The organism is Kitasatospora sp. NPDC058063 (assembly GCF_042885395.1).
Lineage (GTDB): Bacteria > Actinomycetota > Actinomycetes > Streptomycetales > Streptomycetaceae > Kitasatospora > Kitasatospora lactacystinica.
In genome coordinates, this window is sequence record NZ_JBHVSD010000026.1 from 1 (window position 1) to 112,453 (window position 112,453).

The 112,453-nt window shown below is 73.4% G+C and carries 104 protein-coding genes and 2 pseudogenes (1 of these 106 cut by a window edge); 26 read left to right on the forward strand and 80 right to left on the reverse strand.

Annotated features, from left to right (window positions below):
• Positions 1-963: pseudogene (locus ACFVUY_RS34095) on the forward strand (hypothetical protein); the annotation flags it as partial.
• A gap of 439 nt (positions 964-1,402) precedes the next feature.
• Here ACFVUY_RS34095 and ACFVUY_RS34100 read toward each other — a convergent pair.
• Positions 1,403-2,215 carry a TrmH family RNA methyltransferase gene (locus tag ACFVUY_RS34100; protein ID WP_380549340.1) on the reverse strand — a complete coding sequence of 271 codons (813 nt, stop codon included), beginning with the start codon at positions 2,213-2,215 and terminating at the stop codon, positions 1,403-1,405.
• 89 nt (positions 2,216-2,304) lie between these two features.
• Here ACFVUY_RS34100 and ACFVUY_RS34105 point away from each other — a divergent pair, with 89 nt between their 5' ends.
• A complete protein-coding gene (locus tag ACFVUY_RS34105) occupies positions 2,305-5,046 on the forward strand; it encodes a SpoIIE family protein phosphatase (RefSeq protein ID WP_387693143.1) in 2,742 nt (913 codons plus the stop codon).
• A 121-nt stretch (positions 5,047-5,167) separates the two neighbouring features.
• Here ACFVUY_RS34105 and cobA read toward each other — a convergent pair whose 3' ends face one another.
• The 16 genes from cobA to ACFVUY_RS34185 form a co-directional block, all read right to left on the reverse strand.
• Complete coding sequence (gene cobA, locus ACFVUY_RS34110) at positions 5,168-6,415, reverse strand: uroporphyrinogen-III C-methyltransferase (protein ID WP_387736193.1); 1,248 nt, start codon at positions 6,413-6,415, stop codon at positions 5,168-5,170.
• Positions 6,416-6,517: 102 nt separating this feature from the next.
• Positions 6,518-10,498 (reverse strand): nicotinate-nucleotide--dimethylbenzimidazole phosphoribosyltransferase, encoded by a 3,981-nt coding sequence (cobT, locus tag ACFVUY_RS34115; RefSeq protein ID WP_387736195.1) that lies wholly within the window; start codon positions 10,496-10,498, stop codon positions 6,518-6,520.
• 483 nt (positions 10,499-10,981) lie between these two features.
• Entirely contained in the window at positions 10,982-12,238 is a 1,257-nt protein-coding gene (cbiE, locus tag ACFVUY_RS34120) for a precorrin-6y C5,15-methyltransferase (decarboxylating) subunit CbiE (RefSeq protein ID WP_387736197.1), read from the reverse strand.
• A 136-nt stretch (positions 12,239-12,374) separates the two neighbouring features.
• The gene (locus tag ACFVUY_RS34125) at positions 12,375-13,040 is read right to left on the reverse strand and encodes a GNAT family N-acetyltransferase (protein WP_387693136.1); all 666 of its coding nucleotides are present in this window, start codon (positions 13,038-13,040) and stop codon (positions 12,375-12,377) included.
• A gap of 198 nt (positions 13,041-13,238) precedes the next feature.
• Positions 13,239-14,066: a MetQ/NlpA family ABC transporter substrate-binding protein gene (locus ACFVUY_RS34130; RefSeq protein WP_359905991.1), complete on the reverse strand. Its 828-nt coding sequence runs from the start codon at positions 14,064-14,066 to the stop codon at positions 13,239-13,241.
• Positions 14,067-14,123: 57 nt separating this feature from the next.
• Positions 14,124-14,852, reverse strand: coding sequence for a methionine ABC transporter permease (locus ACFVUY_RS34135; RefSeq protein WP_359905988.1), 729 nt, complete (start codon positions 14,850-14,852; stop codon positions 14,124-14,126).
• Entirely contained in the window at positions 14,849-15,874 is a 1,026-nt protein-coding gene (locus tag ACFVUY_RS34140; RefSeq protein ID WP_359905985.1) for an ATP-binding cassette domain-containing protein, read from the reverse strand. The genes ACFVUY_RS34135 and ACFVUY_RS34140 overlap by 4 nt, the downstream gene beginning before the upstream one ends.
• Before the next feature lie 558 nt (positions 15,875-16,432).
• Positions 16,433-16,933, reverse strand: coding sequence for a GNAT family N-acetyltransferase (locus ACFVUY_RS34145; RefSeq protein WP_387693131.1), 501 nt, complete (start codon positions 16,931-16,933; stop codon positions 16,433-16,435).
• A gap of 215 nt (positions 16,934-17,148) precedes the next feature.
• Positions 17,149-17,406, reverse strand: coding sequence for a hypothetical protein (locus ACFVUY_RS34150; protein WP_387693129.1), 258 nt, complete (start codon positions 17,404-17,406; stop codon positions 17,149-17,151).
• Between the two features lie 213 nt (positions 17,407-17,619).
• A complete protein-coding gene (gene argH / locus ACFVUY_RS34155; protein ID WP_387736199.1) occupies positions 17,620-19,044 on the reverse strand; it encodes an argininosuccinate lyase in 1,425 nt (474 codons plus the stop codon).
• Positions 19,045-19,169: 125 nt separating this feature from the next.
• Positions 19,170-19,718, reverse strand: a complete 549-nt coding sequence (locus ACFVUY_RS34160) for an arginine repressor (protein ID WP_359905973.1) — start codon at positions 19,716-19,718, stop codon at positions 19,170-19,172.
• Positions 19,719-19,741: 23 nt separating this feature from the next.
• Positions 19,742-20,956, reverse strand: coding sequence for an acetylornithine transaminase (locus ACFVUY_RS34165; RefSeq protein WP_387736284.1), 1,215 nt, complete (start codon positions 20,954-20,956; stop codon positions 19,742-19,744).
• A 23-nt stretch (positions 20,957-20,979) separates the two neighbouring features.
• On the reverse strand, positions 20,980-21,855 hold the full coding sequence (gene argB, locus ACFVUY_RS34170) for an acetylglutamate kinase (RefSeq protein ID WP_359906023.1): 876 nt from the start codon (positions 21,853-21,855) through the stop codon (positions 20,980-20,982).
• A 171-nt stretch (positions 21,856-22,026) separates the two neighbouring features.
• On the reverse strand, positions 22,027-23,199 hold the full coding sequence (argJ, locus tag ACFVUY_RS34175; protein WP_387736201.1) for a bifunctional glutamate N-acetyltransferase/amino-acid acetyltransferase ArgJ: 1,173 nt from the start codon (positions 23,197-23,199) through the stop codon (positions 22,027-22,029).
• A complete protein-coding gene (gene argC / locus ACFVUY_RS34180) occupies positions 23,196-24,224 on the reverse strand; it encodes an N-acetyl-gamma-glutamyl-phosphate reductase (RefSeq protein WP_359905964.1) in 1,029 nt (342 codons plus the stop codon). Before argC ends, argJ begins: the two co-directional genes overlap by 4 nt.
• Positions 24,225-24,317: 93 nt before the next feature.
• Positions 24,318-25,484 (reverse strand): methyltransferase, encoded by a 1,167-nt coding sequence (locus ACFVUY_RS34185; RefSeq protein WP_387736286.1) that lies wholly within the window; start codon positions 25,482-25,484, stop codon positions 24,318-24,320.
• A 126-nt stretch (positions 25,485-25,610) separates the two neighbouring features.
• Between ACFVUY_RS34185 and ACFVUY_RS34190 the strand changes: the two genes are divergently transcribed.
• Together ACFVUY_RS34190 and ACFVUY_RS34195 are read left to right on the forward strand one after the other, a co-directional pair.
• The gene (locus tag ACFVUY_RS34190; RefSeq protein ID WP_387736203.1) at positions 25,611-26,042 is read left to right on the forward strand and encodes a VOC family protein; all 432 of its coding nucleotides are present in this window, start codon (positions 25,611-25,613) and stop codon (positions 26,040-26,042) included.
• 9 nt (positions 26,043-26,051) lie between these two features.
• A complete protein-coding gene (locus ACFVUY_RS34195) occupies positions 26,052-26,426 on the forward strand; it encodes an RNA-binding S4 domain-containing protein (RefSeq protein WP_387693116.1) in 375 nt (124 codons plus the stop codon).
• 62 nt (positions 26,427-26,488) lie between these two features.
• Here ACFVUY_RS34195 and ACFVUY_RS34200 read toward each other — a convergent pair whose 3' ends face one another.
• The 3 genes from ACFVUY_RS34200 to ACFVUY_RS34210 all read right to left on the reverse strand — a co-directional run bounded on the left by ACFVUY_RS34200 (position 26,489) and on the right by ACFVUY_RS34210 (position 28,594).
• A complete protein-coding gene (locus ACFVUY_RS34200) occupies positions 26,489-26,995 on the reverse strand; it encodes an FBP domain-containing protein (protein WP_387736205.1) in 507 nt (168 codons plus the stop codon).
• A 45-nt stretch (positions 26,996-27,040) separates the two neighbouring features.
• A complete protein-coding gene (locus ACFVUY_RS34205) occupies positions 27,041-27,595 on the reverse strand; it encodes an HD domain-containing protein (protein ID WP_387693113.1) in 555 nt (184 codons plus the stop codon).
• Positions 27,596-27,709: 114 nt separating this feature from the next.
• The gene (locus ACFVUY_RS34210) at positions 27,710-28,594 is read right to left on the reverse strand and encodes an SAM-dependent methyltransferase (protein ID WP_380549376.1); all 885 of its coding nucleotides are present in this window, start codon (positions 28,592-28,594) and stop codon (positions 27,710-27,712) included.
• A gap of 212 nt (positions 28,595-28,806) precedes the next feature.
• On the opposite strand from ACFVUY_RS34210, the gene ACFVUY_RS34215 reads away from it, so the two are divergent.
• On the forward strand, positions 28,807-29,721 hold the full coding sequence (locus tag ACFVUY_RS34215) for a polysaccharide deacetylase family protein (RefSeq protein WP_380549379.1): 915 nt from the start codon (positions 28,807-28,809) through the stop codon (positions 29,719-29,721).
• Positions 29,722-29,730: 9 nt separating this feature from the next.
• On the opposite strand, the gene ACFVUY_RS34220 is transcribed toward ACFVUY_RS34215, so the two are convergent.
• Positions 29,731-30,549, reverse strand: coding sequence for an SDR family NAD(P)-dependent oxidoreductase (locus tag ACFVUY_RS34220; RefSeq protein ID WP_387693107.1), 819 nt, complete (start codon positions 30,547-30,549; stop codon positions 29,731-29,733).
• 306 nt (positions 30,550-30,855) lie between these two features.
• On the opposite strand from ACFVUY_RS34220, the gene ACFVUY_RS34225 reads away from it, so the two are divergent.
• Complete coding sequence (locus ACFVUY_RS34225) at positions 30,856-31,725, forward strand: 3-hydroxybutyryl-CoA dehydrogenase (protein WP_359905942.1); 870 nt, start codon at positions 30,856-30,858, stop codon at positions 31,723-31,725.
• A 73-nt stretch (positions 31,726-31,798) separates the two neighbouring features.
• Here ACFVUY_RS34225 and ACFVUY_RS34230 read toward each other — a convergent pair whose 3' ends face one another.
• The 11 genes from ACFVUY_RS34230 to infC all read right to left on the reverse strand — a co-directional run bounded on the left by ACFVUY_RS34230 (position 31,799) and on the right by infC (position 42,817).
• Entirely contained in the window at positions 31,799-32,641 is an 843-nt protein-coding gene (locus ACFVUY_RS34230; protein WP_387736207.1) for a chitosanase, read from the reverse strand.
• A 121-nt stretch (positions 32,642-32,762) separates the two neighbouring features.
• Positions 32,763-33,728, reverse strand: coding sequence for an ABC transporter permease subunit (locus ACFVUY_RS34235; protein ID WP_387693104.1), 966 nt, complete (start codon positions 33,726-33,728; stop codon positions 32,763-32,765).
• Complete coding sequence (locus tag ACFVUY_RS34240) at positions 33,725-34,651, reverse strand: ATP-binding cassette domain-containing protein (RefSeq protein ID WP_387693102.1); 927 nt, start codon at positions 34,649-34,651, stop codon at positions 33,725-33,727. Before ACFVUY_RS34240 ends, ACFVUY_RS34235 begins: the two co-directional genes overlap by 4 nt.
• Positions 34,651-35,091 (reverse strand): GntR family transcriptional regulator, encoded by a 441-nt coding sequence (locus ACFVUY_RS34245; protein WP_387693100.1) that lies wholly within the window; start codon positions 35,089-35,091, stop codon positions 34,651-34,653. The genes ACFVUY_RS34240 and ACFVUY_RS34245 overlap by 1 nt, the downstream gene beginning before the upstream one ends.
• Before the next feature lie 126 nt (positions 35,092-35,217).
• Positions 35,218-37,719 carry a phenylalanine--tRNA ligase subunit beta gene (pheT, locus tag ACFVUY_RS34250; RefSeq protein ID WP_387736209.1) on the reverse strand — a complete coding sequence of 834 codons (2,502 nt, stop codon included), beginning with the start codon at positions 37,717-37,719 and terminating at the stop codon, positions 35,218-35,220.
• Positions 37,719-38,840, reverse strand: a complete 1,122-nt coding sequence (gene pheS / locus ACFVUY_RS34255) for a phenylalanine--tRNA ligase subunit alpha (RefSeq protein WP_188299334.1) — start codon at positions 38,838-38,840, stop codon at positions 37,719-37,721. Before pheS ends, pheT begins: the two co-directional genes overlap by 1 nt.
• A 171-nt stretch (positions 38,841-39,011) precedes the next feature.
• A complete protein-coding gene (locus ACFVUY_RS34260; RefSeq protein WP_387693093.1) occupies positions 39,012-40,115 on the reverse strand; it encodes an ATP-binding protein in 1,104 nt (367 codons plus the stop codon).
• Positions 40,116-40,230: 115 nt separating this feature from the next.
• Positions 40,231-41,097, reverse strand: coding sequence for an RNA methyltransferase (locus tag ACFVUY_RS34265; protein WP_359905921.1), 867 nt, complete (start codon positions 41,095-41,097; stop codon positions 40,231-40,233).
• A gap of 98 nt (positions 41,098-41,195) precedes the next feature.
• Positions 41,196-41,591 (reverse strand): 50S ribosomal protein L20, encoded by a 396-nt coding sequence (rplT, locus tag ACFVUY_RS34270; RefSeq protein WP_030055649.1) that lies wholly within the window; start codon positions 41,589-41,591, stop codon positions 41,196-41,198.
• Positions 41,592-41,700: 109 nt separating this feature from the next.
• Positions 41,701-41,895 (reverse strand): 50S ribosomal protein L35, encoded by a 195-nt coding sequence (rpmI, locus tag ACFVUY_RS34275; RefSeq protein WP_030055648.1) that lies wholly within the window; start codon positions 41,893-41,895, stop codon positions 41,701-41,703.
• A gap of 142 nt (positions 41,896-42,037) precedes the next feature.
• Positions 42,038-42,817: a translation initiation factor IF-3 gene (infC, locus tag ACFVUY_RS34280; RefSeq protein ID WP_387693155.1), complete on the reverse strand. Its 780-nt coding sequence runs from the start codon at positions 42,815-42,817 to the stop codon at positions 42,038-42,040.
• 475 nt (positions 42,818-43,292) lie between these two features.
• On the opposite strand from infC, the gene ACFVUY_RS34285 reads away from it, so the two are divergent.
• The gene (locus tag ACFVUY_RS34285) at positions 43,293-43,709 is read left to right on the forward strand and encodes a DUF1844 domain-containing protein (protein ID WP_380352725.1); all 417 of its coding nucleotides are present in this window, start codon (positions 43,293-43,295) and stop codon (positions 43,707-43,709) included.
• A 48-nt stretch (positions 43,710-43,757) separates the two neighbouring features.
• Here the strand turns inward: ACFVUY_RS34285 and ACFVUY_RS34290 are convergent, their stop codons facing one another.
• The gene (locus tag ACFVUY_RS34290; RefSeq protein ID WP_387736212.1) at positions 43,758-44,531 is read right to left on the reverse strand and encodes an SseB family protein; all 774 of its coding nucleotides are present in this window, start codon (positions 44,529-44,531) and stop codon (positions 43,758-43,760) included.
• Positions 44,532-44,633: 102 nt separating this feature from the next.
• On the opposite strand from ACFVUY_RS34290, the gene ACFVUY_RS34295 reads away from it, so the two are divergent.
• The 3 genes from ACFVUY_RS34295 to ACFVUY_RS34305 all read left to right on the forward strand — a co-directional run bounded on the left by ACFVUY_RS34295 (position 44,634) and on the right by ACFVUY_RS34305 (position 47,495).
• The gene (locus ACFVUY_RS34295) at positions 44,634-45,857 is read left to right on the forward strand and encodes an amino acid deaminase/aldolase (protein WP_387736214.1); all 1,224 of its coding nucleotides are present in this window, start codon (positions 44,634-44,636) and stop codon (positions 45,855-45,857) included.
• Positions 45,858-45,919: 62 nt separating this feature from the next.
• Complete coding sequence (locus ACFVUY_RS34300; protein ID WP_380552978.1) at positions 45,920-46,336, forward strand: hypothetical protein; 417 nt, start codon at positions 45,920-45,922, stop codon at positions 46,334-46,336.
• 244 nt (positions 46,337-46,580) lie between these two features.
• Positions 46,581-47,495 (forward strand): lytic polysaccharide monooxygenase, encoded by a 915-nt coding sequence (locus ACFVUY_RS34305; RefSeq protein WP_380552975.1) that lies wholly within the window; start codon positions 46,581-46,583, stop codon positions 47,493-47,495.
• A gap of 135 nt (positions 47,496-47,630) precedes the next feature.
• Here the strand turns inward: ACFVUY_RS34305 and ACFVUY_RS34310 are convergent, their stop codons facing one another.
• The 4 genes from ACFVUY_RS34310 to ACFVUY_RS34325 form a co-directional block, all read right to left on the reverse strand.
• On the reverse strand, positions 47,631-48,758 hold the full coding sequence (locus ACFVUY_RS34310) for a DUF2510 domain-containing protein (protein WP_387736216.1): 1,128 nt from the start codon (positions 48,756-48,758) through the stop codon (positions 47,631-47,633).
• Between the two features lie 131 nt (positions 48,759-48,889).
• Positions 48,890-49,690 carry a 3-oxoacyl-ACP reductase gene (locus ACFVUY_RS34315; protein WP_359905904.1) on the reverse strand — a complete coding sequence of 267 codons (801 nt, stop codon included), beginning with the start codon at positions 49,688-49,690 and terminating at the stop codon, positions 48,890-48,892.
• Between the two features lie 7 nt (positions 49,691-49,697).
• Positions 49,698-51,077: an aldehyde dehydrogenase family protein gene (locus ACFVUY_RS34320; protein WP_387736218.1), complete on the reverse strand. Its 1,380-nt coding sequence runs from the start codon at positions 51,075-51,077 to the stop codon at positions 49,698-49,700.
• Positions 51,078-51,080: 3 nt separating this feature from the next.
• Complete coding sequence (locus ACFVUY_RS34325) at positions 51,081-52,475, reverse strand: glutamine synthetase family protein (RefSeq protein WP_387693078.1); 1,395 nt, start codon at positions 52,473-52,475, stop codon at positions 51,081-51,083.
• 165 nt (positions 52,476-52,640) lie between these two features.
• Here ACFVUY_RS34325 and ACFVUY_RS34330 point away from each other — a divergent pair, with 165 nt between their 5' ends.
• The 6 genes from ACFVUY_RS34330 to ACFVUY_RS34355 all read left to right on the forward strand — a co-directional run bounded on the left by ACFVUY_RS34330 (position 52,641) and on the right by ACFVUY_RS34355 (position 57,710).
• Positions 52,641-53,369: a gamma-glutamyl-gamma-aminobutyrate hydrolase family protein gene (locus tag ACFVUY_RS34330; protein ID WP_387693076.1), complete on the forward strand. Its 729-nt coding sequence runs from the start codon at positions 52,641-52,643 to the stop codon at positions 53,367-53,369.
• A 194-nt stretch (positions 53,370-53,563) separates the two neighbouring features.
• A complete protein-coding gene (locus ACFVUY_RS34335) occupies positions 53,564-54,676 on the forward strand; it encodes a cation diffusion facilitator family transporter (RefSeq protein ID WP_387736220.1) in 1,113 nt (370 codons plus the stop codon).
• Positions 54,677-54,735: 59 nt separating this feature from the next.
• The gene (locus ACFVUY_RS34340) at positions 54,736-55,638 is read left to right on the forward strand and encodes a 5'-3' exonuclease H3TH domain-containing protein (RefSeq protein ID WP_387736288.1); all 903 of its coding nucleotides are present in this window, start codon (positions 54,736-54,738) and stop codon (positions 55,636-55,638) included.
• Between the two features lie 157 nt (positions 55,639-55,795).
• Positions 55,796-56,590: a hypothetical protein gene (locus ACFVUY_RS34345; RefSeq protein ID WP_387736222.1), complete on the forward strand. Its 795-nt coding sequence runs from the start codon at positions 55,796-55,798 to the stop codon at positions 56,588-56,590.
• The gene (locus ACFVUY_RS34350; RefSeq protein WP_387693068.1) at positions 56,587-56,937 is read left to right on the forward strand and encodes a winged helix-turn-helix domain-containing protein; all 351 of its coding nucleotides are present in this window, start codon (positions 56,587-56,589) and stop codon (positions 56,935-56,937) included. Before ACFVUY_RS34345 ends, ACFVUY_RS34350 begins: the two co-directional genes overlap by 4 nt.
• A 227-nt stretch (positions 56,938-57,164) precedes the next feature.
• Positions 57,165-57,710, forward strand: coding sequence for a DoxX family protein (locus ACFVUY_RS34355; protein WP_387736224.1), 546 nt, complete (start codon positions 57,165-57,167; stop codon positions 57,708-57,710).
• 222 nt (positions 57,711-57,932) lie between these two features.
• Here the strand turns inward: ACFVUY_RS34355 and ACFVUY_RS34360 are convergent, their stop codons facing one another.
• Positions 57,933-60,788: a DEAD/DEAH box helicase gene (locus tag ACFVUY_RS34360; protein WP_387736289.1), complete on the reverse strand. Its 2,856-nt coding sequence runs from the start codon at positions 60,786-60,788 to the stop codon at positions 57,933-57,935.
• 154 nt (positions 60,789-60,942) lie between these two features.
• A complete protein-coding gene (locus tag ACFVUY_RS34365; RefSeq protein ID WP_387736226.1) occupies positions 60,943-62,115 on the reverse strand; it encodes an aminotransferase class V-fold PLP-dependent enzyme in 1,173 nt (390 codons plus the stop codon).
• A 149-nt stretch (positions 62,116-62,264) separates the two neighbouring features.
• Here ACFVUY_RS34365 and ACFVUY_RS34370 point away from each other — a divergent pair, with 149 nt between their 5' ends.
• The 3 genes from ACFVUY_RS34370 to ACFVUY_RS34380 all read left to right on the forward strand — a co-directional run bounded on the left by ACFVUY_RS34370 (position 62,265) and on the right by ACFVUY_RS34380 (position 67,315).
• Positions 62,265-64,331: a prolyl oligopeptidase family serine peptidase gene (locus ACFVUY_RS34370; protein ID WP_387736228.1), complete on the forward strand. Its 2,067-nt coding sequence runs from the start codon at positions 62,265-62,267 to the stop codon at positions 64,329-64,331.
• An 85-nt stretch (positions 64,332-64,416) separates the two neighbouring features.
• Positions 64,417-64,794 carry a YrdB family protein gene (locus tag ACFVUY_RS34375; protein WP_387693060.1) on the forward strand — a complete coding sequence of 126 codons (378 nt, stop codon included), beginning with the start codon at positions 64,417-64,419 and terminating at the stop codon, positions 64,792-64,794.
• Positions 64,795-64,948: 154 nt separating this feature from the next.
• Positions 64,949-67,315, forward strand: a complete 2,367-nt coding sequence (locus ACFVUY_RS34380; RefSeq protein WP_387736230.1) for an immune inhibitor A domain-containing protein — start codon at positions 64,949-64,951, stop codon at positions 67,313-67,315.
• 120 nt (positions 67,316-67,435) lie between these two features.
• Here the strand turns inward: ACFVUY_RS34380 and ACFVUY_RS34385 are convergent, their stop codons facing one another.
• Complete coding sequence (locus ACFVUY_RS34385) at positions 67,436-68,893, reverse strand: MFS transporter (RefSeq protein WP_387736232.1); 1,458 nt, start codon at positions 68,891-68,893, stop codon at positions 67,436-67,438.
• A gap of 47 nt (positions 68,894-68,940) precedes the next feature.
• On the opposite strand from ACFVUY_RS34385, the gene soxR reads away from it, so the two are divergent.
• Entirely contained in the window at positions 68,941-69,414 is a 474-nt protein-coding gene (gene soxR, locus ACFVUY_RS34390; RefSeq protein WP_387693053.1) for a redox-sensitive transcriptional activator SoxR, read from the forward strand.
• A 120-nt stretch (positions 69,415-69,534) separates the two neighbouring features.
• On the opposite strand, the gene ACFVUY_RS34395 is transcribed toward soxR, so the two are convergent.
• Genes ACFVUY_RS34395 through ACFVUY_RS34415 form a run of 5 tightly spaced genes read right to left on the reverse strand, consistent with a single transcriptional unit; the run spans position 69,535 to position 75,241 of the window.
• On the reverse strand, positions 69,535-70,536 hold the full coding sequence (locus ACFVUY_RS34395; RefSeq protein WP_387693051.1) for an ABC transporter ATP-binding protein: 1,002 nt from the start codon (positions 70,534-70,536) through the stop codon (positions 69,535-69,537).
• On the reverse strand, positions 70,536-71,534 hold the full coding sequence (locus tag ACFVUY_RS34400) for an ABC transporter ATP-binding protein (protein ID WP_380544636.1): 999 nt from the start codon (positions 71,532-71,534) through the stop codon (positions 70,536-70,538). Before ACFVUY_RS34400 ends, ACFVUY_RS34395 begins: the two co-directional genes overlap by 1 nt.
• Positions 71,534-72,520 (reverse strand): ABC transporter permease, encoded by a 987-nt coding sequence (locus ACFVUY_RS34405; RefSeq protein WP_387736234.1) that lies wholly within the window; start codon positions 72,518-72,520, stop codon positions 71,534-71,536. The genes ACFVUY_RS34400 and ACFVUY_RS34405 overlap by 1 nt, the downstream gene beginning before the upstream one ends.
• Positions 72,517-73,479 (reverse strand): ABC transporter permease, encoded by a 963-nt coding sequence (locus ACFVUY_RS34410; RefSeq protein WP_387693047.1) that lies wholly within the window; start codon positions 73,477-73,479, stop codon positions 72,517-72,519. The genes ACFVUY_RS34405 and ACFVUY_RS34410 overlap by 4 nt, the downstream gene beginning before the upstream one ends.
• 13 nt (positions 73,480-73,492) lie before the next feature.
• Positions 73,493-75,241: an ABC transporter substrate-binding protein gene (locus ACFVUY_RS34415; RefSeq protein ID WP_387693045.1), complete on the reverse strand. Its 1,749-nt coding sequence runs from the start codon at positions 75,239-75,241 to the stop codon at positions 73,493-73,495.
• 162 nt (positions 75,242-75,403) lie between these two features.
• Here ACFVUY_RS34415 and ACFVUY_RS34420 point away from each other — a divergent pair, with 162 nt between their 5' ends.
• Positions 75,404-76,855, forward strand: coding sequence for an aminopeptidase P family protein (locus tag ACFVUY_RS34420; RefSeq protein ID WP_387736236.1), 1,452 nt, complete (start codon positions 75,404-75,406; stop codon positions 76,853-76,855).
• A 15-nt stretch (positions 76,856-76,870) separates the two neighbouring features.
• On the opposite strand, the gene ACFVUY_RS34425 is transcribed toward ACFVUY_RS34420, so the two are convergent.
• The 5 genes from ACFVUY_RS34425 to ACFVUY_RS34445 all read right to left on the reverse strand — a co-directional run bounded on the left by ACFVUY_RS34425 (position 76,871) and on the right by ACFVUY_RS34445 (position 80,571).
• Complete coding sequence (locus tag ACFVUY_RS34425; RefSeq protein ID WP_387693041.1) at positions 76,871-77,206, reverse strand: helix-turn-helix domain-containing protein; 336 nt, start codon at positions 77,204-77,206, stop codon at positions 76,871-76,873.
• Positions 77,203-77,568: a type II toxin-antitoxin system RelE/ParE family toxin gene (locus tag ACFVUY_RS34430; protein ID WP_387736238.1), complete on the reverse strand. Its 366-nt coding sequence runs from the start codon at positions 77,566-77,568 to the stop codon at positions 77,203-77,205. The genes ACFVUY_RS34425 and ACFVUY_RS34430 overlap by 4 nt, the downstream gene beginning before the upstream one ends.
• Before the next feature lie 100 nt (positions 77,569-77,668).
• Positions 77,669-78,691: a nitronate monooxygenase gene (locus ACFVUY_RS34435; protein WP_387736240.1), complete on the reverse strand. Its 1,023-nt coding sequence runs from the start codon at positions 78,689-78,691 to the stop codon at positions 77,669-77,671.
• Between the two features lie 42 nt (positions 78,692-78,733).
• Entirely contained in the window at positions 78,734-79,366 is a 633-nt protein-coding gene (locus ACFVUY_RS34440) for a response regulator (RefSeq protein WP_387736242.1), read from the reverse strand.
• A complete protein-coding gene (locus ACFVUY_RS34445) occupies positions 79,363-80,571 on the reverse strand; it encodes a sensor histidine kinase (protein WP_387693035.1) in 1,209 nt (402 codons plus the stop codon). Before ACFVUY_RS34445 ends, ACFVUY_RS34440 begins: the two co-directional genes overlap by 4 nt.
• 163 nt (positions 80,572-80,734) lie before the next feature.
• Here ACFVUY_RS34445 and ACFVUY_RS34450 point away from each other — a divergent pair, with 163 nt between their 5' ends.
• Positions 80,735-81,811, forward strand: coding sequence for an ABC transporter permease (locus ACFVUY_RS34450; protein ID WP_387736244.1), 1,077 nt, complete (start codon positions 80,735-80,737; stop codon positions 81,809-81,811).
• Positions 81,808-82,491 (forward strand): ABC transporter ATP-binding protein, encoded by a 684-nt coding sequence (locus tag ACFVUY_RS34455; protein WP_380352890.1) that lies wholly within the window; start codon positions 81,808-81,810, stop codon positions 82,489-82,491. Before ACFVUY_RS34450 ends, ACFVUY_RS34455 begins: the two co-directional genes overlap by 4 nt.
• 1 nt (position 82,492) lies before the next feature.
• Here the strand turns inward: ACFVUY_RS34455 and ACFVUY_RS34460 are convergent, their stop codons facing one another.
• From ACFVUY_RS34460 to ACFVUY_RS34470, 3 genes are all read right to left on the reverse strand, one after another.
• The gene (locus ACFVUY_RS34460; RefSeq protein WP_387693031.1) at positions 82,493-83,089 is read right to left on the reverse strand and encodes a Uma2 family endonuclease; all 597 of its coding nucleotides are present in this window, start codon (positions 83,087-83,089) and stop codon (positions 82,493-82,495) included.
• A gap of 93 nt (positions 83,090-83,182) precedes the next feature.
• Entirely contained in the window at positions 83,183-83,899 is a 717-nt protein-coding gene (locus ACFVUY_RS34465) for a GntR family transcriptional regulator (protein ID WP_380352892.1), read from the reverse strand.
• Between the two features lie 192 nt (positions 83,900-84,091).
• Positions 84,092-84,973 carry an NAD(P)-dependent oxidoreductase gene (locus tag ACFVUY_RS34470; protein ID WP_387693028.1) on the reverse strand — a complete coding sequence of 294 codons (882 nt, stop codon included), beginning with the start codon at positions 84,971-84,973 and terminating at the stop codon, positions 84,092-84,094.
• A gap of 201 nt (positions 84,974-85,174) precedes the next feature.
• Here ACFVUY_RS34470 and ACFVUY_RS34475 point away from each other — a divergent pair, with 201 nt between their 5' ends.
• Entirely contained in the window at positions 85,175-85,732 is a 558-nt protein-coding gene (locus ACFVUY_RS34475) for a TetR/AcrR family transcriptional regulator (protein ID WP_387736291.1), read from the forward strand.
• A 173-nt stretch (positions 85,733-85,905) separates the two neighbouring features.
• Complete coding sequence (locus ACFVUY_RS34480) at positions 85,906-86,238, forward strand: hypothetical protein (protein ID WP_359901125.1); 333 nt, start codon at positions 85,906-85,908, stop codon at positions 86,236-86,238.
• Between the two features lie 24 nt (positions 86,239-86,262).
• On the opposite strand, the gene ACFVUY_RS34485 is transcribed toward ACFVUY_RS34480, so the two are convergent.
• The 24 genes and pseudogenes from ACFVUY_RS34485 to arc all read right to left on the reverse strand — a co-directional run bounded on the left by ACFVUY_RS34485 (position 86,263) and on the right by arc (position 109,372).
• Positions 86,263-87,276, reverse strand: coding sequence for an ornithine cyclodeaminase family protein (locus ACFVUY_RS34485; protein WP_387736246.1), 1,014 nt, complete (start codon positions 87,274-87,276; stop codon positions 86,263-86,265).
• Entirely contained in the window at positions 87,273-88,301 is a 1,029-nt protein-coding gene (locus ACFVUY_RS34490; protein ID WP_387736248.1) for a proline racemase family protein, read from the reverse strand. The genes ACFVUY_RS34485 and ACFVUY_RS34490 overlap by 4 nt, the downstream gene beginning before the upstream one ends.
• The gene (locus ACFVUY_RS34495) at positions 88,301-89,656 is read right to left on the reverse strand and encodes an aldehyde dehydrogenase family protein (protein ID WP_387736250.1); all 1,356 of its coding nucleotides are present in this window, start codon (positions 89,654-89,656) and stop codon (positions 88,301-88,303) included. The genes ACFVUY_RS34490 and ACFVUY_RS34495 overlap by 1 nt, the downstream gene beginning before the upstream one ends.
• Positions 89,657-89,708: 52 nt before the next feature.
• Complete coding sequence (locus tag ACFVUY_RS34500; protein ID WP_380352898.1) at positions 89,709-90,713, reverse strand: proline racemase family protein; 1,005 nt, start codon at positions 90,711-90,713, stop codon at positions 89,709-89,711.
• A gap of 92 nt (positions 90,714-90,805) precedes the next feature.
• Positions 90,806-91,669, reverse strand: a complete 864-nt coding sequence (locus ACFVUY_RS34505) for a dihydrodipicolinate synthase family protein (protein WP_380352909.1) — start codon at positions 91,667-91,669, stop codon at positions 90,806-90,808.
• A 131-nt stretch (positions 91,670-91,800) separates the two neighbouring features.
• Positions 91,801-93,216 carry an NAD(P)/FAD-dependent oxidoreductase gene (locus ACFVUY_RS34510; protein WP_387736252.1) on the reverse strand — a complete coding sequence of 472 codons (1,416 nt, stop codon included), beginning with the start codon at positions 93,214-93,216 and terminating at the stop codon, positions 91,801-91,803.
• Positions 93,197-93,514 (reverse strand): (2Fe-2S)-binding protein, encoded by a 318-nt coding sequence (locus ACFVUY_RS34515; protein ID WP_359901145.1) that lies wholly within the window; start codon positions 93,512-93,514, stop codon positions 93,197-93,199. The genes ACFVUY_RS34510 and ACFVUY_RS34515 overlap by 20 nt, the downstream gene beginning before the upstream one ends.
• Before the next feature lie 56 nt (positions 93,515-93,570).
• On the reverse strand, positions 93,571-94,731 hold the full coding sequence (locus ACFVUY_RS34520; protein WP_387693015.1) for an NAD(P)/FAD-dependent oxidoreductase: 1,161 nt from the start codon (positions 94,729-94,731) through the stop codon (positions 93,571-93,573).
• A gap of 150 nt (positions 94,732-94,881) precedes the next feature.
• Positions 94,882-95,775 (reverse strand): twin-arginine translocase subunit TatC, encoded by an 894-nt coding sequence (gene tatC / locus ACFVUY_RS34525; protein WP_387736254.1) that lies wholly within the window; start codon positions 95,773-95,775, stop codon positions 94,882-94,884.
• A 163-nt stretch (positions 95,776-95,938) separates the two neighbouring features.
• Positions 95,939-96,244 carry a Sec-independent protein translocase subunit TatA gene (gene tatA / locus ACFVUY_RS34530; protein WP_387693010.1) on the reverse strand — a complete coding sequence of 102 codons (306 nt, stop codon included), beginning with the start codon at positions 96,242-96,244 and terminating at the stop codon, positions 95,939-95,941.
• Positions 96,245-96,435: 191 nt separating this feature from the next.
• Positions 96,436-96,645: a hypothetical protein gene (locus ACFVUY_RS34535; protein ID WP_359901157.1), complete on the reverse strand. Its 210-nt coding sequence runs from the start codon at positions 96,643-96,645 to the stop codon at positions 96,436-96,438.
• A gap of 20 nt (positions 96,646-96,665) precedes the next feature.
• Complete coding sequence (locus tag ACFVUY_RS34540; protein WP_049652006.1) at positions 96,666-96,896, reverse strand: hypothetical protein; 231 nt, start codon at positions 96,894-96,896, stop codon at positions 96,666-96,668.
• A gap of 3 nt (positions 96,897-96,899) precedes the next feature.
• The gene (locus tag ACFVUY_RS34545) at positions 96,900-97,826 is read right to left on the reverse strand and encodes a WYL domain-containing protein (RefSeq protein WP_359901265.1); all 927 of its coding nucleotides are present in this window, start codon (positions 97,824-97,826) and stop codon (positions 96,900-96,902) included.
• 26 nt (positions 97,827-97,852) lie between these two features.
• Complete coding sequence (locus ACFVUY_RS34550; protein ID WP_387693008.1) at positions 97,853-98,827, reverse strand: helix-turn-helix transcriptional regulator; 975 nt, start codon at positions 98,825-98,827, stop codon at positions 97,853-97,855.
• 177 nt (positions 98,828-99,004) lie between these two features.
• Positions 99,005-99,388, reverse strand: a complete 384-nt coding sequence (locus ACFVUY_RS34555; RefSeq protein ID WP_359901163.1) for an FKBP-type peptidyl-prolyl cis-trans isomerase — start codon at positions 99,386-99,388, stop codon at positions 99,005-99,007.
• Positions 99,389-99,551: 163 nt separating this feature from the next.
• Positions 99,552-100,868 carry an FKBP-type peptidyl-prolyl cis-trans isomerase gene (locus tag ACFVUY_RS34560; protein WP_387736257.1) on the reverse strand — a complete coding sequence of 439 codons (1,317 nt, stop codon included), beginning with the start codon at positions 100,866-100,868 and terminating at the stop codon, positions 99,552-99,554.
• A 203-nt stretch (positions 100,869-101,071) separates the two neighbouring features.
• Complete coding sequence (locus ACFVUY_RS34565; RefSeq protein ID WP_387693004.1) at positions 101,072-102,061, reverse strand: FKBP-type peptidyl-prolyl cis-trans isomerase; 990 nt, start codon at positions 102,059-102,061, stop codon at positions 101,072-101,074.
• A gap of 136 nt (positions 102,062-102,197) precedes the next feature.
• Entirely contained in the window at positions 102,198-103,559 is a 1,362-nt protein-coding gene (gene pafA, locus ACFVUY_RS34570) for a Pup--protein ligase (RefSeq protein ID WP_387693002.1), read from the reverse strand.
• A 121-nt stretch (positions 103,560-103,680) separates the two neighbouring features.
• Positions 103,681-104,436 carry a proteasome subunit alpha gene (gene prcA / locus ACFVUY_RS34575; protein ID WP_387693000.1) on the reverse strand — a complete coding sequence of 252 codons (756 nt, stop codon included), beginning with the start codon at positions 104,434-104,436 and terminating at the stop codon, positions 103,681-103,683.
• A gap of 31 nt (positions 104,437-104,467) precedes the next feature.
• Entirely contained in the window at positions 104,468-105,265 is a 798-nt protein-coding gene (gene prcB / locus ACFVUY_RS34580; RefSeq protein ID WP_380352913.1) for a proteasome subunit beta, read from the reverse strand.
• Positions 105,262-105,339, reverse strand: a pseudogene (locus tag ACFVUY_RS34585) (recombination endonuclease VII); the annotation flags it as partial. The pseudogene ACFVUY_RS34585 and the gene prcB, both read right to left, overlap by 4 nt.
• Positions 105,340-105,472: 133 nt before the next feature.
• Entirely contained in the window at positions 105,473-105,691 is a 219-nt protein-coding gene (locus ACFVUY_RS34590) for a ubiquitin-like protein Pup (protein WP_188299085.1), read from the reverse strand.
• Positions 105,692-105,865: 174 nt separating this feature from the next.
• A complete protein-coding gene (gene dop, locus ACFVUY_RS34595) occupies positions 105,866-107,377 on the reverse strand; it encodes a depupylase/deamidase Dop (protein WP_359901180.1) in 1,512 nt (503 codons plus the stop codon).
• Positions 107,378-107,605: 228 nt separating this feature from the next.
• The gene (gene arc / locus ACFVUY_RS34600) at positions 107,606-109,372 is read right to left on the reverse strand and encodes a proteasome ATPase (protein ID WP_359901182.1); all 1,767 of its coding nucleotides are present in this window, start codon (positions 109,370-109,372) and stop codon (positions 107,606-107,608) included.
• 286 nt (positions 109,373-109,658) lie between these two features.
• Between arc and ACFVUY_RS34605 the strand changes: the two genes are divergently transcribed.
• Complete coding sequence (locus ACFVUY_RS34605) at positions 109,659-109,964, forward strand: ferredoxin (protein ID WP_359901185.1); 306 nt, start codon at positions 109,659-109,661, stop codon at positions 109,962-109,964.
• 56 nt (positions 109,965-110,020) lie between these two features.
• Here the strand turns inward: ACFVUY_RS34605 and ACFVUY_RS34610 are convergent, their stop codons facing one another.
• The 3 genes from ACFVUY_RS34610 to ACFVUY_RS34620 all read right to left on the reverse strand — a co-directional run.
• On the reverse strand, positions 110,021-110,683 hold the full coding sequence (locus ACFVUY_RS34610) for a hypothetical protein (RefSeq protein WP_387736259.1): 663 nt from the start codon (positions 110,681-110,683) through the stop codon (positions 110,021-110,023).
• 85 nt (positions 110,684-110,768) lie between these two features.
• Entirely contained in the window at positions 110,769-111,728 is a 960-nt protein-coding gene (locus ACFVUY_RS34615) for a tRNA (adenine-N1)-methyltransferase (RefSeq protein WP_387736261.1), read from the reverse strand.
• 60 nt (positions 111,729-111,788) lie between these two features.
• Positions 111,789-112,453: the 3' portion of a site-2 protease family protein gene (locus tag ACFVUY_RS34620; protein ID WP_387736293.1), read on the reverse strand. 553 nt of this gene lie beyond the right edge of the window; 665 of the gene's 1,218 nt are visible here — the last part of the coding sequence; its start codon lies off the right edge, out of view; it ends in the stop codon at positions 111,789-111,791.

The window sequence follows — 112,453 nt, forward strand, 5'->3', positions numbered from 1 at the left end:
GCGGCGGGCCGCCCCGGCGCGCAGGCCGCCGGGGCCGCCGGACGGCGACCCCAGGGACCGGCCGCGCCCGCGCCGCGGCCCGAAGCCACGCCGGTGACCCGCCCGCTGCGGGCGCGTCCGGACCGTCCGCAGACCCCGCCCCCGGGCCGCCCCGGCCCCCACGACCGGGCACGCCCTCGGGACCGCCAACACACCCCCGCCCCCGGCGGGCGGCCCGGCACCGCCCGGCAGCGGCTGCTCCGGCAGCGGCTGGTGGTCTTCGTCACCGTGACCATCGGGGTGGCGCTGGCCATCGCGGCGGCGCAGGGCTGCGAGAACCGGGACAACCGGAGCGTGCGGCCACCGAGCACGGTGGTGGTGAATACGGGCTCCGGCGGCGAACAGGCGGTGCCGGGGACCTCGGCGGACGTCGTGCCGCAGGCCTCGACCGCGCCTCAGGCCTCGACCGCGCCGCTCCCGGCAGCGGCGCGCAGTGGCGCGGACAGCGGGCTGACAGCCCCGCAGGCGCCCGTGCCACCGGTGGACTGGCCCAACCGCAGCTACCCCGACGGGGCCGGCGGGCCGGCCGTCGCCCTGCAGAACGGGCACTCGGTCGGAGCCGGGCCGCAGATCACGCTGAGCGCGGTACTGCCGGCCCGGTACAAGGGCCTGCCGGCCGCGGTGGTCGTCCTGCGGCGGGCGGAGGGTTCGACCCAGGTCGACCTCGTCCAGCTCTACACCTTCACCGGGGACACTCCGGTCGCCACCACCTCCCGCACCTCGGTGGCGGACCCGCAGGCGGCGGCCACCTGGCGACTGGACGGCAGCACGGTCGTCCGCGAGGAACGCTCGGCCGTCACCGGCGCCGTCGCCTCCACCCGCTACACCGTCCGCCCCGACGGCACCCTCGACGAATCCTGGCCCGGCGCCACCACCCCGCCCCCCGCCGCCGCCCCGGCCCCACCCACCTCCCCCACCGGCTGAAGCCACCCGGGCCCCATCCGCACCACGACGGCCGACGCGAGAAGTCGGGCCCGCCGACTTCCGGTGCAGCGGCCGGGCCAATGGCGAGTGGCGGAGGCGGGACGCGAGGAGTCGGGCGGGCCGACTTCCGGCGCAGGGCGATCCCGGAGCCCGCTGCGAGCGAGCGCCTGGAAGGCGGTCTCGGCAAAACCCCCACGCGCGAGAAGTCGATCCAGCCGACTTCTCGCGCGGCGCGGCTCCGGAGGATGCTGCGGGCGCACGCCGACCGGAGGAAGGCCTCGGCATAAGCGATACGGGCCTGGGGCCCCGGGTCGGCCGACCATCGGAGGCAACGGGGCGAGGCGGCTCGCGAGAAGTCGGGCGGGCCGACTTCTCGTGCAGCGCCCCCGGAGGCCGCTGGGGGCTCCGGTGGACCGGGCGTGCGTGAGGAGTCGGGCGGTCAGGGGGTGGGGGTGGTGACGGCGTAGAAGGCCACGGCTGCGGCGGCGCCGACGTTGAGGGAGTCGATGCCGTGGGCCATGGGGATGCGGACGGGGTGGTGGGCGGCGGCGATGGCGCGGGGGGTGAGTCCGTCGCCCTCGGCGCCGAGCATCAGGGCGGCCTTGGGGAGGCCGTGCGGGGTGAGGGTGTGGAGGTCGACCGCGGCCTCGGCGGGGGTGAGGGCGAGCAGGGTGAAGCCGGCCTCGCGGACGGTGTCGAGGGCGGCGGGCCAGGGGTCCAGGCGCGCGTACGGGACCGCGAAGACGGCGCCCATGGAGACCTTGACCGCGCGCCGGTAGAGCGGGTCGGCGCAGTCGGGCGAGAGCAGGACGGCGTCCATGCCGAGGGCGGCGGCGCTGCGGAAGATGGCGCCGAGGTTGGTGTGGTCGACGAGGCCCTCCAGCACGGCGACCCGGCGGGCCCCGGCGAGCACCTCGGCGGCGTCGGGGAGGGGCTTGCGCTCCATCGAGGCGAGGGCGCCGCGGTGCACGTGGTAGCCGGTGACGGCTTCGGCGAGCGCGGGCTCGACCACGTGGACGGGGGCGTCGGCCTCGGCGATGACGTCGCCCATCACCTCCAGCCACTTGGGGGTGAGCAGCATCGACCGCATCCGGTAGCCGGCGGCCAGGGCGCGGCGGATGACCTTCTCCCCCTCGGCGATGAAGAGGCCCTCGGCGGGTTCGCGGCGGCGGCGCAGTTCGACGTCGGTCAGGCCGGTGTAGTCGGCGAGGCGGGGGTCGGCCGGGTCGGTGATGGTACGGGGTTCGGACACCCTGCGATCTTGCCAAGCCCGGGCGGGGAAGGCCAAACGGCGGAGGGAGCGGGGTGGTCCCCGGCTGGCCGTAGTGCAAATATGACCGTATGGCCCGAAATCCGGGCCGATCCTGGGCTCCGTCGGCCTCTGGCGCCACTGGCTCCGCCGGCTCCCCCGGTGGGCGCCCACACGGTCGGCCACAGCTGCCGCACGCGAAGCGGCGGTGGCCGGTGTGGCACCGGTCGGTGGCGGGGCAGGTCTTCGCACTCCAGGTGCTGGTCGTGCTGCTGCTCGTGGTGGCGGCCGCGGTGGCACTGGTGGTGCAGTCGCGCAACGACGCCACGCACGAGGCCCGCAACCGTTCGGTGGCGGTGGCGCAGACCTTCGCCAACTCCCCGGGCATCGTCGCCGCGCTGCGCTCCCCCGATCCGACGGCCCTCCTGCAGCCGAGCGCGGAAGCCGCACGGGTCGCCTCGGGCGTGGACTTCATCGTCGTGCTGAACGACCAGGGCATCCGCTACACCCACCCGAACCCGGCCCGGATCGGCCAGAAGTTCGTCGGCGTCTACGAGCCCGCCCTGCACGGGCAGGTGGTGACGCAGCAGGTCTCGGGCACGCTCGGCCGCCTGGTGCAGGCGGTGGTCCCGGTGTACGCGCCGGACGGCTCGGTGGTCGGGGCGGTCTCGGCGGGCGTCACCTTGAAGAACATCAGCAGCGCCAGCCAGCGGCAGCTGCCGGTGGTGCTGGGCGCGGCGGCGGCCGCGGTGGGGCTCGCCACGCTGGGGACGGCACTGATCAGCCGGCGGCTGCGGCGCCAGACGCACGGGCTGGGCCCGGTCGAGATGACCAGGATGTACGAGCACCACGCGGCGGTGCTGCACGCGGTGCGCGAGGGCGTGATGATCATCGGCGGGGACGGGCGGCTGCTGCTCTGCAACGACGAGGCGCGCCGGCTGCTGGACCTGCCGCCGGACGCCGAGGGCCGCCCCGTGACCGGGCTGGGCCTGGAGCAGGCGCCGCTGGAGCTGCTGACCACCGAGCGCCAGGTCACCGACGAGGTGGTGCTGGCCGGGGAGCGGCTGCTGGCGGTGAACGTCCGGCTGATCGACCGGCCGGGCGGCCTGCCCGGATGCGTCGCCACGCTGCGCGACTCCACCGAGCTGGCGGCGCTGTCCGGCCGGGCCGAGCGCGCGCAGCGGCGGCTGCGGCTGCTGTACGACGCCGGGGTGACGGTGGGCAGCACGCTGGACGTGACGCGGACGGCGGAGGAGCTGGCGCAGGTCACGGTGCCGCGGTTCGCGGACTTCGTCACGGTGGACCTGGCGGACCAGGTGCTGACCGGCGAGGAGCCGCCGCCGAGCCCGTCCCTGGGGCGGATGCGCCGCGCCGCGGTGGCGGGCGTACGGGACGACGCGCCGTTCTACCCGGTCGGAACGGTGCTGGACGTGGTGCCCGAGACCCCGCTGGCCGGGGCGCTGCACAGTGGTGAGCCGGGCATCGAACCGCACCTGGCGGAGGTGGACGAGTGGCGGGACCAGGACCCGGAGCGGTCGGCGCAGGTGCTGGCGTACGGGGTGCACTCGCTGGTGCGGGTGCCGCTGCGGGCGCGCGGGGTGCTGCTGGGGGTGGCCCGGTTCTGGCGGGCGCAGCGGGCCGAGCCGTTCGAGGCGGACGACCTGGCGCTGGCGGAGGAGCTGGTCGCGCACGCGGCGGTGTGCATCGACAACGCCCGCCGCTACACCCGGGAGCACACCATGGCGGTGACGCTCCAGCACAGCCTGCTGCCGCGCAACCTGCCGGAGCAGACGGCGCTGGACGTGGCGCACCGCTACCTGCCGGCGCAGGCCGGGGTGGGCGGGGACTGGTTCGACGTGATCCCGCTGCCGGGTGCGCGGGTGGCGCTGGTGGTCGGGGACGTGGTGGGGCACGGGCTGCACGCGGCGGCGACGATGGGCCGGCTGCGCACGGCGATCCACAACTTCTCGACCCTGGACCTGCCGCCGGACGAGCTGCTGGGGCACCTGGACGAGCTGGTGAACCGGATCGACCAGGACGAGGCGGCGGGCGGCGGGCGCGCGGAGCTGGCCGGGGCGACCTGCCTGTACGCGATCTACGACCCGGTGTCGCGGCGCTGCACGCTGGCCACCGCCGGGCATCCGCCGCCGGCCGTGGTGGACCCGCAGGGCCGGGTGGTGTTCCCGGAGCTGCCGACCGGGCCGCCGCTGGGGCTGGCGGTGCTGCCGTTCGAGACCGCCGAGCTGGACCTCGCCGAGGGCAGTCGGCTGGTGCTGTACACGGACGGGCTGGTGGAGGACCGGGAGCGGGACATCGACGAGGGGCTGGAGCTGCTGCGGGCGGCGCTGACCGGGCCGCCGCGCACGCCCGAGCAGACCTGCGCGGACGTGCTCGGGGCGATGCTGCCGGCGCACCCGCAGGACGACATCGCCCTGCTGGTGGCCCGGACCAGGGTGCTGGCCCCGGACCACGTGGCGCAGTGGGAGGTGCCCTCCGACCCGGCGGCGGTGCGCGAGGTCCGGGCCGCGGTGGCGGAGCGGCTGACGGCGTGGGGGCTGGAGGAGGCCGCGTTCGTCACCGAGCTGATCCTGAGCGAGCTGGTGACCAACGCGATCCGGTACGGCTCCGGGCCGATCCGGGTGCGGCTGCTGCGGGACCGTTCGCTGATCTGCGAGGTGTCGGACGGCAGCAGCACCTCGCCGCACCTGCGGTACGCGGCGACCGAGGACGAGGGCGGGCGCGGGCTGTTCCTGGTCGCGCAGTTCGCGGACCGCTGGGGGACGCGCTACACGGCGACCGGGAAGGTCATCTGGACGGAGCAGCCGCTGGAGTAGCCGCGGAACGGCCGCGGAGTGGGAGGTCGGACCGGCCGACTTCCCACTCCGGCGCGTTGGCTGCGGCGCGTCCGCTCCGGCGGCCGCTCCGGCGCGTTCGCCCCGGCGGGTCCGCGCCGGCCTACGGCTGGAAGGCCGCGGCCAGCACGTTGACGACGTCGCCGATGACGATGACCGCCGGGGGCTTGACGCCCTCGGCCTCGACCACCGCGGCGACGGTGCCGAGGGTGGCGTCCACCCGGCGCTGGGCGGCGGTGGTGCCCTCCTGGACGACGGCGACCGGGGTGTCCGCCGACCGGCCGTACTCGACCAGCCGGGCGGCGATCGCGCCGATCTTGTCCACGGCCATCAGCAGCACCAAGGTGCCGCTCATCCTCGCGGCGGCCTCCCAGTTGGTGAGCGAGCGCTCGTCGTCCGGGCCGACGTGGCCGGAGATCACGGTGAACTCGTGGGTCATGCCGCGGTGGGTGACCGGGACGCCGGCCGCCGCGGGGACGCTGATCGAGCTGGAGATCCCGGGCACCACGGTGACCGGAAGCCCGGCCTCCGCGCAGGCCAGCAGCTCCTCGCCGCCGCGGCCGAAGACGTACGGGTCGCCGCCCTTGAGCCGGACCACGAACTTGCCGGCCTTGGCGTGCTCGACCAGGGTGCGGTTGATCGCCTCCTGGGCCATGAAGCGGCCGTACGGGATCTTGGAGGCGTCGATCACCTCGACGTGCTCGGGCAGTTCGGCGAGCAGCTCGCGCGGGGCGAGGCGGTCGGTGACGACCACGTCGGCGTCGGCGAGCAGCCGGCGGCCGCGCACGGTGATCAGGTCAGGGTCGCCGGGGCCGCCGCCGACCAGGGCCACGCCGGCGCCGTGCGCGCGGTACTGGCGGGCGGCCAGCGAGCCGTCCCGCAGGCCGTCGACGATGGCGTCGCGCAGGGCGGCGGAGTGGCGCGGGTCGCCGGTGAGGACGGCGACGGTGGCGCCCGCGTCGCGGCCGCTGGCCGGGGTCCAGGCGGTGGCCGCGGCGGCGTCGTCGCTGCGGGAGCAGAACACCCGCTCGCGCTCGGCCTCGGCGCTGACCGCCGCGTTGACGGCCGGGTCGTCGGTGGCGACCAGGGCGTACCAGGTGCCGGCCAGGTCGCCGTCCCGGTACGGGCGGGCGTGCCAGGTGAGCTCGCCGGCGTCGGCCATCGCCTGGACGGCCGGGGTGGTGGCCGGCGATATCAGGTGCAGGTCGGCACCGGAGGCGATCAGGGCCGGCAGCCGCCGCTGGGCGACCTGGCCGCCGCCGACCACGACGACGCGGCGGCCGGCCAGCAGCAGGCCCACCGGGTAGGGGGTACGGCCCTCGGTGCTCGGGTGCGGGGTGGGCGCGCTCATCGGCGGTGCTCCTGATCGGGGGTGAGGGTGTGGGGACGGTACGGCACCGCTCCGCGGTCCGGCGCGCCCTCGGGCCGGTCCACGGAGCGGTGACGGGGTGTGTCAGGCCTTCTCGGTGACCCCGGCGGAGTCGAAGGTGGCTACATCGTGCATCGCCCGGGCCGCGCTCTGCACCAGCGGCAGGGCCAGCAGGGCACCGGTGCCCTCGCCGAGCCGCAGGTCCAGGTCGATCAGCGGGCGCAGGCCGAGCTTCGCCAGCGCGGCCTGGTGGCCGGGCTCGGCGGAGCGGTGGCCGGCGATGCAGGCGGCCAGCACCTCGGGGGCGATGGCCTTGGCGGCCAGCGCGGCCGAGCCGGCGATGACGCCGTCCAGCACCACCGGGGTGCGCAGCGAGGCGGCGCCCAGCAGGAAGCCGGCCAGGGCGGCGTGCTCCAGGCCGCCGACGGCCGCGAGGACGCCGATCGGGTCGCTCGGGTCGGGCCGGTGCAGGGCCAGCGCGGCGCGGATGACCTCGATCTTGCGGGCGTGGGTCTCGTCGTCGATGCCGGTGCCGCGGCCGGTGACCTCGGCCGGGTCGAGGCCGGTGAACACCGAGATCAGGGCGGCCGAGGCGGTGGTGTTGGCGATCCCCATGTCGCCGGTGACCAGTGCCTTGTTGCCCGCCGCGACCAGGTCGCGGGCGGTCTCGATGCCGACCTCGATGGCCTTGAGGGCCTCCTCGCGGGTCATCGCCGGGCCCTGGGTCATGTCGGCGGTGCCGGGGCGGACCTTGCGCGGCAGCAGGCCGGTGGCGCGGCCCTGCTGGACGGCGTCCGGCAGCTCGGCGGCGACGCCGACGTCGACCACGCAGACCTCGGTGCCGATCTGCTTGGCGAAGGAGTTGATCACCGCTCCCCCGGCCAGGAAGTTGGCGACCATCTGGGCGGTCACTTCCTGCGGCCAGGGGCTGACACCCTGGGCGTGCACACCGTGGTCGCCGGCGAAGATCGCCACGCAGGCGGGCTCCGGGATCGGCGGCGGGCACTTGCGCGACAGGCCGCACAGCTGGGCGGAGATGATCTCCAGCATGCCGAGCGAGCCGGCCGGCTTGGTCATCCGCTTCTGACGGTCCCAGGCCTCGCCGAGCGCCTTGGCGTCCAGCGGCCGGATGCCGCGCAGGGTCTCGGCGAGCAGGCTCTGCGGCTCCTCGCCGGGCAGCGCGCGGTTGCCGTACTGCTCCTCGTGGACGACCCAGGACAGCGGGCGCTTCTTGGCCCAGCCCTGCTGCTCCAGCTCGGGCTCGTCCGGGAACTCGTCGACGAAGCCGACGCACAGGTAGGCGACGACCTCCAGGTGCTCGGGCAGGCCGAGTTCGCGGACCAGCTGCTCGTCGTCGAAGAAGCTCACCCAGCCGACGCCCAGGCCCTCGGCGCGGGCGGCCAGCCAGAGGTTCTCGACGGCCAGCGCGGCCGAGTACGGGGCCATCTGCGGCTGGGTGTGCCGGCCCAGGGTGTGCCGGCCGCCGCGGGTGCGGTCGGAGGTCACCACGATGTTGACCGGGGTGTCGAGGATGGCCTCGATCTTGATTTCCTTGAACTGCTTGGCCCGGCCCTTGGGCAGCGAGTCCGCGTACGCCTCGCGCTGGCGCTCGGCCAGGGCGTGCATCCGCTTGCGGGTCTTCGCCGAGCGGATCACCACGAAGTCCCAGGGCTGCGAGTAGCCGACGCTGGGCGCGGTGTGGGCGGCCTCCAGGACGCGGATCAGCACCTCGTGCGGGATCGGGTCCGGGCGGAAGCCGTTGCGCACGTCGCGACGCTCGCGGATCACCTGGTGGACGGCCTCGCGGCCGGCCTCGTCGTATCCGGGGGCGGCCGGGCCGCGCGGCTCGGCGGGCTCCTCGGGCTGCTGCTCGGGCTGCTCCTGCGCCTCCTCGGCGGCGGTGCCCTCAGCGGCCTCAGGGGCCTCAAGGACCTCTGCGGCCTCGGTCACCTCAGCGGCCTCGGCGGCGGGCTGCTCGGTCCCCGGCTGCTCGACGGCGTCGGCGGTCGCCTCGCCGGCCTGCTCCTGGGCGGGCTCCGCCTCCGGAGCGGCGGCGGTCTCCGCGACGGCGGGGGTCTCCGCGACGGCGGGGGTCTCCGCGACGGCGGCGGGTTCGGCCTCGGCCGGGACCTGCGCCGGCTCGGCGGCCGGCTCCACGGGGGCCTCGGCCTCCACGACGGCGGCGACGGGCTGCTCGGTGGCGGCCTCGGCGGGGGCGGCCTCCTCGGCCTCTCCGGCCGGCTCGACGGCCTCGACGGGCGCGACGGCCTCGGCCACGGGCTGCTCGGCGGCTTCGGCGGGCTGCGCCGACGGAGCCTCGGGGGCGGCCTCGGCCGGAGCCTCGGCGGCCGGCTCGACGGCTTCGGCGGCCTCGGCCTCCGCGGGCGCCTCCACGGCCTGCTCGGCGGTCTGCTCCACGGCCTGCCCGGCGGGTGCCTCGGCCTGGACCTCGGCCTGCTGCTGCGGCTGCTCGGCCTCCGCGGCGGTCTCGACGACGGCCTGGCCGGAGGGCATCTCACCGGTGCCCGCGGCGGTCTCCGCGACCGGCTCCGCGACGGCCTCCGGCACGGTCTCCACCGGGTGGGCCTGCTCGGCGGCCTCGGCCACCACGGCGACCGGGGCGGACTCGGCGTCCGCGACGGCCTCGGCAGCGGGCTGCGCGGAATCAACGGCCTCGACGGCTTGGACGGCGTCGACGGCCGTGACGGCCTCGGCAGCGGTCTGCGGCGCGTCGGCGGCCGCTATGGGCGCGGGCTGCTGCGGAGCCGTCTCCTCGACGACCTGGGCCTGCCCGGCCTTCTCGACCTTGGGCAGGCCGTGCGGGGTGGGAGCGGCCAGGAAGGCGGAGATCCGGCGCGGCTGGCCGGCCGGGGCCGCGGCCTCGGTCTGCTCGACGGGCACGGCGGCGCCGTCGGCGGCAGCACCCTCGGCGGCGACGGCCTCGGCAGCAACGCCCTCGGCGACGGGCTCGACGGCGACGGGCGCACCGGCCGTCCCGGCCACCGGCTGGGCGGACTCGGCCGGGGCGGCCTGCGCCGCCACGGCGACGGCCTCCACGGCAGGCGCAGTGGCCTGGGTGGCCTGGGCCGTCACGTCCTGCGCGGGCTGGACCGGGTCGGCGTGGACGGCCTCCGGCGTCTCGACGACCTCGATCACCTCGATCGCCCCGACCGTCTCCACGGCCAGCACGACCTCGACCGGCGGCCCGGCCAGCGGCACCTGCTGGGCGTGCTGGACCTGCTGGAAGTCCTGCGCCTGCGGCAGCTGCTGCCCGTCCGCGACCGGAACCCCGGCAGCCGCCGGGGCGACCGGCGCCGTCGGGACGGCCTGCGGGGCGGCGGCGTGCGCCGGGGCGACGGCCTCGGCCATCGGCGGTCGGCCGACCACCGGGATGCCGTGCGCGGGCGTGCCGCCCTGCGAGGGGCCGCGGTCGGCCAGCGAGCGGACCGGCACCTGGCCGGTCATCAGCGACGGGTCCGGGATCGGCGGGCCGGCGTGCAGCGGCCGGCGCGGCTGCTGAGCCTGCGTCATCGGCTGCTGCGGCTGCGTCTGGACGGGTTGCTGCTGAACGGCGTGCTCGGCGCCGAGCACCGGCGGGTCCACCGGCGGCCAGGACGGCTCGACCGGCGTGCCGTCCTGCTGCGGCGCGAGCGGCATCTGCTCGGCCGGCACGGCCGGCTCGCCCCAGGAGCCCTGCGGGCCGGGCATCAGCAGCACGTCGTCATCGTCGTCCAGGCCGTCCGGCGTGTCGGGCTGGTCGAGGAAGTGGAAGGCCGGGCGCGGGGCGCCCTGGTCGACGGCCCAGCCGTCGCCGGGGTGGCCGGGCTGGGGCACGCCGGGAACGCCGTAGCCGTGCTGGCCCTGCGGCGGGATGACGCCCGCTCCCGGGGGCATCGCGCCGGGGACGCCGCCGGCCGGAGCCGGGTTCGGGATCGCACCGCCGTCCGTCGCGACGCCCTGGAGGGGTGCAACGCCCGCGACGCCCTCCGGTCCGCCGAGCGGGTCATGCCCGGCGTGCAGGTGCTCCGGCAGTCCCTCGCCCGGGACGTGGCCGCCATCGGTCATTGTCAAAGCTCCTTCCAGGCCGCTGCCGCGCCCTCGGCGACACGATCACCGATCGCAGCGCCCATCCGCACGGGCCGCACCAGCACCGGCCCGCCCCTAACCACACGCGGCCGCCGCGCCGTGGCGCTGCGGCCCAAGTCCATCCGGCGCACTGCGGCACCCCGGCCCGGCGCACCGCCCGTACGGGGCGGCACATCGTCTGAAACAACGACAACCCGGAGCAACCGGCACGACCGCACCGGACCCTACGGCATTCTCCAGGTCCGGCACGCGGCCCGTCGAATTGCCCACACTCCGAGCGGATTCGGATTGCACCGCGTCAAAAAGGTGACAAACCGACCGAATCGGGTGGGTCGCCGACCGATACGGCCGTCCAGGACGTCACACTACCGGCACGGCGCGGTCACCTCTCGAATCGGTGTCCGGATGCGACCTGGATCACCGTTGGCGCCACCGGACGGCCCCGGCCCGCGCCCACGGCCTTCACACGATCTGCTCACCCCAGAGCACCAGCACGCCGGTTCCGCCGGTCCCCAGCGTCAGACCGTCGCCCTCCCCCGCCGGCCGCAACGGGGTCGCCTGGAGCAGCGCGCCGTCCGCCCGGTAACCGGCCCCGGCGATCGCCCGGTGGACCTCCTGCGCCTCGGCGAGGGTCCGGGGCAGCGCGACGAACCGCTCGGGACGGCGGGCCAGGACGGCGCGCACCACGTCGAGGCCGCCGGACTCCACCACCGCCGCGTCCGGCTCCGGCAGGCCGCCCAGCACCTCGGGGCCGCTCCCGTACACCGTCTCCACCTCGACGCCGTAGCGGCGGGCGTTGACGGTCAGCCGGGCGCAGGCCGAGCGGGAGTCCTCGACCGCGACGACGGCGGCGCCGAACCGGGCCGCCTCCACCGCGAGGGCGCCGCTGCCGGCGCCGACCGACCAGACCAGGTCCCCGGGGCGTGCGCCCAGACGGGCCAGTACCAGGGCGCGCACATGGGCGGGGAGCACCTCCGGTGCGCCCGGCTCACCCTCCGTGCGCCCGGCGCCCGCATAGGCGTCACCGGGGAGCGCCCAGCCGCGTTCCGCGCCGGGGTAGCCGACCGGGCGCCCCGCGAGCCAGCCGGCCGCCTCGTCCACGGCGGAGGCCTGGGCGCCGCCGCCGATCACCAGCACCACGTTCGGGTCGCGCCACACGTGGTCGGCGATCCGGTCGGAGGTGAGGACGGTGACGTCCTCGTCCGGGGTGCCGAGGGCCTCGCAGACCACGAAGGTCCGGTGCACCCCGCGCAGCATCAGGGCGAGTTCGGCGGGCCCCGCGCCGGGCGCGGTGAGCACCGCGACCTTGGGGTGGGCCCGGCAGATGTTGGCCGCACGGCGCAGCCGTCCGCCGTGGACGCTGACCACCCGGGCGTCCTCCCAGGGCATGCCGGCCCGGGCGAAGGCGGCGGCCACCGAGGAGACGGCGGGCAGCACCTCCAGTTCGAGGCCGTACTCGGGGCGGCGCAGGGTGCGCACCACCCCGAAGAAGCCCGGGTCGCCCTCGGCGACCACGACGGCGGCGCCGCGGTGCTCGGCGATCCGGCGGGCGGCCTGCCGGACGTTGCCGAGAATGATCCGCTCGGCGGCCTCCGGCACCGGGAGGGCGTTCAGTTGGTAGGGGGCTCCCGCCACCAGGGTCGCCGCGGCCAGGGCCGCGCCGGCGGCCTCGGTCAGCGGTGTGCCGTCCCACCCGATGACCGTGATCCGGTCAGCCATCTGCGGCCGTTCTCCCTCGCCTCGGTGCGCCACTCGATCCGCCGTCGTGCGGTGCCGGTCCAGAGGCTACCGGGTGCGGTACCCCGGACCCCGACATCTCGCACACATGTCCACGCCGGGTCAGGGCCTTCGGGTCTCAGTCGCGGAGCACGTAGCGCTGGTCGCCGTGCCAGCCCCCGCGGAGCGGCTCGGGCGACTCCAGGTCCTCCGGGAGCAGGCTCCACAGGATGAGGTCGCTGCGGCTCTCTCCCCCGGCCCGGCCGCCGGGAGCTGCCCCCGGCACCGCCTCGCCGGACTCCCCCCGGACTATCCAGGCGCTGCGCAGCACGCCCTCGCTGATGCCGCCGATCTTCTGGGCGACCTGCTGGGCGGCGGTGTTCCCGGCGGCGGTGCGCAGCTCCAGGCGCAGGAAGCCGCGGTCCTCGAACAGCCACTGGGCGACGCCGAGGACGGCCTCCGGGGCGTAGCCCTCGCCGCGCGCCCAGACGGCGGTGACGTAGGAGATCTCGGTGCTGCGCAGCCGCCAGTCGGTGTTGCGCAGTTCGACCAGGCCGACCAGGCGCTGGGTCAGGTTCTCGGTGACGGCGAAGACGATGCCGCGCCCGGCGGCCCGGTGGGCGGGGGCGAGGGTGCGGGCGAGCTCGGCCGCGTACTCCTCGGTGAAGGGGTGCGGCAGGTCCGTCCAGGCGAGGACGAGATCGTCGGCCATCATGGTGGCCAGCCCGGGGGCGTCGTCCTCCGCCAGGGGCCGAAGCAGCAGCCGTTCGGTGCTGATGGCGGTCTCGGGGAAGCTCGCTGCCATGCCGTCTCTCCTCGCCGGGTCGTGAACACAACACCGTACGCCTCCGTCGTGCCCCGGGTGCCACGCGGTGCGCTGCCCGCACGACGGTACGTCAGAACGCGGTCGGCCGGAGTGTCCCTGCCGCATACTGCCCGACCGGGCCCCCGCCGAGGTGCGGCGGGGGCCCGGTCGGGATCGGGGTGTCGAGCGGACCGCGGCTCAGAAGGCCGGGATGACCGAACCCTGGAAGGTGTCGTTGATGTACTTCTTGACCTCGTCGGAGTGCAGCAGCTCGGCCAGCTTCTTGACCCGCGGGTCGTTCTCCTTGCCCTTCTTGACGGCCAGGATGTTGGCGTACGGGTTGCCCTCGGCCTTCTCCAGCACCAGGGCGTCGGTGGCCGGCTTCAGGCCGGAGTCGATCGCGTAGTTGCCGTTGATGACGGCGGCGTCGAGGTCGGCGACGGAGCGGGGCAGCTGGGCGGCCTCCAGCTCCTTCCACTTGAAGTTCTTCGGGTTGCCGGTCACGTCCGCCGGGGTGGCGGCGGTGGTGACGCCGTCCTTGAGGGTGATCAGCTTGTTGTCGGCGAGCAGCTTGAGCGCGCGGCCCTCGTTGGTGGCGTCGTTCGGCAGACCGATGGTGGCGCCGTCCGGCAGGTCGGCGATCGCCTTGACCTTCTTGGAGTAGACGCCCAGCGGCTCCAGGTGCACGGGCTCGACCGACACGATGTCGGTGCCGCGCTTCTTGTTGAAGTCCTCCAGGTACGGGACGTGCTGGAAGTAGTTGGCGTCGGCCGAACCGTCCTGCACCGCCGTGTTGGGGGTCACGTAGTCGGTGACCTCCTTGATGTCGAGCTTGAGGCCCGCCTTCTCCGCGAGGTTGTCCTTGACGAACTTCAGGATCTGACCGTGCGGGGTGGGGCTGGCCACGACCTTGAGCGGCGCGTTCGCGTCCGACGAGGAGGAGGACCCGGAGCTGCCGCAGGCGGCCAGCGAGAGGGCGACGCCGGCGGTGGCGAGGATGCTGGTGAACTTCAGAACGTTGCGCACGAAAAGTGCCTTTCTGCGTGGAACGGGGAGCCGCGCCCGGGGTCGGACGGGGGAGGTCTAGGAGGCGACGAGGTCCTCGTCGGGCGTCGTCCGGGAGCGGCCGAGCAGCCGGGTCCGGCCGCCGGTGCGCCCTCGGTGGGAGAGCCGCTGGACGACGAAGTCGCCGATCAGCTGGACGGCGGTGACGATGATCACCAGCTCGGCCACGATGACCCACATGAAGGTGGTCTCGAAGCGCTGGTAGCCGTAGTTGACGGCGAGGGTGCCGAGGCCGCCGCCGCCGACCGTGCCGGCCATCGCGGAGTAGCTGATCAGGGTGATGACCGTGGTGGTGACCGAGGCCACGATGCCGGGCAGGGCCTCGGGCAGCAGGGTCTTGCGGACGATCGTCCAGGTGCTGCCGCCCATCGACTGGACCGCCTCGACCAGGCCCCGGTCGACCTCACGGACGGAGGTCTCGACCAGGCGGGCGAAGAACGGGATGGCGCCGATGGTCAGCGGTACGGTCGCCGCCTGCCAGCCGATGGAGGTGCCGACCAGCCAGCGGGTGAAGGAGATCAGCGCGATCATCAGGATGATGAACGGCACCGACCGGGCGAGGTTCACGACGAAGCCGATGCTCTTGTTGACGGCCCGGTTGGCCAGCAGGCCGCCCTTGTCGGTGAGCACCAGCAGCACGCCCAGCGGCAGGCCGAGCAGGACGGTGACGACCGCGGACACCCCGACCATCTGGAAGGTCTCCTGCGTGGCGGGCCCCATCAGGGCCCACATCTCGTCCCAGGTCATGCCACCGCTCCGTCCGTCGCACCGATCACGTCCACCTGCAGGCCCTGCTCGCGCAGGTAGCCGATCGGCACCACGTTGTCCTGGTGGCCGCCGGACAGCTCGACCCGCATCCGGCCGACCATCCGGCCGGCGATGGTCTCCACCGCGGCGCCGAGGATGTTGATGTCGATCTGGTAGGTGCGGGCGAGCTGGGAGACGAAGGGCTGGGCCGAGCTGTCGCCCTGGAAGGTGATCTCCAGCACGGTGGAGCCGGGGTGGCCGGTGCCGAACTCGCTGAGCGGGAACAGTTCGCGGGCCAGCTCGGAGCCGGGCCTGGCGAGCAGGTCGGTGAGCTCGCCGGACTCGACCACCCGGCCGCCGCGCATCAGGGCGGCGGAGTCGCAGACGGACTTGATGACGTCCATCTCGTGGGTGATCAGCAGGACGGTGAGGCCCAGCTGCTGGTTGAGCTCGCGCAGCAGCTTGAGGATCGAGCGGGTGGTCTCCGGGTCGAGCGCCGAGGTGGCCTCGTCGGAGAGCAGCACCTTGGGGTCGCCGGCCAGCGCCCGGGCGATGCCGACGCGCTGCTTCTGGCCGCCGGAGAGCTGGTTGGGGTAGCTGCGGGCCTTGTCGCCCAGGCCGACCAGGTCGAGCAGCTCGGCGGCCTTGCGGCGGCGCTCGGTGCGGTCCAGGCCGATGATCTCCAGCGGGAGCTCGACGTTCTGCTGCACCGTCCGCGAGGAGAGCAGGTTGAAGTGCTGGAAGACCATGCCGATCCGGCGGCGGGCCTCGCGCAGTTCCTTGCCGGCCCGGTTCTCGCCGCCGGCCAGCGCGGTCAGCTCGACCCCGTCCACGGTGACCGTGCCGGAGGACGGGCGCTCCAGCATGTTCACGCAGCGGATGAGGGTGGACTTGCCGGCACCGCTGGTGCCGACGACTCCGTAGACCTCGCCCGGGCGGACGTGCAGGTCGACACCGGCGAGGGCGGTCACCTCGCGGCCTCGGGAACGGTAGACCTTCGTCAGGTCCGTGGTGGTGATCACAGCGGCTTTCCGTGGGTCGGGGGCGGGCGGCGCGGGTCGACCGCCCGACCTGCTTGCGGTCGGCGGGGCGACCTCACGGCGCTGCGCCAGGAGGGTCCGGACCTGGCGTCCCTCGATCGTGGCCGTTGGACGCCGGGGCCGCGCGACGGCGTGGCCCTAACGGGTCAACTCAACGGCACCCGCGCGGATGCGGGCACGACGGGGGAAGGGGTCCGGGAGGAGGGGCGCGCTCGCACGGGCGGGAGCGCTGCCGGAGTCTCGCTTCGGGGCGCGAGGGGGAGGCGCCCTCAGCGGGGCGCCGGGGGCGGTGGCCCTCAGCAGTGACACATTCGACGACACATGGCACGCTCACCTGCCGGCAGGGTGCCGGTGGGGGTCCAGTTCGTCGTCGCAGTCATGTGAGCCAGTAAAACAGATGGGTCGAATTCCGCCCAATTGTTTGGCGAAGCTGTCCGCAATGCGGACACATACCCCTGTGACCTGCATGGATACGGCTCGGCGCCGCCACCGGTGGTCCGGATGGTGGCGGCGCCGGGAAACGTGCGCGGGGCGGCGGGCTCAGGCCGTCGCCGCGAGCGGCGTCGCGGCGGCCTTCTCCAGGTGCACGTAGCTCAGCCGGCTGGTGATCTGCTCGACCCCGGTCTGGCGGTACCCCTGTCGAGCGTACAGCCGCAGGTTGCCGAGGCTGCGGTGGCCGGTGGACAGCCGGTAGGCGCTCACCGGCCCCTCCTGGGCCATGCGGCGCTCCAGCGCGTCCAGCAGGCGGCCGCCGAGGCCGTGGCGCTGCATCCGCGGGTGGACGACCAGGCGCCCTATCCGGGCGACGCCGTCGTCGCCGACGCGGCCGCGGACGGTGCCGACCACCTCGTCGCCCAGCCGGGCGACCAGGAAGTGGTCCTCGGACAGTTCGGCGCGCAGGCTCTCCAGGCTCTGCGTCAGGGGCTCGATCGCCCAGTCGCCGTACAGCTCGGCCTCGGGCTGGTAGCCGAGGTACTGGAGCTTGAGGATCTGCTCCGCGTCCTCGGCCTCCGCAGCCGAGATGATCACGCTCATGCCCATGTGGAGGGGCCTCCCCAGTCGTCGTGCCCGGCGCGCAGAGGGTGGCGCGCTCACGCTCAGTATCCGAGTGATCGCACCACCGTCAAGAGCTGCGTTCGCCAGCGCTCTACCCGGGTGTCAGCTCCGCTCAACCTTCGCGGGGGCGGACGTGAGCAGGGTCACCTCCCGTGCCGCACGGGCTCCGCCCGGTCGCACGGGCTGCTCAGGGGCAGCGCTCAGGGGTAGCGCTCCGCGTGGAGCAGCATCCGCAGGCAGGCCAGGCAGCGTGAGCGGGTGGGGCCGATCGAGCCGCGCGGCATGCCGAGCCGCTCGGAGAGCTCACGGTACGTGGGCGGCGGGTCCTCGGCGAGCGCGGCGATCAGCTGCGGACAGCGGCCGGGCAGGGCGGCGACGGTCTCGCGGACCGCGCGGCGGCGGGCTTCGGCGAGGTAGACGTCCTCGGCGGAGGGGGCGGGTCGGAGGGGGGTGCACACACCGTGCATGACGGCCCGGGGCGGGGCCGGTTACGCCCGGGCCGGGGCGCGGACACGGGAGGGGCGCGCCGGTCGGACCGCCGCGCCCCTCCCCCGTCGCACCGGGGGTCGATCCCGTCGCGCCCGGGCGTATTTCCCGACCGCGCCGGGGCGTCCTTCCCAACCGCGCCGGGGATCGACCCCTCCGTCGGCGGACCGGCCGCCCGCGAGGGGTCAGCCCCGGACCCACTCCTCCTGCCGCGCCAGGTCCGCCTTCACCTCGGCGAGCTGGACCGCGACCGCCGAGGGGGCCGTTCCGCCGCGCCCGTCGCGGGAGGCGATGGCGCCGTGGACGCTGAGCACCGAGCGCACCTCGGGCGTCAGGTGCTCCGAGATCGCGGCGAACTGCCCGTCCGTCAGGTCGGACAGTTCGATGCCCTCGGCCTCGCAGACCTTGACGCAGGCGCCGGCCACCTCGTGCGCGACCCGGAACGGCACGCCCTGCTTGACCAGCCACTCGGCGATGTCGGTGGCGAGCGAGAAGCCGGCCGGGGCCAGCTCCTCCAGCCGCTCCCGGTGCACGGTGAGGGTGGCCATCATCCCGGTGAACGCGGGCAGCAGCACCTCCAGCGTGTCGCAGGAGTCGAAGACCGGCTCCTTGTCCTCCTGGAGGTCCCGGTTGTAGGCGAGCGGCAGCGCCTTGAGGGTGGCCAGCAGGCCGGTCAGGTTGCCGATCAGCCGGCCGGACTTGCCGCGGGCGAGCTCGGCGATGTCCGGGTTCTTCTTCTGCGGCATGATCGAGGAGCCGGTGGAGAAGGCGTCGTGCAGCGTGATGAAGCCGAACTCCTTGGTGTTCCAGATGATCACCTCCTCCGCGATCCGGGAGAGGTTGATGCCGACCATCGCGGTCACGAAGGCGAACTCGGCGACGAAGTCGCGCGAGGCGGTGCCGTCGATGGAGTTGCCGACCGAGCCGCCCTCGAAGCCGAGTTCGGCGGCGACGGCCTGCGGGTCGAGGCCGAGCGAGGAGCCGGCCAGCGCGCCGGAGCCGTACGGCGAGACGGCGGTGCGGGCGTCCCACTGGCGCAGCCGCTCGGCGTCCCGGCCGAGGGCCTGCACGTGCGCGAGGACGTGGTGGGCGAAGAGCACCGGCTGGGCGTGCTGGAGGTGGGTGCGGCCCGGCATCGCGGTGTCCGGGTGCGCCTCGGCGAGGCCGACGAGGGCCTGCTGGAGGTCGAGCAGCAGGCTGCCGATGGTCTTCGCGTGGTCCCGCAGGTACATCCGGAACAGGGTGGCGATCTGGTCGTTGCGCGAGCGTCCGGCCCGCAGCTTGCCGCCGAGGTCGGGGCCGAGGAGCTCCAGCAGGCCGCGCTCCAGGGCGGTGTGCACGTCCTCGTCGGCGACGGTGCCGGTGAAGGTGCCCGCCCGGACGTCGGCCAGCAGCCGGTCCAGGCCGTCCAGCATGCCGGCCAGCTCCTCGTCGGAGAGCAGGCCGGCCTTGTGCAGGACCCGGGCGTGGGCCTTGGAGCCGGCGATGTCGTACGGCGCGAGGCGCCAGTCGAAGTGGACCGAGGCCGAGAGCCGGGCGAGCGCCTCGGACGGGCCGTCGGCGAAGCGCGCGCCCCAGAGGCGGACGTCGGAGGGCTGCTCGGCGGTCATCGCGTGACTCCTTCATGCATGTGCAGTGGACGGCATAAGTATGCACGACGCCGTATGAAACACAAAACCCCGGCCGGAGGGCTCTCCGTCGGCCGGGGTTCGTCGAGGTCAGGCGGCGCGCGGCGCTACTGCGCCTTCGCCTGGGCGAGTTGCATGAGGTGGTCGGCGAGCGCCTGGCCGCCGGCCGGGTCGCGGCTGATCAGCAGCACGGTGTCGTCGCCGGCGATGGTGCCGATGATCTCGAAGACCTCGGCCTGGTCGATCGCCGAGGCCAGGAACTGGGCGGCGCCCGGCGGGGTGCGCAGCACCACCAGGTTGCCGGAGGCCGTCGCGGAGACCATGAGTTCGCCGGCCAGCCGGGCCATCCGGCCCTCGCTGGCCGACTCCCCCATCGGCGCGCGCGGCGTGCGGTCGCCGCCCTCGGCCGGGACGGCGTAGATCAGCGCGCCGTCCCGGTTGCGGATCTTGACCGCGCCCAGCTCGTCCAGGTCCCGGGAGAGGGTGGCCTGGGTCACCACGAGTCCATCGTCGGCGAGCAGCTTGGCGAGCTGGCTCTGCGAACGCACGGGCTGGCGGGTGAGCAGGTCCACGATCCGCCGGTGGCGCGCGGTGCGGGTCTGCGGGACCTGCGGCGTCGGGCCGGCGGCGGACGAACCGGAGCGGGAAGCGGTCATGTGATTATTCTCCCGGACGACGGTCAACTCGCATCGGCCGGGGCGCTCTCGCGCACCGTCCGGAGGATGCCCGGCAGCGCGGCCAGGAAGGCGTCCGTCTCCTGCTCGGTCAGCACCAGCGGCGGGGCCAGCCGGACGGCGTCCGGGACGGCCGCGTTGACCAGGTAGCCCGCCTCCTGCGCGGCGGCCTGGACCCGCGCCGAGACCGGCTCGGTGAGCACGATGCCGAGCAGCAGGCCCGCCCCGCGCACGTGCGAGACCAGCGGGTCGCCGAGCGCCTCGATTCCGTGCCGCAGCCGCTCGCCCAGCTTGCGGGTGTGCTCCAGCAGGCCCTCGGACTCGATGGTGTCCAGCACCGCGAGCCCGGCCGCGGCGGCCACCGGGTTGCCGCCGAAGGTGGTGCCGTGCTGGCCCGGGGTGAGCAGTTCGGCGGCCGGCCCGAAGGCGAGCACCGCGCCCATCGGCAGACCGCCGCCGAGCGCCTTGGCCAGGGTGACCACGTCCGGCTCCACGCCCTCGTACGCCTGGTGGGCGAACCAGTGGCCGGTGCGGCCGACACCGGTCTGGATCTCGTCCAGGACCAGCAGGGTGCCGGTGGCCCGGGTGATCTCGCGCGCCGCCCTCAGGTAGCCCTCGGGCAGCGGGACGGCGCCGTTCTCGCCCTGGATCGGCTCCAGGAAGACGGCGGCGGTCCCGGTGGTGACGGCCGCGCGCAGCGCCTCGACGTCGCCGAACGGGACGTGGGTGACGTCGCCGGGCAGCGGCCGGAACGGGTCCTGCTTGGCGGGCTGGCCGGTGAGCGCGAGGGCGCCCATGGTGCGGCCGTGGAACGCGCCCTGGAGGGCGACCAGGTGGGTGCGGCCGGTCCGCCGGCTGATCTTGAAAGCGGCCTCGTTGGCCTCGGCGCCGGAGTTGCAGAAGAACACCCGCCCGCCCGGGCGGCCGTCCAGCTCCAGCAGCCGCTCGGCGAGGGCGATGGTGGGCTCGGCCATGAAGAGGTTGGAGACGTGGCCGAGGGTGGCGATCTGCCGGCTCACGGCCTCGACGACGGCCGGGTGGGCGGTGCCGAGGGCGTTGACGGCGATGCCGCCGAGCAGGTCGGTGTACTCCTTGCCGTCGGCGTCCCAGAGCTTGCTGCCCTCGCCGCGCACCAGCGGGATGCGGGGGGTGCCGTAGTTGTCGGTGAAGGAGTGCTGCCACCGCTGGGCGAGCTGCTCGTTGTGCGTCACGTCGGTCATGTCGGTCATGTCGGTCCCGCCGGTCATGCCAGTCCCCCGGTCACGGTCGCTTCGTCGTCCGGCACGACCATCGTGCCGATGCCCTCGTCGGTGAAGATCTCCAGCAGCAGGCTGTGCTGGACCCGGCCGTCCAGCACGCGGGCGGTGCCCACGCCGGAGCGGACGGCGCGCAGGCAGCCCTCCATCTTGGGGAGCATGCCGCTGGCCAGGTCGGGCAGCAGCTCCTCCAGCTCGCTCGCGGTGAGCTGGCTGATCACGTCGTCCGAGTTCGGCCAGTCCTTGTAGAGGCCCTCGACGTCGGTGAGGACGACGAGCATCTCGGCGCCCAGCGCGACCGCGAGGGCGGAGGCGGCGGTGTCGGCGTTGATGTTGTAGACGTGGCCGTCGGTACCGCGGGCGATCGAGGAGATGACCGGGATGCGGCCGTCGGCGATCATCGCCTTCACCGCGCCGGACTCGATGTTGACGATGTCGCCGACCAGGCCGATGTCGACCTGCTCGCCGTCCACCACCGCGTAGCGCTTGACCGCCGTCATGGTGTGGGCGTCCTCGCCGGTCATGCCGACCGCGAACGGGCCGTGCCCGTTGAGCAGGCCGACCAGCTCGCGCTGCACCTGGCCGGCGAGCACCATCCGGACCACGTCCATGGTCTCCGGGGTGGTGACCCGCAGGCCGTTGGTGAAGCTCGACTCCAGGCCCAGCCGGTCGAGTTGGGCGCTGATCTGGGGGCCGCCGCCGTGCACCACGACCGGGTGCAGACCGGCGTAGCGCAGGAAGACGACGTCCTGGGCGAAGGCGGCCTTGAGGCTCTCGTCCACCATCGCGTTGCCACCGAACTTGATCACGACGGTCTTGCCGTGGAAGCGCTCCAGCCACGGCAGCGCCTCGATCAGCGTCATGGCCTTGGGCAACGCGGTGTTGTTGCGGGCCTGTTCGCCCTTGGGTGCGATCTGCACGGAATTCCCTCGTCGATGGGGGTCCCCCCGGCCGCGGGCCGGGGGGAGGTCGCGGATCAGGTGCCGCGGCTCGGAGTGCCGCGGCTCAGGGTGTCGCGGACGAAGTGACGCGGATCAGGTCGAGTAGGCGCTGTTCTCGTGAACGTAGTCGGCCGTCAGGTCGTTGGTCCACAGCGTGGCGCCCGCCGTACCGGCGTTGAGGTTCGCGGTGATGACGACCTCGCGGCCCTTCATGTCCACCAGGTCGCGGTCCTCGCCCACGCCGCCGGCCCTGCAGACCCAGACGCCGTTGATGGCGACGTCCAGCTCGTTCGGGTCGAAGGCGGCGGAGGTGGTGCCGATCGCGGCCAGCACCCGGCCCCAGTTGGGGTCCTCGCCGTGGATGGCGCACTTGAGCAGGTTGTTGCGGCTGATCGTCCGGGCGACCTCGACCGCCTCGTCCTCGGTGGCGGCGCCGGTGACGTCGATCCGGATCTCCTTGCTCGCGCCCTCCGCGTCGCCGATCAGCTGACGGGCCAGGTCGGCGCTGACCGTGCGGACGGCCTCGGCGAACTCGGCCTGCTCCGGGGTGGTGCCGGAGGCGGCGGAGGCCAGCAGCAGCACGGTGTCGTTGGTCGACATGCAGCCGTCGGAGTCGATCCGGTCGAAGGTGGTGCGGGTGGCGCCGCGCAGCGCCTCGTCCAGGGCGGCGCTGTCCAGGTCGGCGTCGGTGGTGAGGACGACCAGCATGGTGGCGAGGCTCGGGGCGAGCATGCCCGCGCCCTTGGCCATGCCGCCGACCGTCCAGCCGGCCGGGCTGGTGTACTGGGCGGTCTTGTGCACCGTGTCGGTGGTCTTGATGGCGATCGCGGCGGCCTCGCCGCCGTCCTCGCCGAGCTTGCCGGCGGCCAGGGCGACCCCGGGGAGCAGGATGTCCATCGGCAGCCGTACCCCGATCAGGCCGGTGGAGGCGACCGCGACCTCACCTGCGCCGAGGCCCAGCTCCGCGGCGACCTTCTCCGCGGTGGCGTGGGTGTCCTGGAAGCCGAGCGGGCCCGTGCAGGCGTTGGCGCCACCGGAGTTGAGGACGACCGCGGAGACCCGGCCGCCCTTGAGGACCTGCTCGGACCAGAGCACCGGCGCGGCCTTGACCCGGTTGGCGGTGAAGACGCCGGCGGCCGCGAGCGAGGGGCCGTCGTTGACCACCAGGGCGAGGTCGGGAGTGCCGGAGGCCTTGATGCCGGCGGTCACGCCGGCGGCGCGGAAGCCCTTGGCTGCGGTCACTCCGACGTTGGTGGTCGTGCTCACGGTGCGACTCCGTTCACGGGAAGGCCGAGCTCCTCGGGCAGGCCGAGGGCGATGTTCATGCTCTGCACCGCGCCGCCGGCGGTGCCCTTGACCAGGTTGTCGATCGCGCTGATCGCGATGATCCGCCCGGCGGCGGCGTCCAGGGCGACCTGGACCAGGGCGGTGTTGGCGCCGTAGACGCTGCTGGTCTGCGGCCACTGCCCCTCGGGCAGCAGGTGGACGAAGGGCTCGTCCGCGAACGCCTCGGTGTAGGCGGCGCGCAGGCTCTGCGCCGTCACGCCCGGCCGGGCCTTGGCCGAGCAGGTGGCGAGGATGCCGCGCGGCATCGGGACGAGGGTGGGGGTGAAGGAGACGGAGACCGGCTCGCCCGCGAGCGGGGTGAGGTTCTGCGCCATCTCCGGGGTGTGCCGGTGGACGCCGCCGACGCCGTACGGGCTGACGCTGCCCATCACCTCACTGCCCAGCAGGTGCGGCTTGGCGGCCTTGCCCGCGCCGGAGGTGCCGGAGGCGGCGACCACCACGGCCTCCGGCTCGGCGAGCTGCGCGGCGTAGGCGGGGAACAGCGCCAGGGAGACGGCCGTCGGGTAGCAGCCGGGCACGGCGATCCGGTTGCTGCCCTTCAACGCGGCGCGGTGGCCGGGGAGTTCGGGCAGGCCGTAGGGCCAGGTGCCGGCGTGCGCGGAGCCGTAGAACTGCTCCCAGTCGGCGGCGGCCCTGAGCCGGAAGTCGGCGCCGCAGTCGATCACCAGGACGTTCGGGCCGAGCTCCTCGGCGACGGCGGCGGACTGGCCGTGCGGCAGCGCCAGGAACACCACGTCGTGGTCGGCCAGCACCTCGGGAGTGGTGGCCTCCAGGACGCGGTCCGCGAGCGGGAGGAGGTGCGGCTGGAGCGCGCCCAGTCTGGTGCCCGCGTTCGAGCCGCCGGTCAGCGCCCCGATCTCGATCTCCGGGTGGCCGAGCAGCAGGCGCAGCACCTCGCCGCCCGCATAACCGCTCGCGCCGGCGACGGCGACTCGCAATGCCATGGCGTTCCTCCTTAGTCGTGGCATGAATATACGCGTGGCGGAAAATTCATGCAAGGAGTGCCTGCCGAACCCCGCCGGGGCGGGGCGGCCCGGTCAGCGCTTGACGGCCCGCAGCACCACGAACTTGGGGTTACCGGCGACGAGTTGGCAGTTGCCGAAGAGGCGGCGCAGCTTGACGTGGTAACCGAGGTGGCGATTGCCGACCACCCAGAGTTCCCCGCCGGGCCGCAGCGCCCGCTTGGCGCCGGTGAACATCCGCCAGGCGGTGGCGTCGGTGGTGGCCTGGTGGGAGTGGAACGGCGGGTTGTTGAGCACCAGGTCCACCGAGCCGGCGGCGACCACGTCCGGGGCCAGGGCGTCGGCGGCCAGGAACCCGGCCGGGGCGTCCGGGCCCAGGTTGGTGCGGAAGGTCTCCTCGGCGGAGGCCACCGCCTGGTGCGACTCGTCCACGAAGACCAGCTCCGCGCCGGGCCCGGCCAGCGCGGCGGCCGTACCGACCACCCCGTTGCCGCAGCCGAGGTCCACCACCCGGGCGCCGGGGGCGGGGACGGGCAGGTGGGCCAGGAAGAAGCGGGTGCCGATGTCCAGCCGGTCCGCGCAGAAGGTGCCCGCGTGGTTGACGACCGTACGGCCGGAGGCGGCACCGATGTCCGACGGCAGCGCGTAGCGGTGCGGCCACGGGTTGGGACCGGCGTCGAGCGCCCGGTCCGGGGTGCAGAGGATCAGCCGGGCCTTGCGCACGGCCAGTGAGGTGCGGGTCGGCCCGAGGATCCGCTCGAAGAGCTGGAGCGTGGAGGTGTGGATCTCGGTGACCATGCCGGAGCCGATCACCACGGTGCCCTCGTGGAGCGCGGGGGCGAGCCGGTGCAGCTGGTCCTCCAGCAGGGCCAGGCTCTTGGGGACGCGCACCAGCAGCACGTCGATCCGCTCCGGCGGGGCGTCCCGGGTGGTGAGCAGCCGGGTCTCGTCGACGGCGGCGCCGGCCCGGGCCAGATTGGCCAGGGTGGCCTGCCGGCCGAGATGGGAGTCGGTGATCTGGACCGGCCGGTACTCGGCGAGCGCGGTGGTCAGCGCGCCCCAGCGGTCGCCGAGGACGGCGACCGTACGGCCGGCCAGCTCCGTCGCGGCGCCGGCCGCGCTGTCGGCCTCGCCCGCCAGGTGGCGCAGCAGGTACTCGTCGGCGGCGTCCCAGGCCCGCAGCCGCTCGCGCGGGTCCACGGGGAAACGGGTGAGCTCCAAGGCGCCCCACGGGGTGGCCAAGGCGGTGTCCGGCGGGGTCGCGGCGGGCGTGGTCTGGGGATTCATCGTGTTCTCAGGCTATCCGACGGCCCCCGGGAGCGATTACGGACGGATACTGGAAGAGCCCGACCGAGAGGGGTGAGGGCGATGGAGTGGAAACTCGAAGTCGTGGTGGTCCCGGTGTCGGACGTGGACCGCTCGAAGCTCTTCTACGAGGAGCAGGCCGGGTTCACCGTCGACCACGACACCCTGCTGCGGGACGGGATCCGGGTGGTACAGCTGACGCCCCCCGGCTCGCCCTGCTCCATCGTGGTGGGCAAGGGGGTGATCGACTCCCCGCCCGGATCGGTCAAGGGGCTCCAGCTGGTGGTGCCGGACATCGAGAAGGCGCACGCCGAACTGGCGGCACGGGGCGTGGCGGTCAGCCCGGTCCAGCACTTCGTGGCGGGGGGCCGGGTGGACGGGCACGGCGAGGCGTGGAACAACTTCGTGTTCTTCAACGACCCGGACGGGAACGGCTGGGCGGTCCAGGAGGCGCCGGGCGCCGCCCGGGGCCGACCGGCGGCCGGCCTTGGGTAGGCTCCGGGGATGGCTGAACACGAGGGAAGCGTGCGGCTGGACAGCTGGATCTGGTCGGTCCGGCTGGTCAAGACGCGGGCGCTGGCGGCGGCCGCCTGCCGGGCCGGGCACGTCAAGGTGAACGGCGAGCGGGCCAAGCCGGCCCAGGCGCTGAAGCCCGGGGACGAGGTGCGGGTCCGCGAGGAGGGCCACGAACGGGTCGTGGTGGTGCAGAAGCTGATCCGCAAGCGGGTCGGGGCCGAGGTCGCGGCGCAGTGCCTGGTCGACAACAGCCCGCCGCGGCCGCCGCGCGAGTTCGTCGCGGCGGCCGGGACGCGGGACCGGGGGGCCGGGCGGCCGACCAAGCGGGAGCGCCGCGAGCTGGACCAGCTGCGCGGGACCTGAGCCGCGCGGGCACCGAACCGTACGGGCACCGAGCCCCGCGGGCACGGACAGGCCCGGAGCCGTTACACGGCAGCGGTGGCGAGCACCTTGGCGAGGAAGCCGCCGAGGTTGCCCACCGTCCGGTCGATCTGCAGCTCCAGCGGCAGCGACTCGTCGGGCCGGGTGACCAGGGTGGACTTCTTCAGCCCGCGCACGTAGAGGGAGCAGGCGAGGTCGGCGCAGATGTAGGTGCCGACCGTGTTGCCCTCGCGCCCGGCCGCCCCGGCCCGGCGGGCGGCGAGCAGCGCGACCCCGGACCCGGCGTGCGCGGTGATGCACAGCGAGCACACGTTGGTCTTGGTCAGGCTGCGCCGGATCACCGGCGAGCGCAGCGTCAGGCCGACCGGCTCGCCCTGGTACGGCGCCACCAGGTACGCCCGGTCGGGCGCGCCCTGGTCCCGCCAGCCGAGGAAGTCCAGGTGCTCCCAGGGCAGCTCCGCCAGGCCCCGGGGCAGGTTGAGCCGGCGGGCCTCGCCCTTGGAGCAGTTGACGAAGGACGCGCGGATCTCGTTCTCGCTCAGGGGTTCCATGTCGCGGAAGCTAACACCGGCCCGCCCGTCGTGTCGCGCCGATTTTCACCCGGTCCGCACCGGGTGGGCGGCCTGGACGGCGAGCCGCCGCGGGGCGTCCTCGCCGATCCGGGTGAGCAGGTCGTCCAGGGCGAGGAAGGCTTCCCAGCGTTCCTGCCCTCCGGCGGCGGCGAGCCGCTCGACCACCAGGTCCTCCAGGTCCGGGACCCGCTTGTTCTTCCAGGCCTTGTCGGCCAGGCTGACCAGCAGTGACTCGACGGTGACGCCGGGTCCGTCCCAGCTCGCGTGGCCGCGGGCGAAGCGGGCGAGGTGCTCGGGGACGCCGCGGGCGAGCAGCAGGGCGTACCCGGCGGGCTCGTGCAGGGAGCCGGGGGCGGAGAGCTCCTCGGGGTGGACGGTCTTGCCGATGTCGTGGGTGGCGGCGCCGTACAGGACGGCCTCGTGGTCGAAGGCCAGGCCCGCGCGGGCACAGAAGCCGACGATCTCCCCGGCCACTTCGTGCACCAGGGCGAGGTGGGCGACCAGGCGGGGCGGGGCGTCGACGGCCCGCAGCAGTTCGGCGACGCCGGGGGGCAGCGGGGGCAGGTCGGTGGTGGTCACGCCGCAGGGTACCCGCGGCGGTGAGGGGCTGTCAGTGGTGAACCCCAGGCTTCGACGGTCCGGTCCCGGCGCAGGAGGGAGGCGCCGGGACCGGACCCCGACGGACGCTCGGGGCTACTTCTTGAAGGCGACACCGGCGTACGCCGAGACGTCCTGCCAGCCCTCGGGGAGTTCGGAGGTGGGCACGTGGCCCGCGACGGGGCGCCAGAGCGGGAGCTGGACGAGTCCGGGGCCGGCGAACTCGAAGTCGCCGAAGAAGGGTTCGACGCCGGACCGCGGGCGCAGCACGAGCGGGGCGCTGGCGCTGCGGTAGATGCGGGTGCCCTCGGAGGCGCTCTCGCGGGAGGCGAAGTCGGGGCTGCCGTGGGAGAGGATCAGCGCGCTGCCCGGGGCGAGCGCGTCGCGCAGGGTGCGGACGATCTGCTGCGCACCCTCCTCGTCGCGGATGAAGTGCAGCACGGCGACCAGCATCAGCGCGACCGGCCGGGAGAGGTCGACGGCGCCGGCCAGCGCGGGGTGGCCGAGGATGGCGGCCGGGTCGCGCAGGTCGGCCTCGATCACCGAGGTGTGCCCGGCGGGGTGGCCGGCCAGCAGGGCGCGGGCGTGGGTGGCGACGATCGGGTCGTTGTCCACGTACACCACCCGGGCGTCCGGGGCGACCCGCTGGGCGACCTCGTTGGTGGAGCCGACCGCCGGGATGCCGGTGCCGATGTCGACGAACTGGCGCACGCCCCGGCTCGCGACGAACTCCACGGCGCGGCCGAGGAACTGCCGGTTGGTGCGGGCCAGCAGCGGCAGCGCGGGGTAGGCGGATATCGCGGCCTGGGCGGCCTTGCGGTCGGCCTCGAAGTTGTCCTTGCCGCCGAGGTAGTAGTCGTACATCCGGGCGGTGTGCGGGACGCCGGTGTCCAGCTCGCTCGGGGGCTGCCAGTCCTCGGCTCTGGCCCAGTCCCACTCGGTGTCCGTGCTCCGGCCGGTCGCCGCGCCGTCCTCGTACATCCTGTCCGCCCCCAATGCGCAATGCCGGAAGAGTTTGGCCACCGCCGGTCAACTCACGGTGCGCGGTGATCGTATCCAAGGACACACCGCGGAAACAGCGGGAGTTCAGGTTTACGCAACACCCGGTCACAGAGTGTGTGCACGTCAAAGCCGGTGCGGGCCCGGTCGGGTCGGATCGCCGGGCGGAGCCGTCCTCTCTATGCTGGCTGCCGATGACTGCCGACCGCCGCACCGTACTGCGCGCCACCGCCCGGATCGCCGCCCTCGCCGCCACCGGCGGCCTGCTCACCGCCTGCGGCACCGGAACGCTCCGCCGGGCCGACCCGGGGGCACTCGCCGCGCACCCCGGGACCGTGGACCCGCAGCACACCACCGACCCGGCCTGGAACGGCGCTGAGGGCCCGGCCTCCCCCGCGCCCACCGCCCCGGCGGAGCCCGGGCCCGACGGTGGGCCGACCGCCGCCGCGGCCGCCGCCCAGCCCTCCGCCCCGCCGGCCCCGCCCGTGCTGCCGCCGCTCGCGCCCGGCACCCCGGCCGAGGTCGCGTACGGGCCGCGCACCGGGAGGAACGTGGCGCTCACCTTCCACGGCAGCGGCGACCCGAAGCTGGCCACCGCCCTGCTGGAGGCCGCCGAGCAGCGCGGCGCCAAGGTGACCGTGATGGTCGTCGGCAGCTGGCTCGACCAGCAGCCGCAGATGGCCCGGCGGATCCTGGACGGCGGCCACGAGCTGGGCAACCACACCCAGAACCACCTCAACATCTCGGCCATGGCACCCGACCAGGCGCGCGCCGAGATCGCCCAGTGCGCCGAGCGCCTGCAGCGGCTCACCGGCTCGATCGGCCGCTGGTTCCGCCCCTCCGCCGCGCAGTACGCCACCCCGATGGTGCGCGAGCAGGCCAGGGCGGTCGGGTACGAGCACGTGCTGTCCTTCGACGTCGACCCGCGCGACTACAACGACCCCTCGGCCGCCGAGCTGCAGCGCCGGGTGCTGAACTCGGTGCGCGGCGGCTCGGTGGTGGCGCTGCACATGGGTCACCAGTGCACGGTGGACGCGCTGCCCGGCATCCTGGACGGCCTGGCCAAGGCGGGGCTGAAGCCGGTGACCGCCAGCCAGCTCTGCGCCTGAACGACCCGGTCAGAGCATCGGGTCGTCGTCCTTGTACGGGCGCAGCCGCAGCGTGCGGGCGTCCGCGGCGCGGATCGCGTCGGCCCGGTTGACCAGTTCCTCCAGGTCGTCCCGGCCGGCGTGGATGAAGCGCCCGTGCAGCCCGTCGAAGCGGCCGCGGGCCGCGTCCACGGTGACCGCGACCATGTACGGGATGGAGCCCCAGTCCGTGGTGCCCTTGAACATCGGCATCCCGGCGGTCATGTCGGTGGCCACCGCGCCCGGGCTGATGTCGAGGACGACGATGCCGTTGCGGGCCAGCGAGTCCGCCATGTTGTCCGAGAGCTGGAGCAGCGCGCCCTTGGAGGTGGCGTACGCGGTGTAGTCGCCGTCCGGGCGCAGCGCGAAGCCGGAGTTGAGGTTGATCACCCGGCCGCGCCGGCGGGCGACCATGCCGGGGAGCACGCAGCGCAGCAGGTTGTAGGGGCCGCGCAGGTTGGTCTCGATCACCTGCCACCACTGGTTGGCGTCGGTCTCCCAGAGCGGCACCTCGGCGCGGTCGACCAGGCCGGCGTTGTTGACCAGCAGGTCGATCGGCCCGAGGTCGCGCTCGACCAGCCGGACCGCCTCGCGCACCGAGCCGGGGCGGGTGACGTCGGCGGTCACGGCGACGCCCCGGGAGCCGCGCCTGACGCACTCCTTGAGGGTGTCGGTCAGTGTCTCGTGGGTGCGGCCGACCAGGCCGACGGACATCCCCTCGGCGGCCAGGCCGATGGCGAGTTCCCGGCCGATGCCCCGGCCGGCCCCGGTGATCAGGGCGACCTGTCCTGCGAGCGATCCCGTCGACACCCCGTACTCCCTTCGCGTGCCCGGCCCTGTCCTCTTCCGCCCCCGGCCCCCGTCTGCGGCATTCTGTCGGGCGCCGGGCGGAGCCGGGCCCGGGCACACGGGTCCGGGGTCGCCGCCTCACTCGTTCGGGGGACTCCCGGCCGTGGCACCCTGCCGGGGAGGGGGTGACCTACTGGCCGGTACGGAGTAGTAACGTCGTCGGGGCGGTGACCGGTGCACCCATTCCGGCACACCGGCCCGTTGTCCAGCAGCTCGCTGGGCCACCCGCTGGCTGGGCGACCCCCAGCACCGTCGAAGGGCAACTGAGTGAGTGACATCGCGCGCGTCGGAGTGATCGGCTGCGGCCTGATGGGGTCGGGCATCGCCGAGGTCTTCGCCCGGGCCGGGCTGGACGTCCTGGTGTCGGAGGCCAGCGGTGAGGCGCTGGAGTTCGGCCGCACCCGGCTGACCAACTCCCTGGAGACAGCCGTCAAGCGGGGCAAGCTGACGCCCGAGGAGCGGGACGAGGCGCTGGCCCGGCTGTCCTTCACCGTCGAGCTGTCCGACTTCGCCGACCGCGACCTGGTGGTCGAGGCCGTCGCCGAGCGCGAGGACATCAAGGTCCGGATCTTCGAGACCCTGGACCGGGTGGTCGAGCGCCGCGACGCGATCCTCGCCTCCAACACCTCCTCGATCCCGATCGTGAAGCTGGCCGCCGCCACCAGCCGCCCGGAGCAGGTGATCGGCCTGCACTTCTTCAACCCGGCGCCGGTGCAGAAGCTGGTCGAGGTCATCCCGACCCTGACCACCTCGGCGACCACCACCGAGCGGGTCGAGGCGTTCGCCTCCCAGGTGCTCGGCAAGGAGCCGATCCGCGCCCGTGACCGGGCCGGCTTCGTGGTCAACGCGCTGCTGGTGCCGTACCTGCTGTCCGCGGTGCGGATGTTCGAGACGGGCGTGGCCACCGCTTCGGACATCGACAAGGGCATGGAGGCCGGCTGCGCCCACCCGATGGGCCCGCTGCGGCTGTGCGACCTGATCGGCCTGGACACCATCGTCTCGATCGCCGAGTCGATGTACGACGAGTACAAGGAGCCGCTGTACGCCGCTCCCCCGCTGCTCTCCCGGATGGTCGACGCCGGCCTGCTGGGCCGCAAGTCCGGCCGGGGCTTCTACGACTACACCGCGAGCGCCTGACACCCGCGGCGGGACGGACGGCGGGGCCCGGCGGCCGGTTCACGGCCGCCGGGCCCTTTCGCCTGCCGGGGCGTCAGCTGTTGATGGCGTAGCTGTCGCCGTAGACCTTCCACTTCAGCGGCGGGTTGAGGTCGAAGTTCTTGGCGTTGAGGAAGACCAGCTGCTCGGTGTCGACCCGGCTGGTGTCCGAGTGCGCCTCCTCCTTCTTCATGACCACCTTGCGGGCGTCCAGGAAGGCCTTGAGGTAGGTGGCCTCGTCGCCGCCCTGGGCGGGCGTCCTGGCCTTCTTCATGGCGGTGGCGCGGATGCCGCCGAAGCTGTCCGAGCTGTTGCCCGGGCCGTGCATGACGATGGCGTCGTAGTAGGCGAACTGGCCGAGCGCGCGCAGGCCGTCGCTCTTCGCCTGGTTGACGGCGGGGTTGAAGTACACCCGGTCGCGCTCGTCGTTCTGGGCCTGCTGGAAGACGGTGTCCTTGGCGGCGGTGGCCCAGTCCTTCTCGAAGGCGGAGCCGAGGCCGGCGTGCGATTCGCTGCCGTTGACCTTCTTCAGGGCCGGCAGGTACTTGGCCAGGATGTTGCCGGGCTTGAGGTCGGTGTAGTGCTGGACCAGGTCCAGCATGTCGCCGGTGCCGGAGCAGAAGCCGATGATGCCGGCGGTGTAGCCGCGGCCGTCCTTGATGTCCTCGATGTACTTGTACTGGGCCTTCCAGTCCAGCGACGAGTTCTCCGCGCTGGACACCAGCTGCATGGCGATGTCCTTCTTGTGCGGGTCGTCCAGCCCGACCCCCTTGAACTGGACGGCGGCGGCCGGCGACGGGGCGGCCTGGGCCGCCGAGGTGGCCGCGACGGTCAGCGGCGCGGCCACCAGGGCGGCGGCGAGGGCGATGCGGAGGGCACGACGGGGCTGAGGGCGCATGGGACGCTCCGATTCCTCGTGGGTTAGGAAACTTTCCTAACGAGAAAAAGGAAAAGCCCTGACGCCGCACTCCCGCAAGGGTTTTGACGGAACCTCTTCAAGAGATCTTGACGACCGGGGCTCAGAACGCCCGGCGCCGCACCCACCAGACCGCCGCCGCGCACAGCGCCACCGCGAGCAGGAGCGTCCAGCCGAACTCGATGAACTGGAACGGCCAGAACCTGCTCGCCGGCTGGTACACCTCGTGCGCGGTGTAGCCGCCGTCGCGCACCAGCTCCTGGAGGTGGGCGAAGTCCCCGCCGATGTCGTAGAAGGCGCCGGTCGGGATCCGCTTCCCGGCCGGGTCGGAGAACCAGACGTTCAGCACCCAGCGGTCGTCCAGCGCCATGGGCTTCATGGAGTGCACCGCGTCCTCCAGCGGAGGCAGGTAGTGCGCGCGCACGGAGTGGGCGAGGAACGGCAGCGCGACCGAGGCCGCCAGCCCGGCCCCCACCGCGACCACCGTCCGGCGGAGCACCGCACCGGCCAGCACCGCGGCCCCGAAGGCCACCAGCACCCGTCCGACCAGCACCGGCGGCGTCTGCACGAAGACCTCCGGACTGAACTCCCCGACCCGGAGCGTCAGCGGCCCGCTCCACCAGCGCAGCAGCAGTCCGAACAGCACCGCCACGACGGCCAGCACCGCGCCGCCCATGACCAGGCCGCCCACCGTCCAGCGGGTCCGCCCGGCGCCCTGGGTCCAGGCGAAACGCACCGTGCCGTGCTCGAACTCCCGTGCCAGCAGCGGGCCTCCGAGGAAGGCCCCGAAAGCCCCGCCGAGGACGTAGAACACGGAGTCGAGCGCCAGCAGGCCGTCGCCGTACTCGCGCAGGAACTGCTTGTACATGGCCATGCAGGCGTCGGTGGCCGGGTCGCAGGAGGCGGCGCCGCTGCGGGCCAGGCCGTCGTGCAGGTACCAGCCGTGGACCAGCAGCCCGAGGGAGATCGCGGCCATCACCGTCAGCAGGGTCAGCAGCGCGGGCCGGTGCCGCAGCCCGGCCGCCCGCAGGACGGCGGAGCGGGGCGGGGCGAGGGACAGGGAGCTCACGGCAGCAGCACCTTCTCGTTCGGGGGGACGGCCCCGCGCGGGCCGGGGAGGGCGGAGGCGGCCGGCTCGCGCAGATAGGCGAGCACCAACTCCGCCAGCCCGACGCGCTGTTGGTGCCAGGAGCCGGAGACCGGGGCGTCCACGCCGCCGGTGCGGACCAGCAGGTGGGACTGGGCGCCGGCCCGGCGGTCGCGGACCACCGGCAGCTGTCCGGCCACCCGGTCGGCCTCGGCGGTCGGGCCGGTGAGCATCCGGTGGCCGGCCAGCAGGTCGTCCACCTCCCCCGCGACCTGGACCCGGCCGGCGCCGAGCACCACCAGGTAGTCGCAGCTCTGCTCCAGTTCGTTGACGGCGTGCGAGGAGAACACCACCGACATCCCGTCCTCGGCCACCGCGGTCAGCAGCACGGCCATGAAGTCGTGCCGGGCGAGCGGGTCGAGAGCGGCCAGGGGCTCGTCCAGCAGCAGGAGTTCGGGACGCTTGGCGAGCGCCAGCGCGAGCGAGACCTGGGCCTGCTGACCGCCGGAGAGGCGGCCGTACTTGCGGTCCAGCGGGATGCCGAGGCCGTCCAGGTGGGTACGGGCCCGGGCGTCGTCCCAGCGGCGGTTGAGGTGACGGCCCATCGCCAGCAGGTCGCGCACGGGCACGCCGGGGTAGAGCGCGGCGTTCTGGGCGACGAAGCCGATCCGGTCCAACGCGCGCGGGGAGCCGGGCAGCTGGTCGCCGAGGACGGTCAGCGCACCCTCGCTCGGCAGGGTCAGTCCGGCGGCCAGGCCGAGCAGCGTGGTCTTGCCGGCGCCGTTGGGGCCGACCAGGGCCACCACGTGCCCGGCGGGGACGGCGAGCCGGCAGTCCCGCAGCGCCCAGGAGCGCCGGTAGCGCTTGCCGAGCCCGGCGCAGTCGATCACCGTGTCCACGGCCATCAGGCCACCACCCCGCCCCGGTCCTCGCGCAGGTCGCGCAGCGCGTCCTCGAACACCGCGGCCATCCCCTCCTCGTCCAGCCCGGCGGTCCGCGCCGAGCGCATCCAGTCCAGCAGCCCGCGGCGCAGCGCGGCCCGCTCGCGCAGCGGCACCACCCCGGCGGGCAGGCCCCGCACGAAGGTGCCCTGGCCCCGGCGGCCGGCCGCGAGGCCGCGGTGCTCCAGTTCGCGGTACGCCTTGAGCACGGTGTTCGGGTTGATCGCCAGCCCGGCCACCACCTCGCGCACCCGGGGCAGCCGGTCCCCCTCGGTCAACCAGCCCATCCGCAGCGCCTGTTCGACCTGCTGCACGAGCTGCAGGTAGGTCGGGACGCCGGAGGCCGGGTCCAGGCGGAACTCGATCGGGGAGGGCTGGCCGGCATCGTCTTTATCTACTTCCATAGGTAAAGAGATAAACGATGGACCGACGCACCGTCAACCCGGGGAAGCGTCAACCCGGGGAAGCGGAAAGGGCCCCGCCCCGGACTCGTGGTCCGGGGCGGGGCCCTCCTGGGTACTACGGTCGCGTCAGACGCCGCGCAGCACCGCGCCGGTGCGGGCGACGGCCTCGGCGACGGCCGCCTCGCGGGCGGCGGTCGCCTCGTCGGCGGTCAGGGTGCGGTCGGTCGCGCGGAAGCGCAGCGCGTACGCCAGCGACTTCTTGCCCTCGCCGACCTGCTCACCGGTGAACACGTCGAACAGCCGGATGGCCTCCAGCAGTTCGCCCGCGCCGGAGCGCAGCGCGGCCTCGACCTCGGCGGCCGGGACAGCGGTGTCGACGATCAGCGCGACGTCCTGGGTCGCCACCGGGAAACCGGAGACGGTCGGGCCGCTGACCCGCTCGGCGCCGTCGGCGGTGAGCAGGTCGATGTCGATCTCCATCGCGGCGGTGCGGGCCGGCAGCCCGAGCGCCTTGACCACCCGCGGGTGCAGCTCACCGGCGTGGCCGACCACCCGGTCGGTGCCGGCCACCAGCAGCTCGGCACAACGGCCCGGGTGCCACGGGGCCAGCTGGCCCTGCCGGACGGTCAGCTCGACGCCGGCCGCCCGGGCCACCGTGCGGGCCGCCTCGACGGCGTCCGCCCAGAAGGCCTGGGCGCCCTTGCCCCACCAGCCCGACGGCAGCCGCTCACCCGCGAGGGCGACGGCGATCCGGCGCGGCTGGTCCGGCAGCGCGGCGTCCAGCGCGGCCAGCTCCTCGTCGCTGGGCCGGTGGTCGACCGCCGGACGCGGAGCCACGCTCAGCTCGTCCTTGGGCAGGAAGACGGTGCCGGTCTCGAAGATCGCCAGGTCGGTGTTGCCCCGGCCGACGTTGCGGCGCAGCGCGCCGAGCAGGCCCGGCAGCAGCGTGGTGCGCAGCGCCGGCTCCTCGTCGTTCAGCGGGTTGACCAGCTTCACCGTGCGGCGGCGCCGGTCGTCCGCCTCCAGGCCGAGCGCCTCGAAGGCGGTCTCGCCGAGGAACGGGTAGTTGTTGACCTCGACGTAGCCGGCCCCGGCCAGCGCGACGCCGATCCGGCGGTGCACCCGCTGGGCCTCGGTCAGGCCCTTGCCCGGGGGAACGTCGGGCATCCGGGCGGGGACGTTGTCGTAGCCCTCCAGCCGGATGACCTCCTCCGCGAGGTCGTACGGGTCGGTGAGGTCCGGGCGCCAGGTCGGCGGGGTGACCTCCAGGACATCGGCGCCGGAGACCGAGCAGCCGATCTCCTGCAGGCGCCGGGTGACGGTCTCGCGGCCGTACCCGGTGCCGGCCACCCGGTCGGGCAGGTCGGCGGCGATGGTGATGGTGCGCACCGGGTGCGGGGCCGCGATGTCGGTGACCCCGGCCTCGGCGGTGCCGCCGGCGATCAGGACCAGCAGGTCGACGGCGCGCTGCGCGGCGGCGCGGGCGGCCTCCGGGTCGACGCCGCGCTCGAAGCGCTTGGACGCCTCGGAGGGCAGCTTGTGCCGCTTGGCGCTGCGGGCGATGGCGACCGCGTCGAAGTGCGCCGCCTCGATGATCACCTCGGTGGTGCCCGGCCCAGCGGCCGGGTCGAGGATCTCGGTGGAGGCGCCGCCCATCACACCGGCCAGGCCGATCGGGCCGCTGTTGTCGCAGATCAGCAGGTCCTCGGCGGAGAGCTTGCGCTCGACCCCGTCGAGGGTGGTGAGGCTCTCGCCCTGCTCCGCCCGGCGGACCGTGATCGGGCCCGACACGCGCTGCTTGTCGTAGGCGTGCAGCGGCTGGCCGACCTCCAGCATCACGTAGTTGGTGATGTCGACGGTCAGCGAGATCGGGCGGATGCCCGACTTCTGGAGCCGGCGCTGCAGCCAGATCGGGGACTTGGCGTTCGGGTCCACGCCGACGACCGTACGGGCCACGAAGCGGTCGCAGCCGGTCTGGTCGTTGACCTTCACCAGGTAGCCGAAGGAGTTCGCCGGCGGCACGTCGAGCAGCGCCGGGTCGGCCAGCGGCAGCCCGTACGCGGCGGCGGCCTCACGGGCCACGCCGCGCATGGACAGGCAGTAGCCGCGGTCCGGGGTGACGGCGATGTCGAGCACCTCGTCGACGAGCTGGAGCAGCTCGATGGCGTCGGTGCCGGGCTCGAACTCCGGCGGGAGCACGATGATGCCGTCGTGGTCGTCACCCATGCCCAGCTCGCGGGCGGAGCAGATCATGCCGGCCGAGGTGTGGCCGTACGTCTTGCGGGCCGCGATCGGGAACGGGCCGGGCAGCACGGCGCCCGGGAGCACGACCACGACCTTGTCGCCGACGGCGAAGTTGGTCGCGCCGCAGACGATCTCCTGCGGCTCGCCGGTGCCGTTGGCGTCGCCGACGTTCACGAAGCAGTGCCGGATCGGCTTCTTGAAGCCGGACAGCTCCTCGATGGAGAGCACCTCGCCGACCACCAGCGGACCCTTGAGGTCCGTGCCGATCTGCTCGACGGTCTCGACCTCCAGGCCGGCCCGGACCAGGCGCTCCGCGACGTCACGGCCGGTCTCGCCGGCCGGCAGGTCGACGTACTCGCGCAGCCAGGAAAGCGGGACGCGCATCAGATCTCCATCCCGAACGGGAGGGTGAAGCGGACGTCACCCTCGACCATGTCGCGCATGTCGGCGACGTTGTGACGATTCATCAGGATCCGCTCCAGGCCCAGGCCGAAGGCGAAGCCGCTGTAGCGGTTGGGGTCGACGCCGCAGGCGACCAGCACCCGCGGGTTGACCACGCCGCAGCCGCCGAGCTCGATCCAGCCCTCGGAGGAACAGGTCCGGCACGGCCGGTCCGGGTTGCCGACGCTCGCACCGCGGCACACGAAGCACTGGAGGTCGATCTCCGCGCTCGGCTCGGTGAACGGGAAGTAGGACGGGCGCCAGCGCAGCTCCAGGCCGCCACCGATCAGCTTCTCGACCAGCACCTCGATGGTGCCCTTGAGGTCGGCGAAGGTGATGCCCTCGTCCACCGCGAGGCCCTCGACCTGCCGGAAGACCGGGGTGTGGGTGGCGTCCAGCTCGTCGGTCCGGTAGACCCGGCCCGGGCAGACCACGTAGACGGGGGGCTCGCGGTCGAGCATGGTGCGGGCCTGGACCGGGGAGGTCTGGGTGCGCAGCACCACGCCGGAGTCGGCGGAGCCGTCCGGGGCCTGGACGAAGAAGGTGTCCTGCATCGAGCGGGCCGGGTGGTCCGGGCCCAGGTTGAGGGCGTCGAAGTTGAGCCACTCGGCCTCGACCTCGGGGCCCTCCGCGACCTGGTAGCCCATCGCGACGAAGGTGTCCTCGATGCGCTCGGCCATGGTGGTCAGCGGGTGCCGGGCGCCGCGCGGGGCGCGGTCGTACGGCAGCGTGACGTCCACCGCCTCCTCGACCAGCACGCGGGCGTCGCGCTCCGCCTCCAGCTCGGCCTGCCGCTTGGCGAGGGCCTGGTTGACCGCCCCGCGGGCCTGGCCGATCAGCTTTCCGGCCGCCGCCTTCGCGTGCGGGGGCAGAGCGCCGATCTCGCGATTGGCGAGCGAGAGCGCGGAGCGGTCGCCGGTGTGGGCGACCTTGGCCTGCTTCAGTTCGTCCAGGGAGCCGGCGGCGGCGAACGCGGCGATCGCCTCGTCCCGCGCCTGCTCCACCACCTCGGGCTTGAGGGCCTCGACCTCGACCGGGTCGTACGACTTGTTGGGTGCCGACATCTCTATCTTTCCCGTGCTCCTGCTCGTCCGTGCTCAAGGTCTTTGGGCCAACGCCAAAGGTCGAGTGTAGTCGCAGCGGGTATCACCGCTGCCGCGAAGCCCGTCCGGGGAGACGACGTCCGGCCTGCTCGGGAACTCCGAGGGCATGCCGTGCTTGTCGTTCATGCTCCTTCAGAGCATGAAGTCGGGCACCCCGGCGGGCAGGATAAATCGGAACCGGGCGCCGCCGCCGGGCGCGCGGTCGACGCGGATCGAGCCGCCGTGGGCCTCCACGATGCCCTTGACGATGTAGAGGCCCAGGCCCGTGCCGCCGCGCTTGGAGCCGCGCCAGAAGCGGGTGAAGACGCGGGGCATCGACTCCTCGGGGATGCCGCTGCCTTCGTCGCTCACGGTGACCGCTGTGCCTTCCACGATGCGGGGCGGGGTGCCGCTGCGCTCCCAGACGGGTGCCTCGACGACCTCCTTGGCCGGTGCCACCTCGATGGTGACAGTTCCCTCGCCGTGCCGCACCGCGTTTTCCAGCAGGTTGGCCAGCACCTGGTCGACCTTGTCCGGGTCGGCCCACAGGACGGTCAGCGGCTCGCCGATCCGGATGTCGAAGCGGTCCTCGGGGATGCCGGTGGCGACCTTGCGCTCGACGTGCCGGCGCACCGCCGCGGCCAGGTCGACCACCTGCTTGCGCAGCTCCAGCCGGCCGGAGTCGATCCGGGAGATGTCCAGCAGCTCGGCGATCAGCCGGGTGACCCGGTCGGCGTCCGCGTCCACGGTCTCCAGCATCAGCCGCTTCTGCCCGTCGGTGAACCGCTCCCACTTGGCCAGCAGCGTCGCCGTGAAGCCCTTGACGCTGGTCAGCGGGGAGCGCAGCTCGTGCGCCACGGTGGCGATCAGCTCGGCGTGGCTGCGCTCGGTGCGGCGCCGGGCCTCGGTGCCGCGCAGGGCGATCACCAGGCGCTCCAGCGGCCCGCACGGCGCGCTGCGCACGTACCGGGCGGAGACCAGCACCTCGCGCCCCCCGGGCAGCAGCAGGTTGCGCTCCGGCTGGCGGGTGCGGGTGGCCAGACCACCGTACGGGTCGGTCAGCGGCCACCAGCGGCGGCCGTCCAGGTCCTCCAGGGGGAGGACGTCCTCCAGTCCGCTGCCGAGCGCGGCCTGCGGGAGCACGCCGGTGAGCCGGGCCGCGGCCCGGTTGAAGCAGACCACCCGGCCCAGCGCGTCGGCGACCACCAGGCCGTCCGGCAGGTCGTCCGGGTCGAGCTCGGGTCCGCTGCCGACCATGGGTTGCCTCCCCGATTACCCACCGTGCCGTTCCCCCCACCGAGGCAGACCCTAGCGCCTCCCAGGCCCGTGCAGTAGGGCTTGCCGCGTGGATCCTGACGCGCCCCCGGGTGCGTCAGGCGTTCGAACGGCAGCCGCCGGGCGAGCGCTGGGCGCGCGCGGAGGCGTACAGGCAGACCGCCGCCGCGGTGGCCAGGTTGAGGCTCTCGGCGTGGCCGTGGATCGGGACGCGCACGACCTCGTCGGTGAGCGCGCGGGTCTCCTCCGGAAGCCCCCAGGCCTCGTTGCCGAACACCCATGCGCCGGGCGCCCCCAGGGTGCCCTCGTCGAGCTCCTGGTCCAGGTCGCGCTCCCCCGCGCCGTCCGCGGCGAGCACCCGGACGCCGGCCTCGCGCAGCCTGCCGACGGCCTCCTCGACCGGGACCCCGACCGCCACCGGCAGGTGGAACAGGCTGCCCACGGAGGCCCGGACGGCCTTCGGGTTGTAGAGGTCCACCGAGGCGTCGGTGAGCACCACGGCGTCCGCACCGGCCGCGTCGGCGGTGCGCAGCACCGTGCCGGCGTTCCCGGGGTCGCGCACGTGGGCGAGGATCGCGACCAGCTTCGGACGGGCCTTGAGCACCTCGGCGAACGGGGTGTCGATGAAGCGGCAGAGCGCCACGATGCCCTGCGGCGTCACCGTGTCGCAGATCTCGGCGATCACCTCGTCGGTGGCGGTCAGCACCGGCAGTCCCTCGACCAGGGCGGCCTCGACGATGCCGGCGTGCCGCTCGGCGGCCTCCGGGGTCGCGTAGACCTCGACCACGGCGTGCTCGCCGCTGCCCGGCAGCCTGCCGAAGGCGATGGCCTCCCGGACGGCCTGCGGGCCCTCGGCCAGGAAGCGGCGCTCCTTGGTGCGCTGGTTGCGCTTGGCCAGCCGGCGGGCGGCCACGACGCGCGGCGAGCGCAGGGAGGTCAGCAGGGGGGTGTCGGTGCTCGGCATGGTCTCGTTCTCCGGAGGCGCTGAAGGAGGGGGAAAAGCAGGACCGGACCCGCAGGCGAGCCTGCGGGTCCGGTCAGAGCTCAACCGATCTCGGAAGATCAGGCGGCGTCGGCGGCGGCCTTCGGGGCGTTCACGTCGGCCGGCAGCGCCTTCTGGGCGACCTCGACCAGGGAGGCGAACGCACCCGGGTCGTTGACGGCCAGGTCGGCCAGCATCTTGCGGTCGATCTCGACGCTGGCGGCCTTCAGGCCCTGCACGAAGCGGTTGTAGGTGATGCCGTTGGCACGGGCCGCAGCGTTGATGCGCTGGATCCACAGCTGACGGAAGTCGCCCTTGCGCTTCTTGCGGTCGTTGAAGTTGTAGACCAGCGAGTGGGTGACCTGCTCCTTGGCCTTGCGGTACAGGCGCGAACGCTGGCCACGGTAGCCGCTGGCGCGCTCCAGGATGACCCGGCGCTTCTTGTGGGCGTTGACTGCCCGCTTGACGCGTGCCACTTGATTACTCCTTGGGTTGGACCACGGACTACTTCACGTGGTCCGTCATTCGAATGGGTCGGGAAGGATCAGCTGCCCCGCTCGCGGCTCGCGCCGGGCGGGAGGGCGATCACTTGCCGAGAAGCTTCTTGATCTTCTTGGCGTCAGCGGGGGCCAGCTCGACGGTCCCGGCCAGCTTGCGGGTCAGCGTCGAGGGCTTGTGCTCCAGGAGGTGGCGGCGGCCGGCGCGCTCGCGCAGCACCTTGCCAGAGCCACTGATCTTGAAGCGCTTGCTGGCGCCACTGTGCGTCTTCTGCTTCGGCATTTCGCCGTATCTCCTCGTCAGTCCCGTCCGCGCCCGCGCGACGTGCGCCGCGCGGGCGTGAACTGGATGGATCTGCGGTGACCGGGCGGGCCGCCCCGTCACCCTGGGGGCCGGTCTCCCGGGCCTCCTGGCCGGTGAGGGCTCAGGCGCCCTGGGAGGCGGCCGGCTGCTCGACCGGAGCGTCGGCCTCGACGGCCGGCGCCTCGGCCGGGGCGTCCTGCGCCTCGGTCGCGACGTCCTCGACCTCGGTCGCGACGTCCTCGACCTCGACGTCCTCGACCTCGACATCGAGGTCGGTCACGACGTCCTCGTCCTCGGTGTCCGCGGCGGCGTCGGAGCCGGCGGTGCGGCCCTGACGCTCGGCCTTGCGGGCGTCCGCGAGGGCGCGGGCCTCGGCCATCGCCTCGGTCTTCTTCTTGTGCGGGCCAAGGACCATGATCATGTTGCGGCCGTCCTGCTTGGGCGAGGACTCCACGAAGCCCAGGTCCTGGACGTCGTCGGCGAGCCGCTGAAGCAGACGGAAGCCCAGCTCGGGGCGGGACTGCTCACGACCGCGGAACATGATCGTGATCTTGACCTTGTCGCCCTGCTTGAGGAACCGGACGACGTGACCCTTCTTGGTGTCATAGTCGTGCGGGTCGATCTTCGGCCGGAGCTTCATCTCCTTGATGACCGTGTGCGCCTGGTTCTTGCGCGCCTCACGGGCCTTCATGGCCGACTCGTACTTGAACTTGCCGTAGTCCATGAGCTTGCACACCGGCGGCCGGGCGGTCGCCGCGACCTCGACCAGGTCGAGGTCGTACTCCTGCGCGAGCTCCAGCGCCTTGGCAAGCGGCACGATGCCGACCTGCTCGCCGCTGGGACCGACGAGTCGCACCTCGGGGACGCGAATCCGGTCGTTGATGCGGGGCTCGGTGCTGATGGGGCCTCCTCGGTTGCACCTTCTGCGATGCGGCCGTCGGACGGCGGTCGCACGTAGTGGACTCGACCACTGGGCGGGGCTTCATTCGTGCTGCGCTGTCCGGTACGTACACCGCCACACGAAAAAAGCCCCGCTCGGTACAAGCGGGGCTCCACACAACCGGGGGCGACGCCCGGTGAGGGGCGCTGCGGCGACTCGGCGCCAGGGGCGCCCGTCGCGGACCGGGACCCGTCGACCCGAAGGCCGACCAGGTGGGAGACTTTCGCGGTTGCCCTCTCGGGCCTCCTCAGTGGAGCCTCCACTTGCTGGCCGAGTGCCCATACGGGATCCCGGCCGGTCAGTCTCGAAGCTTACAGCGTCGGGGGGGCGAACGCTATTCCGCCCCCTCGCGCGGCCTCCTCCCAGTGCGGGGAACGGCCGCCTCCCGGCGCGGATACGGCCGCGTCCTGGTACCGAAGGGGCCCTTGTACGCTCCATGGGTACGGACAGACCGACACGATGGAACGAGCCCACCTTGAGCAGCGAGCCCACCCAGAACCCCGGCGCGGACGACGACGCGATCGGCTTCGACGACCTCACCCGCGACATCGCCGAGGTCCCGGCCGTCGAGGTGATCACCACCGTCGCGGTGCACCTGATGAGCGCCGCCGCCGTCAAGTGCGGTCTCGCCGAGGGCGGCGACAAGGACAAGGACCTGGACGAGGCCCGCAAGCTGATCACCGCACTGGCCGGGCTGGTCACCGCCGGCGCCCCGGAGATCAGCAACTTCCACGCCGCGCCGCTGCGCGACGGGCTGCGCTCGCTCCAGCTCGCCTTCCGCGAGGCCTCGATCGTCCCGGACGCCCCGGGCGCGGGCCCGGGCGAGAAGTTCACCGGGCCGGTCTACTCCTGAGACCGCTCGCGGGAGGTCCGGCACGTGCGTGCCGGACCTCCCGCTCCGTCAACGCCTGTAGAGCGGCTCCCCCGGCAGCTCCGCGCTCGCCGGCAGCACCGCGAGGTCCAGCCCCCGGTCCAGCCGCACCCGCAGCAGCGGGTCCGCGGCCACCGCCCGCCCGACCCGCTGCGCGGCCGCCTGCAGGCCCGCCTGGTCCAGCGCCGGATCGAACACCACCGCGAGCAGCCCGTCCGAGCCCTCCGAGCCCGCCAGCAGCCCGGTGACCACCTGCGGCTCCGCCGCCAGCAGCCCGCGGACCGCCTCGCGCACCTCCGGGTCCAGGACCGGCGGCAGGAACGGACGGTTCTCCGCCAACGCCCGCAGCCGGGCGCCGCTCAGCTGGAACGGCACCGGCCCGGCCGGGTCGATCAGCAGCGTGTCGGCCCGCTCCGAGAAGGCGACCATCGCGGCCTGCGGGGCCGCCGTCGGCGCCGGACGGGCGTCGGCGCGCCAGCGGGCCAGCGCCTCCAGCGACGTGAAGGCCGGCAGCGCGCGGCGCCCGTCCGGGGCCTCCAGCACCGGGACGGCCATGTCGCTGGTCTTCTCGTGCCGGTGCCCGTGCGCGTCCACCTCGACCTCGCCGAGGATCGCGACGATCGGGACCATCAGCCGGGTGGGGGTCAGCGCCGCCAGCACCTCCGACTCGGCCGCGCCGTCCCGCGACCAGCGCGCGAGGGCCTCGGTGAGCGCCGGGTCGGCGGTGCCGTCGTCGTCGGAGAAGCCGGGGTTCGGGATGCTCTTGCCGACGAACGCCGGGTTGGAGAAGTCTTTGCGGTCCACCCGCCCGAGCCTATGCCACCGCGCGCGAGCGGCCCCATTTCCCTGCACGTTCCCCGTACGCGGGGCCTACCCACCGGTAGCGCGGTGTGGCACCCTGCGGCCATGGTGATCCTCGACGCACCCGCGACCGCGCCCGCCCCGGTCTCCGACCGCCTCCGGTACGACCGCGCCACCGCCCACCTGGACGGGCCGGTGGCCGTCGTGGACCTCGCCGCGTTCGACGCGAACGCCGCCGACCTGGTCCGCCGGGCGGGCGGCAAGCCGATCCGGCTGGCCAGCAAGTCGATCCGCTGCCGGGCGCTGCTGGAGCGGGCGCTGGCCGTGGACGGCTTCCTCGGGGTGATGAGCTTCACCCTGGACGAGTCGCTCTGGCTGGCCCGCACCGGCGTCCGCGACATCCTGCTCGCCTACCCCTCCGCCGACCGGGCCGGCTTCGCCGAACTCACCGCCGACCCCGGGGCCGCCCGCGAGATCACCGTGGTCCTGGACGACCCGGCCCAACTGGACCTGATCGACCGGGCCCGCGGCGGCGACGCCGAGGTGCGGGTCTGCCTGGAGCTGGACACCTCGCTGCACCTGCTCGGCGGCCGGGTCAGGGTGGGCGCCCGGCGCTCCCCGCTGCGCACCCCCGAGGACCTCGGCGCCTTCGCCGAACTCGTCCAGCGCCGCCGGGGCTTCCGGGTGGTCGGCCTGATGGCGTACGAGGGCCACGTCGCCGGGGTGGGCGACCGGGTGCCCGGCCGGCCGGTGCGCTCCGGGCTGATCCGGCTGATGCAGGCCAAGGCCCGGGCCGAACTGGCCGAGCGGCGCGCGGCGACGGTCCGGCGACTGCGACAGGTGGCCGACCTGGAGTTCGTCAACGGCGGCGGCACCGGCAGCGTGGAGTCCACCGTGGCCGAACGCGCCGTCACCGAGGTCGCGGCCGGCTCCGGGCTGTACCAGCCGCAGCTGTTCGACAACTACCGCACGTTCCGGGGCCGCCCGGCCGCGCTCTTCGGCCAGCCGGTGGTACGCCGCCCCGGCCTCGGCGTGGTGACCGTCCTCGGCGGCGGCTACCCGGCCTCCGGCGCGGCCGGCCCGGACCGCTCGCCGGTGCCGTACCTGCCGGCCGGGCTGCGCTACGACCCGATGGAGGGCGCCGGGGAGGTGCAGACCCCGCTGCTCGGCTCCGCGGCGGACGACCTGCTGATCGGCGACCGGGTCTGGTTCCGGCACGCCAAGGCGGGTGAGCTGTGCGAACGCTTCGCCGAGCTGCACCTGATCGAGGACGACCGGATCGTACGGACCGTGCCGACGTACCGGGGCGAGGGCAGGACGTTCCTCTGACGCTTCGTCCGGCTCTGCCCTACCGTGGTGCCGACACTGAAGCTGGAACCGGGAGGGATCGCATGGATGCCGAGCTCGTGCAGGAGATGGTGAGGTCCGGAGCGGCCTCCGTGGCCGGCCTGATGGCCACGGCCGCATGGAATCAGGCCGGTTCACGGATCGCCCGGCTGTTCGGGCGCGGCGAGCGGGACGAGGAGGCGAGCGCCGAGCTGGAGGTGATCCGCGCCGAGGTGCTGGAGGCCGACGGCGACCAGGAGGTCCTGGCCGACCAGGCCGCGGCCCTGCGCAACCGGCTGCGCACACTGTTCCGGACGGAGCCGCAGGCGGCCGAGGAACTCTTCGAGATCCTCGCGGAGTTCGCCCCCGGACGGTTCAACAAGGTGGGCGGGACGTACATCATCAACACCATCGACGGGAACTCGACCGTCAACAGCGACCTCGTGATCCAGGCCGGCATCATCCACGACATGCGGCGCTGACCTTTCCGGAGCCTTAACGGGGCCCGATGGAACGGCTAACCACGGCCGTCCGTCGGGCCTTTGCGCTGCTCGGGGGCCTACAGTCCGTCAACAAGCACAGTACGCGCGGCTATTGCCATCTGGTCCAGACCAATCCTACGCTCTGGCCGGGGGCCGTGCGCCGGGCCGGCGGCCCCCGAACGGGCAGGCGTGCCCGCTCCTCCCCCACACGTGCCCGGAACGACGGTCAAGGAGTCCCCACCCCATGTCCATCAAGCGCAATGCCCTGTCCGTCGGCGTGATCGGCGCCGCGCTCCTCGCGGTGGCCGGTGCCACCGCCGGCACCGCCAGCGCCCACGGCACGATGACCAACCCCGTCAGCCGGGTCGCCGCCTGCTACGCCGAGGGCCCCGAGCACCCGGTGTCCCAGGTCTGCAAGGACCTCGTCGCCGCGAGCGGCACCCAGCCGCTGTACGACTGGAACGAGGTCAACATCGCCAACGCCAACGGCAACCACCAGGCGCTGATCCCGGACGGCAAGCTCTGCTCGGCCAACCGCGACAAGTACGCGGCGCTGGACTGGCCGCGCACCGACTGGCCGGCCACCGCGGTGAAGGCCGGCTCCTTCACCTTCCAGTTCCGCACCACCGCGCCGCACGTCGGCACCCAGACCGTCTACATCACCAAGGCGGGCTACGACCCGACCAAGCCGCTGAAGTGGTCGGACCTCGACCCGGCCCCGGTGGCCAAGGTGCAGGTCGACCGCAACGCGGTCAACGGGTTCTACACCTACTCCGGCACCCTGCCGCAGCGCACCGGCCGCCAGGTCCTCTACACGGTGTGGCAGCGCAGCGACAGCCCGGAGGCCTTCTACTCCTGCTCCGACGTCGACTTCGGCGCCTCCACCACGGCCGTGTCGGCGCTCGCCGCCCAGGCCCCGGCCGCTCCCAGCGACGCCCAGATCGCGGCCGACGCGTCCAAGTCCACGGTCGCCCACCACGGCCACGGCGGGGACCCGAACTCCCCGGCGGGCCAGGTGATCCCGACCGCCTCCGCGGCCGTGGGCGGCACCTCGGCCACCGGTCCGCTGCTGCTCGCGGGCGCTGCCGCGATCGGTGTCGGCTGGGCCGGCATGGTGCTCCGGCGCCGTCGCGTCGAGGCTGTTCGACGCGACTCCTGACGCCGGGCGCGGGAGCCGGGCCGGCACACCCCCGTCCGGCCCGGCTCCCGTGGCACCACCCGTACGACGACGAACGGCGGCCCACCCGGAGGGTTCCCTCCCGGGTGGGCCGCCGCCGTGTGAGGAGCGCGGTGCTCAGGTGGTGGTGCCTCCGACGCCGCCGTCCGCACCGGACCCGCCGGAGCCGGAGCCCGTCCCGGGCAGCCCGGGGATGCTCGGCAGCTTGCCCTTGTAGACGGAGATGCCCTGGACGACGGTGTCCATCACCGCGACGTCGGGCGACTTGTCGGCGATGTCGAAGCCGAAGTGCACCGAGACCAGCGACTTCCCGTCGGCGGACGGGAAAACCACGGTCTGCACGTAGCCGTTGTTGCCCTTGGGCGCGTCCACCTTCCAGCGGACCAGGTAGCCGTCCTGGCCGTTGACCTTCACGGCCTCGGACTTGAGCTCCTGGTGCCCGGTGACGTCGCCGTACGCGTCCTTGGCGGCCGTCGCGATGTCGGCCTTGGCCGCCGCCTGGGCGTCGGTGCCGCCGCCGCTGATCCGGCCGGTGTTCACGCCGCCGAGGGAGCAGCTGCCCTTGCCGTCCGCGCAGGTGTACGAGCCGACGCTGAGCGAGGCGTAGCCGTCCTGGGTGGTGCCGGCCTCCCAGCCGTCCGGGACCGGCAGGGTGAGCCGGTTGACCACGTCGATCGCCTTGTCGGCGTTCGGGCTGGTCCGGCCGCCGCCGTTGCCGCCCCCGTTCCCGCCCTTGCCGCCGTTTCCGCCCTTGCCGTTCCCGCTCCCGCCGTTGCCGCCGTTGCCGGGGTCCCCGAAGTCCGGGGCGCCGCCCCACGGGCCGTAGCCGCCCTGCGGGGCCGGGCGGGCGCTGCGCGGGGCGCGGTCCCCGTGGCCGTCCGTCGCGAGGTAGGTGACCCCGGCGCCGACGCCCAGGCCGAGCAGGGCGGCGACGGTGGTCGCCAGCACCAGCTTGGAGGGCTTGCGCCGGGCCTTGCGCGGCGGCCCGCCGGGCGTGCCGTAGGCGGCGCCGAAGGGCGGCGGCTCCGGGTAGCGGACGGTCGGGCCGCTCTCCAGCACCTCGCCCTCCAGCACCGTGGGCTGCTCGGCCGCGCCCGGCGCAGGCGTGTCCGACGCGGGGGCGTCCGAGGGTGCGGGCCGGGTGTCGGCCGTCCAGCCCTTGCCGTCCCACCACCGCTGCGGCCTCGGGTCGCTCGTGGTGTCCTTGGGATCCGGGTACCACCCGGCGGGAATCTGCTCGCTCACAGAAGAGAATCTAAAGGCAGCCGGATAAACGCGAAATCAGCGCAGCCGGGAATTCCCGCCGTTTTCGATGAGATTCCGGTGAGAACCCCGTCCGGCGCGGCCGGCGCGGCCGGGATTCCCACCGGCGGCGGCTACAGCGGGGTGACGTACGCCCCGGAGATGCCGCCGTCCACCAGGAACTCGCTCGCCGTGATGAAGGAGGAGTCGTCGCTGGCCAGGAAGGCCACCGCGGCGGCGATCTCCTCGGCCCGGGCGAACCGGCCGAGCGGGATGTGCACCAGCCGGCGGGCGGCCCGCTCCGGGTCCGCGGCGAACAGCTCGCGCAGCAGCGGCGTGTCAACCGGTCCGGGCGAGAGCGCGTTGACCCGGATGCCCTCCCGGGCGAACTGCACGCCCAGCTCGCGGGACATCGCCAGCACCCCGCCCTTGGAGGCGGTGTAGGAGATCTGCGAGGTGGCCGCGCCCATCCGGGCCACGAAGCTGGCGGTGTTGATGATCGAGCCGCGCCCGTGCCGGCGCATGTACGGCAGCGCGGCCTTGCAGCACAGGTAGACCGAGGTCAGGTTGACCTCCTGGACCCTGCGCCAGGCGTCCAGGCCGGTGGTCAGGATCGAGTCGTCCTCGGGCGGCGAGATGCCCGCGTTGTTGAACGCGACGTCCACGCTGCCGCAGGTCTCGTACGCCTCGTCGAACAGCGCCTCCACCATGTACGGGTCGGTGACGTCGGTGTGCACGAACAGTCCGCCGACCTCCTTGGCGGCGGCCCGCCCGGTCTCCTCGTCGAGGTCGGCGCAGACCACCTTCGCCCCCTCCGAGGCGAGCCGGCGGGCGGCGGCCAGGCCGATCCCGCTGCCCGCGCCGGTGACCACGGCGGTGCGGCCGACCAGCCGGCGGCAGACGGCCTCGTCCCGCGCGGCGTGCTTCTCGCTCATCGGGCTGTCACTCCTCGCTGTGGATGAAGACGTTCTTGGTCTCGGTGAAGTGGCGCAGCGCGTCCGGGCCCAGCTCGCGGCCCACCCCGGACTCGCCGTAGCCGCCGAAGGGCGTCCAGTAGCGCACCGAGGAGTGCGAGTTGACCGACAGGTTGCCCGCCCGTACGCCGCGGGCCAGGCGCAGCGCCCGGCCGACGTCCCGGGTCCAGATCGAGCCGGCCAGGCCGTAGCGGGTGGCGTTGGCCAGGCGCAGCGCGTCGGCCTCGTCGGTGAACGGCAGGACGGCGGCGACCGGGCCGAAGATCTCCTCGGTGACGGCCGGGACCTGCGGGTCCTCGGGGCCGACGACCGTCGGCGGGTACCAGTAACCGGGCCCGTCCGGGACCTTGCCGCGGGCCAGCACCGGCAGGTCGGGGGTGAGGTAGGAGGCCACCCGGCGGACCTGGGCGGCCGAGATCAGCGGGCCGAGCTCCGTCTGTGGGTCGGTCGGGTCGCCGGTGCGCAGGCTCTCGACGGCGGGCAGCAGCAGGGCGAGGAAGTCCTCGTACACCTCGCGCTGGACCAGGATCCGGCTGCGGGCGCAGCAGTCCTGGCCGCTGTTGTCGGCGAAGGACATCGGGTCGGCGGCGCGGACCAGGTCGGCGTCGGCGAAGACGATGCTGGGGCTCTTGCCGCCGAGTTCCAGGGTGACCCGCTTGGCGCGGGCGGCGCAGCGGGCGGCGACCTCCTTGCCGACGACGGTCGAGCCGGTGAAGACGATCTTGCGGACGGCCGGGTGGTCCACCAGGGCCCGGCCGGTGGTGGTGCCCGCGCCGGGGACGACCTGGAACAGGCCCTCGGGCAGGCCCGCCGCGAGGCCGAGTTCGGCCAGCCGCAGGGCGGTCAGCGGGGTGGCCTCGGCGGGCTTGAGCAGGACGGCGTTGCCGGCCGCGAGGGCGGGGGCGAAGCCCCAGGCGGCGATCGGCATCGGGAAGTTCCACGGTGCGATCACCCCGACCACGCCGACCGGCTCGTGGAAGGTCACGTCCAGGCCGCCGGCCACCGGGATCTGCCGGCCGGTCAGCCGCTCCACTCCCCCGGCCGCGTACTCCAGCAGGTCCCGGACGTTGCCGGCCTCCCAGTGGGCGTTGGCCGGCAGGTGGCCGGCCTCCGCCACCTCCAGGGCGGCCAGCTCGGGGACGTGCGCCTCGACCTGGTCGGCGAACCGGCGCAGCAGGCGGGCGCGTTCGCCGGGGGCGAGCGCCGCCCAGCCGGTCTGGGCCCTCACCGCCAGCCGGACGGCCGCGTCCAGCCGTTCGGGGGCGGTGTCGGGGACGGTGGCGAGCACCTCGCCGGTGGCGGGATTGCGGACGGTGCTGCTCCCGGCGCTCGCGTCGGGCTCGGTCATGCGTCACATCCGTTCGAAGGATCGGTAGCGCTCCCAGTCGGTGACCGCCCCGTCGTAGGCGGCCTGCTCGACCCGGGCCATGTTCAGGTAGTGCTCGACCACGTCGTCGCCGAAGGCCTCGCGGGCCAGTGCGCTCTCCGCCCACAGCTCGGCCGCCTCGCGCAGCGATCCGGGCACCCGGACGTACTCCTCGACCGCGTAGGCGTTGCCGAGGCAGGGCGCGGGCAGGTCCAGCTTGCGCTGCAGCCCGTGCAGGCCGGCCGCGATCATCCCGGCCACCGCGAGGTACGGGTTGACGTCGCCGCCGGGCACCCGATTCTCCATCCGCAGGCCGGGGCCGTGGCCGACCACCCGGTAGGCGCAGGTGCGGTTGTCCCGGCCCCAGGCGACGGCGGTCGGGGCGAAGGAGCCGGGGCGGTAGCGCTTGTAGGAGTTGATGTTCGGCGCGTACAGCAGGCTGAACTCGCGCAGCGCGACCAGCTGGCCGGCCAGGAAGTACCGCATGGTGTCCGTCATCCGGCCGTCCCGGTCGGCGAAGGCGGGGGCGCCGACGGCGTCGCGCAGCGAGAGGTGGATGTGGCAGCTGTTGCCCTCGCGCTCGTCGTACTTGGCCATGAAGGTGAGCGCGCAGCCGAGCTGGGCGGCGATCTCCTTCGCGCCGGTCTTGTAGACGCTGTGCTGGTCGCAGGTGGTGAGGGCGTCGGTGTAGCGGAAGGCGATCTCGTGCTGGCCGAGGTTGCACTCGCCCTTGGCGGACTCCACCACCAGGCCGGCGCCGGCCATCTCGGTGCGGATCCGGGACAGCAGCGGCTCGACCCGGGCGGTGCCCAGCATCGAGTAGTCCACGTTGTAGAGGTTCGCCGGGGTCAGGCCGCGATAGCCGCCCAGCCAGGCCTGCTCGTAGGTGTCGCGGAAGACCAGGAACTCCAGTTCGGTGCCGATGTCGGCGGCCAGGCCGTGCTCGGCGAGCCGGGCGAGCTGGCGGCGCAGCAGCTGGCGCGGGGCGGCGTCCACCGGGTGGCCGCCGTGCCGGGCGAGGTCGGCGGTGACCTGGGCTGTGCCGGGCTGCCAGGGGGTCAGCCGCAGGGTGCCGAGGTCGGGGCGCATCGCGAAGTCGCCGTAGCCGGTGGCCCAGGAGGAGAAGGCGTAGCCGTCCACGGTGTTCAGGTCGACGTCGACGGCCAGCAGGTAGTCGCAGGCCTCGGCGCCGTGCTCGGCGACCTCGTCGAGGAAGAACCGGGCGGCGAAGCGCTTGCCCTGGAGGCGGCCCTGCATGTCGGTGAAGGCGAGCGCGACGGTGTGCACCTCGCCGGAGTCCACCAGGGTCCGCAGCCCGTCCAGGGTCAGCGGCGGCCGGGCCGGCGAGCCGGCGGCGGCCTGTTCGGGCAGTTCGGACATGCCGAACCCTCCTCCTCGATCACTCTTCGAGATCAAGCGGTCACAGCGAACCGTACGGCCTGCGACTCGCGGGGCGGAAGAGGGCGGGTGGGTGTCGGGTGCCCGTGGCGCGCCGACGCGCGTGGCTGACGGTGGATCAGGCGCCCCGGGGGGAGAATGCCCGCCATGGATCGCAGGCCTTTGATCGGCGTCAGCACCTACCTGGTGGACGCGAGTTGGAGCGATTGGCGGGGCCGCCGGGTGGCCCTGCTGCCCGAGCGGTACACCGCGCAGGTCCGGGACTCGGGCGGGATCGCGGTCCTGCTGCCGCCGGACGTCCCGGAGCGCGCCCCGGAGGTGCTGGCCCGGCTGGACGGCCTGGTGATCGCGGGCGGGCCGGACATCGACCCGGCGTACTACGGGCAGCCGGCCCATCCGGCGACCGAGATCGAGTCGCCGGAGCGGGACGCCTGGGAGGTCGCGCTGCTGCGGTCGGCGCTGGCGGCGGGGATGCCGCTGCTGGCGGTCTGCCGGGGCATGCAGATCCTGAATGTGGTGTGCGGCGGGACGCTGGTGCAGCACCTGCCGGACGTGGTGCCGGTGGACGTGCACGGCGGCTCGCCCGGGCTCTACGGCTCGCACCCGGTGCGGCCGGTGCCGGGGACGCTGCTGGGCGGGCTGCTGCCGGAGAGCGAGCTGGAGGTGCCGACCTTCCACCACCAGGCCGTCGACCGACTGGGGGCGGGCCTGCGGGTGAGCGCCCACGCGCCGGACGGGACGGTGGAGGCGGTGGAGGGTCCGGGGTTCACGCTCGGGGTGCAGTGGCATCCGGAGCAGGGGGACGACCTTCGGCTGATGCGGGCCCTGGTCCGGGCGGCCACCGCGGCGGTCCTCGACTCGCTGGCGCTGGGGTAGCGCAACTGGGCATGAGGGAACGGGAGTTCGGCCCGTCGGGCGGCTGCGGAGTGCGCCGGGTCCGGCCGCCCGGACGGGAACGACAACGGTCACCAGTACAACCTTTGGATCTTTGTCGATTCTGCGGTTCACTTCGGTTGCGGGGCGGTCGCGCCGCGCCCCCTTTCCCACCCGTGCGCCCAGAGAGGACCTCCATGGCCGGGCACGAGCATTCGCACGATGATCATGCGCATGACCAGAAGCACTCGCACGGTTCCGGCGGACACTCCCACGCCCCCGGAGGGCACGGGCACGGCTCCGGAGGGCACGGGCACGGCTCTGGAGGGCACGGGCACGGCGGCCACTCGCACGGCGTAGCCGCCGACGCGGACCGCCGCTGGCTGCTCAGCGCCCTCGCCCTGATCGTCGTCTTCATGGCCGGCGAGGTCGTGGTCGGCTTCGCCGCCCAGTCCCTGGCGCTGATCTCGGACGCGGCCCACATGCTCACCGACGCCGCCTCGATCGTGCTCGCGCTGATCGCCATGCGGCTCGCCGCCCGCCCGGCCCGCGGTGGCTACACCTACGGCCTCAAGCGCGCCGAGATCCTCTCCGCGCAGGCCAACGGGGTCACCCTGCTGGTGCTGTCGGCCTGGCTGGGCTACGAGGCGATCACCCGGCTGCTCGAACCGCCGGAGGTCACCGGCTCACTGGTGCTGATCACCGCACTGGTCGGGATCGTGGTCAACCTCGCCGCCACCTGGTGCATGTCCAAGGCCAACCGCAGCTCGCTGAACGTCGAGGGCGCCTTCCAGCACGTACTGACCGACCTCTACGCCTTCATCGCCACCGCCGTCGCCGGTGCGATCGTCCTGACCACCGGCTTCGCCCGGGCCGACTCGATCGCCTCGCTGATCGTCGTCGCGCTGATGCTCAAGGCCGGCATCGCGCTGGTCCGGGACTCCGGGCGGATCTTCCTGGAGGCCGCCCCGGCGGGGATCGACCCGGACGCGGTGGCCGACCGGATGGTCACCGAGCCGCTGGTCGAGGAGATCCACGACCTGCACATCTGGGAGATCACCTCCGGTCAGCCGGCCCTGTCCGCGCACATCCTGGTCACCCCGGGCGGCGACTGCCACGCGGTGCGGCGCTCCCTGCAGCGCCGGCTCTCCGAGGAGTACGGCATCACCCACTCCACCCTCCAGGTCGACCACGTCGGCGAGGACGAGGCGGGCGCGCTGCTGCAGATCACCACCCCGGCCGACTCCACCGTCGAGCACTGCGCCGACGCCCACGGCCCGGTCCACCGAGCCGGACCGCACGAGCACTGACAGCACCCGTCCGTCACCGCGGTGCGGCATGATGCTGAGTCGTGACCGCACCGCGACTGATGCTGCTCGACTCCGCCAGCCTGTACTTCCGGGCCTACTTCGGCGTACCGGACACCCTGCGCTCGCCGCAGGGTGAGCCGGTCAACGCCGTCCGTGGGCTGCTGGACTTCATCGCCAGACTGGTCCACGACCACCGGCCCGACCAGTTGGTGGCCTGCATGGACGTCGACTGGCGCCCCCAGTGGCGGGTGGACCTCATCCCCTCCTACAAGACCCACCGGGTCGCCGAGGCGGCCGAGGACGGCGAGGAGGAGGTGCCCGACACGCTGGCCCCGCAGGTCCCGGTGATCGAGCAGGTGCTGGACGCGCTCGGCATCGCCCGGGTCGGCTCCCCCGACTACGAGGCGGACGACGTGATCGGCACGCTCACCGCCCGCGCCGCCGGACCGGTGCAGATCGTCACCGGCGACCGCGACCTCTTCCAGCTGGTGGACGACGCCCGCGGGATCACCGTGCTCTACCCGGTCAAGGGCATGGGCAACCTCCAGGTCACCGACGACGCGCTGCTGCTGGAGAAGTACGGCGTGCGCGGCGCCCAGTACGCCGACATGGCCGCCCTGCGCGGCGACCCGTCGGACGGCCTGCCCGGCGTCAAGGGCATCGGCGAGAAGACCGCCGCCCAGCTGATCAACGAGTACGGCGACCTCGCGGCCATCCGCACCGCCGCCCTCGACCTCGGCTCCAGGCTCACCCCGGCCCGCCGCCGCAACATCGTCGAGGGCGCCGGCTATCTCGACGTCGCCCCCAAGGTCGTCCGCGTCGCCGACGACGCCCCACTGCCGGACTTCGACCCGGCCCTCCCCCGCGAGCCGCTCTACCCGATGACCCTGGAGGAGCTCTCCGCCCGCTGGGGCCTCGGCACCTCCCTGGACCGCGTCCTGGAGGCCCTCGCCACCCGCTGAGCCCGAATCCTCTCAGGGGCCCGCACGTTCGACGCGAACGTGCGGGCCCCTCGGCGTTCCCGGGGCCCGCCGGCCCCAAGTGCCCTTGACCGCAGCTCACTTTGCGATGCAAAGTTCATGGCACAGCAAAGCGATCGTGCGCGACAAGGGGTGGAACATGACGACAGAGCAACGGCCCGGCCCGGCCGAACTCCTCGCCGAGACGGAAGGGCTCCGGGCCCGGGCCCGGACCCGGCTGCGCGGCTCGGGGGTCCCGCTGCTCGGGTTCGGCCTGCTCGCCCTGGCCGCCGTGCCGATCTCCGGCCAGGCCTACAACTTCGGTGCCAACGGGCGGTCCGTCACGTCCTATCCGCTCTTCGCGTACTCCGAACTCATCGGCCTCTGCGTCCCGCACGCACCGGACGCCCCGTGCCTCGCCGGCGAGTTCGACGGAGCCGTCCTCCGCTTCCTGGCCTGGGGCGTCTGGTACGCGCTGCTCCCGCTCGCCTGGCTGGTGCTGTCCCGCTGGTACCGGCGGCGCGGCGAGGCCCGCGGGATCGTCCCGCGCCGCGCCGGCCTGCTCGCCACCACGGTCGGCGCCGGCGTCCTGGTCGCCGCCGTGCTGGTCGCCCTGCTGTCCGTCCGCCGGGTGCCGTTCGTGCTCGACATGCTCGCCAACACCTACGCCTCACCCTGGTACGCGGTCGGAGCCGGCCTGATCGTCCTCGGGCTGACCGAGCGCAGCCCCCTGGCGGCCTCCGCCGGACTCGTCCACACGGCGCTGCTCACCGCCTACCTCGCGGCACCCTGGGAGAGCGGCTGGCTGCCGTGGCTCGACCGGGGCGACGGCGGCTGGGCCGACGGCCCGCAGCCGAAGGCCCTGCTGCTCGCGGCGGTCCTGCTGGCCGCCGGGCTGGCGCAGTGGACGGCGGCCCGCCGCGCACCGGGAGCATCCCGTACGGTCACCTCATGAGCGTTGCCGACGAAGCCGAGGAGCCGCACCCGACCCTGGTACTGGACGACACCGTCCACCAGCGGGTCCGGCTGGGCATCCTGACCATCGCCCGCGAGGCCGACCGGGTCGAGTTCGGCTTCCTCAAGGAGCAATTGGGCGCCACCGACGGCAACCTGTCCCGCCACCTCAAGGTCCTGGAGGACTCCGGCCTCGTCGCCGTCGCCAAGGGCTACGTCGGACGCCGCCCCCGCACCTGGGTCTCCCTCACCGCCCACGGCGCCGAAGCCCTGGACCGCGAACTGCGCGCCCTGCGCGAACTCGTCCGCCGCCTCGACGCCGCCGGGCCCCGACACCCCCGGACGTAGGACGTCGGCCGGGCCGACTTCCCACGAGCCGCCCCCGCCATCCGACGCTGCGCCGAACCTTTCCGCCGCGGCAGCAGGGCGCTAAGCTGCGGCCTTCCGAGCCGGCACCCGACGAGCCGTGCCCGGTCGGCGCTTCGGGCCGCCCCTCACCCGGATCCCGCCGACCGCGGTGTGCCTCGTCCTCCTGGGTGCCGGGGAACTCTGAAAGGGATCTGATGGAGGGGCGAATGGAGTCGCATCTCGCACGCGCCGTGCGGACGGGCAGACGCCGGGCCGAGGACTTCTCCCACGGCTACCGGCGGGTGGCCCCCGGAGTCCTGCGGGTCAGCGTCGGGGCGGTGTACCTCTGGTTCGGGGTGCTCAAGTTCATCCCCGGGGCCAGCCCCGCCGAGGACCTCGCCACCCGCTGCATGAGCCGGCTGACCTTCGACCTGGTGCCGCCCGGCGTCTCGCGACCGCTGCTGGCCCTCATGGAGGTCGCCATCGGGGCCGGACTGGTCACCGGGCTGCTGCTCCCCGTCGTCCTGGCAGTGTTCTTCGTGCACATGGCCGGAGTGTTCGCGACGCTCGTCCTGCTGCCGGACGACGTGTGGGTGCACGGCATCCCGCCCGTCCCGACGCTGGAGGGGCAGTACATCCTCAAGAACATCGTGCTGATCGCGGCCTGCCTGACCGTCGCCACCCGACGGGAGGACCGGCCCGGCCCGGCCCCGCGCGACGGCCACCTCACCGGCACCGGCCCCCGGGCCGAACACCGGGCGATGACGGGCTGACCGCGCCACCGGGCCGCGGCCTCGCCCAGGTCGAGCGAGGCCGCGACAACCCCGCCGCCGGAGCCCGCCGCTCAGACGGCGGCGCCGTACCTTCTGTTGCGTGGGAAGTCGGCCGGGCCGACTTCCTGCGCAACACCGTGAAAGCCGAAGCCGCACGGGGTGGGAGGAAAGCGGAAGGGCCCGCGCGCTCGGGTGAGCGGGCGGGCCCCTTCGGGTGTCCGGCTAGCCCACGGAGGAGTAGGCGATGATGCCGCGGCGGAGGCCGTCGACGGCCTTGCGGGCGGTCCGGCGGAGTTCGACGTCCTCGCCGGCGGCGTCCTGGATCTGGCCGAGGACGTCGATCAGCTGCTTGGTCCAGCGGACGAAGTCGCCGGCCGGCATGTCGGCGTCGCGCAGGACCTGGTCGAGGTTGTGGCCGAGCGCCCAGCGGTAGGCGACCCAGGCGAAGCCGAGGTCGGGCTCGCGCTGGCCGACGCCCTCCGCGGTGTTGATCCGGTGCTGCTCCTCCAGGGCGTCCAGGTGGCCCCAGATCCGGACCATCTTGCCGAGCGCCTCCTTGGCCGCGCCTTCCGGCACCCGGGGGGCGCCGGCGTCGTCGGACTGGCGGGCCTCGTACACCAGCGCCGAGGCGCAGGCGGCGAGTTCGGCGGCGGCCAGGCCGCTCCAGACGCCCTCGCGGATGCACTCGGAGGCGAGCAGGTCGAGCTCGCCGTACAGCCGGCCGAGGCGCTTGCCGTCGTCGGTGACGGTGTCTCCGCTGAGGTAGCCGAGGTCGGTGAGCAGTCCGCAGACCCGGTCGAAGGTGCGGGCGATGGTGTGGGTGCGCGAGCGCATCCGGCGTTCCAGCAGCTCGGTGTCGCGGTGCAGCCGGTGGTAGCGCTCGGCCCAGCGGGCGTGGTCCTCGCGGTCGGAGCAGCCGTGGCAGGGGTGCTGGCGCAGTTCGGTGCGCAGCCGGGTGATCTCCGGGTCGTCGGCGGCCGCCGCGCGGCCGCGCCGGAACCGCTCGGGCTCCAGGTGACCGGCCTTGGTGCGCAGGGCCGAGGCGAGGTCGCGCCGGGACTGCGGGCTGCGCGGGTTGAAGGACTTGGGGATGCGCAGCCGTTCGATCGCGACGACCGGGTGCGGGAAGTCGATCATGGCGAGCCGCTTGACCTGCCGCTCGGCGGTGAGCACCACCGGGCGGGGGCCGTCCTGGTAGTCGGGGTGGCGCGGGCCGCCCCGGCCGGAGCGGTTGACCGGCGGCAGGCCCGGGTCGAGGACCAGGGCGAGGCCGGCGAACTTGCCGGTGGGCACGTGGATGACGTCGCCCGGCTTGAGCTGCTCGATGGACTCGACGGCGGCCGCGCGGCGCTGGCTGCTGCCCTCGCGGGCCATCTCGTTCTCGCGGTCCTTGAGCTTGCGGCGCAGCTCCATGTACGCGTCGAAGTCGCCGAGGTGGCAGGTCATCGACTCGCGGTAGCCCTCCAGCCCCTCCTCGTTGCGCTGCACCTGGCGGGCGATGCCGACCACCGAGCGGTCCGCCTGGAACTGGGCGAAGGAGGTTTCCAGCAGCTCGCGCGAGCGGTGCCGGCCGAACTGGGAGACCAGGTTGACGGCCATGTTGTAGGAGGGCCGGAACGAGGACTTCAGCGGGTAGGTGCGGGTGCCGGCCAGGCCGGCCAGCGCCTCGGGGTCGAGGCCGCGCTGCCAGAGCACCACGGCGTGGCCCTCGATGTCGATGCCGCGCCGCCCGGCCCGGCCGGTGAGCTGGGTGTACTCGCCGGGGGTGATGTCGGCGTGGGTCTCGCCGTTCCACTTGACGAGCTTCTCCATGACCACCGAGCGGGCGGGCATGTTGATGCCGAGCGCCAGGGTCTCGGTCGCGAAGACGGCCTTGACCAGGCCCTTCACGAAGAGCTCCTCGACGACCTCCTTGAACCGGGGCAGCATCCCGGCGTGGTGGGCGGCGATGCCGCGCTCCAGCCCGTCCAGCCACTCGAAGTAGCCGAGGACGTGCAGGTCCTCGTCGGGGATGTCGGCGCAGCGCTCCTCGACGATCGCCCGGACCCGGGCGCGGTCCGCGTCCTTGTTGAGCCGCAGGCCGGAGCTGAGGCACTGCTGGACGGCGGCCTCGCAGCCGGCCCGGCTGAAGATGAAGGTGATCGCGGGCAGCAGGCCCTCGGTGTCGAGCCGGTCGATGACGTCCACGCGGCTCGGCGTCCAGACCCGGCCCGGCCGGCCGTTGGGCATCGAGCGGCCCCGGCCGCGGCCGAAGCGGTCGCGCGGGTTGCGGTCGAGCTCGGAGCGGGCGAGCCGGACCAGCTCGGGGTTGACGGCCTTGCCGGGGTGCTTCAGGTTGTGCTTGGGGCGGCCGTCGCGGTCGGGGTCGGCGAACAGGTCGTACATCCGGTTGCCGGCCATCACGTGCTGCCACAGCGGCACGGGGCGGGTCTCGGAGACGATCACCTTGGTGCCGCCGCGCACGGTGTCCAGCCAGTCGCCGAACTCCTCGGCGTTGGAGACGGTCGCGGAGAGCGAGACGAGGGTGACCGACTCGGGGAGGTGGATGATGACCTCCTCCCAGACGGCGCCGCGGAGGCGGTCGGCGAGGTAGTGCACCTCGTCCATCACGACGTAGCCGAGGCCGTCGAGGGTGCTGGAGCCCGCGTAGAGCATGTTGCGCAGCACCTCGGTGGTCATCACCACCACGGGTGCGTCGCCGTTGACGGTGTTGTCGCCGGTGAGCAGGCCGACCTTGGCGGCGCCGTAGCGCTTGACCAGGTCCCCGTACTTCTGGTTGGAGAGCGCCTTGATCGGTGTGGTGTAGAAGCACTTGCGGCCCGCGGCCAGGGCCAGGTGCACGGCGAACTCGCCGACGATGGTCTTCCCGGAGCCGGTGGGGGCGGCGACCAGGACGCCGGATCCGGCCTCCAGCGTCTCGCAGGCCTCCAGCTGGAAGTCGTCCAGCGGGAAGTCGTACAGCTGCTGGAAGCCGTACAGGGCGGTGGCCTGCTCCTTGGCCCGGCGACGGCTGGCCGCGTACGCCTCGGCGGGGCTGAGCTCCTGGTCGTCCTGGGGCTCTGGATCGGGGGTGTTCATCGCCGTCCGGGTGTGGTTGGTGTGATCTCGCATCTCAGCGAGAGGTTACCCGGGAGGAGTGACATCGATAGCACCGTTTTTCCGTGACCTGGACGACCGGGACGACCCGGACTACCGGGGCTACGGTGGCTCGCCCCGGCCCGGGCCCCGGGGCTCAGCCCTTCAGCAGCTCCGCCAGCCCGTCCGCCAGCCGCTCGTACTCCTCCGGCCGGTTGTACAGCTGCGCGCTGACCCGCAGCACCCCGCCGCCGGCCCACGGGCGGACGGCGATCCGGGTGCCGAGCCGGTGCCACACCTCGGCCATCAGCGCCTTCACCTGGGGCTCGGTCTCGCCGAACCCGTCCGGCAGCCGGACGGTGCTCATCCAGACCCCGGGTGTCGCGGGCAGCGGCGCCAGGCCGGCCCGCTCGGCGAGCACCCGGCGGCCGTACGCGGCGAGGGCGGTGTTGTGGGCGGCCACCTCCGCGTGGCCGAGGTCGCGCAGCAGCTGGAAGCCGGCCGGGGCGGCCAGCCAGGGGGTGTAGTCGCAGGTGCCGCGCCACTCCACGTTGCCCGGGAAGCCCTTGTCGTGCTCCCAGGACAGTGCCAGCGGGCGCACCCGGGCGGTCCACTCGGGGCGGACGGCGAGCACGCCGGTGGCGCGCGGCGCGAAGGCCCACTTGTGCAGGTTGCCGAACCAGAAGTCGGCGTTCGGATCGATCGGGGCGGGCAGCATGCCGGGGGCGTGGGCGCCGTCCACCACGGTGGTCACGCCGCGGGCGCGCAGGTCGGCGAGCAGGGCCGGGCCGGCCACCAGGCGGGCGGTGGGCGAGGTCAGCTGGTCCAGGATCGCGACGGTGGTGCGTCCGTCCACGGCGGCGAGCACCGTCTCCCGGACGGCCTGTTCGTCCGGGGCATCCAGCGGCACCTCGACGACCGCCACGTCGGCGCCGGTCTCGGCGGCCTTGCGGACCGCGGCCCGGGTCACCGCGCCGTAGCCGTGGTCGGTGACCAGGATCCGGTCACCGGGGGCGAACGGGATGCTGTCCAGGGCGATCGCGACCGCCTCGGTGACGTTGGCGACCAGCGCGAGCCGGTCCGGGTCGGTGTCCAGCTCGGCGGCGAGAAGGGCGCGGGCGGCGGCGATCCGGGCGGGGAGGTCGGCGAAGAAGCCGTCCGGGTCCCGCTCGTGCTCGGTGCGCAGCCGCTCCTGCGCCCGCTGCACCGGGACGGGCACGGCGCCGAACGAGCCGTGGTTCAGGTGCGCGGTCTGCGGGGACACGCTGAACAGCCGGTCGGCGGCGGGCAGGGGGGCCGGGGGTTCGGCGGTCCGCAGGTCCTCGGTCACGGTTTCCTCCGCTGGCCGGCGCACCGGTGGTCGGCGCGCCGGTGGCTCGACGTCTCGGCGGGCCGGTCGGCACCGGCACGCACTGATGTGTGACATTTCACATGACAGACTACTGGTCGGGGCCCACACCTCGCGACCACCATCGGGCCGTGACCAACACCGACGCCTTCCTTGCCCTCAGCGCCCGTACCGGCCGGTTCGCCTTCGGCGCGCCGCGTGCGTACACCCTCGCCGAGGACGGTACCCGGCTGCTGCTGCTCCGCTCCACCGGTCCGGAGGATCCGGTCGACCGCCTCCACCTGCTCGACACCGCGACCGGCGAGGAGCGCCTGGTCGCCGACCCGGCCGCGCTGCTGCCCGGCCGCACCGGCCGCCGCGACGACCTGCCCGTCGTCGAGCGCCGGCTGCGCGAGCGCACCCGGCTGGTCGCCGCCGGCATCGGCACGTACGCCGCCACCGCCGACCTCGCCACCGCCGTCTTCACCCTGGACGGCCGACTGTTCCGCACCGACACCACCGCCGGCACCAGCGACGAACTCCCCGTCGCCGGGCCCGCGTTCGACCCCCGGCCGGACGCCACCGGGCAGCGCGTCGCCTACGTCGCCGAGGACGCCCTGTACGTCACCCCGGCCCTCGAACCGTTCTCCCCCGCCGACGGCGCCCGCTGGGGCGTCGCCGAATTCGCCGCCGCCGAGGAGCTCGGCCGCTCCCGCGGCCACTGGTGGCGCCCGGACGGCGGCGCGCTGCTGGCCGCCCGGGTGGACGAATCCGCCGTCCCCCGGCGCTACTTCGCCGACCCGGCGCACCCCGGCGAGGCCCCCGAGGACTTCGCCTACCCGCAGGCCGGCGGCCCCAACGCGGACGTCCAGCTCTGGGCGCTCGGCCTGGACGGCACCCGGGTCCGACTGCGGTGGGACGCCGAGGAGTTCCCGTACGTCTGCGCCGCCTCCTGGGCCTCCACCGAGGAGGTGCTGCTCACCGTCGCCGACCGCCTGCAGCAGAACGTGCTGCTGCTGAGCGCCGACCCGGCCACCGGCACGAGCACCGAACTCTCCCGCACCACCGACGAGTTCTGGGTGGACGACCTGCCCGGCACCCCCGCCCGGCTGGCCGACGGCCGGCTGCTCACCGTCCACGACACCCCGCAGACCCGCGGCCTCGCGCTGGACGGCAAGCCCCTGGACACCACCGGTCTGCAGATCCGCCGGGTCGTCGGCCGGCTGAACGGCCGACTGCTCTGCGAGACCGGCGAGGGCGACCCCTTCGACCAGTACGTCCACCTGGTCGACCCGGACGGCGGCGCCCCCGAGCCGCTCGCCTCCGGCCCCGGCACCCACACGGCCCTCGCCGCCGCCGACACCCTGCTGCTCACCTCGGCCGGCCCGGAGGGCGTGCGGCGCGTCGTCAGCCGCGACGGCCGCGAGCTGCCGCTCACCGACCACAGCGCCGCGCTGCCCCACCGGGTGGAGCCGCGACTCGCCCGGGTCACCGGGCGCTCCCTGCCCAGCGCCGTGGTCTACCCGCGCGACCACGTCCCGGGCCGGCGGCTGCCCGTCCTGCTGGACGTCTACGGCGGGCCCGGCTACCAGGCGGTGGCCAACGAGCCGCGCCGCTGGCAGCTCAAGCAGTGGTGGGCCGACCAGGGCTTCGCGGTGGTCACCGTCGACAACGGCGGCACCCCGTTCGTCTCCCCCGAGTTCACCCGCACCATCTTCCGCCGCTTCTCCCAGGTGGCGCTGGACGACCAGGTCGACGCCCTGCACGCGCTCGCCGAGCAGCACCCGGACCTCGACCTCGGTCGGGTGGGCGTGCGCGGCTGGTCCTACGGCGGCTACTTCGCGGCGCTCGCCGTCCTGCGCCGCCCGGACGTCTTCCACGCCGCCTGCGCGGGCGCCCCGCCCACCGACTTCCGGCTCTACGACACCGCGTACACCGAGCGCTACCTCGGCCTGCCGCAGGACAACCCCGAGGGCTACGCCGACGACTGCCTGATCACCGACGCGCCCGCCCTGACCAGGCCGCTGCTGCTGATCCACGGGCTGGCCGACGACAACGTCCACCCCTCGCACACCCTGCTGCTCTCCCAGGCGCTCACCAGGGCCGGCCGGCCGCACAGCGTGCTGCCGCTGCCCGGGGCCACCCACATGACCCCGGGCGGGCTGATGGAGCAGCTGGCCGAGGCCGAACTCGCCTTCCTGCGGGCGTCCCTGGGGTAGTCCGTTGCACCGCCCGGGCCGGGCTGCGACACTCCGCACGATCGCCGCCCGGTCCGGGCGGGCCAGTACGACGGGGAGAACGCGGATGAGGATCGACCGACCCGGCCCGGTCGGGCAGCGGCAGTGGACGCCGCTGACCGCGGGAAACGCCGGACTCGCCTTCGGGCTGGAGCTCGCCCTGCTGGCGTCGCTCTGCTACTGGGGCTTCCGGGCCGGCCCGAACACCGGCCTGCGGCTGCTGTTCGGGCTCGGCGCGCCGGCCCTGGCGGCCGGCGTCTGGGCGCTGTTCCTGGCCGCGGGCGGGCCGGCCGTCCGGCTGCCGGTCGGTGCGGAGATCGTGGTCAAGCTGCTGGTCCTCGGCACCGGCGCGCTCGCCCTGCACGCCACCGGGCGGAGCACCCTCGCGCTGGTGTACGGCGTACTGGTGGTGGTCAGCGTGGCCCTGGAGTACACCACCGGCTGACGGTCCGGCAGGCGAAGGGCGTCGTACCTCCTGGTGCGGCGCCCTTCCGCTTGCTCCACACCTCTTCCACGTGACCCGTCACATGTGAAATATTACCTGCGCTTCACCGACTGATGACCTGAAGGACCCCCATCCCCCCGAAAGGACCGGTCAGTTGCGCAGACTGTCCGCCGCCCTCGCCGCCGCGCTCACCACCGGCGCGATAGCGGCCACCCTGCTGGGCACCCCCGCCCAGGCCGCACCCCCGGCCCCCGCCACCCTCGCCGCGGCCCAGGCCGACGCCGAACAGGGCGCCGAGGCCCCGCCCGCCCCGCTGGCCCCCCAGGAGCGCGAGCGCCAGGCGCTGCGCGGCAAGGCCCTGGAGCAGCTCAACAAGGGCTCCGTCGCCAAGAGCGCCGGCAAGCGGGCCCCGGCGAAGGTGAAGATCGGCAACGACTACGTCCAGCTCGCGCACCAGCGCACGGACAAGGTCTTCGTGATCCTCGCCCAGTTCGGCGACGAGGTGGACAACAGCACCCAGTGGAACGGCCGGCCCCGCTACGGCGGCACCCCCGGCCCGGCCCACAACCTGATCCCCAAGCCGGGCAAGGACGACAACCACACCCTGTGGTCGCAGGACTTCAACCGCGACTACTACCAGAAGCTGTTCTTCGACGACTCGCCCGGCGCCGTGTCGATGCGCAACTACTACCGCACCCAGTCCTCCGGCCGGTACGACGTCGAGGGCACCGTCAGCGACTGGGTCACCCTCCCGTACAACGAGGCCCGCTACGGCAGCAACAAGGGCCCGCAGGGCTCCGGCGCCTGGACCCAGGGGCAGGAGTTCGTCCGGGACGCCGTCAAGGCCTGGTACGACGGCGAGATCGCCAAGGGCCGCTCCGCCGCCGACATCAAGGCTCAGCTCGCCCAGTACGACGTCTACGACCGCTACGACCACGACAAGGACGGCGAGTTCGCCCAGCCGGACGGCTACCTGGACAACGTCGTCGTGGTGCACGCGGGCGTGGACGAGACCTGGGGCGGCGGCGCCCAGGGCGCCGACGCACTGTGGGCGCACCGCAGCTGGACCTTCCCGGACGCGACCGGGCAGACCGGCCCGGAGGGCAACAAGATCGGCGGCGCCCCCGTCGGCGACACCGGCCTGTACGTCTACGACTACGTCCAGGGGGGCGAGAACAGCGGCGTCGGCCTGTTCGCCCACGAGTACGGCCACAACCTCGGCCTGCCCGACCTCTACCCCACCAACGGCGGTGACAACAGCGTCAACTTCTGGTCGCTGATGTCCTCCGGCTCGTACCTGGGCAAGGGCCCGAACACCACCGGCGGCTACCCCGGCGACCTCGACGCCTGGAGCAAGCTGCAGTTCGGCTGGCTCGACTACGACGAGGCGCAGGCCGCCACCCGCTCCACCCACGCCCTCGGCGTGAGCAGCTACAACACCGACCAGGCCCAGGCCGTCCTGGTCCACCTGCCGGACGGCACCACCCGCACCGACCTCGCCGACCCGTACGAGGGCGCCAGGCAGTGGTGGAGCGACACCGGCGACAACCAGGACAACTCCCTGGCCCGGGACGTCGACCTGCGCACCGCCGCCGGTCCGGCCGCCCTGGACGCGGCGGTCTGGTACGACACCGAGCAGGACTACGACTTCCTGACCGTCGAGGCCTCCACCGACGAGGGCAAGCACTGGACCGCCCTCGGCGGCACCGTGGACGGCGCCCCGATCGGCAACACCAGCGCCAACACCCCCGGGCTGAGCGGCGCGTCCGGCGCCTACAAGCAGCTGCACATCCCGCTGGACGGCTACCTCGGCCGGCAGGTCCGGCTGCGCTTCCACGTCACCTCGGACAGCAACACCCACGGCCGGGGCGTGCTGGTGGACGCCGTCAAGGCCACCGCCGGCGGCGCCGAGCTGTTCACCGACGGCGCCGAGAACGGCGCGAACGGCTGGACCGCCAACGGCTTCACCGCCATCGACGGCCGCACCGCCGTCAAGCAGCACCCGCGCGCGTACCTCGCCGAGAACCGCCGCTACACCGGCTACGGGGCGTTCCTGAAGACCGGCCCGTACAACTTCGGCTACAGCGGCGTCGCGGGCAAGGCCAACGTGGTGGACAACTACCCGTACCAGGAGGGCGTCCTGATCTGGCTGTGGGACACCTCGTACGGTGACAACAACACCAAGGACCACCCCGGCGGCGGGCTGATCCTGCCGATCGACGCCCGCCCGGCGCCGATCCGCTTCGCCGACGGGACGCTGGTCAACGGGCGGGCGCAGACCTACGACGCGACCTTCTCGCTCAAGCCGACCACGCCGTTCACCCTGCACAAGGGCGGCGTCGCGGTGCGCATCCCGTCGAAGCCGGCCGTCCCGGTCTTCAACGACCGCACCGGGGTGTACGGCGACCCGGCCACGCCGCAGCTGACGGTGAAGGTGCCGGACACCAACACGAAGATCGAGGTCGTCCGGGAGTCCCAGGGCGGGAAGATCACCACCGTCCGGGTGGGCCCGGCCTCCTGAGCCGGGAAGCCCCGTGGAAGAGGCCCCGGATCCCCCCGACGACAAGGGATCCGGGGCCTGCTCGTGCCGCCACGGCGGGGCCGCCCGTGCCCGCCGCGGGGCCGCTCGTGCCACCGCGGCTCAGCGCCCGAGGCTGCGGGCGGTGCGCGCGGCGGTGGCCACCCCGAGGGCGGTGATCGCGGCGATCCCCAGGGTCATGTACCGGGCCGAGTCGACCGGGGTGTCCCCGCCCAGGTTGACCAGGGTGCCGGCCAGCGCCGAGGTCACCGAGAAGGCGATCAGCTGGGTGGTGTTGATCGCCGCGGCCGCCTTGCCGCCCTCCGCCGGGTCGCCGCTGCTGCGCATCGCGGCCACGCTCAGGTGCGGGAAGGCCAGGCCTATCCCGGTGCCGGCGGCGAACAGCGCCACCGCCCACAGCAGCACCCGCGGCCCGGAGGCGTGCCCGGTCTGCGTCAGCCCGTGGACCAGCAGCCCGCCGACCAGCACCAGCGGTGCGGTGCGGATCGCCAGGGCCCGGCCGCGGGCCGTCCCGATCCCGACGCTGAACAGCTGGGCGGTGGTCCAGCCGGCCGAGGTCGTGGCCCCGAGGAACCCGGCCACCAGCGGGGAGAGGCCGCCCAGCTGCTGGCCGAACAGCGGGGTGAAGTTCTCCGTCACCACGCCCGCGCAGAGCACCGCGACGGTCAGGTAGAGCCACTTCAGCGGGTTGCCGGCCCGGTAGGTCTGCTGCGGCAGCACCGTGGCCGCCCCGCGCCGCTCGGCCGCCACGAAGCCCACCAGCAGCGCCAGTCCGGCGAGCAGGCACAGGGCCGTCGGCCAGCCGCTCGGCACCGTCGAGCTGACGCTGAAGGCGGCCGCCGCCAGGGTGAGCAGCAGGAGCGAGGGCAGCGGCACCGGGCCGCTGCCGTGCCCCGCGCCGGGGCGTCCGGGCAGCACCCGGCGGGCCAGGACCGCCAGCACCAGCGCGGCGACCAGCAGCAGGACGTACGCCCCGCGCCAGGCGCCGAGCTGGGCGAAGAGCCCGCCCAGCGACGGTCCGACCAGCGTTCCGACGCCCCACATCGCGGAGACCAGTCCGGCCGCGCGGGTCCACAGCCGCTCCGGCAGGGCACTGCGGATCACGGCGTAGCCGAGCCCGGCCACCAGCCCGCCGCCGAGGCCCTGCACCACCCGGCCGAGGATCAGCGCCGCCATCGACGGGCTGAGCGCGTTGACCACCGCGCCGGCGCCGAAGACCAGGAAGCCCAGCACGTAGGCCCGGGCGGCGCCGAGGCGGTCCAGCAGCCGGCTGACCAGCATCGAGGCGATGACGGCGGCCATCAGGAAGCCGGTGGCCACCCACGCGTAGTACCGCTCGCCGCCGATGTCGGCGACGATCGAGGGCATCAGGGCGGCGGTGAAGTAGAGGTTCATCGCGTACAGCGCGACGCCGCCGGCCAGGATGGAGGCGGAGGCGGCGTAGCGGCGGGAGAAGAGTTCGCGCCACCCGCCGGGGGCTCCCGCGGACGGCGACTCCGACGAGTAACTGTCCAGCTCGGCAGTGGTGGTGTCGTTGTCGACGGCAGCTGATTCGGTCACGTCCGGTACGCTAGGACTTCAAGAGAACTTGAAGTCAAGGAGCCGCCATGACCACCGCGCCGGTCGATCTGCTGAGCGTCGGCGAGGTGGCCCGGCGGGCCGGGATCGCCACCTCGGCGGTGCGCTTCTACGAGGACCAGGGGCTGATCTCCTCCGAGCGCACGACGGGCAACCAGCGGCGCTACCGGCGGCACGTGCTGCGCCGGATCTCGCTCATCCTGGTCGCCAAGCGGCTCGGCATCCCGCTCTCCGAGGTCGCCGAGGTGTTCACCGGCCTGCCCGAGGACCGGATGCCCGGCAAGCACGACTGGGAGCGGATCTCCCGGCGCTGGGCCGAACAGCTGCGCGCCCGCCGGGCCGAACTGGAGCGGCTGGAGGACGAACTGACCGGCTGCATCGGCTGCGGCTGCGTGTCGCTGCGCCGCTGCCGGGTGCTCAACCCGGGGGACGAGCTGGCCGCCGAGGGGCCAGGCCCGCGCCGGCTGCTGCCGGAGGAGGGCCTGCTGCCCGCCGAGGAGTGAGCGGGCAGCAGGAGCGGGCGCGGAAAGTGGGCGGGGAAAGTGGGCGGGAAAGGGTGGAACCCGGCCGGACGCGGCCCTCGCAGGGTTCCCCGCCGCGTCCGACCGGGGGCTTGTGCGGCCTCAGGCCTCCGGGAAGTGGCAGGCGGCCTGCCGCTCGCCGGGCCCGGCGATCCTCAGCAGCGGCCGCTCGGTCCGGCAGATGTCCTGGGCCTTGGGGCAGCGCGGGTGGAAGGTGCAGCCGGGCGGCGGGTCGGCCGGGCTCGGCGGGTCGCCGAGCAGCACGATCCGCTCCCGGTTGCGCTCCGCCTCCGGGTCGGGCAGCGGGACGGCGGACAGCAGCGCCCTGGTGTACGGGTGCGCGGGGCTGCCGTACACCTCGGCCTTGTCGCCGATCTCCACGATCCGGCCCAGGTACATCACCGCGACCCGGTCGCAGACCCGCTTGACCACCGAGAGGTCGTGCGCGATGAACACGTACGCCAGCCCCAGCTCCTTCTGGAGCCGCTCCATCAGATTGACCACCTGGGCCTGGATGGAGACGTCCAGCGCGGAGACCGGCTCGTCGGCGATCACCAGCCGCGGCGAGGTGGCCAGCGAACGGGCGATGCCGATGCGCTGGGCCTGGCCGCCGGAGAACTCGTGCGGGTAGCGGTCCAGGTGCTCGGGGATCAGCCCGACCAGCTCCATCAGCTCGCCGGCCCGCTTGCGCGCGTCCGCCGCGCTCCCGCCCTGGACCAGCAGCGGCTCGGAGATGATCCGGGCCACCGTCTGGCGGGGGTTGAGCGAGGAGTACGGGTCCTGGAAGACCATCTGGAGGTCGCGCCGGTGCGGGCGCAGCCGGGCCTGGGAGAGCCCGCCGATCTCGGTGCCGTCGAAGGTGACGGTGCCCGAGGTCGGGTCGAGCAGCCGGACGATCATCCGCCCGGTGGTGGACTTGCCGCAGCCGGACTCGCCGACCAGGCCGAGCGTCTCGCCCGCGCCGACGTCGAAGCTCACCCCGTCCACCGCCCGGATCGGCGCCCCGGGCCGGCCGGTGCGGCCGCGCCGGCCGGGGAAGGTCTTCACCAGGTCCCGGACGGACAGCAGCGGCGCGGTCGCGCCCTTCGTCGACGGTGTGGTCATCACAGCACCCCTTCCGGCACCAGCGGCAGGTGGCAGGCGGCCTGGTGGCCGGGGGCGAGCCGGTCGAGCACGGGGCGCTCGGCCAGGCAGCGGGTGTGCTCCTCGGCGGACGCCGCGGTGGTGCGGGCGCAGCGCGGGGCGAAGGAGCAGCCGGGGGCGGGGGCGATCAGCGACGGCGGGCTGCCGGGGATGGCCCGCAGCGGGGCGTCGTCGGCGTCGTCCAGGCGCGGCAGCGAGTCCAGCAGGCCGCGCGTGTACGGGTGCGCGGGCTGCGCGAACAGCCGGTCCACCGGGGCCTGTTCGGCGGCCCGGCCGCCGTACATGACCAGCACCTCGTGGGCGACCCGGGCGACCACGCCGAGGTCGTGGGTGATCATCACGACGCCGAGGCCGCGCTCCTGCTGGATCCGGGCGATCAGGTCGAGGATCTGCGCCTGGACGGTGACGTCGAGGGCCGTGGTCGGCTCGTCGGCGATCAGCAGCTCGGGCTCGCAGGCGAGCGCCATGGCGATCATGACGCGCTGGCGCATGCCGCCGGAGAACTGGTGCGGGTACTCGTCGACCCGGCGGGCCGGCTCCGGGATGCCGACCTCGGCCAGCATCTCCACCGCCTTGGCCCGCCCGGCCTTGCGGTTGGCCTTGAAGTGCACCCGGTAGTGCTCGGCGATCTGCTCCCCGACGGTGTAGAAGGGATGCAGGCTGGACAGCGGGTCCTGGAAGATCATCGCGATCCGGCGGCCCCGGACGGTGCCCAGCTCCCGTTCCCCGAGCCCGTTCAGCTCCTGCCCGTTCAGCCGGATCGAGCCGGTGACGGCGGCGCCGCGGTGCAGGCCCATGACGGCGAGCGAGGTGACGGACTTTCCGCTGCCCGACTCGCCGACCAGCCCGAGGGTGCGCCCGGCCTCGACGGCGAAGGAGATCCCGTCCACCGCGCGGACGGTGCCGCGCGGGGTGTCGAAGGCGACCTTGAGGTCCTCGACCTCCAACAGCCTGGTCATCAGTACCTCACTCTCGGGTCGACGAACGCGTAGAGCAGGTCGACCAGCAGGTTCGCCGCGACGATGAAGAAGGCCGCGAGCAGGGTGACCCCGAGGATGACGGGCTGGTCGGAGCGGGCCAGGCCGTCGTAGAACAGCCGGCCGACACCGGGCAGGCCGAAGATCGACTCGGTGATGACCGCGCCGGCCAGCAGGCCGCCGAGGTCCATGCCGAAGATGGTCAGGATCGGCGTCATCCCGGCGCGCAGCCCGTGCTTGACGGTGACCGTCCGCGGCGGCAGGCCCTTGGCCCGGGCGGTGCGGATGTACGGCTCGGCCATCGCCTCGATCATCGAGTTGCGGCTCTGCCGGGCGTACATGGCCGCGTACAGCAGGGCCAGCGCGATCCACGGCAGCAGCAGGTTGGAGCCCCATTCGAAGGGGTTCTCGGTGAACTTGTGGTACGAGGGGTAGGGCAGCAGCCCGGCCGTCCTGACGACGCCCCAGATCAGCATGATCGAGGTGAAGTAGACCGGCAGCGAGGCGGCGCCGACGGACAGGACCATCAGCGTCTTGTCGACCGGTCGGCCCTTGCGCAGCGCCGAGGTGACGCCCGCGCCGAGGCCGAGGAGCAGCCAGAGCACGGCCGCGCCGATGGCCAGCGAGACGGAGACCGGCAGCCGGTCGGTGAGCAGGTCCCAGACCGGCAGCCCGTACTCGTAGGAGTAGCCGAGGCAGGGGAAGCCGCAGTGCACCGCACTGGGGCCGGAGCCGTAGTCGCGGCCGGCGAAGATGCCGCCGAGGTAGGCCAGGAACTGCTCCCAGACCGGCTTGTCCAGGCCCATCGCCGCCTTGACGTCGGCGAGCCGCTCGGGGCTGCACGTCTTTCCGCAGGCGGCCGCGGCCGGGTCGTTGGGCAGCAGGTAGAAGATGGTGAAGGTGATGGCGCAGATGGCGAGCAGGATGCCCGCCACGCCGAGCAGGCGGCGGCCGAGGTAGAGGATCACGACCGGCCTCCCCGGGGGTCGAGGATGTCGCGCAGCGCGTCCCCGAGCAGGGTGAAGGCGAGCACGGCGACGAACAGGAAGGCGGTCGGGATCAGGAAGTAGGTCGGGTCGGTCTCGTAGTGCACGATGCTCTCGGCGATCATCTGGCCCCAGGACGCGGTCGGCGGGCGGACGCCCACGCCGAGGTAGCTGAGCGCGGCCTCGGTGGCGATCATGCCGGGGACGAGCAGGGTGGTGTAGGCGATGATCGGGCCGGAGACGTTCGGCAGGATCTCGCGGGTGAGGATCCGCCAGGAGCGCGCCCCGCCGACCTTGGCGGCCTCGACGTACTCGCGGTGCTTGAGCGAGAGGGTCTGGCCGCGCACCACCCGGGCGATGCCGGGCCAGGTGAACAGCCCGATCACCAGGGTGATCAGCAGGATCCGGTTGACGTCCTTGGCCACCGACATCATCGCGATCATGAAGATCAGCGAGGGGAAGGACATCGTGAGGTCCATCAGCCGGGACAGCAGCGTGTCGACGCGGCCGCCGAAGTAGCCCGCCGCGATGCCGGCCAGGGTGCCGGTGACCACGACGACGGCGGTCGCGGTGAAGGCGATCAGCAGGGAGACCTGCCCGCCGTGCAGCACCCGGGCGAACAGGTCGCGGCCGGTGCCCGGCTCGACGCCCAGCCAGTGCCGGGCGCTGATGCCGCCGAAGTCGCCCCTGGGCACGCCGCCCAGGTACGGGTCGATGGCGCGCTTGTCGAACTCCTCGGGGGTCCAGCCGCCGAGCGAGCTCAGCGGGCCCGCCAGCGCGGTGACCAGGACCAGCAGGCCAACGGTGATCAGCCCGAACCGGGCCGGGCCCTTGGCCCACAGCTGGTCCCAGACCAGCCGCCAGGGCCCGCGCCCGGCACTCTTCTTGGCGCCCCCCGCCGTGGCGTCGGCCACGGCGGGGGGCTCAGTGGTGGTACTCATCGCTGCCGGTCCCTCACTTGCCCTTGGCGGGGTCCTTGAGGCCGACGGCACCCAGGTCGATCATGCCGGCGAAGCCCGAGTTGCCGAACGCACCGGCCACGTTGGTGCCGACCAGCAGGGGGCGGCGCTGCCAGATCAGCGGGACGGCCGGGGCCTTCTTCGCCAGGTCCTGGTCCAGCTGCTGCCAGGCCTTGTTGGCCTCGTTGACGTCCGTCATGGCCGCGATCTGGTCCATCCGGTCCATCGTGGCCTGGTCCTTGAACTGGCTCAGGTTGCCCTGGTTGCCCTTCTCCTTGATGGTGCGGCCGTCGAACTGGAACGGCAGGAAGGTCGCACCGGAGGGGTAGTCCGGGCACCAGCCCTGGATGGTCAGCTCGGGGGCGTTCTTGATGTCGCCGACGGTGTCCTGGAAGGCGGACGGGTCGGTGGTGTTGATGGTGACCTGGACGCCGGCCTTGGACAGCGACTGCTGGATCGCCTCGGCCCGGGTCTTGTCGCCGAGCGAGACGGTGAGCGAGACCTTGAGGTCGGTCTTGCCGGCCTCCTGGAGCAGCTTCTTGGCCTTCTCCTGGTCGCCGGTCGGCGGGATCTTCAGCGGGTCGGACTTGACGCCGGCGGTCAGCGAGGGCGGCAGGTAGGAGGTCGCCACGTCGGCCATCGCCGGGCCGCCGAAGGCCGTCACCTGCGCGTCGCGGTCGACCGCCCACATCATCGCCTCGCGCACCTTCGGGTCGTCGAAGGGGGCCTTGGCGGTGTTCAGGTACAGCATGTCGGTACAGCCGGTGACCTCGGCGGCCATCCGGGCCTTGACGTCCGGCTTGGGCAGCACCTTGGCGACGGTCTCGTGCTGCATCCACGGCATGTTGATGGCGTTGGCGTCGGCGCCGTCGCTGGCGATGATCCGGTCGTCGGCCTGGCCGCCCTTGATGCCCTGGGTGACCACGACCTTGTCCGGGTAGGCCTTGCGGACGGTGTCGGTGGCCGGGTCCCAGTTGGTGTTGCGGACCAGCACCAGCTGCTTGCCGCGGTCGTAGGTCTCGATCTTGTACGGGCCGGAGGAGAACGGCCGGGCGTCGTACTGGGTGCCCTTCTCCTGGGACTGCGGCACCGGGGAGAAGGTCGGCAGCGAGACGGTGGAGGAGAACTCGGCGACCGGGCGCTTCAGGTGGAAGACGATCGTCCTGTCGTCCGGGGTCTCGATGCTCGCCAGGTGCTCGCCGTTCAGCGGGCCCTTGTAGTTCTCGCCGCCGGCCAGGTACTGGATCGCGTAGTCGGGGCCGCCGGTGAGGTCCGGGGAGTAGGACCGCTCGACGTTGTACTTGATGTCGGCGGACTTGATCGGCGTGCCGTCCTCGTACTTGAGGCCGTCCTTGAGGGTGAAGGTCCACACCTTGCCGCCGTCGGAGGACTTGCCCAGGTCGGTGGCGAGGTCCGGGACGATCTCGCTGCCGGTGGCGCCGGGCTCGGACTTGAAGGTGGTCAGGGTCCGGTAGAGCAGCCGGGTGCCGAAGTCCATGTGCGGCACCACCCAGTTGCGGGCCGGGTCGAGGTGCGCGAAGTCCTGGTTGGTCAGGACGGTGAGGGTCCCGCCCTTGACGGGGGTGCCGCCGATGATCGAGCCGGACGCGGCGCCCGGGCCCTTGCTGTCGGAGGGGGCGGCGTCGCTGCCGCTGTCACTCTTGTCGTTGGAGCAGGCCCCGAGGCCGAGGGTGAGGGTCGCCGCGAGGGCCGCCGCGAGGGCGGCGTGGGTGCGCCTGGTCATGTGCAACTCCGCTGTGGGGGGCCCGATCCGCCGGATCTGGCCGCTGCGCTGTGTGACCCGTAACATAGTAATGTGAAATTGCACTGCACAAGAGGTGACGGCTCCCGTTACCGAGCTGTGTCCGTGCCAGGCATCTCCCCAGCCCCACCAAGGAGTTCACCGGTGACCCTTCCCCCGACCGGCCTCAACACCGGGAGCCACGACCTCCCGGTCTCCCCCGCCCTCGCCTCGTTCATGGGCACCCGGTGGGCCGCCACCCCCATTCCCACCGACCTGCGCGTCCCCGGCCACGACCGCTTCCCCGGCCGCCGCGCCCGGCTCTCCGCCGCCTTCCCCGGCGAGCGGCTGATCGTCCCGGCCGGCCGGCTCAAGGTCCGCTGCAACGACCTCGACTACCGCTTCCGCCCGCACAGCGCGTACGTCTGGCTCACCGGCCTCACCGGCGAGGACCAGGCCGACCACGTCCTCGTCCTCGAACCGGCCGGCCCCGAGGGCCACGAGCCGGTGCTCTACCTGCGCCCCCGCTCCCCGCGCGACGGCGGCGAGTTCTACCGCGACCGCCGCTACGGCGAGTTCTGGGTCGGCGCCCGGCCCGACCTCGCCGAGGCGGCACAGCTCACCGGGGTGCGCACCGAACACCTCGACGACCTCGGCAAACTGCTCACCGGCCCCCAGCCGCCCACCCGGGTGCTGGCCGGCACCGACCCGCTGGTCGACGAGGCCACCGGGCGCCCGAACGGCGACCACCGGGACAACGAACTGGCCGCCGTCCTCTCCGAGTTGCGCCTGGTCAAGGACGAATGGGAGATCGGACAGCTGCAACTGGCCGTCGACCACACCACCACCGGCTTCGAGGACGTCGTCCGCGCCCTGCCCACCGCACTGCGCCACCACCGCGGCGAGCGCTGGATCGAGGGCGTCTTCGACCTGCGCGCCCGCGCCGAGGGCAACGGCACCTCCTACACCACCATCGCCGCCTCCGGCGCCCACGCCTGCGTGCTGCACTGGATCCGCAACGACGGCGCCCTCGACCCGAACTCCCTGCTCCTCCTGGACGCCGGCGTCGAGACCGACACCCTCTACGCCGCCGACATCACCCGCACCCTCCCGCTCAGCGGCACCTTCACCCCGGTCCAGCGCCAGGCCTACGACCTCGTCCTCGCCGCCCAGAGCGCCGGCATCGCCACACTGCGACCGGGGGCCCGGTTCCGCGACTTCCACCGCGCCGCCATGCGGGTCATCGCCGAAGGCCTCGCCGACTGGGGCGTCCTGCCCGTCTCCGCCGAGGAGGCCCTCGCCGAGGACAACGGCCTCTACCGCCGCTACACCCTCTGCGGCAGCGGCCACATGCTCGGCCTCGACTACCACGACTGCGCCAAGTCCCGCGCCGACCGCTACCTCGACGGCACCCTGGAGGAGGGCATGGTCCTCACCGTCGAGCCCGGCCTCTACCTCCAGCCCGACGACGAGACCCTCCCCGCCGAACTCCGCGGCCTCGGCATCCGCATCGAGGACGACCTGGTCATCACCGCCGACGGCGCCCACCTGATGTCCGGCGCCCTCCCCCGCACCGCCACCGACGTCGAATCCTGGATGGCGGACCTGCTGGCGTGAGGAGGCAGCGGACGATCAAGCCACCTTGATCGTCCGCTCCCCCCGCCGAATCGTCACCTCGACCTCGCCGCCGATCGCCGCCGAATACGCCCGCAGGTTGTCCAGGCTGTCCACCTGCCCGTGCTCGATCTGCGACACCCGCGCTTGACTCACACCCATCAGCGCCGCCACCTCCTTCTGGGTGAGGTTGGCCGCCTTCCGCATCTCGGCCAGCTCGTAGCCGCGAATCCGGGCCAGGTTCTCCTTCCGGATCCGAGCCCGGTCGGCCTCCGCCTCCGGCGAGGCCAACCAGGGGTTGATCCGCTGCGCCTCAGCCCACACCTCGGTCCAACTACGACCCTTCACGCTCACGCTCCCTTCTCCTTCTCCTCGACGTACTGCTCATAGCGAGCTTCCGCCAGCGGGATGTTGGTGTCGTACCACCGGGACCACTCCCCGTTCTTGTCGCCGGCGACCAGGATGACGGCCTCCCGCTCGACATCGAAGACGAAGAGCAATCGAACCTCGGAGCGCCCCGCCGAGCCGGGCCGGAGCTCCTTCAGGTTGTGCAACTTGCTTCCATGAATCCGGTCCACCAGCGGGCGCCCGAGCAGTGGCCCCCTCCTGGCGAGCAACTCGATCGCGTCGGCGATCTGGTCGGCCGTGTCCGGGTCCTTGACGGCGATGTCCAGGAACCAGTCGTTCACCGGACCAATGAGTGTGATCTCCCACATGGAACCAAATTAAGTTGTCCCTTATACGTTACCGCGCACATTCCCGCTCAATCCACCCCTGCGAGGGACAACACGCCGAGTCCTGCGCGCCCCCGACGCCCTACCCCCGCGCCGCCTGCCACAGCTCCGCGACGATCTGCTCCGCAGGCCCCGTGCGGGCCAGGTGGTGGGCGGTGCCGGCCCAGAGGTGCATGGCGTCGGTGTCGCCGCGGCGGGCGGCGGCGGCGCGCAGGGGGGTGGTGAGGCGGTTGACCTCGGGGTAGGCGGGCGGGGCGTACGGGCCGTGGCGGTCGATGAAGGCGTTGCGCAGGCCGCGGGCCGGGCGGCCGGTGAAGGCGCGGGTGACGACCGTCTCCGGCAGCTCGACGAGCGCGGCCCGGTGGGCGGCCGCGGCGCCGGACTCGTCCGACCGCAGCAGGGCCGTGCCCAGCTGCACCGCCACCGCTCCCGCCCGCAGCGCCGCCGCGACGGCCGGGCCGTCGCCGAGCCCGCCCGCGGCGATCAGCGGCAGCGCCGTCACCTCCCGCACGGCGGGCAGCAGGTGGAGCAGCGGCAGCTCCCCCGGCTGGTCCGTCACCCGGTGGGTGCCGCGGTGGCCGCCCGCCTCCGGGCCCTGCACGCACAGCGCGTCCATCCCGACCGCCTGCGCCGCCCGCGCCTCCTCCGGCGTGGTGACGGTGCCGACCTGGGTCGTCCCGGCCGCCCGCAGCGCCGCCGCCTCCTCGGCCGTCGGCAGCCCGAAGGTGTACGAGACCACCGGCACCGGGTCCGCGAGCAGCGCGGCCAGCTTGGCCTCCCAGTCGTCCCGGTCCGGCCCGTCCTCCTCCGGCAGCGTCACGCCCCACCGCTCGGCCTCGGGCCGCAGCCGCTCCCGGTAGGCGGCGACGGCCGCCCGGTCCCCGGGCGTGCCCGGCACGAAGAGGTTCACCCCGTACGGCCGGTCGGTCGACGCCCGCACCGCGGCGATCTGCTCGGACATCCCGGCGGCGGTCCTCATCCCGGCGGCCAGGAAGCCCAGTCCGCCGGCCCGGTTCACCGCCGCGACCAGTGCGGGCGTCGAGGGCCCGCCCGCCATCGGGGCGGCGATCACGGGGACGGCGAGCTCGTCGAGCCGGACGGTCATCGGGCGCTCCTCACTCTGCTGCGGGTACGGAACACCCCCACCCTACGCTCGGCGGATCAGCCCCCGCCGCCGTGCCTCGCGCACCGCCGCCGTGCGCGAGTCCACGCCCAACTTGGTGTAGATGTGCACCAGATGGGACTTCACCGTGGCCTGGCTCAGGTGCAGCCGCTGGCTGACCTGCTGGTTGGTCAGCCCGTCCGCGACCAGCCCCAGCACCTCGGTCTCCCGGGCGCTGAGCGCCGCCGCCGGCGTCCGCATCCGCTCCAGCAGCCGGTCCGCGACGCTGGGCGCCAGCGCGCTGCGCCCGGCCGCGGCGGACCGTACGGCCTGGGCGAGCTCCTCCGGCGGGGCGTCCTTCAGCAGGTAGCCGGTGGCGCCCGCCTCCAGGGCCGGCAGGGTGTCCGCGTCGGTGTCGTACGTGGTGACCACCAGGACCCGCGGCGCGCCCGCCCGGGCGGTGATCGCCGCGGTGGCCTGCGCCCCGTTCATCGCCGAGCCCGGCCCGAACTGGAGGTCCATCAGCACCACGTCCACGCCCGGCTCCGCCGCCAGTTCGACGGCCCGCTCGGCGGTGGCCGCCTCCGCCACGATGGCGAAGTCCGGCTCGCACTCCAGCACCGCCCGCAGCCCGGCCCGCACCACCGGGTGGTCGTCCGCGATGAGCAGTCTGATCACGGGCCGGCCTCCGGGGTGACCGGCAGCTGCACCGCCACCGTGGTGCCCTGTCCGGGCGCCGACTCCACCGTGAAGCGGCCGCCGAGCGCCCGCGCCCGGGCCCGCATCGAGGGCAGCCCGAACCCGCCGTCCCCGTCGGGGCGGCCGGCCGCCACCACCACCGGGTCGAACCCGGCGCCGTCGTCGTACACGTCCAGTGCCACTTCGCCCTCCATGTAGCTGAGCGTCACGTCGGCCCGCGAGGCGCCCGCGTGCCGGACGGTGTTGCCGAGCGCCGACTGCGCGATCCGCAGCAGCGCGACCTCCTGCGCGGCCGGCAGCCGGACCGGGTCGCCGAAGACGTGCAGGTGGACGGGCAGCGTGCCGTGCGCCGTCGTCGTCGCGCACAGCCGCTCCAGCGCGACCGGCAGCGGGTCGCCGTCCAGCGCGGGCGGGGTGAGCGCCCGGACGAACCTGCGGGCCTCGTCCAGGTTGTCCTGCGCGGCCTGCCGCGCCTGCTCGACGTACCCGGCGGCGGCCTCGGTGCGCTCCGGCAGGGCCCGCTGGGCCGCCCGCAGCAGCAGCTGGATGGAGCTGAGGCTCTGCGCGAGGGTGTCGTGGATCTCCCGGGCGAGCCGCTCCCGCTCGGCCAGCACCCCGGCCGCGTGGTGCGCGGCGGCGAGGTCGGCGCGGGCGGCGGTCAGTTCGTCGATCAGCCGGCGGCGCTCCTCGCTCTCCCGGTACAGCGCCTGGTAGCCGAGCACGGTGGCGGTGGCGACGGCCGCGCCGAGCGCGGGCCCGATCGAGGCGGCGAAACTGAAGCTGTGCTGGTGCCAGGACCAGGCGGCGATCGACGCGGCGGCGGTCAGCCCGACGGCGACGAGCCCACCGCGCCGCCCCAGCAGGTGCAGTTCCAGGAAGTACAGCGGGAACGCCAGCCAGACCCCGTCCTGGGTGGCGATCAGCACGCCCGCCCAGGTGGCGCCGAGCAGCACCAGCCAGAGCGCGGCCGCCCGGCGCGAGCGGCGCACGGCGGCCAGCTGCGGCCCGACGGTGTAGACGGCGGCCATCGCGGTGGCCGCGGCGGCGACGGCGGCGGGGTCGCCGCCCCGGTCGACGAAGACGGCCCGGGCGACGGCGAGCGCGAGCAGGCCCGCAACGAGCAGGTGCAGGCAGACCTGGAGGACGCGGGCGACGGGGGTGGTTCTGGATCGTTCGGTCGCCATCCGTCCAGCCTAAGTTCCGCGCCGGCGTCCGGCATCAATCAAAAGGTTGAACTCGGTCTCTTCCCTTTGATGCCCAGGATGCAATCCCCGGCGCGATGCCCCGGGGCCCCTCCGTCCGGGACGGTGGAAGAGTCGAAAACACCTGTGCAGAGGAAGGTTCACCGTGTTCGTCGCCTGGAGGGACCTGAGGTTCGCCAAGGGGCGGTTCGCCTTGATGGGAACCGTCATCGTGCTGATCACCGTACTGGTCGGCCTGCTGTCCGGGCTGACCGCCGGGCTCGGCCGGCAGAACATCTCCGCGATCACCGGCCTGCCCGCCGACCACCTGGTCTTCGGCAAGCCGGCCGACGGGCAGAAGCTCTCCTTCACCGATTCCCAGGTCACCCCCGACCAGTGGCAGGGCTGGGCCCGCGAGCCCGGCGTCACCTCCGCCCAGCCGCTCGGCATCACCACCACCAAGGCCGCCGCCGGGCAGCGCACCGCCGCGCTCTCCGCCTTCGGCGTCCCGGAGGACTCCGGGCTCGCCCCGCAGGGCACCCGGATCGCCCCCGGCCAGGCCGTGCTGTCCAAGACCGCCGCCGAGAACCTGGGCGGCCTCGCCCCCGGCGCCGAGTTCACCCTCGGCGGCCACCCGCTGCGGGTCGCCGCCGTCCAGGGCGACGCCGCGTACAGCCACACCCCGGTGATCTGGACCTCCCTCGGCGACTGGCAGCAGGCCGCCCCCGGCGGCACCGGCCACGCCACCGTCATCGCCCTCACCACGGCGAAGGGCGCCGACCTGGCCGCCGCCGACGCCCGCCACGGCACCGAGACCCGCACCCGCGACGACGCCCTCACCGCGATCGGCTCCTACACCTCGGAGAACGGCTCCCTCCAGCTGATGCGCGGCTTCCTGTTCGCCATCTCCGCCCTGGTGATCGGCGCGTTCTTCACGGTCTGGACGATCCAGCGCAGCGGCGACATCGCCGTCCTCAAGGCCCTCGGCGCCTCCACCCGCTACCTGCTGCGCGACGCCCTCGGCCAGGCCGTCCTGCTGCTGGTGCTCGGCACCCTGCTGGGCACCGCGGTCGCGGCCGGCTTCGGCGCGCTGATCGGCTCCGCCGTCCCCTTCGTCCTGGACGCCCCGACCGTCCTGCTGCCCGCCGCCGTCATGATCGCCCTCGGCGCGATCGGCGCGGCCCTGTCCATCCGCCGGATCACCTCCGTCGACCCGCTGACCGCCCTGGGGAGCGCCCGATGAGCCTGACCCTCGACCGCATCACCCTGACCTACCCGGACGGCGACGGCCGGCTCACGGCCCTGGACGAGGTCTCGCTGACCGTCCCCAAGGGCTCGCTCACCGCCGTCGTCGGCCCCTCCGGCTCCGGCAAGTCCAGCCTGCTGGCGGTCGCCGCCACCCTGATCACCCCGGACTCCGGGCAGGTCGTCATCGACGGCACCGACACCACGGGCCTCGACCGGGCGGAACTCACCGCGCTGCGCCGCACCAGGATCGGGATCGTCTTCCAGCAGCCCAATCTGCTGCCCTCGCTCACCGCGGTGGAGCAGCTGCAGGTGATGGCCCACCTGGACGGCCGCGCCCCGCGCACCGCCCTGCCCCGGGCCCTGGAGCTCCTGGACGCCGTCGGCCTGCGCGACCAGGCCGCCCGCCGCCCGCACCAGCTCTCCGGCGGCCAGCGCCAGCGGGTCAACATCGCCCGCGCGCTGATGAACGACCCGACCGTCCTGCTGGTGGACGAACCGACCAGCGCCCTCGACCACGAGCGCGGCGCCGCCGTCCTGGACCTGATCACCGACCTCACCCACCGCCGGGCCACCGCGACCGTCCTGGTCACCCACGACCGCACTCACCTGACGGCCGTCGACCAGGTCGCCGAGGTCCACGACGGCCGGCTGACCCTGCCCGCGGCGGCGCTCTGACCTACTTCTTGGCCGTCAGCACGTCGTCCACCGAGAGCGTCACCGACGCTCCGATCGACTCCGGCAGGGTGAAGGACTGCCCGGGGTGGTGGACGGCGTGCACCCGGTACTCGCCGTCGTCGGGTTCGGTCAGCACCATCACGCGCTGGTTCATCCGGTCCACGATCACGTAGACCGGCACCCCCGCCGATGCGTAGGCGGCAGGCTTCTTCTTCAGGTCGTCGCCGAAATTGGAGGAGGTCACCTCCAGCACGAGCCGGAAGACCGCCGGGTCGTAGCAGTTGTACTCGATCAAGTGATCGTCGCTGTACGCGTCGAGGATCGACAGGTCGGGGATCGCGAAGTCGGACGGGCCGCCCGGCAGCCAGATACCCACGTTCTGGAAGACCTCGACGGCGTCGTCGTCGAGGCCGGCAGCGAACAGCAGACGCATGAGCCTGGTCAGCGACCGGCTGTGCTTGATGTTCGGCGGCGGCGTCACGGTGATCTCGCTCCCGATGATCTCGACCCGGTAGCCGGGGAGCTGCCCGGAGATCAGCTCGGCGGCTTCGAGCAGCGTCGGCTGCTCCATGGGCTCTTCCACTGCTGCGGCGGACATGGAATTCCTCCTGGCTGCCGATGTCGAGAGCATCATCGTAGAACTCGGACGCCTCCCGGCGCCCGGTCCTCGATCCTCACCCGGACGAGTGGTTCAGCTCCGGCGGGCCCCGAGTCGCAGGGCCGAGGCCTCCGGCTCGGCGGGCTTCTCGCCGCCGGCCCACAGCGAGCGGACGTGGCTGAGGTGGCGGGTCATGCAGGCCTCTGCCCCGGCCGAGTCCCCGGCGAGCATCAGGTCCAGCAGCTCCAGGTGCTCCTCGGCCGAGGAGACCAGCTCGCCGCGCTCGTCGAGCCGGTTGAGGCCGTACAGCCGCGAGCGCTTGCGCAGGTCGCCGACGACCTCGACCAGGCGGGAGTTGCCGGCCAGCCCCAGCACGTCCAGGTGGAACTGGCGGTCGGCCTCCAGGTAGCCGATCAGGTCGTGCTTGCGGGCCGCCGCGACGATCGCCTCGGCCTGCGGGCGCAGCCGTTCCAGCTGCTCCTTGGTGGCGGTGCGCGCCACCCGGCCGACGGTCGGGACCTCGATCAGGGCGCGGATCTCGGTGAAGTCGTCGAGGTCGCGGTCGGTCAGCTCGGTGACGCGGAAGCCCTTGTTGCGGACGGCCTCGACGAGGCCCTCGCGGGCGAGGTCGAGCATGGCCTCGCGGACCGGGGTCGCGGAGACCCCGAAGTCGGCGGCGAGCGCGGGTGCGGAGTAGACCACGCCGGGGCGCAGTTCGCCGGAGATCAGGGCCGCCCGGAGTGCGTGGGCGACCTGGTCGCGAAGCCGCTCCTGTACGGAGATCAGGGTGCGGGATTTGAGGTCGGCCATGGTGTTCCTCCGGGTGGGTGCAGAACACCAGCGTACAATGTCACGTTACGTTGCGTACGCGACAGCCGGTGATTCGAACACCCGTCACCGGCCCGCCGGGCCGGCCCTCCGTGACGCCGAATGCCATGGTGGCAGCGGCCGTCGGCCGTGACAACGGCCGACGGCACACGATCTTCAGGTCCGCACGGAGGGCTACGCCCGACGGAACCGGCCCACCAGGGTGGTCAGGCCGGCCGCACCGTCGCCGGCCGCCACGCCCCGCCGGACCGCCTCCGCGAGGACGGCCGGCAGGGCGCCGTCCACCCCGGAGGCCTCCGCGGTGTCCCGGACGTGCTCGATGCTCGCGAGTGCCATCGTCAGCCGGTCGACGTCCCCGCGGTGGTCCCCGGCGGTGATCCGCGGCGCGTAGAACTCGATCATCCGCGGCACCAGCGAGGCGGTGGGCACGGCGTACGGCCGGAACTCCTCGGCCGAGATGCCGTTGGCCTCGGCGATCGCCGTGGCGTGCAGGTAGCCGACCATCGAGGACCAGAACAGGTCCATCTGGATCTGGTAGTACAGCTGCGCCAGCCCGGGGTCGTCGCCCCGGTAGTCGGCCCCGGTGAGCACCTCCAGGGCGGCCCGGTGCCGCTGGAACAGTTCGACCGGGCCGCTGTAGAAGGTGGACGACTCGGGGCTGCCGATGCCCGACGGCGGCACCTGCACCCCGCCGGTCAGGTGGCCGGCGCCGCGTTCGGCCAGCCAGCGGGCGGCCTCGCGGGCCCGCCCGGGAGTGTCCGAGCCGAGGTTCACGATCGTCCTCCCCCGCAGCGCCGGCCCGACCGGCTCCAGCACCTCGAACACCGCGTCGTAGTCGGTGAGGCTGAGCACCACCAGGTCGTTCGCCGCCACCGCCGCCCCGGCGTCGGATGCGGCCCGCGCACCCCGGGCGACGAGCGCGTCGGCCCGCCCGGCGGTGCGGTTCCACACCGTGACGGCGTACCCGGCGTCCAGGAACGCCCCGGCCATGGCCTGCCCCATCGGGCCGAGCCCGATCACCGTCACGGATCGCCGCGCCTGCTGCTCCACGGACATGCGCTTCCCCTCCTCTGGAACGAACGCTCTATTTAGAGCGCCGGGCCGACGCTAGCACAGGACTGGAACGAACGCTCTACCCAGAATCTCGGCTAGGATCGCGGCGTGAACACGCCCGAGAGAGCCGACGCGAAAACGAACGCGAGGACGAGCTCGAAGACGAGCGCGAAGGCCGAAGCGAAGCCCGGCACCCGCGAGCGGATCGTCCGAGCCACCTCCCGGCTGCTGCAGCGCCAGGGGTACGAGGGCACCGGGATCAAGCAGATCTCCCGCGAGGCCGAGGCCACCCTCGGCTCCGTCTACCACTTCTTCCCGGGCGGCAAGCAGGAGTTGGCCGCCGAGGCGATCCGGCACGGGGACGAGGAGTTCGCCGTCCTGCTGCGCGCCGGGCTCGGCTCCTCGCCGGACCTGGGCGAGGCGATGACCTCCTGCACCCGGATGCTCGCCGCGGAACTGCGCGAGTCCGACTGGCAGGACGGCTGCCCGATCACCAGCACGGCCCTGGAGACGGTCGGCCGGGTGCCGGTGATCGAGGAGGCGGTGACCGAGGCCTTCGCCAACTGGCGGGCCATCGTGGCGGAACGGCTGCTCGCCGCCGGCATCGGCGAGCAGGACGCCCGCGAGCTGGCCGGCACCGTGATCAGCACCCTGGAGGGCGCCGAGCTCGCCGCCCAGGTCGCCCGCAGCGAGCAGCCGCTGCTGGTCACCGGCAAGCACCTGGCCCGCCTGCTCACCGCCTACGCCGACGACCGGGCCTGACCCGCGACACCGGACCGCCTGCCCGCAAGACGAACCGAAAGACGAGCCGAGAGACGGGCCCGAGAAGCCCGGGAGACGGCCGGAAAACGTGAGGAGCCGGCGCAGCGGGGGATCCCTTCCCGCTGCGCCGACTCCGGTTTCACAACTCCCAACCACGGCCAGGAGTAACGCACTTGTCGATCGAAGCCGCGCTGTACGACGGCCGCCCGAACAACGGCCGCCGCACCAGCCCGAACCTGCTGCACCTGTCCACCGACCACGGCGCCGGTCTCGCCGACGCCCTGGCCGCGCACGCCCGTCCGTCCGACCACCGGCTCGGCCGGATCGACCCGTACGGCGACACGCTGTTCAACGAGCAGGACGCCGGCGCCGCCTTCGAGGAGGCCACCGCGCTGCTCGCCCGCTGCACCACCGGGGAGCAGCGGGCGGCCGTCCGCGACCTGCGCAATCTGCTCGCCAACTGCGCCGCCACCCCGGGCAGTTGGCTCATGTTCCTCGGCGACTGAACCGCTGGGGTCTGTCTTCAGACCCTAGGAGGCGGCCCGGTACACCTCCGCCGCGACGGCCAGGTCCTGCCAGGCCATCCCGACGCTCTTGAAGAACCGCGGCCGCCCGTCCGGCACCAGCGCGTCGCCGCGCACCAGCTCGGAGAGGTTCCACAGCTGCCGCCCGGCCACACCCGCCATCAGCAGGTCCCCGGCCTCCCGGCCCGCGACCGTGCGCGCCTCCACGTACAGCTCGGCCCGCTGGACCAGCAGCTCGTCGACCTCCCGCGCGTCCGGCTCGTGCGAGCCCACCGCGGCCACCGCCGCGTGCGCGGGCACCAGCGCGCCGTCGAACAGCGGCGTGCGCGCGGTGGTGCAGCAGACCACCAGGTCCGCCTCGCGGACCGCCCGCGGCCCGCCGACCTCGGCCGTCAGCCCGAGCCCCCGCCCGTACGCCGCCAGCGCCTGCGCCCGGTCGGCGTTGCGCGCCACCACGGTGAGCCGGCGCAGCGGCCGGACGGCGAGCAGGGCGTCCAGGTGCCCGTACGCCTGCGGCCCGGAGCCGAACAGCACCAGGTGCTCGGCCTCCGGCACCGCCAGCCGCCGCAGCGCGGCCGCGGTGACGGCGGGCGTGCGCAGCGCGGTGAGCGCGGCGCCGTCCAGCAGGGCGAGCGGCTGCAGGGTGGGCCCGTCCAGCAGCAGGTAGCTGCCGGTGATCCGGGGCAGCCCCTGCTCCGGGTTGGCCGGCGCGACACCGGCGATCTTCACGCCCGCGTACGGCCCGGCGGCGGCCGGCATCATCAGCAGTTCCCCGGCGGGCACCGGTACGGCGGATCGGGCGGGTGCCGCCTCCGGGTCGAACCCGTCCAGCAGCACCCGCTCGATCGCCCCCACCGCACCGGCGGGTCCGACTCCGCCGGTGCCCGCCACGGCGTACTGGAGCGGCACAACCGCCGTACGGGGCAGTGCGGTCGGGCTCGGGTCGCTCGGAACCACAGCGGTCCGGTTCTCGGCCGTCCGGCTCTCGGCGGCGGCCCGGCTCGCGGATGTCCGGCTCACAGCAGGAACCCCGCTCCCAGCTCGTCGTCCGGCTCCAGGACGAAGCCGTGCTCGCCGGTGCGGAAGGCCGCCCCGCCGACCTCGGTGACCACGCCCTCGCCCTGCGGGTCGCCGCCCGGCAGGAAGCGGCCGGAGAAGACCGTCCCGATGATCGACTCGTGCCGCAGCGGCTCGCCGGGGGCCAGCCGCCCCTCGGCGGCGAGCACCGCCAGCCGGGCGGAGGTGCCGGAGCCGCAGGGCGAGCGGTCGATCTGGCCGTCGGCGAAGACGGTGACGTTCCGCTGGTTCAGCACCCCGTCCACCGAGGGGAGTTCGTCGTACAGCACCACCCCGTACACACCCGAGAGCCGGGCGTCCGTCGGGTGCGCGACCGCCTCGGCGCCGGCCAGCGCGGCCCTGATCTCCCGCCCCACGGCGGTGAGTTCGGGCAGCCGCTCCGGTTCCACGGCGAGCCCGAGGGCGGCCGCGGACACCGAGGCGTAGCAGGCGCCGGAGTGCGCCACGGCGACCTCCACGGTGCCGAGCGAGGTCTCCACCGGCAGCTTCAGCGCGGTCACCCGGCTGGGCACGTTGCGGAAGGTCACCCCGGTGGTGCGCCCGCCGGCCCGGTGCACCAGGGCGGTGACCCGGCCGGACGGCACGTCGATCCGCACCCGTGCCACGCCGTCCTCGGGGGCGGCCACCAGTCCGGAGTCCACCGCCCAGGCGCCGAGCGCGATGGTGCCGTGCCCGCAGGCGGTGGAGTAGCCGTCCTTGTGCCAGAACAGCACGCCCAGGTGCGCCTCGTCGTCGTCCGGCGGCACCAGGAAGCCGCCGTACATCCCGGCGTGGCCGCGCGGCTCGCGGACGAGCAGTTGCCGGACGTCGTCCAGCGCGCTGGGCCGGGGCGCGGTCGCGCTGCCGCCCGCGCCGAGCGCGATGGCCCGGCGTTCGGCGACGGTGTCGCCGGGGATCGGCGGCACGCCGTCCAGCACGATCCGGAACGGCTCGCCGGCCGTGTGGTAGTCGACGGTGCGGACGAACATCAGGCGCCACCTCCCGGCAGCACGCTGACGGTCCGGCTGACGGTGTAGAAGTCCAGGGCGGCCTGGCCCTGCTCGCGCTCGCCGTGGCTCGCGCCCTTGGCCCCGCCGAAGGGCAGGTGGAAGTCGACGCCGCTGGACGGGGCGTTGACCCGGATCATGCCCGCGTCCAGCCGGTCGGCGGCGGCCAGCGCCACGTCCAGGCTGCGGGTGTGCACCGAGGTGGAGAGGCTGTGCGGGGTGTCGTTGGCGAGCGCGATGGCCTCGTCGAGGTCGGCCGCGGCGTGCAGCACGGCGATCGGGCCGAAGAACTCCTCGCGGGCCAGCGGGTGTTCGGCCGGCACCTCGGCGAGCAGGGTCGGCTCGACGTACCAGCCGGCCCGCTCGGGCACCCGGCCGCCGGTGAGCACGCTCGCCCCGGCCTCGACGGCCGAGGAGACGGCGCCGGTCAGCCGCTCCCGGGCGGCGGCGTTGATCACCGGCCCGCAGACCGCGTCGTCGACCGCCGCCAGCGCCTTGACCAGCGCCTCGCGCAGCGGCTCGTGGGCGGCGCCGACCGCGATCACCCGGCTGGTGGCGGTGCACTTCTGCCCCGCGTACCCGGCGATGGCCGCGGCGATGTGCCCGGCGGCCTGCGTGATGTCGGCGTCCGGCAGCACCAGTGCGGCGTTCAGCCCGCCGAGTTCGGCCTGCACCGGCACCCCGCGCTCGGTCGCGGCCCGCACCACGGCCCGGCCGACGCCGGTCGAGCCGGTGAAGGAGATCACGTCCGCGGTCTCCACCAGCGCCGCGCCCTCCTCGGCCCCGCCGGGCAGCACCGTGAACACGTCCTCGGGCAGCCCGGCCAGCTCGGCCAGCCGCAGCGCGCAGGCCGTCGCCTCGGGCGCCGGCTTCAGCACCACCGCGTTGCCGACGGCGAGGGCCGGCGCGGCCTTCCAGGTCGGGATCGCCAGCGGGAAGTTCCACGGCGCGATCAGCCCGGCGACCCCGTAGGGGCGGCGCCGGGTGAGCAGCAGCCCGGGGCCGGCGGCGGTCTCGTGCACCGCCCCGGAGGGCGCGTACGGCGCCTGCGCGTAGTAGCGCCAGATCGCCGCCGTACGGGCGACCTCGCCGAGCGCCTCGGCCAGCGGCTTGCCGACCTCGCGCACGATCAGCGCGGCCAGCTCGTGGGCGTGCGCCTCCACGGCGTCCGCGATCCGGCCGAGCGCCGCCGACCGGGCGCCCGCTCCGGCGGCGAGCCAGTCGCCCTGTGCCGCCCGGGCCCGCCCGACGGCGGCCCGCACGGCCTCGGCGCCGGGCTCCTCGACGGCGACCACGAGGTCGGCGGGGTCGGCGGGGTTGTACGAGGTGATGGTCACAGCCAGCAGCCCTTCGAGGGAGGTACGGGGAACGAAGGAGGGAGGAGGGGGGTCAGAGCAGGAAGCCCGCCGGGAACGGGTCGCTCGGGTCGAGGAAGTACTGGGCGGTGCCGGTGACCCAGGCCCGCCCGGTGACGGTGGGCACCACCGCGGGCCGCCCGGCCACCTCGGTCTCCTCGACCAGCCGCCCGGTGAAGGTGGTCCCGATGAAGGAGTCGTTGCGGAAGTCCCGCCCGAGGGGCAGTTCGCCGCGCGCGTGCAGCTGGGCCATCCGCGCCGAGGTGCCGGTGCCGCAGGGCGAGCGGTCGAACCAGCCGGGGTGGATGGCCATCGCGTGCCGGGAGTGCTCGGCGGTGGAGCCGGGGGCGAGCAGCTGGACGTGGTGGCAGCTGTGGATGGACGGGTTCTCCGGGTGCACCGGCCGGTCCGGGCTCGCGTTGATCGCGTCCATCATCGCCAGGCCGGCGTCCAGGATCTCCTGCTTGCGCTCGCGCTCGAAGGGCAGCCCGAACTCGGCGAGCGGCAGGATGGCGTAGAAGTTGCCGCCGTACGCGAGGTCGTAGGTCACCGTGCCGTAGCCGGGCACCTCGATCTTGCGGTCCAGGGCGACCGAGTAGGAGGGCACGTTGCGGATGGTCACCGCCTTGGCGGCGCCGTCCTCGACGTGCACCTCGGCGACCACGAGTCCGGCCGGGGTGTCCAGTCGTACGGTGGTGACCGGCTCGACCACCGGGACCATCCCGGTCTCGACCAGCACGGTGGCGACCCCGATGGTGCCGTGCCCGCACATCGGCAGCAGTCCGGAGACCTCGATGTAGAGCACGCCGAAGTCGGCGTCCGGCCGGGTCGGCGGCTGGAGGATCGCGCCGCTCATCGCGGCGTGGCCGCGCGGCTCGTACATCAGCAGGGTGCGGAAGTGGTCCAGGTGCTCCTGGAAGTGCACCCGGCGCTCGGCCATGGTGGCGCCGGGGATGACGCCGAAGCCGCCGGTGATCACCCGGGTCGGCATGCCCTCGGTGTGCGAGTCGACGGCATGGAACACGTGACGGCTGCGCATGGGTCACAACTCCCGTACAGGTTCGGATGGTGGGGGGTGGGCCGGGCCGACTGCCGCCGCAGCCGGCCCGGAGGCCCGGGTTCGCGCCGGTGTCAGACCAGGCCGTCGGCCAGCGCCTTCTCGGTGGCCGCGCGGACGGCCGCCTCGATCTCCGGGACGAGCGGCTGGCGCGGGGCGCGCACCGGGCCGCCGGGGCGCCCGGCGATGTCCATGGAGAGCTTGATGGCCTGGACGAACTCGGTCTTGGAGTCCCAGCGCAGCAGCGAGTGCAGCGACTTGTAGAGCGGCAGCGCGCTCTCCAGGTCCTTGGAGACGGCGGCGTCGTAGAGCGCCACCGAGGCGGCCGGCAGGGCGTTCGGGTAGCCGGCGATCCAGCCGACCGCTCCGGCGAGCGCCAGCTCCAGCAGCACGTCGTCGGCGCCGATCAGCAGGTCCAGCCCGGGGGCCAGCTCGGCGATCTCGTACGCCCGGCGGACGTCGCCGCTGAACTCCTTGACCGCGACGATCGAGCCCTCGGCGTGCAGCTGGGCGAGCAGCGGGGGGACCAGGTCGACCTTGGTGTCGATCGGGTTGTTGTAGGCCACGATCGGCAGGCCGGCCTTGGCGACCTCGGCGTAGTGGGCGCGCACCGAGGCGTGGTCGGCCCGGAAGGCGTTCGGCGGGAGCAGCAGGACGGAGCCGGCGCCGGCCTCGGCGGCCTGCTCGGCCCAGCGGCGGGACTCGGCGCTGCCGTAGGCGGCGACGCCGGGCATGACCCGGGAGCCGTCGCCGGCCGCCTCGACGGCGACCTCGACGACCTTGGCGCGCTCCTCGGCGGTGAGCGTCTGGTACTCGCCCAGCGAGCCGTTGGGGACGACGCCCTCGCAGCCGGAGTCGATCAGCCAGCGGACGTGCTCGGCGTAGGCGTCGTAGTCGACGGAGTGGTCCGGGCGCAGCGGGAGCGTGGTGGCGACCATGATGCCGCGCCAGGGACGGTTGGTGTCGTGCTGGGTGATGGACACATGAGCTCCTTGATGAGGTGTGACATTTTACAAGAGTGGACGGGCCGGAGACAAGGTCCCCGGCCCGCCGTTCGACGGCGGGCCCGTTACGACTCCGGGGTGGGCCCCGCCGCCAGCTGGGAGAGCGGCACCGGGCAGCCCAGTGGGCGCCGGTCGGGCCCGGGCTCACCCGAACCGGCCAGGCAGGCCACGGCCGGACCGCACATCCGGCCCTGGCACCAGCCCATCCCGGCCCGGGTGAGCAGCTTGACGGTGCGCGGATCGCCCGCGCCCAGTTCCTCGACGGCCTCCCGGATCGCCTCGACCGGCACCTCCTCGCACCGGCAGACGTCGGTGTCCGGACGCAGCCAGCCGGTCCAGCCGGGGCCCGGCCGGTGGGCGGCGGCCATCAGGTCGGCGAAGGCCCGCAGCCGCGAGCGGCGGCGCATCAGCGCGGCCGCGGGCCGCTCCCCGGCCACCGCGTACGCGGCCAGCTCGCCCTCGGCGAGCGCGAGGTCCGCGCCGCCGACGCCATTGGTCTCCCCCGCGGACCAGAGGCCGGGCACGCTGGTGCGCAGCCGGGCGTCGACCTCCAGCGCGACCGCGCCGTCCGGCCCGGTCACGGTCCGCGCACCCAGCTCGGTGGCCAGGTCGATCTGCGGCAGCAGGCCGTGGCCGACGGCGAGCGCGTCGCAGTCGATCCGCCGCCCGGTGCCGGGCACCGGCCGCCAGTCGGCGTCCAGCCGGGCCACCGTGACGCCGGTGACCCGGTCCGTCCCGTGCGCCTCGACCACCGCGCTGCGCGGGCGCAGCCGCACGCCGTGGCGCAGCAGCGCCCCGCCGTGCCCGGCGCCCTCGACCAGCTTGCCGGGCACGCCCGCCAGCACGCCGGGGTGCCGCGCGTACCCGAGGTAGGCGGTCGCCTCGACCACGGCGGGCACCTCGGCCCCGGCGGTGACCAGCGAGGAGGCGGCCGCGAGCAGCAGCGGGCCGCTGCCGGCCACCACGATCCGCTTCCCGGGCAGCACCAGCCCGGACTTGAGCATGGCCTGGGCGCCGCCCGCGGTGACCACCCCGGGCAGGGTCCAGCCGGGGAACGGCAGCTGCCGCTCGTACGCGCCGGTGGCGAGCAGCACCGACCGGGACCGGACGGTGGCCCGGTCGGTGCTCTCCGGCCCGCGGGTGACGTGCACCGCGAAGCCGTCCCCGGTGCGCTCCAGGGCCCAGACCTGGTGCCCGGCCAGGAAGGCGGCCCGCCCGGCGCGCTCGTGCGCGTCGAGCCGGTCGGCCCGGCCCGTGTAGGCGGACCAGTGGTGGTGCAGCCGGTCCGGCCGCGCCGCGCCGAGGCCGGGCGCCGGGTGGCGGTAGTACTGCCCGCCGGTGCTCCGCCCGCCGTCCAGCAGGGCGCAGCGCAGCCCGAGGTCGGCGGCGGTGACGGCGGCGGCCAGCCCGGCCGGGCCGGCGCCGACCACCACGAGGTCGTACGGCTGGCTGTCGTGGGCGTCAGACGGCGAGGTCGGCACGGCCGTGGCCCTCCTGGGTGGTGACGGTGGTGCCGGGCTCCGCGGGGAGCAGGCAGGTGCGCTGGTTGGGGCGGCCGTCCACGGTGGCCAGGCAGTCGAAGCAGGCGCCGATCCCGCAGAACGCCCCGCGCGGTTTGCCGCCGACCCGGGTGGTGCGCCAGGCGAGCACGCCGTCGGCCCAGAGCGCGGCGGCGATCGACTGCCCGGGCAGCGCGGGGACGGGCCGCCCGTCGAACTCGATGTGGTGGGCGGGGCCGGGCTCGGCCTGGACCAGCCCGGCGGGGGTGCGGCGGCGCATCGGCGGCTTCTCCAATCCTGGACGGAATCTCATGTGTGGCGATGGCGGGCCGGCGCTCACCCGGCCGGGAAGCGGTCCGCCCGGAACGGTTCGAGGTCCAGCTCCGGCCGCTTGCCGGTGAGCTGCTCGCTGATCAGCAGCCCGGTCGCCGGGGCCAGCCCGATGCCGGCCCCCTCGTGCCCGCAGGCGTGGTAGAGCCCGGGCACCCGGGGGTCCGCGCCGATGGCCGGCAGGTGGTCCGGCAGGTACGGGCGGAAGCCCCGGTAGGTGCGCATCACGGTGACGTCGGCGAGCACCGGGAACAGTGCGGCGGCCTGGGCGGCGAGCCGGCTCAGCACCTCCTGGGAGAGCGTGCGGTCGAAGCCGACCCGCTCCCGGCTGGCACCGATCAGCACCGGCCCGCCCGGGGTGCCCTCGATCACGGCGGAGGTCTCCAGCCCGGCCGATCCGCTGGCCACGTTGGCCACGTAGTCGGCGGCGTAGACCTTGTGCCGCACGACCCGCGGCAGCGGCTCGGTGACCAGCACGAAGCCGCGCCGGGGCAGCACCGGCAGGTGCACTCCGGCCAGCGCGGCGATCTCGCCGCCCCAGGTGCCGGCCGCGTTCACCACGGCGGCGGCGGCCAGGCTCCGCCGGTCGGTCCGCACGCCGCGCACGGCACCGTCCGGGCCGCGGTCGACGGCGGTGACGCTCTCCCCGGTGATCAGCTCGGCGCCCATCCGGCGGGCCTCGCGCAGCAGGTGGGCGGCGGCCAGGGCGGGCTGGACCTGGGCGTCCTGCGGGTAGTGGAAGCCGCCGGCCAGGCCCTCGGCCAGGTGCGGCTCCAGCTCGCGCAGCCGCTCGCCGGGCACCTCCTCGGCCTCGACCCCGACGGTCCGCTGTCCGGCGGCGAAGGCCCGCAGCGCGTCCTGCCCGGCGGCGGTGGAGGCGACCACCACGCCGCCCTTGGGCTCGTACTCGATCGCGGGGCCGAGCCGCTCGGCGAGTTCGCGCCAGAGCCGGGTGCTGAGCAGGGCGAGGTCGAGTTCGGGGCCGGGCTCCTTGTCGGAGACCAGCAGGTTGCCCTCGCCCGCGCCGGTGGTGCCACCGGCCACCGGGCCGCGGTCCACGACGGCGACGGCGAGCCCGGCGCGGGCGGCGTAGTAGGCGCAGGCGGCGCCGACCACACCGGCGCCGACCACGACGACGTCCAGGGGAGGTCTCTCGGTCTTCAGCACCTCAGTAATATGTCACATGCCATGCGACCTGCCAAGACCGCCCCACCGAAACCGGGACCACCCCCACCAGCGGAAAGGCCGGAACGGCGGGAAGCCCCGGCCCACCGCTCGGCAGAGCGGCGGACCGGGGCTCCCTCAAGCCCTACCGGCTCAGGTGATGTCGTCCATCTCCTCGCGACGGGACGCCGGCACCGACGCACCGGCCGCCGGGGTCGCCGAGGCCTGGACGGACTCCGCACCGGCCACCGGCTGCACCGAGAGGTCCACGTGCGAGGCCTCCTCGTCGTCCAGCCCGGCGTCCGGGTTGCGGCGCGCCTTGCGCCGGTCGTTCAGGAGCGCGATCCCCACCGCGACGAAGTACAGCCCCCAGATCGGCGCGGCCAGACCCAGCATGGTCAGCGGGTCGGCGCTCGGCGTGGCGAAGGCCGCGAACACCGTGATGCCCATGACCATGCCGCGCCACCAGCCCAGCAGCCGCTTGCCGGTGACCATGCCGATGACGTTCAGCATCACCAGCAGCAGCGGGAACTCGAAGGCCAGACCGAAGACCAGCACCATCCGGGTGGCGATGTCGAAGTAGTCCTCGGGCGGCAGGATCGGCGTCGTGTTGTTCGGCGTGAACGAGATCAGCACGTCGATCGTGGTCGGCAGCACCAGGATGGCCACGCCCACACCGGCCAGGAACAGCGGCGTCCCGCAGAGCAGGAAGACGACCGTGTACTTCTTCTCGTGCCGGTGCAGACCGGGCGCCACGAAGGCCCAGACCTGGTAGAGCCAGATCGGCACGGTCGCGACCACGCCCGCCGTCAGGGCGACCTTCAGCATCCAGGTGAAACCGGCGGTCAGACCGATGTTGGAGACCTGGGCGCACTTGCCCTGGTAGTGCTTGGCCAGCTCCAGGGTGTCGCACCTCGGCAGCGGCTTCAGGAGGAAGTCCTCCAGGTGCTTGTGGTAGATCGCCGCCACGATGGTGATCAGCACGATCGCCAGGACCGACTTGACCACGCGGTTGCGCAGTTCCCGCAGGTGGTCGGCGAGGGCCATCCGCCCCTCAGGATCCTTTGACGCCTTCGGCGCCTTGGAGAGCTTGCTCAACCCCGGTCCTCAACTCGTGCGTCGGGGCCCGCCGGTCGACGGGCCTCCGTGGTCGCGCGACTCCCGCACGTCATGCGCGTGGCGCGCGTCAGCTGCCTCACGTGCGCCGCGCTCAGTGCGGGCGGTCGCCGTCGGGCGCGGAGGCCCCGGCGGCGGGCTCGTTCACCGGACGGGCCGTGGCCGAAGCGCCCGGAGCGGACTGGATGGTCCGGCCCGCGGCACCGTCGACCGAAGCCGCTGCCTGGGCGGGCGGGGCCGGCTGCTCGGACCGGCCGTCCGAACGCATCGCCTGGGCCTCGCTCTTCAGGATCCGCATCGACTTGCCCAGCGAGCGCGCCAGGTCGGGCAGCCGCTTGGCTCCGAACAGCAGGATGGCGAGAACCACGATCACCACGATCGCGGTCGGCGAGATGCGCATGCGCGACCACCTTCAGTCATGGCGGCCCGTCGGGCCGTCCGCTGCGGATGGTAACCGCTGCGGATGACGCCACGACGACGGCCGCCCGAACAGGACAGCGGCCCCCGGTACGCGGTTCAGGAGCCAACTGAGAGCGTAACCCGCCCCCACCCGCGCGCAGCAGCCCCCGTACCACCCGGAGCCGCGCCGTGCTAAGCGGCCGGGACCCGCTCCGCCGCCGGGGCGTTCGCCGCCGGCATCGCGTCCGCCAGGTCCTCGGCCGCCGCGGCCAGCGCCCGCGAGGCCCGGTCCACGCCCTCGGCCAGCGCCCGCACGTCCAGCCAGAGCCGGATCGCGAGGACCCCGAGGACCAGCAGGCCCGCGGTGGCGAGCAGGACGGCGGCGACGAGCATCCAGGACATGCGCCCACCCTATACGGGGGTCACCCCTCCGCCGGGACGAGCCGCATGGTGCGCACCCCGGCCCCGGTGAGCGCCTCGACGATCTTCTCCCCGGCCGGCTTGCGCACCGCCGCACCGCACCGCGGGCAGCCGAAGCTGTAGTGCGCCTGGGCCGGGGTGCGACCGAGGGTCAGGCGGAAGTCCTCGGCCGGGAGCTCCACCTTCTCCCGGCACTCGGAGCAGTACACCTTGAATCTGGTCCCGGGTTCCACCGCTCAGGCCCGCCCCTCCCCGTAGGCGGCCAGCGCCTCCCGCGCGGCCGAGCGCGCCTGCTCGGCCAGTTCGGGCGGCGAGACGATCCGGCCGTCCCGGCCCAGCCGCAGAGCCAGCGGGCGCAGCTGGGAGGGGTCGGCGCTGCGCAGGGTGATCCGCAGCCCGCCGTCGGGCAGTTCCTCGGCCCGGTCGTGGGTGTAGTACTCGGCCACCCAGCGCCCCCCGGAGGAGACCTCGACGACCACCTCGGGGTCGTCCGCCGCCGGGTTGACCAGCCCGCCGCTCAGGTCGCGCGGCTCGCGCCGGGGCGGGTCGGCCGGGACGTCCAGGACGCGGATCTCGGCGACCCGGTCGAGCCGGAACATCCGGTGGTCCTCGGAAGTGCGGCACCAGGCCTCGAGGTAGGTGTGGCCCTCGGTGAGCAGCCGGATCGGGTCCACCTCGCGCTCGGTCATCCCGCCGCGCCCGTGCGAGTAGTAGCGCAGCCAGAGCCGGCGGCCCTCGCTGAGCGCGCGGTCGATGTCGGCGAACACGTGGCTCTCCGCCTCGAAGGTCACGCCGACCCGGGCGCTGCCCTCGGCACTCTCCCCGGCCGCGTTCTCGATCTTGGCGACGGCCCGGGTGAGCGCCTCCCGGTCCCCGGCCCGCAGGCCCGGCAGCCCGGCCACCGCGCGGGCGGCCACCAGCAGCGCGGTCGCCTCGTCGGCGGCCAGCCGCAGCGGCTGGGCCACGTCGTCGACGTTGTGCCACCAGATCCGCTCGCCGTCGGTGTCGATGTCGAGCAGGTCGCCGCCGCGGAAGCTGGTGCCGCACATCGGCAGCACGTTGAGGTCCGCGATCAGCTCGCGCTCGCTGATCCCGAACGCCCGGGCCACCTCGGCGACCTCGGCCCCGGGCCGCTCGCGCAGGTAGGTGACCAGCGACAGCATCCGTCGCGTCTGGTCGATGGCATTACTCACGGACGCTCTCCCTCGATACCCGCGACCGCCCGCAGCCGGTCGACCACATCCGCCCGCAGCTCCTCCGGCCCGAGCACCAGCACGTCCGGCCCGAACTCCGCCAGGTCCGCGCCCAGCCCGTTGCCGTACGGGATCTCCAGCTCGTCCCAGGCCTCGTCCACCCGGGTGCTGCCCAGCGCCTTGGTGCGGAGCGGGAAGCCGGCGCCCCGGCGGACCCGGACGGTCGCGGTGGCGGTGGCCCCCTCCCCCGCGAACTTCGCCACGGTGGCCCGGACGTCCACGTGCTCGGGCACGGTGCCGAGGAACGCCCCGGACCTCGCCTTCACCTTGCCGGTGATCCGGCTGAGCCGGAACACCCGGGCGTCGCCGCGGTCGCGGTCGTACCCGGCCAGGTACCAGTGCCCGCGCCAGCACTCCAGCGCCCACGGCTCGACGCTGCGCTGCTCGGCGGCGGCGGCGCCGGCCTTGCGGTACTCGAAGGCGACCGGACGGCGGTCCCGGGCGGCGGTGAGCAGCGGCTCGAACGCGGCCTCCCGGGCGGGGATGCGCGGCTCCAGGGCGGTGCGGCCCTCGGCCTCGGCGAACGGCACCCCGGCCGCGCGCAGCTTCTGCAGGGCGCCGCTGGCCGCACCGGACATCTTGGCCTGCTGCCAGACCCGGGCGGCCAGGGTCAGCGCGGCCGCCTCCTCGGCGTCGAGGGCGATCTCGGGCAGCCGGTTGCGGTCGGCGCGGGCCAGGTAGCCGAGCTCGCCGTCCAGGGTGCTCTCGTCGACGTCGATCACCAGGCCGAGCTCGCGCAGGTCGTCCTTGTCCCGCTCGAACATCCGGTTGAAGGCGTCCTCGCTGCCGTTCTGCCAGGCCTCGCGGTACGCCTCGATGGACTCCCGCAGCTCCTTCTTGGAGAGCGGACGTCTGGTGTTCATCAGGCACAGGGCGAGATTCATCAGCCGCTCTGCCTTCGCGATCGCCATCGCTGACCCTTCCGGTGTGCCGCGCCGAGCGCGGGGTGCGCCAACCGGGCGATCACCACCCGGCGGGACCGACCGTACCGGTAGCGGTACGCACCGCAAAAGCGGCATCCCCGAACACCCCCGGACATGCCCGTGGGCCGGACCCCCGGAGGGGTCCGGCCCACGGTCACGGCAGGCTCAGACGGCCAGCAGGTCGACCACGAAGATCAGGGTCGAGCCGGCCGGGATGAGCGGCGTCGGCGACTGGTTGCCGTACGCCAGGCGCGCCGGGATGGTCAGCTCGCGGCGGCCGCCGACCTTCATGCCGACGACGCCCTGGTCCCAGCCCTTGATGACGCGGCCGCCGCCCAGCGGGAAGCGGAACTCGTTGGGGCTCCGGTTCCAGCTCGCGTCGAACTCCTCGCCGGTCTCGAAGGTCACACCGACGTAGCGGACGCTGACGTTCTGACCCCGCTTGGCCTCCTCGCCGTCACCGACGACGATGTCGCGGATCTGCAGCTCCGTCGGGGCGTCGCCGATCGGGAAGTCGATCTCGGGCTTCTCGTTGAGGTTGACGCTCACAGTCCCTCTTCTCACATTCGCTTCGCTGTCACGACCAAGCGGCGGGCGCCCGCACCCGGTCCGTTCTTCCCGGACCACGGTACGGGCGCCCGCCGCCCGTAAGGGACCGGCCACGCGGCCGGACCCGAAGGTCACACGTGCACCATTGTCACCCGAAAGTGGATCAGCCCTGACCCGCGTCGAGGATGTCCACCACGAAGACCAGCGTCGCGCCGGGCGGGATGTCGCCCTGGCCCTTGTCGCCGTAGCCCAGCGAGGCGGGGATCACCAGCTCGACCCGGCTGCCGACGGTCTGGCCCTCCAGGCCCTGGTCCCAGCCCTGGATGACCTGGCCGCCGCCGACCGGGAAGGTGAACGCCTGGCCCTTGCTGAGCGAGGAGTCGAACACCTTGCCGCTGGAGAACAGCGCGCCGGTGTACTGGACGACGACCTTCTCGCCCTTCTCCACCTTCGGCCCGGTGCCCTTGATCAGGACGTGCGACTTCAGCTCGGTCGGGTCCTTCGCGCCGGGCACCGGGGTGATCTCGGCCGGCTTCTTGCCGTTGTCCTTGACCTGCGGGAAGTCCGCCGGCGGCGGGGTGACGGTTCCGCTCACCACGGCGTCGGGCGCGTTGGCGTTGCGGATGTCGATCACGAAGATCAGGTCGTCCTTGGCGCCGATCGACATGTCGGCCTTGCCCTGGGCGCCGAACGCGGCGGCCGGCGGGGCCACCACCAGCAGCCGGCTGCCGGCCTTCTTGCCGACCACGGCCTGGTCCAGGGCCGGGATCAGCGCGTCGGTGCCGGCCTGGAAGATCTGCGGCTTCCCGTCGGCGTCGTACGAGCTCGGGATGTCCTTGCCGGTGGTCCAGTCCTTGGCGGTGTAGTCCACCGAGGCCCAGGAGTTCTTCTCCACCTTGGCGCCGGTGCCCTCGGTGAGCACCTTGACGACGAAGGAGCCGTCGGAGGCCTCGCCCGGCACCTGGATCTCGGCCTTCTTGCCGAAGTCCCCGGCGACCGTCGGCAGCACCTTGGCGCTGTCCTTGATCGGCGGCACCGGGTCGGCGGTCGGCGTGGGCGGCGCGCTCTTGGCCGCGTCCGGCTTGGCCGCGGCGCTGTCCTTGGAGCCGTCCTTGTTCACCACGTAGAGCGTGATGCCGCTGCCGACCAGCAGCAGGGCCAGCACCGTGCCGAGGATCACGCCCAGCTTGCCGACACCGGGCGGGTTCTCGTCGTACCCGGCCTCCGAGCTGTCGGTCTTGCGCACGTTGGAGGCGAAGATCTGCGGGGCGTCGTCGTCCGTCCTGGTCCCGCCCGCGGGGCGCGGCGCGTCGCCGGGCTGCGCCCAGCCGGCCTGCTGCGCCAGGATCGCCGGGGGGACGACGATCGACTCGCGGTCCCCGCCGACCGGGCCGCCGGGACGGGAGGCGGCCGGGTCACCCGCAGAGCTGTCGTTCGCCGCGGTACCGGCCCCGCCCGGGCTCGGCGTCTTCTCAGTCATGACTCCCCATCCATCTCGCCACGAGGTCTTCCAGGTCTGCGTCCGGCGTGGGCACGCCGGCCTGCTGCCGCACCGCCCCGCCCGGACCTCGGCACCGGGCGGCGCCTGCCACAGTGCGTGGGCAGTATGACAGCTCAGGATGAGGGCGGACGCTTCGCTGTACGAGCGTCCGCCCAAGCGTACGGAATCCCCGGGGTGAGTTCCTAGACCGCTTCGAGAATGTCGATCACGAAGACCAGCGTCGAGTTCGCCGGCACCGAGCCCTGGGCCTTGTCCTGGTAGCCGAGCGCCGGCGGGACCACCAGCAGGACCCGGCTGCCGACGTTCTGCCCGACCAGGCCCTTGTCCCAGCCCTCGATCACGCTGCCGGTGCCGATCTGCACCGCCTGCGCGCCGCCGTGCGTCCAGGAGGAGTCGAACTGCTGGCCGTTGGCCCACAGCACCCCGGTGTACTGCACCACCAGGGTCTGCCCGCTCTTGACCTGCTTGCCCTCGCCCTTGATCAGCACCGCCTGCTGGAGGTCGGTGGGCGCGGCCTGCCCTTCCGGGATCGTGATCGTCACCGGCGCCTTGCCGTTGTCCTTGACCTGCGGCAGCGTCGCGGGCGGCTCGGTCATCGTCCCGGTGAGCGTGGAGTCCGGCGGCAGGCTCTCCATGATGTCCAGCACGAACACGACGGTGTCGCCCTTGCTGACGCCCAGCTGACTGGAGCCCTGCTCGCCGAAGGCCGCCTCCGGCGGGGCCACCACCAGCAGCCGGGAGCCCACCTTCTTGCCGATCACGCTCTGGTCCAGCGCCGGCACCAGCTGCCCGCTGCCGGCCTGGTAGAGCTGCGGCTTGCCGTTGGCGTCGTACGAGCTCGGCAGGTCCTTGCCGGTGGTCCAGTCCTTGGCGGTGTAGTTGACCGTCACCCAGTCGCCCTTGTTGACGGTCGCCCGCTCACCCTCGATGACCGTGTTCACCACGAACTGGCCGCTGGGCTGCTGGCCCTCGGGAATGGTGATGGTGGCCTTGCTGCCGTATCCGCCACCCGAAAGAGTGGGCATCGGCGACGCCTCGGCGACCGGCGCGGGCACCGTCGGGGCGGCGCTCGCCGTGGACGGCGTCGCCGGGCCGGCCGCCTTGGGGGAACTGCTGCAGGCGACCGCGAGCAGCAACGGCAGGGTGAGAAGCAAACCGGCGGTGCGGCGCACGGTGGTCCTAACTGTCGGTCGAAGTCGGCTCTCCTGACTCGACGGACAGCGTATGCCCGGCACGCGTCCGGCCCCGGTAGACACCACCGGGGCCGGTCACCGCCTTGATCACAACGCCTCGATCACACCGCCTCCGCTACATCCCCGCGATCAGCTTCTCCACCCGCTCGTCCACCGAGCGGAACGGGTCCTTGCACAGCACCGTGCGCTGCGCCTGGTCGTTCAGCTTCAGGTGCACCCAGTCCACCGTGAAGTCCCGGCGCTGCTCCTGCGCCCGGCGGATGAAGTCCCCGCGCAGCCGGGCCCGGGTGGTCTGCGGCGGGATCGACTTGGCCTCGAAGGTCTTGAGGTCGGTGGTCACCCGCTGCGCCTGGCCCTTGCCCTGGAGCAGGTAGAACAGGCCGCGGCGGCGGTGGATGTCGTGGTACGCGAGGTCGATCTGGGCCACCCGCGGGTTGGACATGCTCATCCCGTGCTTCTCGCGGTAGCGCTCGATGAGCTTGTACTTCATGATCCAGTCGATCTCCTGGGCCACCCCGTCCAGCCGCTCGGTGCGGACGGCCTCCAGGGTGCGGCCCCACAGGTCGAGCACCCGGCCGACGGTGCCGGTGTTGATGCCCTTGCGGTCCGCGAACTCCAGGGCCTTCGTGTAGTACTCCTCCTGGATGTCCAGCGCGCTGGCCTCCCGGCCGTTGGCGAGCCGCACCTGGTGGGTGCCGGTGAGGTCGTGGCTGACCTCGCGGATCGCCCGGATCGGGTTCTCCAGGGTGAGGTCGCGCATCACCACGCCGGCCTCGATCAGCCGCAGCACCAGGTCGGTGGAGCCGACCTTGAGCAGCGTCGTGGTCTCGGACATGTTGGAGTCGCCGACGATCACGTGCAGCCGGCGGTAGCGCTCGGCGTCCGCGTGCGGCTCGTCCCGGGTGTTGATGATCGGACGCGAACGGGTAGTGGCGGAGCTGACGCCCTCCCAGATGTGCTCGGCCCGCTGGCTGACGCAGTACACCGCGCCGCGCGGGGTCTGGAGCACCTTGCCCGCGCCGCAGATCAGCTGCCGGGTGACCAGGAACGGGATCAGCACGTCGGCGAGCCGGGAGAACTCGCCGTGCCGGGCCACGCAGTAGTTCTCGTGGCAGCCGTAGGAGTTCCCGGCCGAGTCGGTGTTGTTCTTGAAGAGGTAGACGTCCCCCGCGATGCCCTCCTCGTGCAGCCGCCGCTCGGCGTCCACCAGGAGGCCTTCGAGGATCCGCTCGCCGGCCTTGTCGTGCGTCACCAGCTCGACGACGTCGTCGCACTCGGGGGTGGCGTACTCGGGGTGGGAGCCGACGTCGAGGTAGAGGCGGGCGCCGTTGCGCAGGAAGACGTTGCTGCTTCGGCCCCAGGAGACGACCCGGCGGAACAGGTACCGCGCGACCTCGTCCGGCGACAGCCGCCGCTGCCCGCGGAACGTGCAGGTCACGCCGTACTCGTTCTCCAGCCCGAAAATCCGGCGGTCCATGAGCACTCCATTCTCTGTCGGAGCTGTCCGAAACCGCCTCCACGACGGCTGGGCCGCCGCAGGGGCACCGGAGTCCCGCACGACGGCGGCGGGGCCGCCGTACGGAACTCCACAGGTACTGCTACACCGGCGTGCCGTCCGCCGGGTTGTCGTCGTCGTCCGCCTCGGCGGACTGGTCCCCGTCGAGCAGCCGGCCCAGCTGGTTGCCCAGGATCCGCTTGAACTTGCGCTGCTGGAACCGCTGGCGGTCGAGGACCGCGACCTCCAGCTGTTCCGGCGTGAGGCTGCGGGCGCTGCCGCCGTTGGGGTCGCGGGCCAGCGAGTCCACCGCGACCTTCACCGCCTCGGTGAGGCTCAGGCCGGCCCGGTGGCGCTGGCCCAGGTAGTTGCCGATCGAGTCGGCGTTGCCGCCGACCACCACGTAGTTCTTCTCGTCCACGACCGAGCCGTCCGGCGTGAGCCGGTAGATCTGGTCGTTGTCGGGGGTGCGGCCGACCTCGGCCACGATCAGCTCGACCTCGTACGGCTTCTCACCGACCGAGGAGAAGATGGTGCCCAGGGTCTGGGCGTACACGTTGGCCAGGCCCCGGGCCGTGACGTCGGCCCGGTCGTAGGAGTAGCCGCGCAGATCGGCGTAGCGGACGCCGCCGATGCGCAGGTTCTCGAACTCGTTGTAGCGGCCGACCGCCGCGAAGGCGATCTTGTCGTAGATCTCGGAGACCTTGTGGAGCGCCCTGGAGGTGTTCTCCGCGACGAAGACGATGCCGTCGGCGTAGGTGAGCACGACCACGCTGCGGCCGCGCGCGATGCCCTTGCGGGCGTACTCCGCGCGGTCCGCCATGGCCTGCTGGGGTGAGACGTAGAACGGTGTCGACACCGGCGGTCGTCCCTTTCCTGTGAGGTGGTGGCTAGATCAGCGGGGCCTGCGGGCCGTTGGGCCGGGCCAGGCGCTCGTCGGTGATGGCGACGGCGACCTCCGTGACCTCCGCCTCGGTGAGTCGGCGGAAGCCGTCCTCGGTGATCAGCGAGACGATCGGGAAGATCTTGCGGGCGAGGTCCGGGCCGCCGGTGGCGGAGTCGTCGTCGGCCGCGTCGTACAGCGCCTGGACGACCATGGTGACCGCCTGGTCGGCCGTCAGCCCCTCGCTGTAGAGCTTCTTCATCGAGCCGCGCGCGAAGACCGAGCCGGAGCCGGTGGCGGTGAAGCCGCGCTCCTCGGACCGCCCGCCGGTGACGTCGTAGTTGAAGATCCGGCCGCGGCCGAGGTCCAGGTCGTAGCCGGCGAACAGCGGCACCACCGCGAGGCCCTGCATCGCCATGCCCAGGTTGCCCCGGATCATGGTGGTGAGCCGGTTGGCCTTGCCCTCCAGGGAGAGCGTGGTGCCCTCGATCTTCTCGTAGTGCTCCAGCTCCAGTTGGAACAGCCGGACCATCTCGATCGCGAGGCCCGCGGTGCCGGCCACGCCGACCGCGCTGAACTCGTCGGCCGGGAACACCTTCTCCATGTCGCGCTGGGCGATCACGTTGCCCATCGTGGCCCGGCGGTCACCCGCGATCACCACGCCGCCGTCGAAGGTCGCGGCCACGATCGTGGTCCCGTGCGGGGCCTCGACCACGGCGCCCTCGGGGAGCCCGCGGCGACCGGGGACCAGCTCCGGCTTGTGCTCGGCGAGGAAGTCGATGAACGAGGACGACCCCGGGGTCAGGAAGGCAGCCGGTAGACGCCCGGTGCCACGAGTGTTGGCTTCCACACGATTCCTTCCAGGTAGCTTGAAGCGCGCGCTGCCCGCACCCTACCCGCCCGACGATCACTGTCCACGGGTGGAGGGGCCGGTGCCGGACGGCCGGGCGGTGCTCGCCGCCCGGCCGCCCCGGACGGTCGCGACCGTGAATTCGGAATGCCCGGGTGCGGGCTATTGCCCGCCCTTCTGGACGAATCCGCGCACGAAATCCTCGGCATTCGACTCGAGGACCTCGTCGATTTCGTCCAGCACCGCGTCGACGTCGTCGCTCAGCTTTTCCTGACGCTCCTTGAGGTCGTCGGAATTCTGGCTTTCCGCGGCCTGCTCCTCGACCTCCTCGGAGGAACGGTTTGCCCGCTGCTGGCCGCCGCCGGTGTCCTTGCTCGCCATTTCCCTCACCCCGCTCGATTCGTCTGGCACGGTTCGGTCGTTGCTTGCTGCACCGACCCTATACACAAGGTGCGACTGCCGCTCCCGGTTTGCCGGTGGCGCTTCCTGTCCAACACCCGCTGCCACCCCGGATGATTCCCATTCGGCGGACGTTCACCCATGGTGATCGAAAAGTTACCCGCCGGCCAGCACCCGGAGCAGGTCCTCGGCCGTGCGGCAGCGGTCCAGCAGCTCCTTGACGTGGTTGCGGGTGCCGCGCAGCGGCTCCAGGGTGGGGACGCGCTGCAACGAGTCCCGGCCCGGCAGGTCGAAGATCACCGAGTCCCAGGAGGCCGCCGCGACGTGGTCCGCGTACTGCTCCAGACAGCGACCGCGGAAGTACGCCCTGGTGTCCTCCGGCGGCTTGGAGACGGCCCGCTCGACCTCGTCCTCGGTGACCAGCCGCTCGAACCGCCCGCGGGCCACCAGGCGGTTGTAGAGGCCCTTCTCGGGCCGTACGTCGCTGTACTGGAGGTCGACCAGGTGCAGCCTCGGGTTGTCCCACTCCAGGGCGTCCCGGCTGCGGTAGCCCTCCAGGATCTCCCGCTTGGCGATCCAGTCCAGCTGCCGGGACAGCGACATCGGGTCGCGCTCCAGCCGGCCCAGGACGTCCTCCCAGCGCGCCAGCACGTCCACCGTCTGCTCGTCCGCGTCGGTGCCGAAGCGGTCCTCCACGTACTTGCGGGCCAGCTCGAAGTACTCCAGCTGGAGCTGGACGGCGGTGAGCCGGCGCCCGTTGCGCAGGGTGATCAGGTGCTTGAGCGTCGGGTCGTGGGAGACCCGGTGCAGGGTGCGCACTGGCTGGTCCACCGCGAGGTCGGCGGCGATGAAGGAGTCCTCGATCATCGACAGGACCAGCGAGGTGGTGCCCAGCTTGAGGTAGGTGGAGATCTCGGAGAGGTTGGCGTCCCCGATGATCACGTGCAGTCGGCGGTACTTCTCGGCGTCGGCGTGCGGCTCGTCGCGGGTGTTGATGATCGGGCGCTTGAGCGTCGTCTCCAGGCCCACCTCGACCTCGAAGTAGTCCGCCCGCTGGCTGATCTGGAAGCCGTGCGCGGAGCCGTCCTGGCCGATGCCGACCCGGCCGGCGCCGGTGACCACCTGGCGGGAGACGAAGAACGGGGTGAGGTGGCGGACGATGTCGGCGAACGGTGTCGCCCGCTTCATCAGGTAGTTCTCGTGGGTGCCGTAGGAGGCGCCCTTGTTGTCGGTGTTGTTCTTGTAGAGGTGGATGGTCTGCCCGTTGGGCAGTTCCAGCGCGCGTTGTGCCGCGGCCGCCATGATCCGCTCGCCGGCCTTGTCCCAGAGCACGGCGTCACGCGGGTTGGTCACCTCGGGCGAGCTGTACTCGGGGTGCGCGTGGTCCACGTAGAACCGGGCCCCGTTGGTGAGGATGACGTTGGCGAGGCCGATGTCCTCGTCGGTCAGCTGGCTGGCGTCCGCGACCTCGCGGGCCAGGTCGAACCCCCGTGCGTCGCGCAGCGGATTCTCCTCCTCGAAGTCCCAGCGGGCCCGCCGTGCCCGGTGCATCGCCGCCGCGTACGCGTTGACGATCTGGGACGAGGTGAGCATGGCGTTGGCGTTGGGGTGCCCGGGCACGGAGATCCCGTACTCGGTCTCGATGCCCATCACGCGCCGTACGGTCATGCGGCCCTCCTTGCCCGGTGCACCGCCCCCGACGGGCGGAGCACTCTGACGTACCGCCGAACAACACCGACGCCGGGTCTCTGCCCGCGGACGGTGGGTCGAGCCTAGAACCCGGCGCCGAGCGGCGGGCCCGGAGACGCGCCGTCCGGCTGCGGGGCCGCGAGGCGCCACAGCCGGACGGTGTGCGTACAGCTCCGGGGACCGCTGCCGGCCCGGACAACCGCGTGCTTACAGGTACTGCCCCGTGTTGGCGACAGTGTCGATCGAGCGGCCGGACTCGGCGCCCTGCTTGCCGGTGACCAGCGTGCGGATGAAGACGATCCGCTCGCCCTTCTTGCCGGAGATGCGGGCCCAGTCGTCCGGGTTGGTGGTGTTCGGGAGGTCCTCGTTCTCCTTGAACTCGTCCACGCAGGCGGCGAGCAGGTGGGAGACGCGCAGACCGCGCTGACCGTGGTCGAGGAAGTCCTTGATGGCCATCTTCTTCGCGCGGTCGACGATGTTCTGGATCATCGCGCCGGAGTTGAAGTCCTTGAAGTACAGGACCTCCTTGTCACCGTTGGCGTAGGTGACCTCCAGGAAGCGGTTCTCCTCGGTCTCGGAGTACATCCGCTCCACCACCGACTGGATCATCGCGGCCACCGTGGCCCCGACGGAGCTGTCGTGCTCCTTGAGGTCGTCCGGGTGGAACGGCAGCGAGTCCTTGAGGTACTTGGAGAAGATGTCCTTCGCGGCCTCGGCGTCCGGGCGCTCGATCTTGATCTTGACGTCCAGGCGGCCGGGCCGCAGGATCGCCGGGTCGATCATGTCCTCGCGGTTGGAGGCGCCGATGACGATGACGTTCTCCAGGCCCTCCACGCCGTCGATCTCGGCGAGCAGCTGCGGGACGATGGTGTTCTCCACGTCCGAGCTGACGCCGGAACCGCGGGTGCGGAACAGCGACTCCATCTCGTCGAAGAAGACGATGACGGGCGTGCCCTCGCCCGCCTTCTCCCGGGCCCGCTGGAAGACCAGGCGGATCTGCCGCTCGGTCTCGCCCACGTACTTGTTGAGCAGCTCGGGGCCCTTGATGTTGAGGAAGTAGCTCTTCCCCTGGGGGCGGCCGGTGACCTCGGCGACCTTCTTGGCCAGCGAGTTGGCGACCGCCTTGGCGATCAGCGTCTTGCCGCAGCCGGGCGGGCCGTAGAGCAGCACGCCCTTGGGCGGGCGCAGCTCGTACTCCTTGAAGAGGTCGGCGTGCAGGTAGGGCAGCTCGACCGCGTCGCGGATCAGCTCGATCTGGTTGCTCAGACCGCCGATCTGGCGGTAGTCGATGTCCGGGACCTCCTCGAGGACCAGCTCCTCGACCTCGGACTTCGGGACGACCTCGAAGACGTAGCCGGAGCGGGGCTCCAGCAGCAGGGCGTCCCCGGACCGGATGGTCAGCCCACGCAGCGGTTCGGCGAGGCGCACCACCCGCTCCTCGTCGGTGTGCCCCAGCACCAGGGCGCGCTCGCCGTCCTCCAGGAGCTCCTTGAGGGTGACGATCTCGCCGATGTTCTCGAAGGCCATCGCGTCCACGATGTTGAGGGCCTCGTTGAGCATCACTTCCTGGCCGCGCCGCACCTCGTCGAGGGCGACGCTCGGGCTGACGTTCACGCGGAGCTTGCGCCCGCCGGTGAAGATGTCCGCGGTGCCGTCCTCGTTCGCGTCGAGGAAGGTGCCGAAGCCGGCCGGGGGCTGTGCCAGCCGGTCCACTTCCTCCTTGAGGGCCACGATCTGGTCGCGGGCCTCTCGCAGGGTGGAGGCGAGCCGTTCGTTCTGGGCGGTCACGCCCGCCAGGTTGGTCTGGAGCTCGACGATCCGCTCTTCGAGGATCCTCGAATTGCGCGGCGAGTCGGCGAGCTTGCGGCGCAACACGGCGATTTCCTGCTCAAGGTACGAGACCTGAGCGGCCTCGTCGGAACCACGAGCGGGCCTGCCGGTGCTGCGGTTGTAGTCGTCATCGTGGGCTGCCACGGTCCTCACCTCCTCCGGGGAGCTGGACGCTTCCAGACCCTACCTGGGACCAGGGGTCCGTAAACCCCTAGATCAAGAAAGATGGAACGGGCGTGTCCGATCTTCGCCCCAGCGTGCTTCCCCTCTGCTAAGGGGGATACCCACCGCGCACCACCCAAAGCGGGCCAGATGTATCGTCGAGCGAAGTGATATCCGATCGCGACCACAAGTCGAGGTCCGATCGTTGTACGAATGGCGGGATTGCTCCAGGAATAGGGGCGACCCGGGACAGAAACGGCAGGGGACCATGTCGGTGACCGAGCAGACGGCGGCAGCGGCCGAAGAGCTGGAGGTGTGGATCGACCAGGATCTGTGCACCGGCGACGGCATCTGCGTGCAGTACGCGCCCGAGGTCTTCGAGCTCGACATCGACGGGCTGGCCTATGTGAAGGGGCCGGACGACGAGCTGCGCCAGCAGCCCGGGGAGACCGCCCCGGTGTCGCTGACGATCCTTCAGGACGTGGTGGACTCGGCGAAGGAGTGCCCCGGCGACTGCATCCACGTGCGCCGGGTCGCCGACCGGGTCGAGGTGTACGGGCCGGACGCGGAGTAGCCGGCCCGCGGATCAGCGGGTCCGCACGGCGGTCGGTCCGCGCGGCGGTCGGTCCGTCACACGGCGGAGACCGGGGCGGCGGTCTGGGAGCGTTCCCAGCCGCCGCCCTTGCGCGTCCAGGTGAGGTCGACCGAGATGTCGGGCCGGAACCGCGGCACGTCCTCGCTCGAATACCCCTGCGCGTGGCCGGTGATGGCGCCGTCCGAACGCACCGCGATCCGGCTCACGGTGAGGTTCTCGCGCTCGGGCAGCAGCGTGGCCACCACCTCCGGGCGCCCGCCCGGGCCGAAGCCGAGCAGCAGGACGGCGTCCGGCGGGGTGCCGGTCTCGGTGGCGCAGTGCGCGGTGACCACCGTGGCGGGGCGCCCGTCGCCGAGCCGCGCGGACACGCTGAGCGCCGTCTTGACCGGGAACGGGCCGCAGTCCAGCGGGAGTTGGACCTGGGCCGGGTCGGGGCCCGCGCTCACCGCGAGGGACGTGGGCACGGGGTGCGCGGGCACCGGGGTGCCGGTCGCCGGGGAGGCGGCCAGCGCGGCCCCCACCACCGCGCCGCAGCCGGCCAGGGCGACGGCCCAGTGCCAGGGGGCGGTGCGCGCGTGCCCGGGCCCGGAGCGGCTCCGCGGTGTCCGCTGTCCAGCCGTCGCCGTCGTCGTCCCGACCGCGGTCTCCACCAGGCGTCCCCTCCAGAGCTCCAGGAGCTGGTCTGCGTGCGCGAGCATCGTCCCACACCGTGATCGGCGGGATGCGAAAGGGGTGGTACGAGCGGTGTGCTCGTACCACCCCTTTCGTGGTGGGTTCCGGGGCTCAGCCCAGGTCGGGCCGCTCCGTCTCCGTGTCGCGGGCGGCCTTGCGGGCGGCGGCGCGCTCCTGGAGGGTGGGCTCGGGCGCCCCGTTGTCGTAGTCCTCGCCGTACGCGCCCTTGGCCGGACGGCGGCGGCGCAGCGGCGGCTCCACACCGTCCGCCAGGCGGCGGGCGGTGAGCAGGAAGCCGGTGTGGCCGATCATCCGGTGGTCCGGGCGGACCGCCAGGCCCTCCAGGTGCCAGGTGCGGACCATGGTCTCCCAGGCCTGCGGCTCGGTGAAGGTGCCGTGGTCGCGCAGCGCCTCGACGGTCCTGGACATCTGCGTGGTGGTGGCCACGTAGCAGCAGATGAGGCCGCCGGGGACGAGCGCCTCGGAGGCGACGTCCAGGCACTCCCAGGGGGCCAGCATGTCGAGGATGACGCGGTCGACGTCGGTCTCGACCAGGTTGTCCTGGAGGTCGCCGACGGTGAGCTTCCACGCCGGGTGCGGGCCGCCGAAGTAGCGCTCGACGTTCCCCTGGGCGATGTCGGCGAAGTCCTGCCGGCGCTCGTAGGAGGCCAGCATGCCGTGCTCGCCGACGGCGCGCAGCAGGTACATGCTGAGCGCGCCGGACCCGACGCCGGCCTCGATCACGCGGGCACCCGCGAAGATGTCGGCCATGGCCAGGATCTGGCCGGCGTCCTTGGGGTAGATCACGGCGGCGCCGCGCGGCATGGACAGGACGTAGTCGGGGAGCAGGGGACGCAGCGCGAGGTACGGGACGTTCCCCGTGGTGCGCACGACCGTGCCCTCGGGAGCGCCGATCAGCTCGTCATGCGGGAACGCACCCTTGTGGGTGTGGAACTGGTTCCCGGCCTGGAGCGTGAACGTGTAGTGGCGACCCTTGGGATCGGTCAGCTGGACCTGGTCCCCGACCTGGAAGGGCCCGCGTCTGCGGGCGGCACCGGTCGGTTCGGACATGCCGACAATCCTAAGGGAAGCGGAGCCTCCCGCCCTACCACCATGATCGGCGGCCGTCGGTCAGCGGCCGGAGACGGCGGCGGTCAGCCGCTGCTCGATGTCGCTGAGCGAGGCGACGCCGTACACCCGGCCGTCCGCCTCGACCACCAGGTACTCCCCCGCCGGGGTGGCCTGGACGGCCCGCAGCAGGTCCTCGCCGCCGAGGTCGGCGCTCAGCCGCATCCCGGGTTCGAGGTCGCGGGCGAGCGGTCCGACGGCCACCCAGGGGCGGCGGTGCTCGGGCACCGACCGGACGGCGGCCTCGCGCACGAGGGCGATCGGCTCGCCCCGGCCGTCCACCACGATCACCGCGCCGGCCCGGGCCTCGCGGGCGCGGCGCAGCGCCTCGCCCAGCGGGGTGTCGGCGGTGACCTCGACGGCCCGCCGGGCCAGCTCGCGCAGCCGCAGGCCGGGCAGCACCTCCTTGAGTCGGGCGTTGCGCAGACTGCCGGTGGCACCGTTCCAGATGATCGCGGCGAGCACCGCGGCCAGCAGGGCGTCCACCAGGGTGTCGGTGGTGGTGCGCTCGACCCCGCGGGCGGCGCTCAGCAGCGGCAGGCCGATCAGCACCGCGACGGCCAGCCCGCGGCCGACCCAGGCGGCGGCCACCGTGCCCGTCATCGGCTTGCCGCTGATCGCCCAGACGACCGCGCGCAGCATCCGGCCGCCGTCCAGCGGCAGCCCGG

Coding starts and splice junctions, on each gene's coding strand:
- ACFVUY_RS34195 (WP_387693116.1), top strand. CDS start 26,052: ATGGCTGAACACGAGGGAAGCGTGCGGCTGGACAGCTGGATCTGGTCG.
- ACFVUY_RS34260 (WP_387693093.1), bottom strand. CDS start 40,115: ATGGTCGGCAGCGGACCCGAGCTCGACCCGGACGACCTGCCGGACGGC.
- ACFVUY_RS34315 (WP_359905904.1), bottom strand. CDS start 49,690: ATGAGCGAGAAGCACGCCGCGCGGGACGAGGCCGTCTGCCGCCGGCTG.
- ACFVUY_RS34340 (WP_387736288.1), top strand. CDS start 54,736: ATGCTGCTCGACTCCGCCAGCCTGTACTTCCGGGCCTACTTCGGCGTA.
- ACFVUY_RS34560 (WP_387736257.1), bottom strand. CDS start 100,868: ATGACTGAGAAGACGCCGAGCCCGGGCGGGGCCGGTACCGCGGCGAAC.
- ACFVUY_RS34245 (WP_387693100.1), bottom strand. CDS start 35,091: ATGGAAGTAGATAAAGACGATGCCGGCCAGCCCTCCCCGATCGAGTTC.
- ACFVUY_RS34550 (WP_387693008.1), bottom strand. CDS start 98,827: ATGGCGATCGCGAAGGCAGAGCGGCTGATGAATCTCGCCCTGTGCCTG.
- ACFVUY_RS34445 (WP_387693035.1), bottom strand. CDS start 80,571: ATGGCGACCGAACGATCCAGAACCACCCCCGTCGCCCGCGTCCTCCAG.
- ACFVUY_RS34460 (WP_387693031.1), bottom strand. CDS start 83,089: ATGTCCGCCGCAGCAGTGGAAGAGCCCATGGAGCAGCCGACGCTGCTC.
- pafA (WP_387693002.1), bottom strand. CDS start 103,559: ATGGACCGCCGGATTTTCGGGCTGGAGAACGAGTACGGCGTGACCTGC.
- ACFVUY_RS34395 (WP_387693051.1), bottom strand. CDS start 70,536: ATGACCACACCGTCGACGAAGGGCGCGACCGCGCCGCTGCTGTCCGTC.
- ACFVUY_RS34145 (WP_387693131.1), bottom strand. CDS start 16,933: ATGGGCATGAGCGTGATCATCTCGGCTGCGGAGGCCGAGGACGCGGAG.
- ACFVUY_RS34535 (WP_359901157.1), bottom strand. CDS start 96,645: ATGTCCTGGATGCTCGTCGCCGCCGTCCTGCTCGCCACCGCGGGCCTG.
- ACFVUY_RS34545 (WP_359901265.1), bottom strand. CDS start 97,826: ATGCTGTCGCTGGTCACCTACCTGCGCGAGCGGCCCGGGGCCGAGGTC.
- ACFVUY_RS34505 (WP_380352909.1), bottom strand. CDS start 91,669: ATGGTCGCCACCACGCTCCCGCTGCGCCCGGACCACTCCGTCGACTAC.
- ACFVUY_RS34430 (WP_387736238.1), bottom strand. CDS start 77,568: ATGTGGGAGATCACACTCATTGGTCCGGTGAACGACTGGTTCCTGGAC.
- ACFVUY_RS34615 (WP_387736261.1), bottom strand. CDS start 111,728: ATGTCCGAACCGACCGGTGCCGCCCGCAGACGCGGGCCCTTCCAGGTC.
- ACFVUY_RS34590 (WP_188299085.1), bottom strand. CDS start 105,691: ATGGCGAGCAAGGACACCGGCGGCGGCCAGCAGCGGGCAAACCGTTCC.
- ACFVUY_RS34295 (WP_387736214.1), top strand. CDS start 44,634: ATGGTGATCCTCGACGCACCCGCGACCGCGCCCGCCCCGGTCTCCGAC.
- ACFVUY_RS34345 (WP_387736222.1), top strand. CDS start 55,796: ATGACGACAGAGCAACGGCCCGGCCCGGCCGAACTCCTCGCCGAGACG.
- tatC (WP_387736254.1), bottom strand. CDS start 95,775: ATGGCCCTCGCCGACCACCTGCGGGAACTGCGCAACCGCGTGGTCAAG.
- dop (WP_359901180.1), bottom strand. CDS start 107,377: ATGACCGTACGGCGCGTGATGGGCATCGAGACCGAGTACGGGATCTCC.
- ACFVUY_RS34165 (WP_387736284.1), bottom strand. CDS start 20,956: ATGACCGACGTGACGCACAACGAGCAGCTCGCCCAGCGGTGGCAGCAC.
- ACFVUY_RS34410 (WP_387693047.1), bottom strand. CDS start 73,479: ATGAGTACCACCACTGAGCCCCCCGCCGTGGCCGACGCCACGGCGGGG.
- argH (WP_387736199.1), bottom strand. CDS start 19,044: ATGACCGCCGAGCAGCCCTCCGACGTCCGCCTCTGGGGCGCGCGCTTC.
- ACFVUY_RS34455 (WP_380352890.1), top strand. CDS start 81,808: ATGAGCCTGACCCTCGACCGCATCACCCTGACCTACCCGGACGGCGAC.
- ACFVUY_RS34200 (WP_387736205.1), bottom strand. CDS start 26,995: ATGGAACCCCTGAGCGAGAACGAGATCCGCGCGTCCTTCGTCAACTGC.
- ACFVUY_RS34515 (WP_359901145.1), bottom strand. CDS start 93,514: ATGCGCCGCCGCACCCCCGCCGGGCTGGTCCAGGCCGAGCCCGGCCCC.
- tatA (WP_387693010.1), bottom strand. CDS start 96,244: ATGCGCATCTCGCCGACCGCGATCGTGGTGATCGTGGTTCTCGCCATC.
- ACFVUY_RS34230 (WP_387736207.1), bottom strand. CDS start 32,641: ATGCGCCCTCAGCCCCGTCGTGCCCTCCGCATCGCCCTCGCCGCCGCC.
- ACFVUY_RS34210 (WP_380549376.1), bottom strand. CDS start 28,594: ATGTACGAGGACGGCGCGGCGACCGGCCGGAGCACGGACACCGAGTGG.
- ACFVUY_RS34265 (WP_359905921.1), bottom strand. CDS start 41,097: ATGCCGAGCACCGACACCCCCCTGCTGACCTCCCTGCGCTCGCCGCGC.
- ACFVUY_RS34135 (WP_359905988.1), bottom strand. CDS start 14,852: ATGACCTGGGACGAGATGTGGGCCCTGATGGGGCCCGCCACGCAGGAG.
- rpmI (WP_030055648.1), bottom strand. CDS start 41,895: ATGCCGAAGCAGAAGACGCACAGTGGCGCCAGCAAGCGCTTCAAGATC.
- ACFVUY_RS34190 (WP_387736203.1), top strand. CDS start 25,611: ATGGAGTGGAAACTCGAAGTCGTGGTGGTCCCGGTGTCGGACGTGGAC.
- ACFVUY_RS34610 (WP_387736259.1), bottom strand. CDS start 110,683: ATGCTCGCGCACGCAGACCAGCTCCTGGAGCTCTGGAGGGGACGCCTG.
- ACFVUY_RS34375 (WP_387693060.1), top strand. CDS start 64,417: ATGAGGATCGACCGACCCGGCCCGGTCGGGCAGCGGCAGTGGACGCCG.
- argC (WP_359905964.1), bottom strand. CDS start 24,224: ATGGCATTGCGAGTCGCCGTCGCCGGCGCGAGCGGTTATGCGGGCGGC.
- ACFVUY_RS34215 (WP_380549379.1), top strand. CDS start 28,807: ATGACTGCCGACCGCCGCACCGTACTGCGCGCCACCGCCCGGATCGCC.
- ACFVUY_RS34605 (WP_359901185.1), top strand. CDS start 109,659: ATGTCGGTGACCGAGCAGACGGCGGCAGCGGCCGAAGAGCTGGAGGTG.
- ACFVUY_RS34335 (WP_387736220.1), top strand. CDS start 53,564: ATGGCCGGGCACGAGCATTCGCACGATGATCATGCGCATGACCAGAAG.
- pheT (WP_387736209.1), bottom strand. CDS start 37,719: ATGCGCGTCCCGCTTTCCTGGCTGCGCGAGTACGTCGACCTGCCGGCC.
- ACFVUY_RS34500 (WP_380352898.1), bottom strand. CDS start 90,713: ATGCGCAGCCGTCACGTGTTCCATGCCGTCGACTCGCACACCGAGGGC.
- ACFVUY_RS34360 (WP_387736289.1), bottom strand. CDS start 60,788: ATGAACACCCCCGATCCAGAGCCCCAGGACGACCAGGAGCTCAGCCCC.
- ACFVUY_RS34355 (WP_387736224.1), top strand. CDS start 57,165: ATGGAGTCGCATCTCGCACGCGCCGTGCGGACGGGCAGACGCCGGGCC.
- ACFVUY_RS34160 (WP_359905973.1), bottom strand. CDS start 19,718: ATGACCGCTTCCCGCTCCGGTTCGTCCGCCGCCGGCCCGACGCCGCAG.
- ACFVUY_RS34125 (WP_387693136.1), bottom strand. CDS start 13,040: ATGGCAGCGAGCTTCCCCGAGACCGCCATCAGCACCGAACGGCTGCTG.
- ACFVUY_RS34285 (WP_380352725.1), top strand. CDS start 43,293: ATGGGTACGGACAGACCGACACGATGGAACGAGCCCACCTTGAGCAGC.
- ACFVUY_RS34240 (WP_387693102.1), bottom strand. CDS start 34,651: ATGGCCGTGGACACGGTGATCGACTGCGCCGGGCTCGGCAAGCGCTAC.
- ACFVUY_RS34300 (WP_380552978.1), top strand. CDS start 45,920: ATGGATGCCGAGCTCGTGCAGGAGATGGTGAGGTCCGGAGCGGCCTCC.
- soxR (WP_387693053.1), top strand. CDS start 68,941: ATGACCACCGCGCCGGTCGATCTGCTGAGCGTCGGCGAGGTGGCCCGG.
- ACFVUY_RS34305 (WP_380552975.1), top strand. CDS start 46,581: ATGTCCATCAAGCGCAATGCCCTGTCCGTCGGCGTGATCGGCGCCGCG.
- ACFVUY_RS34320 (WP_387736218.1), bottom strand. CDS start 51,077: ATGACCGAGCCCGACGCGAGCGCCGGGAGCAGCACCGTCCGCAATCCC.
- ACFVUY_RS34325 (WP_387693078.1), bottom strand. CDS start 52,475: ATGTCCGAACTGCCCGAACAGGCCGCCGCCGGCTCGCCGGCCCGGCCG.
- cobA (WP_387736193.1), bottom strand. CDS start 6,415: ATGAGCGCGCCCACCCCGCACCCGAGCACCGAGGGCCGTACCCCCTAC.
- pheS (WP_188299334.1), bottom strand. CDS start 38,840: ATGTCGGCACCCAACAAGTCGTACGACCCGGTCGAGGTCGAGGCCCTC.
- ACFVUY_RS34435 (WP_387736240.1), bottom strand. CDS start 78,691: ATGACCGTCCGGCTCGACGAGCTCGCCGTCCCCGTGATCGCCGCCCCG.
- cobT (WP_387736195.1), bottom strand. CDS start 10,498: ATGACCGATGGCGGCCACGTCCCGGGCGAGGGACTGCCGGAGCACCTG.
- ACFVUY_RS34465 (WP_380352892.1), bottom strand. CDS start 83,899: ATGGCCGACCTCAAATCCCGCACCCTGATCTCCGTACAGGAGCGGCTT.
- ACFVUY_RS34330 (WP_387693076.1), top strand. CDS start 52,641: ATGGATCGCAGGCCTTTGATCGGCGTCAGCACCTACCTGGTGGACGCG.
- ACFVUY_RS34350 (WP_387693068.1), top strand. CDS start 56,587: ATGAGCGTTGCCGACGAAGCCGAGGAGCCGCACCCGACCCTGGTACTG.
- ACFVUY_RS34415 (WP_387693045.1), bottom strand. CDS start 75,241: ATGACCAGGCGCACCCACGCCGCCCTCGCGGCGGCCCTCGCGGCGACC.
- cbiE (WP_387736197.1), bottom strand. CDS start 12,238: ATGGCTGACCGGATCACGGTCATCGGGTGGGACGGCACACCGCTGACC.
- ACFVUY_RS34400 (WP_380544636.1), bottom strand. CDS start 71,534: ATGACCAGGCTGTTGGAGGTCGAGGACCTCAAGGTCGCCTTCGACACC.
- ACFVUY_RS34470 (WP_387693028.1), bottom strand. CDS start 84,973: ATGTCCGTGGAGCAGCAGGCGCGGCGATCCGTGACGGTGATCGGGCTC.
- argB (WP_359906023.1), bottom strand. CDS start 21,855: ATGACGCTGATCGAGGCGCTGCCGTGGCTGGAGCGCTTCCACGGCAAG.
- ACFVUY_RS34490 (WP_387736248.1), bottom strand. CDS start 88,301: ATGTTCGTCCGCACCGTCGACTACCACACGGCCGGCGAGCCGTTCCGG.
- ACFVUY_RS34105 (WP_387693143.1), top strand. CDS start 2,305: ATGGCCCGAAATCCGGGCCGATCCTGGGCTCCGTCGGCCTCTGGCGCC.